Origin of the sequence: Acidovorax sp. 62 (genome assembly GCF_002754495.1) — a bacterium.
In the GTDB taxonomy this organism is placed as follows: Bacteria; Pseudomonadota; Gammaproteobacteria; order Burkholderiales; family Burkholderiaceae_C; genus Acidovorax.
In genome coordinates, this window is sequence record NZ_PEFJ01000001.1 from 4,222,408 (window position 1) to 4,332,774 (window position 110,367).

Annotated in this window: 104 protein-coding genes (1 of these 104 only partly in view); 48 read left to right on the forward strand and 56 right to left on the reverse strand. The window is 66.5% G+C overall.

What is annotated here, in order from left to right:
• Positions 1–91 precede the first annotated feature (91 nt).
• On the reverse strand, positions 92–487 hold the full coding sequence (locus CLU86_RS18855; RefSeq protein WP_099657429.1) for a RidA family protein: 396 nt from the start codon (positions 485–487) through the stop codon (positions 92–94).
• Positions 488–640: 153 nt separating this feature from the next.
• On the opposite strand from CLU86_RS18855, the gene CLU86_RS18860 reads away from it, so the two are divergent.
• From CLU86_RS18860 to CLU86_RS18870, 3 genes are all read left to right on the forward strand, one after another.
• Positions 641–1,597: a LysR family transcriptional regulator gene (locus tag CLU86_RS18860; protein WP_099743701.1), complete on the forward strand. Its 957-nt coding sequence runs from the start codon at positions 641–643 to the stop codon at positions 1,595–1,597.
• A 320-nt stretch (positions 1,598–1,917) separates the two neighbouring features.
• Complete coding sequence (locus CLU86_RS18865; protein ID WP_099742700.1) at positions 1,918–2,190, forward strand: hypothetical protein; 273 nt, start codon at positions 1,918–1,920, stop codon at positions 2,188–2,190.
• Entirely contained in the window at positions 2,187–2,618 is a 432-nt protein-coding gene (locus CLU86_RS18870; protein ID WP_143226745.1) for a hypothetical protein, read from the forward strand. The genes CLU86_RS18865 and CLU86_RS18870 overlap by 4 nt, the downstream gene beginning before the upstream one ends.
• A 123-nt stretch (positions 2,619–2,741) precedes the next feature.
• On the opposite strand, the gene CLU86_RS18875 is transcribed toward CLU86_RS18870, so the two are convergent.
• The 3 genes from CLU86_RS18875 to CLU86_RS23155 form a co-directional block, all read right to left on the reverse strand.
• Positions 2,742–3,095 (reverse strand): cupin domain-containing protein, encoded by a 354-nt coding sequence (locus tag CLU86_RS18875; RefSeq protein WP_099742702.1) that lies wholly within the window; start codon positions 3,093–3,095, stop codon positions 2,742–2,744.
• 222 nt (positions 3,096–3,317) lie between these two features.
• Entirely contained in the window at positions 3,318–4,460 is a 1,143-nt protein-coding gene (locus CLU86_RS18880) for a serine hydrolase (protein ID WP_099742703.1), read from the reverse strand.
• Between the two features lie 153 nt (positions 4,461–4,613).
• Positions 4,614–4,766, reverse strand: a complete 153-nt coding sequence (locus CLU86_RS23155) for a hypothetical protein (RefSeq protein WP_233195110.1) — start codon at positions 4,764–4,766, stop codon at positions 4,614–4,616.
• On the opposite strand from CLU86_RS23155, the gene CLU86_RS18885 reads away from it, so the two are divergent.
• The 3 genes from CLU86_RS18885 (at position 4,765) to CLU86_RS18895 (ending at position 7,215) form a co-directional block, all read left to right on the forward strand.
• Positions 4,765–5,496, forward strand: coding sequence for a hypothetical protein (locus tag CLU86_RS18885; protein ID WP_143226746.1), 732 nt, complete (start codon positions 4,765–4,767; stop codon positions 5,494–5,496). The two genes, CLU86_RS23155 and CLU86_RS18885, sit on opposite strands and share 2 nt — an antisense overlap.
• 121 nt (positions 5,497–5,617) lie before the next feature.
• Positions 5,618–6,703 carry a hypothetical protein gene (locus CLU86_RS18890; RefSeq protein ID WP_099742705.1) on the forward strand — a complete coding sequence of 362 codons (1,086 nt, stop codon included), beginning with the start codon at positions 5,618–5,620 and terminating at the stop codon, positions 6,701–6,703.
• A 116-nt stretch (positions 6,704–6,819) separates the two neighbouring features.
• Positions 6,820–7,215 (forward strand): hypothetical protein, encoded by a 396-nt coding sequence (locus CLU86_RS18895; protein WP_143226747.1) that lies wholly within the window; start codon positions 6,820–6,822, stop codon positions 7,213–7,215.
• A 93-nt stretch (positions 7,216–7,308) separates the two neighbouring features.
• On the opposite strand, the gene CLU86_RS18900 is transcribed toward CLU86_RS18895, so the two are convergent.
• Positions 7,309–7,905, reverse strand: coding sequence for a shikimate kinase (locus CLU86_RS18900; RefSeq protein WP_099742707.1), 597 nt, complete (start codon positions 7,903–7,905; stop codon positions 7,309–7,311).
• Between the two features lie 148 nt (positions 7,906–8,053).
• Here CLU86_RS18900 and CLU86_RS18905 point away from each other — a divergent pair, with 148 nt between their 5' ends.
• Both CLU86_RS18905 and CLU86_RS18910 read left to right on the forward strand, forming a co-directional pair.
• Complete coding sequence (locus CLU86_RS18905) at positions 8,054–8,974, forward strand: YihY/virulence factor BrkB family protein (RefSeq protein WP_099742708.1); 921 nt, start codon at positions 8,054–8,056, stop codon at positions 8,972–8,974.
• Positions 8,975–9,095: 121 nt separating this feature from the next.
• Positions 9,096–9,974 carry a glycine zipper 2TM domain-containing protein gene (locus tag CLU86_RS18910; RefSeq protein WP_233195112.1) on the forward strand — a complete coding sequence of 293 codons (879 nt, stop codon included), beginning with the start codon at positions 9,096–9,098 and terminating at the stop codon, positions 9,972–9,974.
• A 78-nt stretch (positions 9,975–10,052) separates the two neighbouring features.
• Here the strand turns inward: CLU86_RS18910 and CLU86_RS18915 are convergent, their stop codons facing one another.
• Positions 10,053–10,826, reverse strand: coding sequence for a ferredoxin--NADP reductase (locus tag CLU86_RS18915; protein WP_099742709.1), 774 nt, complete (start codon positions 10,824–10,826; stop codon positions 10,053–10,055).
• A 209-nt stretch (positions 10,827–11,035) separates the two neighbouring features.
• On the opposite strand from CLU86_RS18915, the gene CLU86_RS18920 reads away from it, so the two are divergent.
• The 4 genes from CLU86_RS18920 to CLU86_RS18935 all read left to right on the forward strand — a co-directional run bounded on the left by CLU86_RS18920 (position 11,036) and on the right by CLU86_RS18935 (position 15,747).
• The gene (locus CLU86_RS18920; RefSeq protein ID WP_099742710.1) at positions 11,036–12,244 is read left to right on the forward strand and encodes an ABC transporter substrate-binding protein; all 1,209 of its coding nucleotides are present in this window, start codon (positions 11,036–11,038) and stop codon (positions 12,242–12,244) included.
• 80 nt (positions 12,245–12,324) lie between these two features.
• Positions 12,325–14,244, forward strand: a complete 1,920-nt coding sequence (locus CLU86_RS18925; RefSeq protein WP_099742711.1) for an ABC transporter permease — start codon at positions 12,325–12,327, stop codon at positions 14,242–14,244.
• The gene (locus CLU86_RS18930) at positions 14,237–15,013 is read left to right on the forward strand and encodes an ABC transporter ATP-binding protein (RefSeq protein WP_233195113.1); all 777 of its coding nucleotides are present in this window, start codon (positions 14,237–14,239) and stop codon (positions 15,011–15,013) included. The genes CLU86_RS18925 and CLU86_RS18930 overlap by 8 nt, the downstream gene beginning before the upstream one ends.
• Positions 15,010–15,747 carry an ABC transporter ATP-binding protein gene (locus CLU86_RS18935; protein ID WP_099742712.1) on the forward strand — a complete coding sequence of 246 codons (738 nt, stop codon included), beginning with the start codon at positions 15,010–15,012 and terminating at the stop codon, positions 15,745–15,747. Before CLU86_RS18930 ends, CLU86_RS18935 begins: the two co-directional genes overlap by 4 nt.
• 112 nt (positions 15,748–15,859) lie before the next feature.
• On the opposite strand, the gene CLU86_RS18940 is transcribed toward CLU86_RS18935, so the two are convergent.
• From CLU86_RS18940 to CLU86_RS18950, 3 genes are read right to left on the reverse strand one after another with little or no spacing between them, the layout of a single operon-like run.
• Entirely contained in the window at positions 15,860–16,384 is a 525-nt protein-coding gene (locus CLU86_RS18940; protein WP_099742713.1) for an EVE domain-containing protein, read from the reverse strand.
• Positions 16,385–16,393: 9 nt separating this feature from the next.
• The gene (locus CLU86_RS18945; RefSeq protein ID WP_099657444.1) at positions 16,394–16,822 is read right to left on the reverse strand and encodes a VOC family protein; all 429 of its coding nucleotides are present in this window, start codon (positions 16,820–16,822) and stop codon (positions 16,394–16,396) included.
• 19 nt (positions 16,823–16,841) lie between these two features.
• Entirely contained in the window at positions 16,842–17,219 is a 378-nt protein-coding gene (locus CLU86_RS18950; RefSeq protein ID WP_099743704.1) for a VOC family protein, read from the reverse strand.
• 209 nt (positions 17,220–17,428) lie between these two features.
• On the opposite strand from CLU86_RS18950, the gene CLU86_RS18955 reads away from it, so the two are divergent.
• The 4 genes from CLU86_RS18955 to CLU86_RS22955 all read left to right on the forward strand — a co-directional run bounded on the left by CLU86_RS18955 (position 17,429) and on the right by CLU86_RS22955 (position 21,649).
• Complete coding sequence (locus tag CLU86_RS18955; RefSeq protein WP_099742714.1) at positions 17,429–18,094, forward strand: acyl-CoA dehydrogenase family protein; 666 nt, start codon at positions 17,429–17,431, stop codon at positions 18,092–18,094.
• Positions 18,095–18,196: 102 nt separating this feature from the next.
• On the forward strand, positions 18,197–19,615 hold the full coding sequence (locus CLU86_RS18960; RefSeq protein ID WP_099742715.1) for a PLP-dependent aminotransferase family protein: 1,419 nt from the start codon (positions 18,197–18,199) through the stop codon (positions 19,613–19,615).
• A gap of 148 nt (positions 19,616–19,763) precedes the next feature.
• Entirely contained in the window at positions 19,764–21,239 is a 1,476-nt protein-coding gene (gene ccoG, locus CLU86_RS18965; protein WP_099742716.1) for a cytochrome c oxidase accessory protein CcoG, read from the forward strand.
• A gap of 248 nt (positions 21,240–21,487) precedes the next feature.
• Positions 21,488–21,649: a hypothetical protein gene (locus CLU86_RS22955; protein ID WP_199175152.1), complete on the forward strand. Its 162-nt coding sequence runs from the start codon at positions 21,488–21,490 to the stop codon at positions 21,647–21,649.
• 101 nt (positions 21,650–21,750) lie between these two features.
• On the opposite strand, the gene CLU86_RS18970 is transcribed toward CLU86_RS22955, so the two are convergent.
• Positions 21,751–22,479 carry a GntR family transcriptional regulator gene (locus tag CLU86_RS18970; RefSeq protein ID WP_099742717.1) on the reverse strand — a complete coding sequence of 243 codons (729 nt, stop codon included), beginning with the start codon at positions 22,477–22,479 and terminating at the stop codon, positions 21,751–21,753.
• A gap of 97 nt (positions 22,480–22,576) precedes the next feature.
• On the opposite strand from CLU86_RS18970, the gene pcaB reads away from it, so the two are divergent.
• The 3 genes from pcaB (at position 22,577) to CLU86_RS18985 (ending at position 26,724) form a co-directional block, all read left to right on the forward strand.
• Positions 22,577–23,956, forward strand: coding sequence for a 3-carboxy-cis,cis-muconate cycloisomerase (gene pcaB, locus CLU86_RS18975; protein ID WP_099742718.1), 1,380 nt, complete (start codon positions 22,577–22,579; stop codon positions 23,954–23,956).
• A 70-nt stretch (positions 23,957–24,026) separates the two neighbouring features.
• Complete coding sequence (locus tag CLU86_RS18980) at positions 24,027–25,028, forward strand: tripartite tricarboxylate transporter substrate-binding protein (RefSeq protein ID WP_099742719.1); 1,002 nt, start codon at positions 24,027–24,029, stop codon at positions 25,026–25,028.
• A gap of 175 nt (positions 25,029–25,203) precedes the next feature.
• Positions 25,204–26,724 (forward strand): fumarate hydratase, encoded by a 1,521-nt coding sequence (locus CLU86_RS18985; RefSeq protein ID WP_099742720.1) that lies wholly within the window; start codon positions 25,204–25,206, stop codon positions 26,722–26,724.
• 6 nt (positions 26,725–26,730) lie between these two features.
• On the opposite strand, the gene CLU86_RS18990 is transcribed toward CLU86_RS18985, so the two are convergent.
• The 8 genes from CLU86_RS18990 to CLU86_RS19025 form a co-directional block, all read right to left on the reverse strand.
• Positions 26,731–28,461 (reverse strand): tannase/feruloyl esterase family alpha/beta hydrolase, encoded by a 1,731-nt coding sequence (locus CLU86_RS18990; protein ID WP_099743705.1) that lies wholly within the window; start codon positions 28,459–28,461, stop codon positions 26,731–26,733.
• 319 nt (positions 28,462–28,780) lie between these two features.
• On the reverse strand, positions 28,781–30,538 hold the full coding sequence (locus tag CLU86_RS18995; RefSeq protein WP_099742721.1) for a tannase/feruloyl esterase family alpha/beta hydrolase: 1,758 nt from the start codon (positions 30,536–30,538) through the stop codon (positions 28,781–28,783).
• Between the two features lie 324 nt (positions 30,539–30,862).
• Positions 30,863–32,572, reverse strand: a complete 1,710-nt coding sequence (locus CLU86_RS19000; RefSeq protein WP_099742722.1) for a tannase/feruloyl esterase family alpha/beta hydrolase — start codon at positions 32,570–32,572, stop codon at positions 30,863–30,865.
• A gap of 126 nt (positions 32,573–32,698) precedes the next feature.
• Entirely contained in the window at positions 32,699–34,483 is a 1,785-nt protein-coding gene (locus CLU86_RS19005) for an acyl-CoA dehydrogenase family protein (RefSeq protein WP_099742723.1), read from the reverse strand.
• A 320-nt stretch (positions 34,484–34,803) separates the two neighbouring features.
• Positions 34,804–35,793: a Bug family tripartite tricarboxylate transporter substrate binding protein gene (locus CLU86_RS19010; protein ID WP_099742724.1), complete on the reverse strand. Its 990-nt coding sequence runs from the start codon at positions 35,791–35,793 to the stop codon at positions 34,804–34,806.
• Between the two features lie 69 nt (positions 35,794–35,862).
• Positions 35,863–36,648 carry an SDR family NAD(P)-dependent oxidoreductase gene (locus CLU86_RS19015; RefSeq protein WP_099742725.1) on the reverse strand — a complete coding sequence of 262 codons (786 nt, stop codon included), beginning with the start codon at positions 36,646–36,648 and terminating at the stop codon, positions 35,863–35,865.
• A 61-nt stretch (positions 36,649–36,709) separates the two neighbouring features.
• Entirely contained in the window at positions 36,710–38,587 is a 1,878-nt protein-coding gene (locus tag CLU86_RS19020; RefSeq protein ID WP_099742726.1) for a feruloyl-CoA synthase, read from the reverse strand.
• Positions 38,588–38,735: 148 nt separating this feature from the next.
• Positions 38,736–39,521, reverse strand: coding sequence for a crotonase/enoyl-CoA hydratase family protein (locus CLU86_RS19025; RefSeq protein WP_099742727.1), 786 nt, complete (start codon positions 39,519–39,521; stop codon positions 38,736–38,738).
• Between the two features lie 157 nt (positions 39,522–39,678).
• Between CLU86_RS19025 and CLU86_RS19030 the strand changes: the two genes are divergently transcribed.
• On the forward strand, positions 39,679–40,572 hold the full coding sequence (locus CLU86_RS19030; protein WP_099742728.1) for an amidohydrolase family protein: 894 nt from the start codon (positions 39,679–39,681) through the stop codon (positions 40,570–40,572).
• 115 nt (positions 40,573–40,687) lie between these two features.
• Here the strand turns inward: CLU86_RS19030 and CLU86_RS19035 are convergent, their stop codons facing one another.
• Positions 40,688–41,197, reverse strand: coding sequence for a MarR family winged helix-turn-helix transcriptional regulator (locus CLU86_RS19035; RefSeq protein WP_369803843.1), 510 nt, complete (start codon positions 41,195–41,197; stop codon positions 40,688–40,690).
• 134 nt (positions 41,198–41,331) lie between these two features.
• The gene (locus CLU86_RS19040; protein WP_099742729.1) at positions 41,332–42,258 is read right to left on the reverse strand and encodes a LysR family transcriptional regulator; all 927 of its coding nucleotides are present in this window, start codon (positions 42,256–42,258) and stop codon (positions 41,332–41,334) included.
• A 121-nt stretch (positions 42,259–42,379) separates the two neighbouring features.
• On the opposite strand from CLU86_RS19040, the gene CLU86_RS19045 reads away from it, so the two are divergent.
• On the forward strand, positions 42,380–43,177 hold the full coding sequence (locus tag CLU86_RS19045) for an SDR family NAD(P)-dependent oxidoreductase (RefSeq protein ID WP_099742730.1): 798 nt from the start codon (positions 42,380–42,382) through the stop codon (positions 43,175–43,177).
• 29 nt (positions 43,178–43,206) lie between these two features.
• Here CLU86_RS19045 and CLU86_RS19050 read toward each other — a convergent pair whose 3' ends face one another.
• Positions 43,207–44,751: a YifB family Mg chelatase-like AAA ATPase gene (locus CLU86_RS19050; protein WP_099742731.1), complete on the reverse strand. Its 1,545-nt coding sequence runs from the start codon at positions 44,749–44,751 to the stop codon at positions 43,207–43,209.
• Between the two features lie 213 nt (positions 44,752–44,964).
• Here CLU86_RS19050 and CLU86_RS19055 point away from each other — a divergent pair, with 213 nt between their 5' ends.
• The 11 genes from CLU86_RS19055 (at position 44,965) to CLU86_RS19105 (ending at position 55,850) form a co-directional block, all read left to right on the forward strand.
• Complete coding sequence (locus tag CLU86_RS19055) at positions 44,965–45,696, forward strand: TorF family putative porin (RefSeq protein WP_099657481.1); 732 nt, start codon at positions 44,965–44,967, stop codon at positions 45,694–45,696.
• Positions 45,697–45,740: 44 nt separating this feature from the next.
• Positions 45,741–46,079: a P-II family nitrogen regulator gene (gene glnK / locus CLU86_RS19060; protein ID WP_099658948.1), complete on the forward strand. Its 339-nt coding sequence runs from the start codon at positions 45,741–45,743 to the stop codon at positions 46,077–46,079.
• A 31-nt stretch (positions 46,080–46,110) separates the two neighbouring features.
• Positions 46,111–47,658: an ammonium transporter gene (gene amt / locus CLU86_RS19065; RefSeq protein WP_099742732.1), complete on the forward strand. Its 1,548-nt coding sequence runs from the start codon at positions 46,111–46,113 to the stop codon at positions 47,656–47,658.
• Between the two features lie 227 nt (positions 47,659–47,885).
• Entirely contained in the window at positions 47,886–49,019 is a 1,134-nt protein-coding gene (gene glcE / locus CLU86_RS19070; protein WP_099743706.1) for a glycolate oxidase subunit GlcE, read from the forward strand.
• A 10-nt stretch (positions 49,020–49,029) separates the two neighbouring features.
• On the forward strand, positions 49,030–49,890 hold the full coding sequence (locus CLU86_RS19075; RefSeq protein ID WP_099742733.1) for a YoaK family protein: 861 nt from the start codon (positions 49,030–49,032) through the stop codon (positions 49,888–49,890).
• A 52-nt stretch (positions 49,891–49,942) separates the two neighbouring features.
• Positions 49,943–51,229, forward strand: a complete 1,287-nt coding sequence (gene glcF / locus CLU86_RS19080; protein WP_099742734.1) for a glycolate oxidase subunit GlcF — start codon at positions 49,943–49,945, stop codon at positions 51,227–51,229.
• Between the two features lie 139 nt (positions 51,230–51,368).
• Positions 51,369–52,676: an HD domain-containing phosphohydrolase gene (locus tag CLU86_RS19085; RefSeq protein WP_099742735.1), complete on the forward strand. Its 1,308-nt coding sequence runs from the start codon at positions 51,369–51,371 to the stop codon at positions 52,674–52,676.
• Between the two features lie 96 nt (positions 52,677–52,772).
• Complete coding sequence (locus tag CLU86_RS19090; protein WP_099742736.1) at positions 52,773–53,660, forward strand: ProQ/FINO family protein; 888 nt, start codon at positions 52,773–52,775, stop codon at positions 53,658–53,660.
• Positions 53,661–53,809: 149 nt separating this feature from the next.
• Positions 53,810–54,310 (forward strand): GyrI-like domain-containing protein, encoded by a 501-nt coding sequence (locus CLU86_RS19095; RefSeq protein WP_099742737.1) that lies wholly within the window; start codon positions 53,810–53,812, stop codon positions 54,308–54,310.
• 359 nt (positions 54,311–54,669) lie between these two features.
• Positions 54,670–55,065, forward strand: a complete 396-nt coding sequence (locus CLU86_RS19100) for a DUF3592 domain-containing protein (RefSeq protein ID WP_158236356.1) — start codon at positions 54,670–54,672, stop codon at positions 55,063–55,065.
• A 71-nt stretch (positions 55,066–55,136) separates the two neighbouring features.
• Entirely contained in the window at positions 55,137–55,850 is a 714-nt protein-coding gene (locus tag CLU86_RS19105; protein WP_099742739.1) for a YafY family protein, read from the forward strand.
• A gap of 140 nt (positions 55,851–55,990) precedes the next feature.
• Here the strand turns inward: CLU86_RS19105 and CLU86_RS19110 are convergent, their stop codons facing one another.
• The 3 genes from CLU86_RS19110 to lplT all read right to left on the reverse strand — a co-directional run bounded on the left by CLU86_RS19110 (position 55,991) and on the right by lplT (position 58,907).
• Complete coding sequence (locus CLU86_RS19110) at positions 55,991–56,479, reverse strand: glutathione peroxidase (RefSeq protein ID WP_099743707.1); 489 nt, start codon at positions 56,477–56,479, stop codon at positions 55,991–55,993.
• Positions 56,480–56,580: 101 nt separating this feature from the next.
• Positions 56,581–57,465 carry a DMT family transporter gene (locus tag CLU86_RS19115; RefSeq protein WP_099742740.1) on the reverse strand — a complete coding sequence of 295 codons (885 nt, stop codon included), beginning with the start codon at positions 57,463–57,465 and terminating at the stop codon, positions 56,581–56,583.
• 137 nt (positions 57,466–57,602) lie between these two features.
• A complete protein-coding gene (lplT, locus tag CLU86_RS19120; protein ID WP_099657490.1) occupies positions 57,603–58,907 on the reverse strand; it encodes a lysophospholipid transporter LplT in 1,305 nt (434 codons plus the stop codon).
• 136 nt (positions 58,908–59,043) lie between these two features.
• Between lplT and alr the strand changes: the two genes are divergently transcribed.
• Both alr and CLU86_RS19130 read left to right on the forward strand, forming a co-directional pair.
• Positions 59,044–60,150, forward strand: a complete 1,107-nt coding sequence (gene alr / locus CLU86_RS19125) for an alanine racemase (protein WP_099742741.1) — start codon at positions 59,044–59,046, stop codon at positions 60,148–60,150.
• Positions 60,151–60,246: 96 nt separating this feature from the next.
• Positions 60,247–61,059, forward strand: coding sequence for a hypothetical protein (locus CLU86_RS19130; RefSeq protein ID WP_099742742.1), 813 nt, complete (start codon positions 60,247–60,249; stop codon positions 61,057–61,059).
• A gap of 108 nt (positions 61,060–61,167) precedes the next feature.
• Here the strand turns inward: CLU86_RS19130 and CLU86_RS19135 are convergent, their stop codons facing one another.
• From CLU86_RS19135 to CLU86_RS19145, 3 genes are read right to left on the reverse strand one after another with little or no spacing between them, the layout of a single operon-like run.
• Positions 61,168–61,482 carry a DUF3325 domain-containing protein gene (locus CLU86_RS19135; protein WP_099657493.1) on the reverse strand — a complete coding sequence of 105 codons (315 nt, stop codon included), beginning with the start codon at positions 61,480–61,482 and terminating at the stop codon, positions 61,168–61,170.
• The gene (locus CLU86_RS19140) at positions 61,475–63,175 is read right to left on the reverse strand and encodes a PepSY domain-containing protein (RefSeq protein WP_099742743.1); all 1,701 of its coding nucleotides are present in this window, start codon (positions 63,173–63,175) and stop codon (positions 61,475–61,477) included. Before CLU86_RS19140 ends, CLU86_RS19135 begins: the two co-directional genes overlap by 8 nt.
• 14 nt (positions 63,176–63,189) lie before the next feature.
• Positions 63,190–63,492, reverse strand: coding sequence for an iron uptake protein (locus tag CLU86_RS19145; RefSeq protein ID WP_099657495.1), 303 nt, complete (start codon positions 63,490–63,492; stop codon positions 63,190–63,192).
• Positions 63,493–63,756: 264 nt separating this feature from the next.
• Between CLU86_RS19145 and CLU86_RS19150 the strand changes: the two genes are divergently transcribed.
• On the forward strand, positions 63,757–65,601 hold the full coding sequence (locus CLU86_RS19150) for an ABC transporter ATP-binding protein (protein WP_199175211.1): 1,845 nt from the start codon (positions 63,757–63,759) through the stop codon (positions 65,599–65,601).
• Between the two features lie 154 nt (positions 65,602–65,755).
• Here the strand turns inward: CLU86_RS19150 and CLU86_RS19155 are convergent, their stop codons facing one another.
• The gene (locus tag CLU86_RS19155) at positions 65,756–66,190 is read right to left on the reverse strand and encodes a MarR family winged helix-turn-helix transcriptional regulator (protein ID WP_099743709.1); all 435 of its coding nucleotides are present in this window, start codon (positions 66,188–66,190) and stop codon (positions 65,756–65,758) included.
• A gap of 91 nt (positions 66,191–66,281) precedes the next feature.
• On the opposite strand from CLU86_RS19155, the gene CLU86_RS19160 reads away from it, so the two are divergent.
• Positions 66,282–67,088, forward strand: a complete 807-nt coding sequence (locus CLU86_RS19160; protein WP_099742744.1) for a siderophore-interacting protein — start codon at positions 66,282–66,284, stop codon at positions 67,086–67,088.
• 22 nt (positions 67,089–67,110) lie between these two features.
• On the opposite strand, the gene CLU86_RS19165 is transcribed toward CLU86_RS19160, so the two are convergent.
• Positions 67,111–68,001 (reverse strand): LysR family transcriptional regulator ArgP, encoded by an 891-nt coding sequence (locus tag CLU86_RS19165; protein WP_099742745.1) that lies wholly within the window; start codon positions 67,999–68,001, stop codon positions 67,111–67,113.
• Positions 68,002–68,078: 77 nt separating this feature from the next.
• Between CLU86_RS19165 and CLU86_RS19170 the strand changes: the two genes are divergently transcribed.
• Positions 68,079–68,687, forward strand: a complete 609-nt coding sequence (locus CLU86_RS19170; RefSeq protein ID WP_099742746.1) for a LysE/ArgO family amino acid transporter — start codon at positions 68,079–68,081, stop codon at positions 68,685–68,687.
• Positions 68,688–68,761: 74 nt separating this feature from the next.
• Positions 68,762–70,342 carry an ABC transporter substrate-binding protein gene (locus CLU86_RS19175; RefSeq protein WP_099742747.1) on the forward strand — a complete coding sequence of 527 codons (1,581 nt, stop codon included), beginning with the start codon at positions 68,762–68,764 and terminating at the stop codon, positions 70,340–70,342.
• 207 nt (positions 70,343–70,549) lie between these two features.
• Here the strand turns inward: CLU86_RS19175 and CLU86_RS19180 are convergent, their stop codons facing one another.
• The 3 genes from CLU86_RS19180 to hpaI form a co-directional block, all read right to left on the reverse strand.
• Positions 70,550–71,164 (reverse strand): glutathione S-transferase family protein, encoded by a 615-nt coding sequence (locus CLU86_RS19180; RefSeq protein ID WP_099742748.1) that lies wholly within the window; start codon positions 71,162–71,164, stop codon positions 70,550–70,552.
• Between the two features lie 74 nt (positions 71,165–71,238).
• Positions 71,239–72,216, reverse strand: coding sequence for a 2-dehydropantoate 2-reductase (locus CLU86_RS19185; protein WP_099742749.1), 978 nt, complete (start codon positions 72,214–72,216; stop codon positions 71,239–71,241).
• A gap of 47 nt (positions 72,217–72,263) precedes the next feature.
• Positions 72,264–73,094 carry a 4-hydroxy-2-oxoheptanedioate aldolase gene (gene hpaI, locus CLU86_RS19190; protein WP_099743710.1) on the reverse strand — a complete coding sequence of 277 codons (831 nt, stop codon included), beginning with the start codon at positions 73,092–73,094 and terminating at the stop codon, positions 72,264–72,266.
• 112 nt (positions 73,095–73,206) lie between these two features.
• On the opposite strand from hpaI, the gene radA reads away from it, so the two are divergent.
• The 5 genes from radA to CLU86_RS19215 all read left to right on the forward strand — a co-directional run bounded on the left by radA (position 73,207) and on the right by CLU86_RS19215 (position 77,506).
• Positions 73,207–74,589: a DNA repair protein RadA gene (gene radA / locus CLU86_RS19195; protein WP_099742750.1), complete on the forward strand. Its 1,383-nt coding sequence runs from the start codon at positions 73,207–73,209 to the stop codon at positions 74,587–74,589.
• Positions 74,590–74,702: 113 nt separating this feature from the next.
• Complete coding sequence (locus CLU86_RS19200; RefSeq protein WP_099743711.1) at positions 74,703–75,116, forward strand: glycerate kinase; 414 nt, start codon at positions 74,703–74,705, stop codon at positions 75,114–75,116.
• Positions 75,117–75,214: 98 nt separating this feature from the next.
• The gene (locus CLU86_RS19205; RefSeq protein WP_099742751.1) at positions 75,215–76,165 is read left to right on the forward strand and encodes a branched-chain amino acid transaminase; all 951 of its coding nucleotides are present in this window, start codon (positions 75,215–75,217) and stop codon (positions 76,163–76,165) included.
• 2 nt (positions 76,166–76,167) lie between these two features.
• Positions 76,168–76,374, forward strand: a complete 207-nt coding sequence (locus tag CLU86_RS19210; RefSeq protein WP_099657511.1) for a zinc-finger domain-containing protein — start codon at positions 76,168–76,170, stop codon at positions 76,372–76,374.
• A gap of 34 nt (positions 76,375–76,408) precedes the next feature.
• The gene (locus CLU86_RS19215) at positions 76,409–77,506 is read left to right on the forward strand and encodes a glycosyltransferase (RefSeq protein WP_099742752.1); all 1,098 of its coding nucleotides are present in this window, start codon (positions 76,409–76,411) and stop codon (positions 77,504–77,506) included.
• Positions 77,507–77,515: 9 nt separating this feature from the next.
• Here CLU86_RS19215 and CLU86_RS19220 read toward each other — a convergent pair whose 3' ends face one another.
• Positions 77,516–78,256 carry a glycosyltransferase family 25 protein gene (locus CLU86_RS19220; RefSeq protein ID WP_099742753.1) on the reverse strand — a complete coding sequence of 247 codons (741 nt, stop codon included), beginning with the start codon at positions 78,254–78,256 and terminating at the stop codon, positions 77,516–77,518.
• An 8-nt stretch (positions 78,257–78,264) separates the two neighbouring features.
• A complete protein-coding gene (locus CLU86_RS19225) occupies positions 78,265–78,954 on the reverse strand; it encodes a hypothetical protein (RefSeq protein ID WP_099742754.1) in 690 nt (229 codons plus the stop codon).
• Positions 78,955–79,109: 155 nt separating this feature from the next.
• Between CLU86_RS19225 and CLU86_RS19230 the strand changes: the two genes are divergently transcribed.
• Positions 79,110–80,339, forward strand: a complete 1,230-nt coding sequence (locus CLU86_RS19230) for an O-antigen ligase (RefSeq protein ID WP_158236357.1) — start codon at positions 79,110–79,112, stop codon at positions 80,337–80,339.
• An 8-nt stretch (positions 80,340–80,347) separates the two neighbouring features.
• On the opposite strand, the gene CLU86_RS19235 is transcribed toward CLU86_RS19230, so the two are convergent.
• The 3 genes from CLU86_RS19235 to CLU86_RS19245 form a co-directional block, all read right to left on the reverse strand.
• Entirely contained in the window at positions 80,348–81,325 is a 978-nt protein-coding gene (locus tag CLU86_RS19235; protein WP_099657515.1) for a hypothetical protein, read from the reverse strand.
• Between the two features lie 92 nt (positions 81,326–81,417).
• The gene (locus CLU86_RS19240) at positions 81,418–82,491 is read right to left on the reverse strand and encodes a nitronate monooxygenase family protein (RefSeq protein WP_099743712.1); all 1,074 of its coding nucleotides are present in this window, start codon (positions 82,489–82,491) and stop codon (positions 81,418–81,420) included.
• 16 nt (positions 82,492–82,507) lie between these two features.
• Positions 82,508–83,434 carry a LysR family transcriptional regulator gene (locus tag CLU86_RS19245; RefSeq protein ID WP_099742757.1) on the reverse strand — a complete coding sequence of 309 codons (927 nt, stop codon included), beginning with the start codon at positions 83,432–83,434 and terminating at the stop codon, positions 82,508–82,510.
• Between the two features lie 112 nt (positions 83,435–83,546).
• Here CLU86_RS19245 and CLU86_RS19250 point away from each other — a divergent pair, with 112 nt between their 5' ends.
• Positions 83,547–84,803, forward strand: a complete 1,257-nt coding sequence (locus CLU86_RS19250; protein ID WP_099743713.1) for a YbfB/YjiJ family MFS transporter — start codon at positions 83,547–83,549, stop codon at positions 84,801–84,803.
• A gap of 5 nt (positions 84,804–84,808) precedes the next feature.
• Here CLU86_RS19250 and CLU86_RS19255 read toward each other — a convergent pair whose 3' ends face one another.
• The 3 genes from CLU86_RS19255 to CLU86_RS19265 form a co-directional block, all read right to left on the reverse strand.
• The gene (locus tag CLU86_RS19255) at positions 84,809–86,122 is read right to left on the reverse strand and encodes an ATP-binding protein (RefSeq protein WP_099742758.1); all 1,314 of its coding nucleotides are present in this window, start codon (positions 86,120–86,122) and stop codon (positions 84,809–84,811) included.
• An 8-nt stretch (positions 86,123–86,130) separates the two neighbouring features.
• On the reverse strand, positions 86,131–86,850 hold the full coding sequence (locus CLU86_RS19260; protein WP_099743714.1) for a response regulator transcription factor: 720 nt from the start codon (positions 86,848–86,850) through the stop codon (positions 86,131–86,133).
• A 167-nt stretch (positions 86,851–87,017) separates the two neighbouring features.
• On the reverse strand, positions 87,018–88,391 hold the full coding sequence (locus CLU86_RS19265; protein ID WP_099742759.1) for an AmpG family muropeptide MFS transporter: 1,374 nt from the start codon (positions 88,389–88,391) through the stop codon (positions 87,018–87,020).
• Positions 88,392–88,424: 33 nt separating this feature from the next.
• Here CLU86_RS19265 and CLU86_RS19270 point away from each other — a divergent pair, with 33 nt between their 5' ends.
• Positions 88,425–89,288, forward strand: a complete 864-nt coding sequence (locus CLU86_RS19270; protein ID WP_099742760.1) for a M48 family metallopeptidase — start codon at positions 88,425–88,427, stop codon at positions 89,286–89,288.
• Between the two features lie 18 nt (positions 89,289–89,306).
• On the opposite strand, the gene CLU86_RS19275 is transcribed toward CLU86_RS19270, so the two are convergent.
• The 6 genes from CLU86_RS19275 to CLU86_RS19300 all read right to left on the reverse strand — a co-directional run bounded on the left by CLU86_RS19275 (position 89,307) and on the right by CLU86_RS19300 (position 95,101).
• Positions 89,307–90,383, reverse strand: a complete 1,077-nt coding sequence (locus CLU86_RS19275; protein WP_099742761.1) for a diguanylate cyclase — start codon at positions 90,381–90,383, stop codon at positions 89,307–89,309.
• A 290-nt stretch (positions 90,384–90,673) separates the two neighbouring features.
• Entirely contained in the window at positions 90,674–90,970 is a 297-nt protein-coding gene (locus tag CLU86_RS19280; RefSeq protein WP_099742762.1) for a DUF2218 domain-containing protein, read from the reverse strand.
• A 49-nt stretch (positions 90,971–91,019) separates the two neighbouring features.
• Positions 91,020–91,811, reverse strand: coding sequence for an ABC transporter ATP-binding protein (locus CLU86_RS19285; RefSeq protein WP_099742763.1), 792 nt, complete (start codon positions 91,809–91,811; stop codon positions 91,020–91,022).
• Between the two features lie 37 nt (positions 91,812–91,848).
• Entirely contained in the window at positions 91,849–92,964 is a 1,116-nt protein-coding gene (locus CLU86_RS19290; RefSeq protein WP_099742764.1) for an iron ABC transporter permease, read from the reverse strand.
• 20 nt (positions 92,965–92,984) lie between these two features.
• Positions 92,985–93,950, reverse strand: coding sequence for an alpha/beta hydrolase (locus tag CLU86_RS19295; protein ID WP_099742765.1), 966 nt, complete (start codon positions 93,948–93,950; stop codon positions 92,985–92,987).
• Positions 93,950–95,101, reverse strand: a complete 1,152-nt coding sequence (locus tag CLU86_RS19300; protein WP_099742766.1) for an ABC transporter substrate-binding protein — start codon at positions 95,099–95,101, stop codon at positions 93,950–93,952. The genes CLU86_RS19295 and CLU86_RS19300 overlap by 1 nt, the downstream gene beginning before the upstream one ends.
• A gap of 188 nt (positions 95,102–95,289) precedes the next feature.
• Between CLU86_RS19300 and CLU86_RS19305 the strand changes: the two genes are divergently transcribed.
• Complete coding sequence (locus CLU86_RS19305; RefSeq protein WP_233195121.1) at positions 95,290–96,330, forward strand: helix-turn-helix transcriptional regulator; 1,041 nt, start codon at positions 95,290–95,292, stop codon at positions 96,328–96,330.
• 239 nt (positions 96,331–96,569) lie between these two features.
• Here the strand turns inward: CLU86_RS19305 and CLU86_RS19310 are convergent, their stop codons facing one another.
• Positions 96,570–97,487 carry a hypothetical protein gene (locus CLU86_RS19310; RefSeq protein ID WP_099742767.1) on the reverse strand — a complete coding sequence of 306 codons (918 nt, stop codon included), beginning with the start codon at positions 97,485–97,487 and terminating at the stop codon, positions 96,570–96,572.
• A 392-nt stretch (positions 97,488–97,879) separates the two neighbouring features.
• On the opposite strand from CLU86_RS19310, the gene CLU86_RS19315 reads away from it, so the two are divergent.
• The gene (locus CLU86_RS19315) at positions 97,880–100,051 is read left to right on the forward strand and encodes a TonB-dependent siderophore receptor (RefSeq protein WP_099742768.1); all 2,172 of its coding nucleotides are present in this window, start codon (positions 97,880–97,882) and stop codon (positions 100,049–100,051) included.
• Positions 100,052–100,264: 213 nt separating this feature from the next.
• Here CLU86_RS19315 and CLU86_RS19320 read toward each other — a convergent pair whose 3' ends face one another.
• From CLU86_RS19320 to CLU86_RS19355, 9 genes are all read right to left on the reverse strand, one after another.
• A complete protein-coding gene (locus tag CLU86_RS19320; protein ID WP_099742769.1) occupies positions 100,265–101,221 on the reverse strand; it encodes an L-lactate dehydrogenase in 957 nt (318 codons plus the stop codon).
• A 1-nt stretch (position 101,222) separates the two neighbouring features.
• Positions 101,223–102,776, reverse strand: coding sequence for a DASS family sodium-coupled anion symporter (locus CLU86_RS19325; protein WP_099742770.1), 1,554 nt, complete (start codon positions 102,774–102,776; stop codon positions 101,223–101,225).
• 283 nt (positions 102,777–103,059) lie between these two features.
• Complete coding sequence (locus tag CLU86_RS19330; protein WP_199175153.1) at positions 103,060–104,232, reverse strand: DUF1513 domain-containing protein; 1,173 nt, start codon at positions 104,230–104,232, stop codon at positions 103,060–103,062.
• Positions 104,229–104,420: a hypothetical protein gene (locus CLU86_RS22715; protein ID WP_143226748.1), complete on the reverse strand. Its 192-nt coding sequence runs from the start codon at positions 104,418–104,420 to the stop codon at positions 104,229–104,231. The genes CLU86_RS19330 and CLU86_RS22715 overlap by 4 nt, the downstream gene beginning before the upstream one ends.
• A 55-nt stretch (positions 104,421–104,475) precedes the next feature.
• The gene (locus CLU86_RS19335; protein ID WP_099742771.1) at positions 104,476–106,764 is read right to left on the reverse strand and encodes a catecholate siderophore receptor Fiu; all 2,289 of its coding nucleotides are present in this window, start codon (positions 106,762–106,764) and stop codon (positions 104,476–104,478) included.
• Between the two features lie 195 nt (positions 106,765–106,959).
• Entirely contained in the window at positions 106,960–107,598 is a 639-nt protein-coding gene (locus CLU86_RS19340; RefSeq protein ID WP_099742772.1) for an MBL fold metallo-hydrolase, read from the reverse strand.
• A gap of 833 nt (positions 107,599–108,431) precedes the next feature.
• Positions 108,432–108,599, reverse strand: coding sequence for a hypothetical protein (locus CLU86_RS22870; RefSeq protein WP_158236358.1), 168 nt, complete (start codon positions 108,597–108,599; stop codon positions 108,432–108,434).
• A gap of 382 nt (positions 108,600–108,981) precedes the next feature.
• A complete protein-coding gene (locus CLU86_RS19350) occupies positions 108,982–109,602 on the reverse strand; it encodes an NAD(P)-dependent oxidoreductase (protein ID WP_099742774.1) in 621 nt (206 codons plus the stop codon).
• Positions 109,599–110,367 carry the 3' portion of an inositol monophosphatase family protein gene (locus CLU86_RS19355; protein WP_099743717.1) on the reverse strand. The gene runs 65 nt beyond the window's last position, so only the last 769 of its 834 coding nucleotides appear in the window; the start codon falls outside the window, past its right edge — the gene reads right to left on this strand; its stop codon occupies positions 109,599–109,601. Before CLU86_RS19355 ends, CLU86_RS19350 begins: the two co-directional genes overlap by 4 nt.

Below are 110,367 nucleotides of genomic sequence, written 5' to 3' on the forward strand. Positions count from 1 at the left end.
TTATTGGGTAAGCGCTAGACGTTGTTTTGACCTTAAAAGGCTCCTGTGCAGGAGCCTTTTTTCTGCCGTGTGGGATCACTCCATCCGGCGTTCAGGCGTGCGGCAGCTTGGCAATCACCTTGATCTCAAACTGAAACCCATACAGCCACGTCACCCCGATGCCGGTGAGTGTGGGGTAGGGCGCCTCGCCCCAGAACTCGGGCACGATGCCCCAGACGGTGTCGAAGTTCGCCTCGGGGTTCACCACGAACATCGTCACGTCCACCACGTCGTCAAACGTGCAGCCTGCCGCTTGCAGCACGGCGTTGAGGTTGGTGAATGCCAGGCGCACCTGGGCGGCCACATCGGGTTCGGGCGAGCCGTCTTCGCGGCTGCCCACCTGGCCAGAGACAAACAGAAAGCCATTGGCGCGCACGGCGGGCGAATAGCGGTTGCGCTCGTACAGCGCCTGGCGGCCTGCGGGAAACACGACATCACGGGTGGGCATGGAGAGTCCTTTCATTCATGCGGGGAGGGGTGGTGATGCAGGCACTGTAGAAGCGAGCGCTGTTCTGATAAACAGGCTAATCTGCGCAGCACTGTTCTTCATTTCCAAACAATCAACAATGGGCGGCGCCGTGTGCGCCTTGCCCCCGCCGCCATGGACCGTTTTGACGCCCTGCAGGCCTTTGCCCGCGTTGTGGAATCCGGCAGCTTCACCAAAGCCGCCCACACCTTGGGCATGAGCCGCACCACCGTGACCCAGCTGGTGCAACAGCTCGAAGCCCGCCTGCGTGTGAAGCTGCTGCACCGCACCACGCGCAGCGTGCAGCTCACCGCCGACGGCGCCGCTTATTACCAGCGGGTGGTGCGCCTGCTGGCGGATCTGGAGGAGGCGGACGCCAGCCTCTCCAGCGCCATGGCCGCACCCCGGGGGCGGTTGCGGGTGGATGTGCCCAGCCCGCTGGCCAGCCTCGTTCTCATCCCGGCACTGCCCGCCTTCCATGCCAAATACCCTGATATCCAGCTGCACCTGGGCGTCAGCGACCGGGTGGTGGACATGGTGAGTGACAAGGTCGATTGCGTGGTGCGTGGCGGCACCATCACCAACCCCTCGCTCATCGCGCGCCATGTGGGCGATCTGGTCTTGCGCGTCTATGCCGCCCCCAGCTACCTGCAGCGCTGCGGTGCGCCACAGCACCCTACGGAGCTGGAGGGGCCGCACCACCACACGGTGGGCTTTGTGTGGGCCCGCACCGGCAAGCCCCTGCCCTTTGCCATGCGCCGGGGCCACGAGCAAGTGCAGGCCCAGGGGCGCTATGTGTGTGCGGTGGATGACGGCAATGCCTACCTGGCTGCAGGCCTGGCGGGCCTGGGGGTGCTGTGGCTGCCCGACTACATGGCACGGGCGCATGTGGAGGCTGGCGCCTTGAAGCCTTTGTTTACCGATTGGCAAATGGAGGCGATGCCGATGTCCGTGGCCTATCCGCCGCACCGCCACGTCAGCGCCAAGCTGCGCGTCTTCATTGACTGGATCGTTGGGCTGATGGTGCAGCATGCGCCGATGCAGCGGGCGGCGGATGCGGCACCGGCCGTTTACAAACCCAAACAACCGTAACCGTTAGAACCCCGATTCTGTTGGTCCTCCGTGGTCCACTACGCCCGGCCCAAACACGGCGACTGCAGAGGCGGTCGCCGTGAATGCCCGTCAGAGGCGACAGTGGGCCATCAATCCACACGGAGGGAACTATTGTGTTCAAGCGAAAAGCCAGGCCACTGGCTGGGACGGCTGCGGCTGCAGTGGCTGTAGCGCTGCTGGCTGGTTGCGCCACGGGTTACCAGGCTTCGTCCAATGGGTTAATAGGGCCGAGCATCTTTGGTTACCGCGAGGCCAAAGGGCCCGGAGAGCTCATCAAGGTCAGTTTCCATGCCAATGCTATGACCGAGCGCCAGGCGGTGGGGCGGTACCTCATGTACCGGTGCGCCGAGATCGCCCAGCGAGAAAACAAAGCCTATTTCGCCTTGTACCCCACGCTGCTGGCGGCAGCGTTGGACAAGCGTAGCGACGGCAATCCGGTGGGGTCCTTCCCTGAGCCGCAGCGGGGCTTTACCTACATCCTGCTTTTTAACGCCCCCTCACAAGGTTTGATGAATACCAAAGAGGTGCTGGCTCGCCTGGGGCCTGAAGTCAAGAAAGGGGTGACCCCATGAAGCGCGGTTGTCATGTGGCGATGGTGTTGGCAACGTTGTGGCTGGCAGGCTGCGCCTCGCGGCCCGAATACCAGCCCGCACCCGGCGCGCCCACTGCCCGCCTGAACATGCAGGGCGTGGGTGACAAGAGTTTCTGCGTGGATGGCGCGTGGTACAAGCCGGTGGGCGACGGCGATGGGTATGCCCCCCTGCCGGCAGGGCGTCGGGTCCACATCAACGTGTATTACAGCGTGCAGCGCCCCAATGCCTTGTACCGCTGCGAGTCACGCGTCAGCCTCGTGCCTGCGGCGGGCCAGAAGTACCTGGTGGACTTTGAACCCCACACCGAGCGTTGCTACCTCACGGTCTTCAAGGAAGACACGTCCAAACGCGCAGGGGTGTCGATGGAGCCCACGTTGGCCGCCGCCTCGGCCTGCAAGGCGCCCTGAGTCCATGGCGCTTTGCGTGATTTGGGTTTAATTGCTATGAAAATAAGAGCTGTCAGCGCTTATTAAATATGCGCTAGAGGCCAATTTAATTGAAGATCACGCAGGCGCAATGCGTGCACGGCGTCAAGCCGCCACCCACACCTTGCGCACCGTCTCCAGCGTGCGCCAGGTACCCAGGTAGCCGGGCTTCATGATGAAGCAGTCGCCCGCGCGGTAGGTGACGGGGGCGTGGCCGTCTTCGGTGATCTCGGCCACGCCGCTGAGGATGTAGCAAAACTCCCAGGTCTCCCCTTTGATGGAGCGGTTGGTGCCGGGCGTGGATTCAAAAACACCCGCGCGCACCTTGCCGTCCTTGGCGCTGTCGATGTCCCAGTTGCGGCAGACGATGTCGCCCTCAATGACGCGATCGGCAGGCGGGCGGGATTCGCGGGGCTCGCCCAGTTGGTCGAAGTGGAAGGTGACGAGTTTGCGGGTCATGGTAGGCCTTGCAGGGTGTGCAGTGTGGTGTGGGTTGACACCCCTGCACCCCAGGCCTGCGTGTGGCAACCCCCTGGGTGCGCAGGGGCACCGGATGGGATGAATGCTAGGCCCGACCGCCCTGGGGCGGGTGCCAAAGTGGTGGCCCGCCGTGGTGGCAAATGTGCGATGCAGGGCCCCTGGCAGCGCAAAGTGCTGCGGGCGTTGGCCCTGCCTTGCGGGCTACAGCGCGGCGTACACCAGCGTGGGAAACAGCTCGCACAGGTACTGCAGTTGCCCCGGTGCCTGCGTGAGCAGGATGGCGAACAGGTCCTCGGCCGGGTCCACAAAGAAGAAAGTGCCGCCCATGCCGCTCCAGCTGTAGTGCCCGGCGCTGCCGGGGCGGGTGGCGTTGCCGGTGGCGGTGCGCACCGCCACGCCCAGGCCAAAGCCGTAGCCCTCGGGCAGGATGCCGCCTGCGCGGGGCAAGGCGCCGATATGGTCGGCGGCCATGAAGTCCACCGTGGCGCGGCTGGCCAGGCGCACGGGGCCTGCGCTGGTGTGCAGCGTGCCCCGCCCCAGCATCAACTGCAAGAAGCGGGCGTAGTCGCCAGCGGTGGAGACCAGGCCGCCCCCGGCCGATTCAAAACGGGGTGGCGCGTCCACATCGATGAGCGTCACGCCTGCGCCCGTCTGCGGGTCGTGGGCAAAGGGCTCGGCCAGGCGATGGCGGCTGGCGGCGGGTACCGAAAAGCCGGTGTCGTGCATGCCCAGAGGCTCCAGAATGCGCCGCTGCAGCACCTGGCCCAGCGGGGCGCCTTCGATCTGCTCGATCACCGCGCCCAGCACATCGGTGGCGCGGCTGTATTCCCAGCAGCTGCCGGGTGGGTGCAGCAGCGGTAGCGGGCCCAGAGCTGTTGCCAATTCTTGGTTGCTGTGCCTGCGCGAGCCCACGCGGGCGCTGCGGTACTGCTCGGCAATGGGGCCGGTGTCCCACGCGTAGCCCAGGCCTGCGGTATGGCGCAGCAGGTCGTGCACCGTGGCTTCGCGGGCGACAGGGGCCAGGGCGCCGGTGGCAGTCTGGTACACCTGCTGCCCCTTGAAGGCGGGCAGGTAGTGCGACACCGGGTGCGCCAGCAGCAAGCGGCCTTCCTCCATCAGCATCAGCGCTGCCAGCGAGGCGATGGGCTTGGTCATCGAGTAGATGCGGAACACGGTGTCCAGCGCCATGGCGGGGCTGTCGGCGCCAGGGCGCTGCCGCCCCACGGCTTCGTGCAACACGGTGTGGCCCCGATGCTGCACCAGCGCTACTGCACCGGGCAGCAGGCCTTGGGCGACATCGCGTTCCAGAACGGCGCGCAGGCGCGCCAGTGCGGTGGGGTTCATTGGGCTCCCTGGGGTGGTGTGTGGGGTGGGTGTCGCGGTGATTTTGCCTGTGGGTCTGGACGACTGCGGAACGGTTCGGCATAGGTGTTCTTCCCAGCTAGGGCGATTCCTAGCTGGGAATCGCCTGTATAGCTTTGCAGGGGTAAAGCCGATTCAATCACGGTCATTGCTGCAGAGCCCCTCCACAGGACGGAGCTCTCTGGCAATGGCCCGCAGGCCCCAGTGCATCACCGGCTCCAGCGGGTCCAGGCAAGGACAGATACCGATCACGGCCACAGAGCCAAACCAATTGAAGGAGTTGAACATGGGTGCAGCAGTAGGCGTAGTGGGTTCCGCATTGCTCGGCGGAGGCGGCATGGGCGGCCTGCTCGGCGGCATCGGCTCCCAGTTCCTGGGCGGCATGGTCAGCGGGCTTCTGGGCGGCTCGGACATGAGCAAGACGCTCGAAGGCTTCTCGCCCGTGAACATCCTCAACGCCACCACCAACTTGGTCAGCACCATCATGGGCGGCGGCGCCCAGCAGGCCACGCAAACCCTGCAGCGCGAAGACGGCATGCCCAAATTCCTGCAGGACGCCATCAGCCAGGCCATTGAGAAAGTGCTGCAAGACTGCCACAAGCCCAGCGAAGGCGCAGACGAAGCGATCTCGGACGCAGCAGGTGGGGGCATCCAAAGCGCAGTGGACGACATTGCCAAGCAAATCGTGGACAGCGTGCGCCGCCAGATGACGGAAGGCACCTCGGACATGGGCAAGGAATGCGGCGGCGGTGGCAAGACAGGTGCCAAGAGCTGGCTGCAGGCGATTGCACAGGCCATGGGAGAGGCCATGGGCAACAAGGCCTCCAAGATGGTGGAGCTGTCCAACAAGCTCAAAGAGAACTCGGGCGGCAGTGAACAAGACCAGGCCAAGGAGATGCAGGCGACGAATGCGGAGTTCCAGGCGGTGAGCCAGGAGTTCAAGCTGCTGACGGATGCGTTCAACACGGCGCTGAAGTCGCTGGGCGAAGGCATGAGCAGCATGGCGCGCAAGCAGTAAGGGGCGGTAAAGGGCAGCAGGGGACGGGGCAAGCCACGCAGCCCGCCCCAGCCACTCCGTGGCAATCATCGCCAGTTGCAACAATGGAAACGGGCCGTTCTGCGGCCCGTCGCGCTTCACTATGCAAATCAATACCAACACCAGCACTTGGGCGTTTCCTGGCGGTGGCACGGCTGCAGCTGCGGCAGACTCCAGCGTGTCTCGGGGCGACACCCTTGTCGGCGGCAACACCTCGACGGCTGCACAGCCCGGTGTCCTGCTGGCGCAGGCCGATACCCACAACCCCAGCGCCAGCAGTCAGAACGGCAACAACGGCACCCCTGCGCAAAGTGCCAACACCACGCCGTTTTGGGGGGCTGGCACCGTGCCTGCCCCCAATGCTCTGACGGCGTTGCGGCAGGCCGAGCGCGACCGGACGGATCCGCTGCGCCTGGGGGTGAACGAGGTCTACCGCGACGCCATCACCTTGGCATCCGACCGCACGGGCTACCCGCGCGCCACGATTGCGGCCGTGATATCGGCCGAAGCCGGCCCGCTGCGTGGCAAGCGGCTGGACGAGGCCACCAACCAGCGCTTCTACGGCGAACTGCACCCGCAGCTCGACCCCAAAGCCAAGCTGGGCAAGGCCGATGCTGCCGAATGGAAGGCCGTGCGCAGTGAGCTGTCTGCCACCTGGGACCCGCAGAGCTACAACACCACCAGCAAGGCTGGGGGGCTGACGCAGTTTCTGGAAAGCACCTGGATCGAGTCGGCCACCAAGCCCGGCAGCTACGTCAATCAACAGGCCAAGTCCCTGGGGCTGGTGAACGACGCCAACCAGGTGGTTGACCGCGCTGGGCTGCTGGACCTGCGCTTTGACGCCACCACCTCGATCGTGGCTGCGGCTGAGCTGGACAAGGGCTACTTCACCCAGCTGAGCGCCCGCACCAAGGACGATGGCACCCCTCTGGTTCCTGCCGATCTGCCCGCAGATCAGAAGGCGCAGTACATCTACCTGGTGCACCACGAAGGGGCGGGCGGTGCGGCGCAAATCCTCAAAGGCACGCTGACCGATGCGCGTGCGGAAGGCTTGCTGCAAAACCATGTCGCCGATGCCGACAAGCGCCAGGCGATGATCGACGCCCGCGAAGGCAGTGCGGCCAAGGCCTATACCGCCTACCTGTGGCAGTACATTGAGCAGCGCATCGTGCCCGCCAACTTCCGCTGAAACTCTTGACCGCTGCCATGACCTTGCCCGCTCGCCTTCACCTCCATTCACGTTTTGTAGGGGCCGTGCGCAGCGTCGCGCGCGCTGGGGCTCGAAAGGCGTTGTTCGCCGCATTGGTGTCCGCCTTACCCGTCTGCTGGGCGCAGGCCCCGGCGCCCGCCCCGGCCGCCAGCGCTGCCTTGCCAGCCAGTCGGCTGGCGGCACAGTGGGATGGCCCGGCCCTGGTGGGGCAACTGCGGTTGCGGCTCATAGTGTTGGATGCGGAGCGTGGCACCGTGGCTGCTGCGCTCACGGTGGGCTCACCGCAGTGCAGCGGCGGCCTGGACAGCCTGGGGCAGTGGCAGCAAGGCACCTTGGTGCTCAAGCCCTACCGGCCTGAACCCGACGCTGCCGCCTGCGAGGTGCGTGTGCGCGTGGATGCCAACGGGCGCCAGGCCTGGGTGTCAGAGACGGGTTGTGGCGCCTACCGGGGCGCGGCCTGTGTGTTTGAGGGGCAGTTGCAAGCGCGGTAGGGGCAGGCCATTTGCAGCGAATGTTTCATAAGAAAATAGCTGCTAGCGCTTTCCAATAAAGCGCTAGCAGCTATTGTTTTTGTAGTGTCTGATTCAGGACCCGTCGGCGTGCGGCCTGCCTGGCGGGGTTGGGGCATCTGGCGTGCCATGCGGCACTTTTGGCTCCTGGGCCCCTTGGGCCATCTCCAGCTGCATCATGATCATGTTGACCAGGGTGTGCACGGTGGGTCGGCCAGTCTCGATGACATAGGTGGCGGTGTCGCGGTACAGGGTGTCGCGCTGGGCGTACAGCTCGCGCAGGCGGTGCAGGGGGTTGCCTACCTGCAGCAGGGGGCGCGTGCGGTCGTGCTTGACGCGTTTGAAGATTTCTTCTGGTGAGGCGCGCAGGTACAGCACGTTGCCAAACTGGCGCAGCACCTCGCGGTTCTCCGGGCGCAGCACGGCGCCGCCGCCGGTAGACAGCACCATGCCGCCGGGCTGGGCTGTGGTGTCGGCCAGCACCTGGGCCTCCAGGTCCCGAAAGCGGTCCTCGCCCTCGGTCTCGAAAAAGTTGCGGATGCTGGTTTTAAGCACCAATTCGAGTTGGTGGTCCAGGTCAATGAAGGGAACACCGAGCCGCTGGGCGAGCTGCTTGCCTACGGTGGATTTGCCCGAGCCGGGCATGCCGACCAGTGCACAGCGAACTTGCATAAATCTCCTGTCTTCCCCCAACTGAACTGGGGGGTGAGTTTACGGCCCCGGCAAGGGTGGGGCGCGGGCCGGCTTGTCGGCTTTGGCTGACGCGCGGCGCGGCGCTGCGCTGACAGCCGCCCGAATGGGGCTGGATTACCTTTGCCCGATGACTCCTGTTGAGCCCACCCAGGGCCGTCTTCATCCCACCGGGGCTGCGCCTTCCCCGCGCGTTCGCTCCTGGTTGGGCTGGGCGCACAGGGTGGCAGGGTTGTGGTCGGGGGCCGACGGCGCACGCATGAGTGCGGCAATGTCGTTCTATGGCGTGCTGAGCCTGGCCCCTTTGCTGGTGTTTTTGGTGGCGCTGCTGGGCTGGTGGCTGGACCGTGACCAGCTGGAGCACAGCCTGGTCGAGCAAATTGGCACGGTGCTGGGCGCGCAGGGCGCGGCCGTGGTGCAGCAAGCGTTGGCCAGCGCGCAGCAGCCTGCGCAGGGCGTGATGGCGTCGCTGCTGGCCCTGGGGGTGCTGTTGTTTGGCGCCACCGGGGTGTTTGGCGAGCTGCAAGCGGCGCTGCACCGGCTGTGGGCTTTGGAGCGGCCGGGGTCGGGCGCTGAGGCGCCCTGGTGGCAAGGGGTGTCGCTGCGCTTGCGTGGCGTGGCCTATGTGATGGCCTTTGGCTTCTTGCTGCTGGTGTCGCTGGCTGTGTCGGCGCTGCTCAATGTGCTGGCGGCCTGGGCGCAGACGTGGCGCTTGGTGGCGCCGGCCTTGCATCTGCTCAATGAACTGGCAGGTTTTGTCATTTGCGCAGCCCTGTTTGCCGGGCTGCTGCGCATGAGCACGGGGCCCAAACCCCAGCTGCGCTACCTGGTGCGCGGCGCGCTGTGCGGGGCCGTGCTGTTCACGGTGGGGCGCCACGGGCTGGCGCTGTACCTGTCGCAGGCCGCCGTCGTGTCAGCCTACGGGGCCGCTGGTTCGTTGGTGGTGGTGTTGATGTGGATTTACTTCTCGTCCGCGGTGCTGCTGCTGTCTGCCGCTTGCGCCCGGGCCTGGCAGGAGCTGGAAGGCCGCGCGTCCCATCCACATCCTTGAACAGCTTCTTACAACGCTTACCGGCCAGGGCCTGCATTCGGTGCCCAGGCTGTGTACCTTAGGCACATGCAAGTACGGCAGGGCACATCTGGCCCTGGCCAATGAAAGAAAAGGAAAAACGATGCACAAAGCAAACACACTCTCCGTGCAACCCGCTACCCCCATGGCGCTGCCCGGCGCGGCCGGTGCCCCCGGTGCCCTCAAGTGGATGTGGGTGGCCATTGGCGGCCTGGGCGCTTGCGTGGTGGCGCTGGCAACGGTGCTGGTGGTGCAGCACACCGGCACACCGGGGGCAGAGGCGGCCGCTCCTGGCGCTCAGCCTGCTACCTTGGTGGCGGGGCCTGGGGGGCTGGCAGCGCCCGCACTGGGCTCCTCATTGCAGGCCCAGCCTGCAGGGCAGGGTGCCCAGGGCCTCCAAGGGGCTGGTTTTCCGGCCCCTTCTGGGGCTCCTGTCGCGGTTGCCCCGGTGGGTGGCCAGCCACGCCCCGTGGCACAGCAGGGCGGTGCTTGGCCCGAGCCTGCACCTAATGGCGCTATGGGCAATGCAGGCAACGTGGGCACCCCTGTGGCCCAGCGTTCTGTCAGCATCTGCAAAACCTGCGGTCAGGTCGAATCGGTACAGGCCATTGAACAGGCAGCGCCCGCCACGGGCGTAGGCGCCGTGGCCGGTGGTGTGCTGGGGGCGGTGGTGGGCAACCAGATCGGCAAGGGCAACGGCCGCACCGCTGCCACCGTGCTAGGGGCCGTGGGTGGCGGTTACGCAGGGCACCAGATTGAAAAGCGCACCCGCACCCAAACCACCTACCAAGTGCGCGTGCGCATGGAAGACGGCTCCAGCCGCGTCTTCACCCGCGCACAACCCCCAGCGGTAGGTACTCCCGTGGTGCTGCAGGGCAAGGGCTTCCGGGTGGCCGATGAACGCGCCATGCCGCAAGCGCAGCAACCCCAGCCGCAATACCAGACGGTGTCGCAGCCTGGCTATGTGGCCATGCAGCAGTGAGCGGGGCGCCACCCGCGTGGGGCGGCATGAAAAAAGGGAGCCCTCGGGCTCCCTTTGTTTTTGGCTGCGGCGTTTGGCTTACTTCTCGACGAAGGCCCGTTCCACCACAAAGTCACCAGGGGTGCTGGTGTTGCCTTCTTCAAAGTCGCGCTTTTCCAGCATGGCCTTCAGGTCGTTCAGCATGGCGGGGCTGCCGCACAGCATCACGCGGTCGTTGATCGGGTCCAGCGGCGGCAGGCCGATGTTGGCGGGGAAGGTGCCGTTATCGATCAGGTCCGTGATCCGGCCCTGGTTGCGGAAGGGCTCGCGCGTCACGGTGGGGTAGTAGATCAGCTTGTCCCGCACGATGTCGCCCAGGAGTTCGTGGTTGGGCAACTCTTTTTCGAACAGGTCTTGGTAGGCCAGCTCGTTCACCTCACGCACGCCGTGCACCACGACCACTTTCTCGAAGCGTTCGTAGGTCTCGGGGTCGCGCACGATGGACAGCCAGGGGGCCAGGCCGGTGCCGGTGCCGATCAGGTACAGGTTCTTGCCGGGCAGCAGGTAGTCGATCAGCAGCGTGCCGGTGGGCTTTTTGCCCACGATGATGGTGTCGCCCACCTGGATGTTTTGCAGCTTGGAGGTCAGCGGGCCGTCTGGCACCTTGATCGACAGAAACTCCAGATGCTCTTCCCAGTTGGGGCTCGCAATAGAGTAGGCGCGCAGCAGGTTTTTACCGTCCACCTTCAGGCCAATCATGGTGAAATGGCCGTTAGAGAACCGCAGGGCGGGGTCGCGGGTGGTGGTGAAGCTGAACAGGCGATCGGTCCAGTGGTGAACAGTCAGAACGCGTTCTTCGAGAAAAGCACTCATGGTTTCTTGCAGAGATGAGAATCAGGGAGCGGCCGCCAGACACCGAGCGTTGGCGGAACAACAGAGCTTGGCTGGCGCGTACACAACAAGAACAGGTTCTGAGGGCCGAAGCGCCTTTGGCTAGCAGGCAAACCCGCCTATTGTCAGGCAATTGGGCGCGCGGGTACATTGTCGGCCCTCAAGCCTTTGATTCAAACGAAAGAAAAGTCATGCCCTTATGCACCGCTTTGCTCCGAACCTGGGCACCCCTGGTCGGGTTGGGCCTGTTGGCAGGCTCTGCGCTGGCGCAGGGCACCCTCAAAATCGGTGAAATCAACAGCTACAAGGCCCAGCCCGCGTTTCTGGAGCCCTACAAAAAGGGCATGGAGCTGGCCGTGGAAGAGGTCAACGCAGCAGGCGGCATTGCTGGCCGCAAGATCGAGTTGATCGTGCGCGATGACAACGCCAACCCCGGCGACGCGGTGCGCGCTGCCGACGAGCTGCTCACCCGCGAGAAGGTGGATGTGCTCATGGGCAGCTTTCTGTCGCACATCGGCCTGGCGCTGACGGATTTTGCGCGGCAGAAAAAGGTGTTTTTCCTGGCCGCAGAGCCGCTCACCGACAAAATCGTGTGGGAAAACGGCAACCGCTACACCTACCGCCTGCGTGCCTCCACCTACATGCAGGTGGCCATGCTGGTGCCTGAGGCGGCTGCGCTCAAAAAGAAGCGCTGGGCCATCGTCTACCCCAATTACGAATACGGACAGTCGGCCGCCGCCACCTTCAAAAAGCTGCTCAAGCAGGTCCAGCCCGACGTGGAGTTTGTGGCCGAACAAGCCCCGCCGCTGGGCAAGGTGGATGCGGGCAGCGTGGTGCAGGCCCTGGGCGATGCCAAGCCCGATGCCGTGTTCAACGTGCTGTTCGGTGCAGATTTGGCGCGCTTTGTGCGCGAGGGCAACACGCGCGGCCTGTTCCAGGGGCGCGAAGTGGTCAGCCTGCTCACGGGCGAGCCCGAGTACCTGGACCCGCTGAAGAACGAAGCCCCCAACGGCTGGACCGTGACCGGCTACCCCTGGTACGGCATCACCACGCCGGAGCACCAGGCCTTTTTGAAGGCCTACCAGGCCAAGTTCAAAGACCACCCCCGCCTGGGCTCGGTGGTGGGCTATTCGGCGGTGCAATCGCTGGCTGCAGGCATGCGCAAGGCTGGCGGTGCCGATACCGAAAAACTCATCGCGGCGTTCAAGGGGCTCGAAGTGACCTCGCCCTTTGGCCGTATCCGTTACCGTCCAGAAGACAACCAGTCCACCATGGGCACGTTTGTGGGCAAGACCCGCAACGATGGCGGCAAGGGCGTGATGGTGGACTTTCGGTACGCCGACGGCGCACGCTTTCAGCCCAGTGCCGATGACATCAAGAAGCTGCGCCCGGCGGATTGAGGTCAACGGAAGCCGCCTGAGTGGCACTGCTCTGACCTGATCCACTCCCCTCGACTCGCCCTGCAACGGACCCCATCTTTGTGAGCTTCTCCGGTCTGGTCGTTCAACTGCTCAACGGGCTGGCCTCGGCCTCGTCGCTGTTTCTGGTGGCGGCGGGGCTGTCGCTCATCTTCGGGGTCATGCGCATCGTCAATTTTGCGCATGGTTCGTTCTTCATGCTCGGCATCTACCTGGCCTACACGCTGGTGGAGCGGCTTGCGCCTGCGCTGGGCTTTTGGCCCGCGCTGTTGCTGGCGCCTTTGGTCACGGGGTTGCTGGGGGCGGTGGTCGAGGTGGCGCTGCTGCGGCGCATTTACCGTGCGCCCGAGCTGTTTCAGCTGCTGGCCACGTTTGCGCTGGTGTTGGTCATCAAGGATGCCGTGCTGTGGGCCTGGGGGCCTGAGGAGCTGTTTGGCCCCCGCGCGCCAGGGCTGGAGGGGGCCGTCAGTATCTTGGGCCGCCAGTTCCCGGTGTACGACCTGTTCCTGATGGCCGTGGGCCCTGTGGTGCTGGGCCTGCTGTGGCTGCTGCTGCACCGCACCCGCTGGGGCACGCTGGTACGCGCTGCCACGCAAGATCGGGAGATGGTCAGCGCGTTGGGCGTCAACCAGGCTTGGCTGTTCACTTCGGTGTTTGCGCTGGGGGCACTGCTGGCTGGCTTGGCCGGCGCCCTGCAGCTGCCGCGCGAGCCAGCCCATCTGGAGATGGACCTGCTCACCATCGGCGCGGCGTTTGTCGTGGTGGTGGTGGGCGGCATGGGCTCCATCACCGGCGCGCTGGTGGCGGCGGTGGTCATTGCCGAACTCAAGGCGCTGTGCATCTGGATCGGGCTGGTGGAAGTGGCGGGCGTGAGCCTGTCGCTGTCCAAGATGACGCTGGTGGTCGAATTTGTGGTGATGGCCGTGGTGCTGGTGTGGCGCCCCTGGGGCCTGCTGGGCCGCCCGCAAGCCACGGTGCGCGCGCTGGCCCAGGCCGAGGCCCCACTGCGCTCAGCCAGCGTGGGCCTGCGCCGCCTGGGCTGGGCCGTGCTGGCGTTGCTGGCGCTGGTGCCCCTGGCTGCGGGTGTGTGGCCCTACCTGCCCGTGTTGCTGGTCGATGTGCTGGTGGCTGCCCTGTTTGCCAGCAGCCTGCACTTCATCATGGGCCCGGCGGGCCTGCATTCGTTTGGCCATGCGGCCTACTTTGGTCTGGGGGCCTACGCTGCGGCCCTGCTGGTGCGCAGCGCCGGTGTGCCTATGGAACTGGTGCTGCTGCTGGCCCCGCTGGCTGCAGGCTTGGGTGCGCTGCTGTACGGCTGGCTGTGCGTGCGCCTGTCGGGCGTGTACCTCACCATGCTCACGCTGGCCTTTGCGCAGATCACCTGGGCGCTGTGCTACCAGTGGGATGCCGTCACCGGCGGCAGCAACGGCCTCACGGGCGTGTGGCCCGCTGCATGGCTGGCGCATCCGCTGGCGTATTACGGCCTCACGCTTGCCGTGGTGGTGGCCGCCGTGCTGCTGCTGCGCCGCATGCTGCTGGCCCCCTTTGGCCTGGCGCTGCGCGCCGCGCGCGATTCGGCCTTGCGGGCCGATGCGCTGGGTGTGGATGTGCGCCGCCTGCAGTGGGCGGCCTTTGGGGTGGCCGGGGTGATGGCGGGGCTGGCAGGGGCGCTGTATGTGTTTTCCAAAGGCAGCATCTCGCCTGAAGGGCTGTCGGTGGGCAAATCGGTCGACGGGCTGGTGATGGTGCTGCTGGGCGGTGTGCAAACCTTGTCGGGCCCGCTGGTGGGTGCCGCCGTGTTCACCTGGCTGCACGACACGGTGGCCCGCAACACCGACTACTGGCGCGCCGTGCTGGGCGCCACCATGCTGGTGCTGGTGCTGCTGTTCCCGCAGGGGCTCGCAGGCTTTGGTCAGCAGCTGGCGCAGCGCTGGCAGGCCCGCAATGCAGGTTCTATAGATCAAAGGGGCTCGCGTGGATAAGACCGAGCCGCCCCTGCTGCAAGTCACCGGTCTCAGCCGTGCCTTTGGTGGCGTGCAGGCGGTTGACCAGGTCGGCTTTGACCTGGCTGCGGGCGAAATGCTGGCCCTCATCGGCCCCAACGGCGCGGGCAAGTCCACCACCTTCAACATGGTGGGCGGCCAGTTGCGGCCCGATGCGGGGCAGGTCCTGCTGGGCGGGGTCAACACCACCGGCCTGCCGCCGCGCGCCATCTGGCGCCACGGCGTGGGCCGCACCTTTCAGATCGCCGAGACCTTTGCCTCGCTGACCGTGCTGGAGAACGTGCAGATGGCCTTGCTGTCGGCCGACCGCCGCATTTACCGCTTCTGGCGCCCAGCGGGCCTGCACCGGCCTGCCGATGCCCTGGCCCTGCTGGAGCAGGTGGGTATGCAGGCCCAGGCCGACCGCCCCTGCAGCGCGCTGGCCTATGGTGATGTGAAGCGCGTGGAGCTGGCCATGGCACTGGCCCACAGCCCGCGCCTGTTGTTGATGGACGAGCCCACCGCTGGCATGGCCCCTGCCGAGCGACAGGCCCTGATGGCGCTGACCCGCCAAATCGCCCGCGAGCGCCGCATGGGCGTGCTGTTCACCGAGCACAGCATGGATGTGGTGTTTGGCCAAGCCGACCGCGTGCTGGTGCTGGTGCGCGGCCGCCTGCTGGCCGAGGGCACGCCCGAGCAGATCCAGGCCGATGCCCGCGTGCAGGAGGCCTACCTGGGCGCGGGCTTTGATGTGGGGGCGGCTGCATGACAGAAAACGCAACGGCGCCACTGCTGCAGGTGCAAGGCCTCAACGCCTGGTACGGCGCTGCGCAGATCCTGTTTGACGTGTCACTGCAGGTGGGGCGCGGTGAGGTGGTGGCCCTCATGGGCCGCAACGGCGCTGGCAAGTCCACCACGCTCAAGGCCCTCATGGGCATGGTGGCGCGGCGCGGCGGCGTGCAGTTTTTGGGGCAAGACATTGCGCGGCGCGAGCCGCACGACATCGCCCGCCTGGGCCTGGGCTATGTGCCCGAAGAGCGCCGCATTTTCACCGACCTGTCTGTGATGGACAACCTGGAAGTCGGCCGCCAGCCCCTGCGCCGCTGGCCGGATGGCACACCCGCTCCGGTGTGGACGCCCGAGAAACTGTTTGCACTCTTCCCCAACCTGGGCGAAATGCCCCAGCGCCCCGGTGGGCGCATGAGTGGGGGCGAACAGCAAATGCTCACCGTGGCCCGCACGCTCATGGGCCAGCCATTGCTGGTGCTGCTGGACGAGCCTTCCGAGGGAGTCGCCCCCCTCATCGTGCAGCAGATGGCCCGCACCATCCGTGCGCTCAAGGCGCAGGGCGTGAGCGTGCTGCTGAGCGAGCAGAACCTGCCTTTTGCCGAGGCCGTGGCCGACCGCGCCTACCTCATCGAGCAAGGCCAGATCGCCCACGAGGGCCGCATGGCCGAGCTGGTGGGCAACCCCGAGATTCGCAAAACCTACCTGGGTGTTTAGATGCAGGGCTGTTGTGGGAGCCCTGCTTGAACGTGGAATATCCGTTCACGCTGAGCCTGTCTAAGCCTTGCGCAGCGCCTCGAAAGGCTCAGCGTGAACGGTTGACTGCGGTTCAGCCCGCTGTCTGAGGGCAATACAGACCCAGTGCTGGCAGAGATGCGCCCATGGCCTCAGCGATCAGGCCCATGTCGTGGTCGCTGATGGCGAACAACCCAAAGCGAAACTTGCTGCCCCAACGCTGGCGGTCGTCCACAAACTCAAAGTGGTCCAGCAGCGGCGCAATCGGTGCCTCGCATGCGGGCAGGTAAGACACATCCTTGCGATAAGGAAAAAATCCGGCACCCATGTCAAACGCATACGCATCACCCGGCAGCACCACGCCAATCGACACAAAGGCCTGCAACCGGTCGACGCCGCCCATGGTCACGGTGGGGGCGTAGTAGGCCACGCGGTCTCCCGCCTGTACGCGCTTGAGCGGCGCAGACTTGCCGTGGCAGACCTGCATGAAACCCGCCTGCGGCTGGGCACAGCCTCGGCGGGCATGGGTGGCGCTGGCCACCGCAATCCAGTTGCGGCGGGCGCCTGAAAGGGATGTGGCTGCAGTCTGCGCAGCGGGCCACAGTGCTTGCTGCTTCATGCAACTGCCTCAGAACGTGACCTTGACCGATGGCGCACTGCGCTTCGCATCGCCATGGAAAACGGCCTCGATGTTGTTGCCGTCCGGGTCCAGCACAAACGCCGCGTAGTAGCCGGGGTGGTAGGGCCGCTCGCCCGGTGCCCCGTTGTCCTGCCCGCCGTGGGCCAACGCAGCCTGGTAGAACGCATGGACCATGTCACGGTCCTGCGCCTGGAAGGCCAGGTGGACCCGGCCCGTGAGGTGGCCCTGCGCAGCCACGCTGTCAGCGGTTGAAACAAACAGCTCGTCTGCCCAGAAATACTCTGCCGTGGCGCCGCCCATGGGCACGTTCAGGGCCTTGAAGGCCGCCGCATAAAAGGCCTGGCTGGCCGCGAGATCGCGCACCACCAGCTGGACGTGATCGATCAGCCGGCCGCGATGCAGTTCCTGGGTTTCCATGGCGTTGTCCTTTCAAAGGTCAGTTCGATGCGTGCAAGCCCACACGGTTGCCGTCCAAGTCATGGATGTGCGCAAAAAACCCCATGCCCTGGGGCAGCGCCTGGCGTGGCAATGCGATCTTGCCACCCTGTGCGACCACACGCTCCAGTGCTGCATCCAGCGAGGGCGATGCATCCAGGTACACCACCGTGCCTTGCCCGCTGGGCTGCGCAGCGGCGGTGCCCGTCATCAGCGCGCCGCCCACCCCCGCGCCCTGGTTGTACGCAAACACTGCCAGCTCGCACTGCGGGCCCATCACCTCGCGCCGCATGCTCTGGCCCAGCACGGCTTCGTAAAAAGCCTGGGCGCGGTCGATGTGGGGGGTGGGGATTTCAAACCAGGTGATGGCGTTGTTCATGGGAACCTCCTTTGCGTCAAAGCGCGTGATGAAAAAAATGCGAAACCGCATGGTGCGGCTCCCCTGCTGACACCGCCATGTCAGCAGGCTCTGCATCCCGATGCCCTTGGAACGGGTTTTTGCGCAGGCTTCTGCGCCCTGCCTGCTACGGTCCGTTTTGTGCGCCTCTGCCATGGCACAGCCCCGCCGGCTTACCGCACCATCGGCCCATGCAGTCTTCCAGCGCCCTCCACGTTGCCCATCCCCAGTCGTTGCGCGCCGCCATCCCGGTGGACTACCTGCGCTGCGCCGTGCCCACCCACATGGGTGGATTGGGGGGTGGGCCTGAAGAGCTGGGGCTGTTGATGCGCTCGCTGTGCGCCCAGTCGCTGTCGGCTGGGGTGCTGTTCTGGTGCCAGCGCACCGCCATCGAGTTTTTGGTGCAGTCCTTCAATGCGGCGCTGCGTGAGCACCTGCTGCCTGACCTGCTCAGCTTCCAGCGCGCAGCCACCACGCCCCTGTCGCTCGATGCCCCCGCGCTCACTGCGCAGGACGGTGCGCGCGGCCTGCGCCTCAGTGGCTGGGTGCAGTCGGTCGCCAATGCGCAGGCCGACGGGGTCTCGCTCATCGTGCCCGTGCACATGCCTGCACCCACGCCAGGTTCCGCTGGCTGGGCCGTGCTGCAAAGCGAGGAAGACGGCGTGCACCTGGAGCCCGGCACCCTGCTGCCCCACCTGCACAACACCTGCCCGGCCCGCGTGCGGGTTGATCAAGCCTTCTTTCGCGCTGACGAATGGCTGGGCGACAGCCGCCTGCTGCAACAGACCGAGCCCGTGCGGCTGGCGCTGGGCGTGCTGTACCAGTCGCTCATTGCCGCGCCCGAAACGCTGCTGTGAGCATGCGCCGCGCCTGGGCGCGTCACCGTGCATCGCGGCTCCTAGAATGTCCACAGCAGGCCGCGTCATCATCCTGGGGCGCGGGCCGTGCGCTCCCTCACCATGACGCAATACGAGCAACTCGCTGACGAAATCCATGCCCTGATCCGCTCGGGCTCGCTGCGCGTGGGCGACAAGCTGCCCTCGGTGCGTCTGTGCAGCGAGCGGCGCAAGATCAGCCAGTCCACCGTCTTCCAGGCCTACTATCTGCTGGAGTCGCGCGGCGTGATCCAGGCGCGATCGCGCTCGGGCTACTACGTGCTGCCGCGCCTGCAAGAGCCACTGCAAGGGCCGGACACCTCGCGCCCATCGCTCACCTCCCACACCGTGGCCATCAATGACCTGGTGGTAGAGATCCTGAACCTCTCGCGCCGCAAAGACGTGGTGCCGCTGGGCTCGGCCTTCCCCGACCCGGCCCTGTTCCCGCTGGATCGGCTGGCCCGCTGCATGGGCACGGCCCTGCGCCGCCTGCCACCGCACAAACTCATCGAAGACCTCACCACCGGCCACCTGCGCCTGCGCCAGCAAATTGCGCAGCGCTACGCGGTGGATGGCGCGCGCGCCGAGGTGGACGAGATCGTCATCACCAACGGCGCCATGGATGCGCTCAACCTCAGCCTGCAAGCCGTCACCTCGCCGGGCGACCTCGTGCTGCTGGAGGCCCCCACGTTCTATGCCCCGCTGCAAGCCATTGAACGCCTGAAGCTGCGCGCCCTGCAACTGCCCACCAGCGCCAGCGAAGGGGTGGACCTGGCTGCGCTCGAATCAGCCCTTGCCAGCGGTGAAGCCAAGGCCTGCTGGTTCATGCCCAACTTCCAAAACCCGCTGGGCGCGCTGATGCCCGAGCACCGTAAGCAAGCCCTGGCCGCCTTGCTGGCGCGCTACCAGGTGCCTCTGATCGAAGACGACGTGTACGGCGACCTGTACGCAGGCGCCCACAAGCCGCGCCCCATCAAGGCGTTTGATCCCGAAGGCTGGGTCATCCACTGCGCATCGTTCTCTAAAACCCTGGCCCCCGGCTACCGCGTGGGCTGGGTGGCCGCTGGGCGCTGGACGCGGGCCGTCGAGCGCCTCAAGGTCATGAGCAGCCTCTCGGCCTCCGTGCCACCGCAGGCCGCGCTGTCTGATTACTTGGCCCAAGGCGGCTACGACCTGCACCTGCGCCGACTGCGCCAAACCCTGGCCCTGCAACGCGACGTGATGATCGACGCCATCGCCGAATCCTTCCCTGCAGGCGCCCGCGTCACGCGCCCACAGGGCGGCTACTTTCTGTGGCTAGAGTTGGCCCCCCACATCGACGCCCTGGCCCTCATGCGCCAGGCGCTGCAAGCGGGCGTGAGCCTCATGCCCGGTCAGCTGTTTTCAGCCGACCAGCGCTTTGCGCACTGCATTCGCCTGAACTTCGCCGCAGCCCCCGCCCACGACATCACGCGGGCTACGCATGTGCTGGGTGGGTTGGTGCGAGGAATGGCGGCTGGGTAGGAGCAATGCGGCTGAATCCGCTGCTGCTATGCCCCCCAACCGCAGCCTCTGCCGCTGTTTTTCATAGCCCATCACAGGCCTACTAGCTGGTACACAAGGCGGCCTGTGTGGGGGTGCATTGGCACCCCGCCGGCCGCAGGAGCCAGCCATGTCATCCGCCGCCGCGCCACGCGCCCAGCCCATTCACTTTTACCCTCCCCAATCCACGCTGCAGTTTGGCATCCGTGCGATTGCGGGGCGCTTCAACCGGGCCCGCTGGTGGTCCATTGGCATCACGCAGATGCTGTTCTTTGGCCTGTGTTGGGCGCAGTGGCAGGGGCGGCCGCTGGTCAGCTTTGACCTGGTGCGCCAGCAGGTGCATTTGTTTGGTGGGTTGTTTGGGCCGCAGGATTTGTTGTTGCTCACGCTGCTGCTGATCGGTGGGGCGCTGGCCTTGTTTGTGACCTCTGCCGTGGGTGGCCGCATCTTCTGCGGCTTTGTGTGCCCGCAGTCGGTCTATACGGCGCTGTTCATCTGGATCGAGCAGCGGGTGCAGGGCACCCCCGGCCAGCGTCAGCGCAGGCAGGCCAGTGGCGCCCCAGTCGTCATCGCCGCGCTGTGGGCGCGGCGGCTGCTCACCTGGGCGTTGTGGGCAACGGTGTCGCTGGCGCTGGGCTGGACGCTCACCGCCTACTTCTCCAGCGCGCCTGCACTGTGGCAGCGCACCTGGCAGGGCCAGTTGGGCGGGGCCGAGTCCACGTTGATGCTGGGCTACGCCGCATTTGCCTTGGCGCAGGCGGGTTTTTTGCGCGAAAAGGTCTGCCAGCACATGTGCCCCTATGCGCGCTTTCAGGGCGTGATGGCTACGCCGCAAACGCAGTCGGTGGTGTACGACGTGCCCCGTGGCGAGCCGCGCCGCAGCACGGCCCACTCCGTAGCGAACGCAGCGGCACAAACAGCAGCGGTGCGTGCATCGGTGCCGGCAGCCAGCACAGCGCAACCCCCCAGCCGGGGCGATTGCCTGGACTGCAACCTGTGCGTAGAGGTGTGCCCCGCAGGCATCGACATCCGCAACGGCCTGCAGTACGAATGCATCAGCTGCGGCCTGTGCATTGATGCGTGCGACCGCGTGATGGACAAGGCGCGCCAGCCCCAGGGGCTCATCCGCTTTGCCTCGCAGCAGGGCGCCGACTGGCGCCACACCTTGCGTCAGCGCCGGGTGCGGGTGTACTTTGTGCTGTTGGGGCTGACGGCACTGGCCGTGGTGGCCACGGTGGCCTGGCGCGTGCCGCTGCAGGTCGAGGTGGTGCGCGACCGGGGAGTGATGGCGCGCCAGCTGCGCAACGGCGATGTAGAGAACATCTACCGCGTGCACATCCAGAACTACGACACCCAGGCCCACGCCTACCGCATCGCCCTGGCGGGCGACACGCCACTGCGCATGCCGCCGCAAGAGCCCGTGGTCATTGCATCAGGCGAAGAGCGTACGGTGGCCGTGGCGGTGGTGCAGCCCTACCGCTCCACCAGCGGCGCGGACCCTGGTCGGGGCGTGTCCACCATCACACCCATTGCCCTGCAGGTGCAGTCGCTGGTAGATGCGCAGCAGCAGCGCACCCGCTCCAGCAGCTTCATACAGCCACGGTAGTGGTTCACGGGGTGCTGCTACGCATGCGGTCTATTGCTGGGGCGCTATCCCGGCAGGCCGCGCAGGGCTGCGGCCCATCTGCTATGCACCCCTGCGCAACCAACTGATGTGGCCACGCGGTTCGCAGGCTCGGTAACATCGCCCCCTGCTTGCCGCTCCACATTCCCCGCGCCTCCAACGGTGCTACGGGCGCCAGCAGGGCACTGCACACATGGCCGTGCCCATCAACAGCCAGGAAAAATCAAACCATGGATTGGGTCCCAGTCGTTTTCATCACCTTCAAGGTGATCGTGTTTGGCTCGTGCATGTTCTACGCCATCAAATGGCACCACGACCAAGGGAAGAAGGCGAAAGAAGAAGCCCGGCTGCGGCAAGAGGCGGCTGAACGGGCGGCGGGCGCGTCGGAGTAGGCGGCTGGTTTCCAGAGATGGCCGTTGCGGCATCAAGCAGCGACTACCCCGGCCACGCCATGGTTGTCGGCGACAAGAACGGCAGCAGCATGGGACTGGACTCAGTCCCGGCTGCGGGTCAGCTCCATCGCAAATTTGAAGCGGTCGGCCGGGTGCAGCGAAACGGAGATTTCAAACACCTGGTCGGCTGCGTCCAGGTAGTGACGCGTGATCTGCAGCGCGGGTGACCCGGCCTCGGCGCCCAGGTCTTCACTGCGCTCGCGTGGAATCTGCACGGCCTCGATGCTCTGGCGAATGCGCGCAATGCGGCGGCCGTAGCGCTCTTCGATCAAGGAACTGGCCAAGGTTTCGGGTGCATTGCGCACCAGCTCGCCAATGTCTGCATAGGCGGGGTCGATGTACAGGTCCAGCCAGCAGATGGGGCGCGCCTTTTTGCCGCCCTCCATGCGCAGGCAGGCAATGTGCAGCCAGCGCGTGCCACCGGGGCAATCCAGCGCCTGGGCCAAGGGCAGGTCGGTCACCACCTCGCCGGTAGATCGCACCGTGCGCACATGCTCTGCGCCAAAGCGGGCCAGTTCTTCCACGGTGGCGATGGACTGGGTGAAGCCTGCCAGCGGGCGCATGGCCTCCACCCGTGTGCCCACATTCTTGCGCCGAGAGATCAGGCCCAGCGCCTGCAGCGTATCGAGCGCCTTGCGCACGGCGTAGCGGCTCAGGCCGTACTGCTCACACAGCTCAAATTCGGTGGGCAACAGCGTGCCTAAGGCGTAACGGCCGTTGGCGATGCCTTCTGACAGGTCGCGGGCGAGGTCGGTGGTGTTGGCGGTCATGCAAAGCGGGGGGGCAGGCACCCAGGGTTATCCCTGTGGAATTGTTTGTTCGAACAAATTAATATGTTCGTATTTTATCAACATATTCCGCACCGCCATGTCTTCTTCTCTGTTTTCGCCCGCCAGCACGGTTCTGGATTCGGTTTTGTTTCGCGATGCCTTTGGTACGGCCCACATGCGCGACGTGTTCTCGGACCAGAGCCTGATCGCCCGCTACATCGAAGTCGAGGTGGCCCTGGCCCGCGCCGAGGCGCGCGTGGGTGTGATTCCCGCCGACGCGGCCGAAGCCATCGCCCGCGAATCGCGCCTAGACCGCGTGAACTTCGACCACATGCGGCACGAGACCGACATCGTGGGCTACCCCATCTTGCCGCTGGTGCACCAGATGGTGGCGATGTGCGGCGAGGCTGGCCGCTATGTGCACTGGGGCGCCACCACGCAGGACATCATGGACACCGCCAACGTGTTGCAGGTGCGCGCGGGCCTGGAGGTCGTGGAGGCCGACATTCGCGCGCTGCGCGGCATTCTGGCCGCGCTGGCGCAAAAGCACCGCGACACGCCTATGGCCGGGCGCACCCATCTGCAGCAGGCGCTGCCGGTGACCTTCGGCTACAAGGTCGCCATCTGGCTGGCCATGTTCGACCGCCATCAGGAGCGCTTGGCCGAGCTGCGCAAGCGCGTTTTAGTGGTGCAGTTCGCCGGGGCTGCGGGCACGCTGGCCTCGCTGGGCGACAAGGGCCTGGAGGTGCAGGCCGCGCTGGCCGATGAGCTGGGCCTGGCCGTGCCGGCCACCACCTGGCACGTCGCGCGCGACGGATTCGCAGAGGCGGTGAACCTGCTGGCGCTCGTCACCGGCTCACTGGGCAAGATCGCGCTGGACATCATGATCATGGCGTCCACCGAGTTCGGCGAGGTGTACGAGCCCTTCGTGAAAGGGCGCGGCGCGAGCAGCACCATGCCGCAAAAGCGCAACCCCATCTCCAGCGAGCTGATGCTGGCCGCCTCCAAGGCCGTGCGCCAGCACGCAGGGCTCATGGTCGACGCCATGGTGCAGGACTTCGAGCGCGCCACCGGCCCCTGGCATGCCGAATGGCTGGCGCTGCCCGAGAGCTTCATCCTCACCGCTGGCGCGCTGCACCAGGCGAAATTTGCGCTGGGGGGCCTCATCGTGGACGAGGCGCGCATGGGCCAGAACCTGGCGATCTCCAAGGGCCTGATCGTTGCCGAGGCCGTGATGATGGGCCTGGCCCCCGCCATGGGCCGCCAGCAGGCGCACGACGTGGTCTACGACGCCTGCCGCACCGTCAACGAGCAGGGAGGCACGCTGGCCGAGGCCCTGGCCGCGCTGCCCGCCGTCGCGCAGCACTTCGACCGCGCCGCCATCGACCGCCTGACCGACCCCGCCAACTACCTGGGCCTGGCGCCCGCCATGGTGGACCGCGCCGTGGCGGCGTCGGCCGCGTACGACCCCTTGTGATCGACCTCCTTTGATCGTTGCGCGAAGCCGCACTGCATTTCCCACTACAACCACACCCGGAGACAACACCATGAACATCGCCAAGGCCCTTGGCCGCACGGCCGCCGTTGCAATTGCCACTGCGGCGCTGTGGGGCACTGCCACCACTGCCCACGCCCAGGCCTGGCCCGCCAAGCCGGTCACCTGGATCGTGCCGTTCGCCGCAGGCGGCCCCACCGATGCCATGGCGCGCGACATTGCCGACAAGGTGGGTCGCCAAATCGGCCAGGCCATCGTCATTGAGAATGCGGCCGGCGCGGGCGGCACCATTGGTGCGGGCAAGGCCGCCAAATCCACGGCCGATGGCTACACCTTCCTGGTCGGCCACATGGGCTACATGGGCGCCGCGCCCTCGCTGTACAAAAAGCTCAGCTACGACCCAGTGAAGGACTTCGATGCAGTGTTCCGCTTCCCGGACACGCCGCTGGTGCTGCTGGTGCCCAAAAGCTCCCCCTACAAAACGGCCGATGCGCTGATCGCCGCCGCCAAGGCTGCGCCCGGCAAGATCAACTTCGGCAATGCGGGCGTGGGCTCCACCTCGCACCTGATCGCTGCGCTGTTCGAATCGCGCGCGGGTGTCCAGGTCACCTCCATCTCGTACAAAGGCGCAGGCCCTGCTATGAACGATCTGGTGGGCGGCCAGGTGGATGCGATGTTTGACCAGAGCAACACCGCCTTGCCCCAGGTGCAGGGCGGGCGTATCAGCGCCATCGCGCTGACCTCGCTCACGCCCATGCCACAGCAATACCCTGGCGTGGCCCCATTGGCCGAGAAGACGTTGCCTGGCTTTGAAGCCGCCACCTGGTACGGCCTGTACGCCCCCAAAGGCGTGCCCAAGGACGTGGTGACCAAGTTGCATCAGGCGTACATCAAGGCCCTGGCCGACAAGGAGTGGACCACTCGCATGGCATCGCAAGGCATCCACCTGTTGCCCGAAGCGCAGTACGCGCCGGACGCTCTGGCCAAGCACACCGCTGCCGAGGTCGCAAAGTGGCGCAAGGTGGCGACCGACGCCAAGATCCAGATTGATTGATGCCCATTGTTCTTCCACGCCAAAAGGCCGTTCACGCTGAGCCTGTCGAAGCGCCGCGCAGGGCTTCGAAAGGCTCAGCCCAAACGGTGGTTGATGCCGCGCGCCCTCTAACGCAGTGCAACCTGCTGACGGCAATGCGACCGCCATCGACCCCCGACATGACCGAGATCGCCCCATGACCCGCATCGCCCAGGAAGACCTGGCCACCAGCATCGCGCAGGCCCTGCAACTGGCCAGTTACCGCCACCCGCCCGACTTTGTGCGCGCGATGCGGCTGGCCCATGCCGCAGAGACCCACCCGCCCGCCAAGGCGGCACTGGCGCAATTGCTCGTCAACAGCCGCATGGCTGCCCAGGGCCACCGGCCGCTGTGCCAGGACACGGGCGTGGCACAGGTCTTTTTGCGGGTGGGGTTGGGTGTGGCTTGGCACCGCCACGACGGCCAGCCGCTGCAAAGCCTGCAGGCCGTGGTGAACGAGGCCGTGCGCACGGCCTATGGCGACCCCACCAACCCCCTGCGCGCCACCATGGTGTCCGACCCGCTGGGCTTGCGCACCAACACCCACGACAACACGCCCGCCACCCTGCACTGCGAACTGGTGGAGGGCGACGCGCTGGAGGCCCTGGTGGTGGCCAAGGGGGGCGGCGGTGATGTGAAGGCCCGCTTTGCCACGCTGAACCCCAGCGACAGCGTGGCCGACTGGGTGCTGAGCCAGCTGCCCGGCATGGGCGCGGGCTGGTGTCCACCAGGCGTGCTGGGCATTGGCATTGGCGGCAGTCCTGAGCAGGCGATGCTGCTGGCCAAGCTGTCGCTGTTCGACCCGCTGGACATGGATGCCTTGCAGCAGCGCGGCGCGGCCACCCCGGAAGACGCGCTGAGGCTGGATCTGCACCAGCGCAGCAACGCCCTGGGTATTGGCGCGCAGGGGCTGGGTGGCCTCTCGGCCGTGCTCGACGTGAAAGTGCGCACCGCGCCCTGCCACGCGGCCACCATCCCGGTGGCACTGGTGCCCAACTGCGCCGCCACACGCTACCAGCGTTTTCGTCTGGATGGCAGCGGGCCTGCCGTAGTCGAGGAGCCTTCGATGCAGGCGTGGGAGGGCATCCCCGACCACTTCACGGTGGCCGACGCAGTGCGTGTGGACCTGGACCAGTTGGGCCGCACCGAGGTAGGGCGTTGGAAAGTGGGCCAGACGCTGTTGCTGTCGGGCACCGTGCTCACGGCGCGCGATGCGGCACACAAACGGCTGGTCGAACTGCTGGCACGTGGTGAGCCGCTGCCCGTAGACCTGCGCAACCGCGCCATCTACTACGTGGGCCCGGTGGATGCCGTGGCGGGCGAAGCCGTGGGCCCTGCAGGCCCCACCACCGCCACGCGCATGGACAAATTCGTGGAGCCACTGCTGGCCCACACCGGCCTGCTGGTGATGATTGGCAAGGCCGAGCGGGGGCCTGAGGCCATCGCCGCCATTCGCCGCCATGGCGGCGCCTACCTCAGCGCCACGGGGGGCGCGGCCTACTTGCTGTCGCGCTCCATCACCCGCTCGCGCGTGCTGGCCTTTGCCGATCTGGGGATGGAGGCCATCCACGAATTTACGCTGCACGACTTCCCGGTGACGGTGGCGGTGGATGCGCAGGGGCGCAGCATCCATCGCTTTGCCGTGGCTGCAGCCGATAGCGCTGCAACCACAGCCTGAGGCGCCTTACTTGCAGCTAAAGCTGCTGGCGCTCTCTACATCGCCCGTGCCGTTGTAGCGTGCCACCTTGGGGTAAACGCACAGCGGCCGCGTGCGGTTGGCTGACCAACTGGCGGGCAGTTCAGTGTTCACCACATTGGCCCCAGCGCCACGGGCGTTGGCGGTCACCGTGTCGGGGGCCTTGCCTTGTTCCACCCAGGCCACCAGCGGGGCCAGCATGTCGAACTGGTCGTTGGCGGGGCCGCCTGCACAGTGGTTCATGCCGGGCACCATGAAAAGGCGCGCAAAGGTGTCGGCCTGGTTGCCGTGGTGGGCTTGCAGCTGGTCCATCCACTGGGCGGTGTCGATGGGCGAGAACACCGAGTCTGCGGTGCCGTGGAAGACGATCATCTTGCCGCCGCGGTTCTTCAGGCCGCTCAGGTCTGTGGCGTTGGGCGGCGTCATGTAGGCCCAAGGCGATTCGGGGTACAGCGCGGTGGTGGCGAAGATGCGGGGGAAGTCGGTTTCCAGGTCGAACTCCATCGCGTACTGCATGCCCGTCTTGGCGCGGAAGTCGGCCACCGAGATGGGTGGCGTGGTGAAGATGAAGGCCACAGAGCCTGCGTTGCGCGTAGGGGGCGCATCAAAGTGCCACCACGCAAAGTTGCTGCCCATCACGCCGGGGTCCCACCAGGTGCCGGGGTATAGGGCTTCGCCCTTGCTGTTTTTGGGGCCTGCAAAGATGGTGGTGAGCACCTTCTTTTGCTCGGCAGAGATGCAGGTGCCGTCGCGTGCGCCGGTGCAGGTGGGCACGTCGCGCTGCAGGTTGAAGGCGCCCTGGCAGGCCGCCACGTCGTTGACCTGGCCATCGGTCACGCCATCCAGCGCATCGCATTTCTCGACGATCTTGCTGCTGATGAGCTTGAACTCTGCGGGGGTGACGGCGCTCTTCAGGTTGGGCTGGCCGTTGGCGTCTTTGCTGGCTACCTTGGCGTATTGCTGGGCCTTCCACAACTGGGTGGCTGCGGCTTTGGGCAGGTACACGCCGGGGTTGCCCGCCAGAATGCCGTCGTACTGGTCTGCATAGCGCGATGCACCCACCATGGCGTGGCGGCCTCCGTTGGAGCAACCGGCAAGGTACGAGCGGTCTGGGCCTTTGCCATAGGCGCTTTGGATCAGGCTCTTGGCCATGGGCGTGAGGGTGCCTACGGCCTGGTAGCCGTAGTCCAGCCGGGCCTGCGGGTCTACGCCGAAGAACGGGCTGGGCGTGGGGTGGCCTGCGTCCGAGCTGAGCACCGCAAAGCCCTGCACCAGCGCAGGGGCCACGGGGGCACCACCGCTGACAGCGCCCAGGGCAGGCACCACTTCTCCGTCCAGCCCGCCGTTGGCTTGGTACAGAAAGCGGCCGTTCCACTGCACGGGCAGGCGGATCTCAAAGCCCAGGGCATACGCGGCACCGTCCACCGGGCTGGTGCGCTCTTTCATCTTGCCTTTGACCAGACAGTGCGCGGGCACGGGCGTGGTCATCTCCTTGATGGTGAGGTTGCCTTCCGTCACCAGCTCTGACGAGGTGATGCGGGTGTCGGGCAGCTTCAGGCGGCTGGCCAGGTCGGTACACGATTGCAAGGTGGCGGGCTGCGCTGCCGTGAGCTGGGGCAACGCAGCGTGGGCCGGGGCGGCCATGGCCAGCAGGCTGAGCGCGATGCCGGACAAGGGCAATAAAGGCGACAAAGGCGTGCGCTGATGGGAGTGGTTCATGCTGCTTTTGGTTGTTGGTTGGGTGAGTGGTGAGGCGGTCATCCGGCGATGGTCTTGCGGTGGTCTGGTGTTCAGTGTGCTCGCAGAGGGACGAGATGAATGCGGCGGATGCGCTTGAAAACAGGTGTTTGGTTGCTACTGAATCCATAGCTTGCGGCATTATTCACCAACCTCGACCCTCGCAGATCGGTGCTGCGCGCAGGACCAAAACGCAAAGGCCCTGGACGGGCGTGCCAGTCCAGGGCCATTTGCTGCGGGGCGAGCGCGGTGCGTGGTGCTTGGCGCGAAGGTGTGCGCTAACCGCGCTGCGCCGCCGGGCTTATTTGCAGCTGAAGCTGCTGGCGCTTTCTACATCGCCCGTGCCGTTGTAGCGTGCCACTTTGGGGTACACGCACAGGGGGCGAGTGCGGTTGGCAGACCAGGTGCTGGGCACTTCAGTGTTGACCACATTGGCACCTGCTCCGCGAGCTTTGGCCGTTACGCTGTCGGGGGCCTTGCCTTGCTCGACCCAGGCCACCAGCGGGGCCAGCATGTCGAACTGGTCGGTGGCGGGGCCGCCGGAGCAGTGGTTCATGCCGGGCACCATGAACAGGCGGGCGAATGCGCCTGCGTCGTTGTTATGGTTGGCCTGCAGCTTGTCCATCCATTGGGCGGTATCGATAGGCGAGAACACGCCATCGGCCACGCCGTGGAAGACGATCATCTTGCCGCCACGGTTTTTCAGGGGGCTCAGGTCTGCCTCATTGGGCGGTGTCATGAAGGACCAGGACGACTCGGTATACAGCGGTGTGGTGGCGAACATCTTGGGGTAGTCCGTCTCCATGCTGAAGTTCAGCGCGTACTGCAGGCCGGTGGTGGCGCTGAAGGCCGCCACGGTGCTGGGCGGTGTGGTGAAGATGAAGGCCACCGCGCCCGCATCGCGCGTGGCGGGCGAGCCAAAGTGCCATGACGCAAAGTTGGCGCCCGCAATGCCAGGGTCAAACCAGGTGCCGGTGTACAGCGCTTCGCCCTTGCTGTTCTTGGGGCCTGCAAAGATGCTGGCCAGCACGCCCTTTTGTTCGGCAGAGATGCACGAGCCATCGCGCGAGCCGGTGCAGGTGGGCACGTCGGTTTGCAGGTTGAAGGCGGTCTGGCAGGCGGCCACATCCTGAACCTGGCCGTCGACCACGCCGTCCAGCGCATCGCACTTCGCCACGATCTTGCTGCTGATGAGCTTGAACTCGGCGGGCGTGACGGCGGTGGTCAGGTCGGGCTGGCCGCTGGCGTCCTTGCCTGCCACCTTGGCGTATTGCTGGGCCTTCCACAACTGGGTGGTGGCCGCCTTGGGCAGGTGAAAACCGGGGTTGCCCGCCAGGATGCCGTCGTACTGCTCGGCATAGCGCGATGCGCCCACCATGGCGTGGCGCCCGCCGTTGGAGCAGCCTGCCAGGTACGAGCGGTCTGGGGCCTTGCCGTAGGCGCCCTTGATCAGGTTCTTGGCCATGGGGGTGAGGGTGCCCACGGCCTGGTAGCCGTAGTCCAGCCGGGCTTGCGGGTCCAGCCCGAAGAAGGGCGTGGGCGCGCCGTGGCCCGCGTCTGAGCTGAGCACCGCAAAGCCCTGCACCAGCGCAGGGGCCACGGGGGCAGCGCCGCTGACGGAGCCCAGCGCGGTGACCACCGAGCCATCGAGCCCGCCGTTGGCCTGGTAGAGGAAGCGGCCGTTCCAGTTGACGGGCATGCGGATCTCGAAGCCGATGGCGTAGGCCGCGCCGTCCACCGGGCCGGTGCGCTCTTTCATCTTGCCTTTGACGAGGCAGTGCGCGGGGATGGGCGTGGTGACGCCCGTGGCCGTCAGGCCGCCCTCGGCCACCAGTTCCGACGATGTGATGCGCGTGTCGGGCAATGCCAGGCTGCTGGCCAGCGTGGCGCACGACTGCAGGGTGGCGGGCTGCGCAGCCGTGAGCTGCGGCAAGCCCGCGTCTGAGCCGCCACACCCCGCCAGCAGGGCGACGGCGATGGCCGAGAGCGCCAGGGTGGGGTGGTAGCGGCCGGTGGATGGCTGCGCAGCGTAAAAGGCACGGTTCTGTCGGGTGCTCATTCGGTTGTCTCCGGTTGGTTTTTCGAGGCGCAAGGTCGCCCGCAGCGTGGCCTCAACACGCTGCGGATGGGGAGGAGGGGAGTTTTGCTATTGAATTAATAGCTGTCAGCGCTTTTGTATCCATCATTGCAGGCTAATTTGCCTGATCAGCGACCTGGCTCAGCCCGAACGGATGGGGTTGTATCTGAGGCAAGTAACTAATCAGGCCAATTGGGTACATAACGAAGCACCAAGGTGTGCAGTGCGTGGGCGGTTGCGTGCCAGCGCGTTGCGCCAAGGTGGCCGGCAGAGCCCGCATGCTGGCTACCCCCGGCGGCGCCCTGGCTACTTGCAGCTAAAGCTGCTGGCGCTCTCTACATCACCCGTGCCGTTGTAGCGGGCGACCTGAGGGTAGGGGCACAGTGGGCGAGTGCGGGTGGCGGGCCAGCTGGCGGGCAGGTCGGGGTTGGGGCCTGCAACGTTGCCTGCAGCACGCACTCCGGCGATCACCTGGTCGGGCGCCTGGCCCTTTTCTACCCAGTTGACCAGCGGGGTCAGCATGTCGAACTGGTCGGTGGCCGGACCTAAGCCGCAATGCGACATGCCGGGTACGGGGTAATAGCGCGCGAAGTTCGATGCATCGCCGTTGTTGTTGCTGCGCAGGCCGTCGTACCAGCTGGCCGTGTCGTTGGCCGAGAAAATCGGGTCGCTCACACCGTGGTAGACCATGACCTTGGCGCCGCGTTGCTTGAGCGTGGTCAGGTTCGTGGGATTGACGGGTTGCATGAATGACAGACCTGATTCGGTGTACACGCCGCTGGTGGCGCCAACCGACGCCAGCATCGTGTCGATGGGGGTGGTCAGGGCAAACGCTGCGCTGTTGAACCCGCTGGGGTTGACTGGCGGCGAGCCCCAGGTCATGGCCGTCATGGCCGAATCGATGTTTGTCGAAACAAAGAACTCCCAAAACGACGAGTCGCCCGCGTTGTGACCGGTGTCAAACGGGAAGCTTGCGTAGAACTTGTTGCCCTTGCTGTCCACTGCGCCCGAGAAGATGGGCGCGATGGCTGTCTTTTGGGCGGGCGTCAAGCAGCTGCCGTCGCGCTGGCCCGTGCAGCTGGGCACGTCGCGTTGAAAGTTGAAGCTGGCCTGGCAGGCGGCGGTGTCTTGCACGATGCCGTCCTTCAAACCGTCGAGTGCATCGCATTTTTCCAGTATCTTGGCTGAGACCATGGCCCGCTCTGCGGATGTGAAGGCAGTGGACAAGTCCGCTGGGTCGGTAGCAACGCTGGCGTATTGCTTGGCACCGAACTGGTTGGCGATGGCGGCCAGTGGCAGGCGGTAGCCGGGTGCCCCTGCCAAGTAGCCGTCGTATTCACCTGGCATACGTGTCATGGCCACAAAGGTGTGGCGGCCTGCGTTGGAGCAGCCTCCGATGTAGGAGCGGTCGGGTTTTCTTCCGTAGGCGGATGAGATCAGTTCCTTGGCCATGGGGGTCAGCTTGGCCACCGCCTGGTAGCCATAGTCCAGCCGTGCCTGGGCGTCAATGCCAAAGGTCAGGTTCCCCTGTCCGGAGTGGCCCGCGTCAGAGCTGATGACGGCGAAGCCTTGCTGCAGCGCCACGGTGGGCTGCGGCCCAGGTTGGGAGCCGAGTGCAGGCCAGATGACGCCGTCGGAGCCACCGTTGGCCTGGTAGAAGAAGCGTCCGTTCCAAGCCAGTGGCATGCGCATCTCAAAGCCAATGGCGTAGCGCTGCCCGTCCTGGGGGCTGGTGCGTGCGAACATCTCGCCGCGCACCAGGCAATGCGCAGCCACGGGGGCGCTGCCCCAGCTCACAGCCCCCGCAGCCACCGGCTCGGCCTGGGTGATCTGGGTGTTGGGGTGTTTGAACTTGCTGACCAAGTCTGCGCAAGTGGCCAGCGTCCCCGGGGTGGCTGCGCTGAGCTGCGGCAGCCCTGCATCTGACGACCCACCCCCGCACCCGATCAACAGGGCCGCTGGCAGGGCGGACAGGGCGAGAGGGTGCAAGCACATTCTTCTTTTCGTACGGTTCATGCTGTTGTCTCCGGTTGGTTTTTTCGAGGCGCAAGGTCGCCCGCAGCGTGGCCTCAACACGCTGTGGGTGGGGAAGGGATGTGGTTTGGTTTTGCTATTGAATCAATAGCTGCTTGCGCTTATCCATCAAGCGCTAGAGAGCAATTTCTCTTGAGGCGTGGCCGCGTCGCTCAGGCGCTGGCGCACGATGGCCAGGCGCATGTCGAACTCGGGCAGCACCCAGGTGCGCAGGGCGTGGGCCGGGTCTTGCCAGCGCGCGGTGGCGCTGCCCGGCGTGCCGGTGATGCGGCCCCAGGCCCATTCCAGCAGCACCAGCGCGGTGGCGCGCAGGTAGTCGTCGGCCACCCAGTAGGGCAGCTCGGGCTGGTCGGCGTGTTCGGCCACGGCGGCCACCAGGTCGCGCGTGGTTTGCGCCAGGGCGTTGCGGCGGGGCGTCGCGGGCAGGGTGGTCAGCAGGGCCTGCATGCCCGCGCCGCCATCGGTCAGCACCTTGCGCACCAGCAGGTCGATGGCCTGGATCTCGTTGGTGCCTTCGTAGATCATGGCCACGCGGGCGTCGCGCACGATCTGCTCAATGCCCCATTCGCTCACGTAGCCGTGGCCGCCAAACACCTGCAGGCAGGCGCTGGCGCCGTGAAAGCCCTGGTCGGTGAACGCGGCCTTGAGCACGGGTGTGACCAGGGCGCACCAGCGCTGCGCGTCGGCGCGCTCGGCCGCGTCGGTGCTGTGCTGGGCCACGTCCAGCTGCACGCCTGTGTGGTAGGCCAGCACGCGCCCGCCGTCGATCCAGGCGCGCTGCGTGTGCAGCGTGCGGCGGATGGCGGGGTGGTCCTGGATGAGGCTGGTGCCACTTGTGCCACTGACGCCGGGGGCGCGCATCTGGCGGCGCTCGGCGGCGTAGGCGCTGGCCTTTTGCCAGGCGGCTTCGAGCAGGCCAATGCCTTGCAGGCCCACGTGCAGGCGGGCGGCGTTCATCATCACAAACATGGCGGCCAGGCCCTTGTTCGGCTCGCCCACCAGCCAGCCGGTGGCATCGTCAAAACGCATCACGCAGGTGGGGCTGCCGTGCAGGCCCATTTTTTCTTCGATGCGCTCGCAGACCACTGCGTTCGGTACCCCCACGCTCCCCACTTCGTGTGGTTCGCTGCCCCCCGAGGGGGCTGGCCTTGCTTGGGGCGGCCCGGCGCGGCGGCCGTCACCGCTCTCCAACATCTTGGGCACCAGGAACAACGACAGGCCCTTCGGGCCAGCCGGTGCATCGGGCAAGCGCGCCAGCACCAGGTGCACGATGTTGTCCGTCAGGTCGTGCTCGCCGCCCGAGATGAAGATCTTGCTGCCGTTGACCCGCGCGCTGCCGTCCGGCTGCGGCACACCGCGTGTGCGCACCTGGCCCAGGTCGCTGCCCGCGTGGGCTTCGGTCAGGCACATGGTGGCCAGCCATTCGCCGGTGGCCACCTTCTCCAGATACCGCGCCTTGAGTTCGTCGCTGGCATGGTGCTTGAGGCATTCGTACGCACCGTGCAGCAGGCCGGGCGCCATGGTGAAGCCGTGGTTGGCGCCGTCCAGCCATTCGTACAGCACGCACTCCAGCACGGCGGGAAGGCCCTGGCCGCCGTCCTCGGGCGCGCAGGCGAGGGCTGGCCAGCCGCCTTGCCAGAAGGCCTGGTACGCCTCGCGAAAGCCCGGCGGGGTGTGCACTTTTCCCGCGTCAAACCGGCAGCCCACCTCATCGCCTACGCGTTGCAGTGGGGCGATGGCGGTGTCCACAAACTTGGCGGCTTCTTCCAGCACCTGTGCCGCCAGGTCGGCATCGGTCTCGGCAAACGGCGCCAGCGCCTGCCACTGCGCGGGAGCGTGCAGTACCTCGGTCAGCAGGAACTGGATGTCAGCGAGGGACTGGCGTGCTTGCATGGTTTGCTCTTGATTTGATAGCTGCTTGCGCCTGATGGATAAGCGCTAGGGGCTGTTTTTATTTGAAATCGTTGACATAGCGCCGCTCCTGGCTTGCCGAAGGCTGCGCGGGCAGCGTGCCTTGGCTTCGACAGGCTCAGCCCGAACGGATCGGGGCGAGGTGGGCGGCGACGCACTGCAACGGTTGCGCTTCCCTTCGCCCGTCGATACCGACGCACCAGGCGAGGGCCGCCCCGCCCCGCCGCGCTGGCGGCGTCCCCCTCCCACGCGCCAGCGTGAGAGAGGGGGTGAAGGCGCGAAGCGCCTCAGGGGGGTGCTCTTTAGGACTCTGCCGTGAACCCGATCTTCTTGATCAGCGGCCCCCAGGTGTCGTACTCGGCCTTTTGCCAGCGGGCCATTTCCTCGGGGGTGGTGCCGTGCGGGATCAGGCCCACGATGGCCAGGCTGTCGGTGACGGATTTTTCCTTCAGCGCCGCGTTGATGGCAGCGTTGGCCGCCGCAATGATGGGCTTGGGCGTGGCGGCCGGGGCGTAGAAGCCGAACCACTCTTCGGTGGTGAGCTCAGGAAAGCCCTGCTCGGCAAACGTGGGCACATCGGGCACATACATCGAGCGCTTGGGGCCCGAGGTGGCCAGGATGCGGATCTTGCCCGCCTTGTAGTTGGCGATGAAGTCGCCGTGCGGTGTGACCATGGCCGCGATTTGCCCGCCCACCACGTCCGTCACGCCGGGGATGGAGCCACGGTAGGGCACGTGGCGCAGTTCCACCCCGCTGTTGATGCCCAGCAGCGCGCCCAAAAAGTGGGGCGTGGAGCCCGCGCCGGGCGAGCCGTAGCTGGCTTCTTTGGGGTTGGCCTTGGCCCAGGCGAGGAAGTCTTTCACCGTCTTCACGCTGGCGGGCACCATGGGGCCCACGGCCAGGCCGTGGTGCATGATGGCCCCGATGGACACGGGCGCAAAGTCCTTGTCCGTGTAGTTCATCTTGCTGTAGATGTGCGGGTAGTTGGCGATGGCCGAGACCTGCGCCACGGCCAGCACGCTGCCGTCGGCCGGTGCGGCCTTCAGCGCCTCCAGCGCAATGCGGCCGCCCGCGCCGGGCTTGTTCTCCACCACCCCAGCGTTCTTGGAATACGCGGTGCCGAGGAACTTCTCGGCCACGCGGCGGGCCACGGTGTCACCCGAGCTGCCGGCCGGAAAGCCGAACAGCACCTTCACCTGGTCCACCGGCTGGGCCGATGCAGACAAGGGGTACAGCGCCCCGAGGGCGGCGGCAGAGCCAAAGGCTTGCACAAATTGGCGGCGTGTCGTCATGGTTGTCTCCTGTTGTGTGTCTTGGTGCAATGACGTGCGAAAAAATCGAAAAGGGGCGGCAGCTTGCGCTTACCGGGGGGCCATGCGCAGGGCGCCATCCAGGCGGATCACCTCGCCATTGAGGTGGCCGTTGGTCACGATATGGCAGGCCAGCTCCGCAAACTCTTGGGGTTTGCCCAGGCGCGGCGGGAACGGGATGCTAGCAGCGAGGGACTGCTGCACGGCCTCGGGCAGCTCTTGCATCAACGGCGTGGCAAACAGGCCGGGGGCGACGGTGCACACGCGGATGGCGTGCTGCGCCAGATCGCGCGCCATGGGCAGCGTCATGCCCGCCAGGCCGGCCTTCGATGCGCTGTAGGCCTGCTGGCCCACCTGCCCGTCAAAGGCCGCCACCGAGGCGGTGAACACCATCACGCCGCGCTCGCCGTTGTCCAGCACGGGCAGCTTGGCGCAGGCGGCGGCAAACAGGCGGCTCACGTTGTAGGTGCCGATCAGGTTGATCTGCACCACGCGCACAAAGTCTTCCAGCGGCGCGGCGCTGCCGTCGCGCTGCACCACGCGCTTGGCACTGCCGATGCCCGCCACGTTCATGAGGATGCGCGCCGGGCCGTGGGCGGCGGCCGCCTGCTCGATGGCGGCGGTGACGCTGGCGGGGTCGGTGATGTCGCAGGGGCAGGCCACGGCGCTGCCGTTGCCAAACTCTGCGTTGATGGCAGCGGCCACTTTGCCTGCCAGTTCGGCATTGCGGTCCAGCACGGCGACCTTGGCGCCCAGGCGGGCCAGTTCGCGTGCGGTGGCCTCACCGAGGCCCGATGCGCCGCCGGTGACGAGGGCGGCTTGTCCTTGGATTTGCATGGTGTGTGTCCTGTCAGGCTGTCGTACCTGTTTTTGCTGCGGGTCGTGTGGGCGTGGGGGCTCAGGCGCCGGGCTTGAGGATGTGGGGCGCCGTGTCGGCATGCAGGGCCTGCACCAGCGCATCACGGTGCTTGAGCACCGCGCGCTGGTTGACCGAGCCCTTGTCGGTGATCTCGCCCAGGTCGATGGAGGGCGGCTCGGTCATCAGCAGCGCGCGGGCCACGCGGCTGGCGCTGCCCGTGGCCTCGCGGGCCAGCTCGTCGAGCACGGCCTCGATGCGCTGGCGCACGGCGGGGTGGTCCACTACGTCGGCCCAGGGGGCGTCCGTGCCCAGGCCCGCCACTTCGCGGCAGGCGGGCGAGGGGAACAGCAGGGCGCCCACTTCTTTCATGTTCAGGCCGGTAAGCACCACGTCCTGGATGTAGGGTGCACCCGCCACGATGATCTTGGCGCGCATGGGGCCCACGCTCACAAACGTGCCGGTGGAGAGCTTGAAGTCCTCGGCAATGCGGCCGTCAAACGCCAGTCCCCGGTGGATGTTGTCCTCGTCAATCCACTTCACGGCGTCGCCGGTGCACAGGTAGCCTTCGTCATCGAACGCGTCGCGCGTGGCGGCGTCAGAGCGCCAGTAGCCGGGCGTGACGTTGGGGCCCCGGTAGCGCACCTCGGTCTTGCCGTCCACCTCCACCAGCTTGAGCACCATGCCGGGCACGGGCGCGCCGATGTGGCCCGAGCGCACGTCGGGGCTGTTGCAGAACATGGCCGAGGGGGCGGATTCGGTCATCCCTAAGCCGGTGCACATCACGATGCGCTCGCCAATGGCGGCCTCTTGCGTGGCGTGCAGGCTGTCCCACACGGGCTGGGCCAGCCCGGCGCCCGAGTAGAAGAACATGCGCACGCGCGACAGCAGGTTGGTGCGCAACTGCGCATCGGCCTTCATCGCCTCGGCAATCATTTCAAAGCCGGTGGGCACGTTGAAGTACACGGTGGGCGCGATCTCGCGCAGGTTGCGCAGGGTCTCGCCAATCAGCGCGCCCGTGGGCTTGCCGTCGTCGATGTAGAGCGTGCCGCCGTGCATCAGCGTGAGGCCGAAGTTGTGGTTGCTGCCGAAGGTGTGGTTCCATGGCAGCCAGTCCACCAGCACGGGCGGGGCTTCGGCCAGCACGGGCAGCGACAGTGAGATTTGCTGCAGGTTGGCGCACCACATGCGCTGGGTGTTGATGACCGGCTTGGGCATCTTGGTGGAGCCGCTGGTGAACAGGAACTTCACGATGGTGCCGGGGCCGGTGGCATGCATGGCCGCATCCACGGCAGGCGTGGCGGGGGTGGCTTTGAGGCTGCCGAACGTCTGGGTGGCGCGGCCCTCGATGCTGCCCTGGGCCAGCACCACCTCCACATCGGCGGCCACGGTGGCTTCAATGGCTTTGCCGTAGCGCGCACCGTCGGCCGCAAACACCAGCCCGGGGGTGAGGGTGGCGATGACGTGGCGCAGCTTGTCGTAGTCCTGGCTCACGGTGGCGTAGGCGGGCGACACGGGGCAGTAGGGCACCCCCGCGTAGATGCAGCCCAGCGCCAGCAGCGCGTGTTCGATGGTGTTCTCGCTCAGCACCACCACCGGGCGCTCGGCATTCAGGCCCCGGTCCAGCAGGGCCTGGCCAATGCTGCGGGCGGCATCGAGCGCCTGTGCGTAGCTCACATGCTGCCAGTCGCCCGTCTGCAACTGCTTGCCTGTGCCCAGCTGCTCGCGCCGCGCCAGAAAGCTGTGGTCGGGCGTGGTCTCGGCCCAGTGCACCAGGTAGTCCGTCACGCGCCGCGCAAAGGCGCCCAGCGGCAAGTCGGCCTGCAGGTAGCGCACGCCCGGCGCGCCTTCGCGCAGGTTGACCCGGGTGACACCGAAGTTCATCGGGCGGTAGCGGGCAGTGGAGGGGGCTGTGGTCATGGTTTTCTTGTCTCTTGATTGTTCTATTGCGCGCTGCTTGGGATGTTCGCGCGGCCATTGCCAGTGGACGCCTAGCAAGGGCCGCCCCGCAGCGATGGCGTCGTCCCCCTCCCCGCGCAGCGAGAGGAGGGGGAAGCGGCGCAGCCGCTCAGGGGGAGGGCTTCACCTTCGCTGCGCGGCCTTCCAGGAAGTCGGCCAGGCGCTGCTTGGCCTCGGGGGCGCTCTGGGCAATCGCGGCCATCATGGCTTCGGTGAAGAAGCCCTGGTCGGCAGGCTGCTCGGCAATGCGGGGCAGGGCGTGCATCAGGGCGTAGTTGGTCAGCGGTGCGTTCTGCGCTACGCGCACGGCCAGCTCAAAAGCCTTGTCAAAGGCCTGGCCTTCGGGCACGAGGTACTGGGCAAAGCCCGCTTTTTCGCCGTCTTGCGCGTTGTAGACACGGCCGGTGAGCATCATGTCCGTCATGCGCGCAGCGCCAATCAGCTTGGGGATGCGCACCGCGCCGCCGCCGCCCACGAAGATGCCACGCGAGCCCTCGGGCAGGGCGTAGAAGGTGGATTCATCGGCCACGCGGATGTGGCAGGCGCTGGCCAGCTCCAGCCCGCCGCCCACCACGGCGCCGTGCAGCGCCGCGATGACGGGCACGGGGCCGTACTGCACGCGCTCCAGCGCGGCATGCCACATGCGCGAGTGGTGCAGGCCCTGGCCTGCGTCGCGCTCTTTGAGCTCTGACAGGTCCAGCCCCGCGCAGAAGTGGGGGCCTTCGCCATCAATGACGGCAGCGCGCACGCTGGCGGGCATGGTTTCAAACAGGTCACGCAGGGCCAGGATCAGGCCGTCGTTCAAGGCATTGCGCTTGGCACTGCGGGTCAGGCGGATCACGGCCACTTCCTGGTGGTCGCCGCGCAGCTCGAAATGGATGTCTGGATGGGTCATGATGTCTTTCGTGTGATGGGAATTGTGGTTATAGTTAATAACCAATTCAAGCAAGCAAAACCTGTTTTTTCTCAGTACTTACCCTTGATCTGCGTCATAGGATTGGCGCGCATCCAGGCCCCGCACTGTCAAAAGACGCCGCCCACAGGAGACAACCATGGACCACGCCAACCTGCTCGCCATCGACATCCACACGCACGCCGAGGTGAGCTGCTGGAACCCGTTTGACAACTATGGCGAGGAGTACGACCGCGCTGCGGACAAGTACTTCAAGAACGGCCGCCGCCCCACCATCGCCGAGACGGTGGCCTACTACCGCGAGCAGAAGATTGGCCTGGTGATGTTCACCGTGGACGCAGAATCCAAGATGGGCCGCCGCCGCATCCCCAACGAAGAGATCGCCGAGGCGGCCAAGGCCAACAGCGACATGATGATGGCGTTTGCCAGCATCGACCCGCACAAGGGCAAGATGGGCGCGCGCGAGGCCCGCCGCTTGATCGAAGAGCATGGCATCCGGGGCTTCAAGTTCCACCCCACGGTGCAGGCCTACCACCCCTACGACAAGATGGCCTGGCCCATCTACGAGGTGATTGCCGAGTACGGCATGCCCGCCATCTTCCACACCGGCCACAGCGGCATTGGCAGCGGCATGCGTTGCGGCGGTGGCCTGCGGCTCGAATACAGCAACCCCATGCACCTGGACGATGTGGCGATCGACTTCCCCGACATGCAGATCGTGATGGCCCACCCGAGCTTTCCGTGGCAGGACGAGGCACTGAGCGTGGCCACGCACAAGCCCAATGTGTGGATCGACCTGTCGGGCTGGAGTCCTAAGTACTTCCCCAAGCAACTGGTGCAGTACGCGAACACGCTGCTCAAGGACCGCATCCTGTTCGGCAGCGACTACCCACTGATCACGCCCGAGCGCTGGATGAAGGACTTTCAGGAAGCGGGCTTCAAGCCCGATGTGATGCCCGGCATCTTGAAGGGCAATGCGGTGCGGTTGCTGGGGCTGGACAAGGCCCAGGCGGAGCCAGCAAAGGCCGCCTGAGGCTGAAAGGCATTCAAAACGCCCATCCGCTCGCGCTGGGCGTACCTGCGCTGGTACCGGAATGCGTTCAAAAATACCTGCCCGTTCGGGCTGGATCGAACGCGAACCAGCCGGATCAGTCGTAGACCTTTTGCAGTAGTCGGATCAGCGTCTTGCGCTCGGCCGCTGTCAGGCGGGCCGTGGCGTCTTCTTCCAGCTGCGCGGCGGTTTGCTCGGCCTGCTGCGTCAACTCGGCCCCGGTGGGCGTCAGGTGCACGCCCATGGCGCGGCCGTCGCTGGGGTGGGGGCGGCGTTCGATCAGGCCGCGCCGCTCCAGTGCGGCAATCAAGCCCACCAGGTTGGGCGGCAGCACATTGAGTGTGGCGCACAGCTGGCGTGAGGTGATGCCCGGGTTGTGGGCCACCAGCGACAGCACCGAGAAGTCCACCACCTTCAGGTCATACACCGCCATGCGCTCCATGAACACCGCAATGATGGACAGCGACGCGCGCCGCGTGTTGTAGCCCACCAGCGTGCGCAGCAAGGTGGTGTCCACCATGTCCACGGAGGGGGCGGGTGCGGCTTCCTCCACGGTGGAGGTTTCGGGCAAGGGCGGTGGGGGCAGTTGGCGGGTGCGGCGGGCCATGGGGTGCGGTGGTGTTGGGGCGTGGCGCTGTCTGGGGCCGGTTGGGGCAGGTGCCCAGGCGCTGGGTGGGCTGATTCTAATGAAATGGCCTCCAGCCCCATTTGATAAAGCGCTGGTAGCTATCAAAAATATAGCTATTGCGCGTGCGGTGCAGGCGCTTGTCCCAGCTTGGCCTGCACCACGGCGGCCAGCCAGTCCATCACCACGCGCACGCGCTGGGGCAGGTGGCGGCGGTGGGCGTACAGCAGCGTGACGGGCATGGGCGGCGGTGGGTGCTGCGCCAGCACCGGCACCAGCAGGCCTTGCTCTACCAGGTCTTGCGCGCCCAGCAGGGGCACCTGGATCAGGCCCAGCCCGGCCAGGCATGCGCCCAGGTAGGCCTCGGCGCTGTTCACCGTCACGCGCCCGCCCATGGGCAAAAAGGTGGTGGTGCCGCCCTCTTGCACTTCAAACCCGGCCGACCGCGTGCCCAGCGTGCTCACGTAGTGCACCAGCTCGTGCTGGGCCAGGTCTTGCAGCGTGTGCGGCGTGCCCAGGCGCGCCAGGTAGGCGGGGCTGGCGCAGGTGGCCACGGGCACCTGACCCAGGGGTCGGGCCACCAGGCCGGGCTCAGCCACCGGGCCCACGCGGATCACGCAGTCGAACCCCTCGCGCACCAGGTCCACGCGGCGGTCGGTGCTGCTCACTTCCACCTCCAGCTGCGGGTGGCGCTGCAGCAGCTCGGGCAGGCGCGGCAGCACCATGTGGCGGGCAATGCCGGTGGACATGTCGATGCGCACCCGGCCGCGCAGGGCAGTGCCCTCGGGCTGGTGGAACATGGTTTGCAGCTCGTCCACATCGTCCAGCACGTCCTTGCAGCGCTCGAAATACGCCTGCCCGTCTTGCGTGAGCTGCACGCGCCGCGTGGTGCGGTGCAGCAGGCGCGTGCCCAGTTGCGCTTCCAGTTGCTGCACGGCCAGGGAGGCGCTGGCTTTGGGAATGCCCAGCACCTGCGCGGCCTGGGTGAAGCTGCTCAGCTGCGCCACTCGGGCAAAGATCTGCATGCGGTCCAACGGGTTCATTGTTCGCCTTGTTAAGACAATGAATCTGATTTTGCGCCATTTATTCGTTTTGTTTGCGCCAATACAGTTCACCCCAGCCCGGCACATGGTGTGACTGGGCCACAGACCCCAGGACTGCACCATGACCACATCGACCCCCTCCACTGCTTCTTCCGCATCGCCCTCTACCCCCATCGTGCTCATCACCGGCGGCAGCCGGGGCCTGGGCCGCAGCGCCGCACTGGCCGCCGCCCGCACCGGCATTGACGTGGTGCTGACCTACCGCCAGCAGGCAGCCGAGGCCCAGGCCGTGGTGGCCGAGATCACCGCCCTGGGCCGCCGCGCCGTGGCCTTGCCGCTGGACGTGGGCGATGTGCGCAGCTTTGAAGGCTTTGCCGCCCAACTGACGCAGGCGCTGCAGACCCACTGGCAGCGCGAGCGCTTTGACTTCCTGGTGAACAACGCCGGGATGGGCGTGCACGCCCCCATCACCGACACCACCGAGGCGCAGTTCGATGCGCTGGTGAATGTGCACCTCAAGGGCGTTTTCTTCCTCATCCAGCGCCTGCTGCCGCTGATGAACGACGGCGGCCGCATCCTGAACCTGTCCTCGGGGCTGGCCCGCTTTGCGCTGCCGGGCTACGCCGCCTATGCGGCCATGAAGGGCGCCATCGAGGTGCTCAGCCGCTACCTGGCCAAGGAACTGGGCCCGCGAGGCATTGCGGTGAATGTGGTGGCCCCTGGCGCCATTGAGACCGACTTTGGCGGCGGCGCCGTGCGCGACAACGCGCAGCTCAACGCCTTTGTGGCCGCGCAAACGGCCCTGGGCCGCGTGGGTGTGCCGGAGGACATTGGTCCGCTGGTCGCCTCGCTGCTGCAGCCCGCCACCCGCTGGGTCAATGCGCAGCGCATCGAGGCATCGGGCGGCATGTTCCTGTAAAGCAACCCTGGGGGGTTGCGTTTGTGCCCTTAGCTCGGCGCGTGCAGTCCGCGCCGGTACTGCACCGCCTCGGCCACATGGCTCACTTCGGTGCGCTCAGCCCCGGCCAGGTCGGCAATGGTGCGGGCCACCTTCAGCGCCCGGTGCGTGCTGCGGGCCGACCAGCCCAGGCGCGCGGCCGTGGTGTTGAGGAACTTGGCGGCGGTGTCATCCAGGTGCAGGTGCTCGTCAATGGCCTGGCCCTGTAGCGCCTGGTTGGTGCTGCCTTGGCGGGCCATGGCGCGGCCACGGGCTTGCACCACGCGCTCGCGGATGGCGGCAGTGTCTTCGCCCGGCGGGGCTTTGAGCAACTGGTCGGCGGGCAGGGCAGGCACTTCCACATGCAGGTCAATGCGGTCCAGCAGGGGGCCGCTGAGCTTGCCTTGGTAGCGCGAAACCTGGTCGGGCGTGCAGCGGCAGGCGCGCTGGCTCGATCCCAGGAAGCCGCAGGGGCAGGGGTTCATGGCCGCCACCAGCTGAAAGCGTGCCGGAAAGTCCGCCCGCTGCGCCGCCCTGGCGATGGTGATGTGCCCGGTCTCCAGCGGCTCGCGCAGGGCTTCGAGCGCGGCGCGGGGGAACTCGGGCAGCTCGTCCAAAAATAAAACGCCTTGGTGGGCGAGGGAAATCTCGCCGGGCTTTGGTGGCGATCCACCCCCCACCAGCGCCACGGCGCTGGCCGTATGGTGCGGCTGCCCTGTGGGGCGCACGCCCCAGCGGCTGGGGTCAAAGCGCCCGGCCAGGCTGGCCACGGCGGCGCTTTCCAGGGCTTCGGTCACCGTCATGGGCGGCAGCAGCCCGGCAAAGCGCTGGGCCAGCATGGACTTGCCCGAGCCTGGGGGGCCCAGCATCAGCACGCTGTGCCCGCCGGCTGCGGCAATCTCCAGTGCGCGTTTGGCGGCGGCCTGGCCTTTCACATCGGCCATGTCCGGGCCTGCGGCGGCGGCACCCAGCGGTGTGGGTTGCAGGGGGCTCCAGCCGTCGTTGTCTACCTCGGCATCGCCACCGGCGCTGCTGCCGGGGGGCAAAAAGGCGCGCACCACGTCCAGCAAGTGGCGCGCCCGCACCACCAGGGCGTCGGGCACCAGGGCGGCTTCTTCGGCGCTGCCCGGGGGCAGCACCATCTGCACGCTGATTTGCTGCGCCGCCAAGGCAAGGCTGGTGGCCAGCGCGCCGCGCACAGGCCGCAACTCGCCCGATAGCGACAGCTCGCCCGCAAATTCATACCCCTGCAGGCGCTGCGCATCCACCTGCCCGCTGGCGGCCAGGATGCCCAGGGCGATGGGCAGGTCAAACCGGCCCGAATCCTTGGGCAAATCGGCGGGCGCCAGGTTCACGGTAATTCGCTTGTTGTGCGGAAACTCCAGCCCTGCATTTTGCAAAGCCGAGCGCACGCGCTCGCGGGCTTCCTTCACCTCCACATCGGCCAGGCCCACCAGCGTGAAGCTGGGCAGGCCGTTGGCCAGGTGCACCTCGACGGTGACGGCGGGGGCCTGCAGCCCCAGAAGGGCGCGGCTTTGCACCAAGGCAAGACTCATGTGTAACTTTCTCCCCAGATGGGTGCACTTGCTAAAGCGGTGGGATGTAACGGCTTGTGATTGCACCAGTCGGGTGCGTCGTCAAAAAAAGCTTGCACCGCTTTGCGCAGCCGATCAGCGCGCATTGCGGTGCATTCAATTTTGGAATGCAGCAGGCGGTGGCACGGTCCGTGCTTAAAGCCCTTGTCCCTACTTTGTCCAACCGGAGGAAACATGATTCGCACTTCCATCAAGACCCTGGGCGTTGCCCTTGTCGCTGCGCTGCCCGTGTTGGCCAGCGCGCAACTCACTGGCAATGTCAGCCTGACCACCAACTACAAGTTCCGTGGCCAGGACCAGGACACCAGCAAGGTCAAGGCCGTCAAGCCCGCGCTGCAAGGTGGTTTTGACTATACCTTTGGCGAAACCGGCTTTTACGTGGGTAACTGGAATTCCAGCGTGGATTGGCTCACAAGCAACTCGCTGGAGATGGATTTCTACGGCGGCTACAAATTCAAGGCCGGCGCGGTCGACCTGGATGTGGGTGCGCTGACCTATGCCTACCCCGGCAACTCGCTGGGCAACACCACCGAGCTGTACGGCGCCGCCACCTACGGCCCGCTGACCGCCAAGTACTCGCACACCATCTCCAAAGACTACTTCGGTTACGCCGGCAACAAGCTGGGCACGGGCCGCAAGGGCACCAACACCGGCTACCTGAACTTCGCCTTCTCTCAAGAAGTGATGCCCAAGGTCACGCTGAAGGCATCGGTGGGCTTCACCCGCTTTGCCAGCGACATCAAGGACTCGGGCGTGCCCAACTACATGGACTACAGCGTCGGCGGAGCCTATGATTTTGGCAGCGGCCTGTCACTGGGCGCCGCGGTGGTGGGTGCCAACAAGAAGGACGTCTTTGGTCCGGTCAACAAGTCGCGCGTGATCGTCACGCTTACCAAAACCCTGTAAATCTCAGCGGGCACCGCGCGTGCCCGTTGCCGGAGGACATGAACATGAAAATGGTGACAGCCATCATCAAACCCTTCAAGCTCGACGAGGTGCGTGAAGCCCTGTCGGACATGGGGGTGCAAGGCATTACGGTGACCGAGGTCAAGGGCTTTGGGCGCCAAAAGGGCCACACCGAGCTGTACCGTGGCGCTGAATACGTCGTGGACTTTCTCCCCAAGGTCAAGATCGAAGCCGCTGTGGCCGACGACCTGGTGGACCGCGTGATCGAAGCCATCGAAGGCGCTGCACGCACCGGCAAGATCGGTGACGGCAAGATCTTTGTGACCCACCTGGAGCAGGTGGTGCGCATCCGCACGGGCGAAACCGGCAAGGAAGCCCTGTAAGGGCCCGCCGCATCACACAGAGAGAAACGCCATGAAAAAACTGCTTGCTTCTTTCGTACTGGGGTTGAGCCTGTTGTCTGCCGGCACCTTGTCGCTGGCCCAGGCACCTGCCGCCGAACCCGCTGCCGCCACCGCCCCGGCCGCAGCCCCCGCTGAAGCCGCTCCGGCTCCTGCCGCCGCAGCCGCACCTGCTGCAGCCGTTGCGGCAGCCCCTGCTGCCGAGGCCGCTGCACCCGCAGCCCCCGTGCCCAACAAGGGCGACACCGCCTGGATGATGGTCTCCACCATCCTCGTGATCCTGATGGTGCTGCCCGGCCTGGCCCTGTTCTACGGCGGCCTGGTGCGCAGCAAGAACATGCTGTCCGTGCTCATGCAGATCATGGTCACGTTCTCGCTCATCACGGTGCTGTGGTTCATCTATGGCTACAGCCTGGCCTTCACCGAAGGTGGTGCCTTCATCGGCGGCTTTGATCGCCTGTTCATGAAGGGCATCTGGGACAACGCAGCGGGCACCTTTGCCAACGCCGCCACGTTCAGCAAGGGCGTCGTGATTCCTGAAATCTCGTTCGCAGCCTTCCAGGCCACGTTTGCAGGCATCACCTGCGCCCTGATCGTGGGTGCCTTTGCCGAGCGCATCAAGTTCTCTGCCGTGCTGCTGTTCATGGTGCTGTGGTTCACCTTCAGCTACCTGCCGATTGCTCACATGGTCTGGTTCTGGATGGGCCCTGACGCCTACACCGCCAAGGACGTGGTGGACGCCATGAATGGCAAGGCTGGCCAGATCTGGCAGTGGGGTGCGCTGGACTTTGCCGGCGGCACGGTGGTGCACATCAACGCTGCGGTCGCTGGCCTGGTGGGCGCCTTCATGGTGGGCAAGCGCATTGGCTACGGCAAGGAAGCCATGGCCCCTCACAGCCTGACGCTGACCATGGTGGGTGCTTCCCTGCTGTGGGTGGGCTGGTTCGGCTTCAACGCTGGCTCTGCCTTGGAAGCCAATGGCTTCGCCGCCCTGGCTTTCATCAACACGCTGGTGGCCACGGCTGCTGCGGTGTTGGCCTGGTGCACGGGTGAAGCGCTGATGCGTGGCAAGGCTTCCATGCTGGGTGCTGCCTCCGGTGCGGTGGCTGGCCTGGTGGCGGTCACGCCTGCTGCGGGCAACGTCGGTATCGGCGGCGCCTTGGTCATCGGCCTGGTGGGTGGCTTTGCCTGCCTGTGGGGTGTGCATGGCCTCAAGAAGATGCTGGGCGCTGACGACTCGTTGGACGTGTTCGGCGTGCACGGTGTGGGTGGTGTCGTGGGTGCGCTGCTGACCGGCGTGTTCAACTCCCCCGCCCTGGGCGGCCCTGGCTATGTGGCCGACTGGGTCACAGCCTCCATGGTCACTGCGGCCGATTACTCCATCGCTGCCCAGGTGTGGACACAAACCAAGGCCGTGCTGCTGACCATCGTCTGGTCTGGCGTGGTGTCGTTCATCGCCTTCAAGGTGGTGGACCTGGTGGTGGGCCTGCGTGTGTCGGAAGAAGACGAACGCGAAGGTCTGGACATCACGTCCCACGGCGAAACGGCCTACAACCGTTGATTGGGGGACCACCGGTGGCGGTATCTGGTGGTGCCGCCGCCGCCCCATGGTTTTCTAGCGAGAGTCTCCTCAAGAGTTGGGCCCACCCTGTCGGTGGGCCCTTTTTTTATGGGCGCCCCGGTGTGGCGGCCCTGGCCCGGTGGGTGGCCAGCGCAAAGAACCTGCACGGGCGTTGTTCAAAAAATTCACGCTATGTGGGGCGCCCCTGCCAAGCCGCACCCGCTACGATGCAGGCCATGGACCAAGCCCTTGCCCAGATGATCGAGCGCGTGCGCGCCGCAGCCGCAGACCACACCCCCTTGCGCATCCGGGGTGGGGGCAGCAAAGACTTCCATGGCCGCGCGCTGCAGGGCGAGGTGCTCGATACCCGTGTCTTCTCAGGCATCACCAGCTACGAGCCGAGCGAGCTGGTGGTGACCGCCCGCGCAGGCACCCCCCTGGCCGAGCTGGAGGCCGCGCTGGCCGACCAAGGCCAGTGCCTGCCCTTTGAATCCCCGCACTTTGCCCCTGGCGCCACCGTGGGCGGCATGGTGGCAGCGGGCTTGTCAGGGCCCGCACGGGCCAGCGTGGGCGCGGTGCGCGACTATGTGCTGGGCGTGGGCCTCATCAACGGGCGGGCCGAGGCGCTCACATTCGGCGGGCAGGTCATGAAGAATGTGGCGGGCTACGACGTCTCGCGCCTCATGGCGGGCGCCTGGGGCACGCTGGGGCTGCTGACAGAAGTCAGCCTCAAGGTGCTGCCCGTGGCCCCGGCCGAGGCCACGCTGCGCTTTGAATGCAACCAGGCCGATGCCCTTCGCAAGCTGCACGCCTGGGGCGGCCAGCCCCTGCCGCTGAACGCCAGCTGCTGGCTACACGACACGGCGGTGGACGCAGGCGTAGGCACCCTGTATGTGCGCCTGCGTGGTGCGGCGGCGGCGGTGGAGGCCGCCTGCAAAACCATGGGCGGCACGCGGCTGGACAACGCCGCCACCGCGCCAGACTGGGCCGCCTGCCGCGACCACACCCTGCCCTGGTTTGCCGCACGCGCCCAGCAGCCCGGCCACGCGCTGTGGCGTCTGTCGCTGCCCGCCACCGCGCCGGTGCTGACGCTGCCCGCTGCCGCCCAACCGCTGGTGGAATGGCACGGCGCGCTGCGCTGGGTGCAGGCACCGGCCCATGCGGGCGAGGCCCTGCGTGCCGCCGCCCAGGCGGCAGGTGGTAGTGCTACTGTTTTTGTAGCTGCTAGCGCTGATTCATCCAGCGCTAGCGGCCAGTTTGATCCAAAGTCTGCAGCCCTGGCGCAGATCCATGCCCGCCTCAAGCAGGCGTTTGACCCTGCGGGCATCTTCAACCCCGGCCGCCTGGCCGCCGACTGGTAAGGCGGCCGCCATGCGCCGTCTGCGCCACCTCACGGGCCACCACCGCACCGTCACCACCAACCGGGTGCTGGGCCTGCTGCTGGCGTTCAACGCCGGGGCGGTGAATGCGGGGGGCTTTTTGGTGGTGCACATGTACACCTCGCACATGACGGGCTTTCTCTCGTCGCTGGCCGACAACCTTGTGATGGGCAACATGAAGCTGGTGCTGGGGGCCGTGGGGGCGCTATGGGCCTTCCTCTCCGGTGCGGGCAGTACGGCCATCATGGTCAACTGGGCGCGCCACCACCGCCTGCGCGGCACCTACGCGCTGCCGCTGCTGCTCGAAGCTGTGCTGTTGCTGCTGTTTGGCCTCATGGGCGCCATCACGCTAGGCTGGCGCACGCCGTTTTCGGTGCCGCTCACGGTGCTGCTGCTGGCCTACCTCATGGGGCTGCAGAACGCGGTGGTCACCAAGATGTCGTCAGCCCAGATCCGCACCACCCACATGACGGGCGTGGTGACCGACCTGGGCATCGAGATGGGCAAGATGCTGTACTGGAACCGCAGTGGCACCACGCCCGATCGCCATGTGCACGCCAACCGCGAGCGGCTGCGCCTCATGGCGGGGCTGATGGGCATGTTTCTCATGGGCGGGCTGGTGGGCGCGGCGGGGTTCAAGTATGTGGGCTTCATCTTTGTGGTGCCGCTGGCGCTGGTGCTGCTCACGCTGTCGCTGCCGCCGCTTTGGGCTGACCGGGTGCGCTTGCGGCAGTTGCTCAATGCGTTGCGCAGTGGCCCCCCGGCGCTGCCACCTCCCGCCCATTTGCCTCCTCATTCGCCCCCCAATCCCCACGGCACGGCCCATGGGTCCGGCCCGCACGAAACGCGCTGAGCGGGCCTGGATGCCCCCGCGCTGTTGTTGACTCTTTCCCTAGGCACGCACCATGCAGACCCAACTCGCCCCCGAATACGCCGCCCGCGCCGATGGCCTGGAGGCCGAAGCTATCTTGCGCAAATGCGTGCACTGCGGCTTTTGCACCGCCACCTGCCCCACGTATCAGCTGCTGGGCGACGAGCTGGACGGGCCGCGTGGGCGCATTTACCTCATCAAGCAGGTGCTGGAAGGCGCTGCACCCACCCGTGCCACGCAGCGCCACCTGGACCGCTGTCTGACCTGCCGCAACTGCGAAAGCACCTGCCCCAGCGGCGTGCAATACGGCCACCTGGTGGACATTGGCCGCAAGATCGTGGACGAGAAAGTGCCCCGCCCCGTGGGCGAAAAGGCCTTGCGCTGGGCGTTGAAAGAGGGGCTACCATCGCCCCTGTTTGCCCCGGCCATGAAGGTGGGCCAGGCCCTGCGCGGAGCTTTGCCCACGGTGCTCAAGGAGAAAGTGACCACCCCGCGCAGCGCCGGTGCCTGGCCCACGCGCGAGCACGCCCGCAAGGTGATCATGCTGGCGGGCTGCGTGCAGCCGAGCATGATGCCGAACATCAACACCGCCACCGCCCGCGTGCTGGACGCTGTGGGCGTGCAAACCGTGGTGGTGGCCCAGGCCGGGTGCTGCGGCGCGGTCAAGTTCCACCTCAACGACCAGGAAGGCGGCAAGGCCCAGATGCGCGCCAACATCGACGCCTGGTGGCCGCTGGTGGACCCCGACGGAGCGGGCGGGGTGGAAGCCATCGTGATGAACGCCTCGGGCTGCGGCGTGACGGTGAAGGAATACGCCCACACCCTGAAGGATGATGCGCAGTACGCCGCCAAGGCCGAGCGCATCAGCGCCCTCACGCGCGATTTGTCGGAGCTGCTGCCCGCCATGCTGCCCGAGCTGGCCACCAAGCTGCAAGGCCGTGTGGACGCCACGCGCCAACCGGACACCCTGTACGCCTACCACCCACCCTGCACCCTGCAGCACGGGCAAAAGCTGCGCGGCGGGGTGGAGGCGCACCTGAACCAGCTGGGCTTCAAACTGCGCACGGCGCGCAACGAATCGCACCTGTGCTGTGGCTCGGCGGGCACGTACTCGGTGCTGCAGCCTGATTTGTCGCACCAGCTGCGCGACCGCAAACTGGGCGTGCTGGCCGAAGCCTTTGGCGAGCAGCCGCCCGATGTGATTCTGTCGGCCAACATCGGCTGCATCACCCACCTGCAAAGCGGCACCGGCACGCCCGTGCGGCACTGGGTGGAGGTGCTGGACGAGGCACTGGCCCCGGCCAACCGCTCTGCCGCCTGAGCCCGCGACCTCCAGGGCGCTGTTGCACTCAGCCCACGCGCGGTGCTGTTTGTCATGGCGTGGGCCGCGTCTGCACCCACAATCCAATGACAACGTTGTCTGGCCTGCGGCCAGCGCACAGGTGAGGACACGCCACAAGATGCCAAACGCACAGACCAGGGAAGACCCAGAGGATTCACACGCGGGCAGCACCGCCAACCCGGTGGCGCTGAACGCCATCGTGCGGGCCGCCGAGATCTACAGCATCGTCGCGTCGGAGGACATCGTCGATGTACGGGGCGTCAAGCTCTGGGCCAAGAACCAGCCAGTGTCGGCCAGCCTGCAGCAGCGCCTGCTCGAGCGCAAGCTCAGCAAGCCGCTCGAATCGTGCCTGGCCGCTGAAGACGGCGTGAGCCTGATCACGCTGCAGGAAGATTTTGAGCGCTTCATGGCCGAGCCCACGCCGCTGGTGCAGGGCTTGCGGCCCTGGGCCGAGGGGGTGGGCCAGCAGCTGCGCCAGCTGCCCCTGCACTCGGTGGCCCAGTTGCTGCTGACCACCGCCCTGGCCAACCGGCCCGAGATGGTGACCCACGCCGTGCAGGCCATGGCCCTCATGGGTGCGCTGGCCACCAAGTACCTGGGCCAGGCCATGGACGTGCGCATGGCCATGCTCGCCGGGCTGTTGCACGACATTGGCGAGATCTACATCCAGCCCGAGTACCTGGACCCCGGCCGCAGCATGGACCTGCTGGGCCACAAGCACCTGGTGGTGCACCCCCGCGTGGCGCAACTGCTGCTGGACAGCACCACCGACTACCCGCGCGCCATTGGCCGCGCCGTGGGTGAGCACCACGAGCGGCTCAACGGCTCGGGCTACCCAGCGCGGCTGCGCCAGCCCGAGCTTTCGCCCCTGGGCCGCATGCTGGCCGTGACCGAGGTGACCTTGGGCATCGCCCGGGCGCAGTCGGCGCCGCTGACCCGCGCCAGCTTTGCCTTGCGGGTGCTGCCCGGCGAGTTTGATCCGCAGTACATCGGCTTCATCAGCGACATGGCACGCCGCGTGGCCGAGCCCGCCGTGGCCGACGTGCCTGCACCCGCCTCGCTGGCGTGCAACCCCTTGGCCGAGATCCAGCAGCGCGCGGCATTGGCCTCTGAGCTGCACGCACAGCTACAGGCCCTGGGCGGCGAGGCCCCGGCGCTGGAGATTGCCGACATCGCCCGCACGCGGCTGGAGCGCCTGAAGGTGGCCTGGAACTCGCTGGGGTACTGGGGCGCGCAGCACGCCGAACTCACCGCGCGCGAGCGGCTGGAGCTGCACATGGCCGACCGCGAGCTGGGGCAACGCCTGCGCGATCTGGACCGCGAATGCCTGCTGCTGGCCGAGCGCGTCTCGCCGCTGGAGCGCGAGATGTTGTCGCCCTTATGGCAGTTGCTGCACTTGGAGGCGCCTCCCCAAACCCTGGTCTGATGTCCTGCCAGAGGGGCACCCAGGGTGCGCGAAAGGCCATCGGTGGCATGATGGAGGGTTTGTTGCTCCCCCGTCCCCTGAAGGACTTTGATCGCTATGACCGAATCCGTGCCTGAAGTCGTTGCCGCCCCCCTGCCCGCAGACGCTGGGGCAGCCCATGCTGGGGCAGCCCTCGCTGGGGCCGCCAGTGAGAGCGCCACCGCAACGACACCAGAAGGCGCTGCCGCCGCAGACCGCGCTGGCAACGCCGCAGGGCGTGCCGCCCGCAACCGGGGCCGCCGTGGCGGCAAAGACCGCGGTGGCCGCAACCCTGAAGGCGCGCCCGCCGCCGCCCAGGCGCCTGCCCCCCAGCGCGTGCACCCTGCACTGGAGCAGTTGGCTGGCCTGTACCCGCACTTGTTCGGCGCGGTGTTCCGCCCCCTCAAGCGCGGCATCTTCCAAGACCTGCTGGCCGCTCATCCCGAACTGTTCGAGCGCGAAGCGCTCAAGGTGGCGCTGGGCATCCACACCCGCTCGACCCGCTACCTGCAAACCGTGGCCGCTGGCGAGCAGCGCCACGACCTGCAAGGCCAGCCCGTGGAAGCCATGGCGCCCGAGCATGTGCACCATGCCCTGCTGGAGGTGTACCGCCGCCGCAAGAACCAAAAGGGCCGCCCCACCGAAGACCTGCTGCCCAAGCTGCGCAACCGCATGATCGCTGCGTTCGAGGCCTCGGGCCTCACCCGCGAGGCCTACACCGAACTGGTGGTGGGTCGCGACGTTGCTGCCAACGCCATCCTGGAAGAAGCCTTTGCCGAATGGGCCGCCCGCAATGCCAAGGCCGAAGCCCTGCTGCGCGCCTTTGAGGCCAGCGGCAGCACGCTGGAGCAGTTTGCCGACATGTACGGCATGGACCCGCGCAGCACCGGCCAGCAACTGGAGCGCGCCCGTAAGCTCGCAGCGGCCAAGGCTGCCCCACAGGCAGATGGCGGCGCCGCTGGCTGATGGATTGACCTGATGCACCCACCCTGGTGTGTGCCAGGGCGTGTCAGGGCACAGTACGGCAGGTCGGGGCGCCTGCCACCCTGCTGACATAACGGTGTCAGTAGCCCCAAGGCAGTATCCAAAACCTGTTTAAACATACAGGAGTTTGCATGTTGTGTGCCATCACGCCTTGGGCGGTGTCTGTGCCTGCATTCCGCGCGGTGGGCATTCGCACCCGTACCTCCAACCCGGCCGAGGCCGACCCCGCCACCGCGCGCATCGGCGCGCTGTGGGACCGCTTTTTCAGCGAAAGCTGGGAGCACAAGCTGCCCCCTCCGGGCAGCGATGGCCGCGTGTTCGGCGTGTACAGCCACTACGCCTCAGACCAGCACGGTGAATTTGACGTGCTGGCAGGGGTTGCTGCCCCCGCAGACCACCAAGCCATGCCCGGCGCGAGTGCGGTGGACATCGAGGCTGGTACTTACCTGGTGTTCGAATCCGAGGGCCACATGCCCCAGCTGGTGATCGACGCCTGGACAGCGGTGTGGCACTACTTTGCCGCCAACCCCCAGGTACAACGCCGCTTTGGTACCGACTTCGAGGCCTACAGCGGCCCGTATCAGGTAGCCATTCACATTGGGGTTTATGAGTCCGGGGCCGTTCCCCGTTAAGCGCTTTCGTGCCTTTCACCCCCTGGGAGCGTTGGATGTGTTCCCAGGGGCTTGTTGTCAGACAACATTCGTTACAACTGCAGGCCAGGCGTTGTTGCGGCTATCAATGTGTGTTTTTGCTATGAAAAATATAGCTGAAAAGCTAATGGGAAAGAGCGCAATCGCCATGCGGAACACTCAATGCGATGCCTTTTTTAAGGTGGCTCTTGCGGTGCTGTCACCGTTGTACCCCTATGCCATGCGTGGACAATGGCGGCCGACCGTCGGCTGGGCCGAGGTGGGCCGCTGCCATCCGCGCTGCGCTTGTGCCACCCATGCCCCTCCATGGCGGTCTGCCACAACAAGAGAGAGGGAAAAACATGGAATTGAGCAGCGGCTTCAAGAAGATTGCCTGCGTCGGGATCGGAGCGGCATTTCTGATTTTTGGCTACCAGGACTATTCCAAAAACAAGTCCTTGCACAAGCGGGGCGTAGCGGCGGTGGTCGAGCCGATCAGCAAATACACCGAGCGGTCGCGCAAGGGCTCGACCACCTACACGGCGGAGTTCGATTTCACGACGGCATCGGGGCAGAAGATCCACAAATCCAGCTCTTTCCCCAAGGAGGCGCTGGACGACTTCCAGGCGGGCAAACCGGTCAAGGTGTTCTACGATGAGCGCAACCCCTACGAGTTCGTCTTTGAAAAGGACGACCCCGCTTGGTGGCCCATGTTGTTGGGCGTGGCCATTGCCGTGGGCGGGTTGCTGCTGCTCTGATTGGCCAAACGGCGGCTTGCCTCTGGTTGGCCACTACCGTTGTGCTGAGGCAGTGAATGCGCGGAGGCTATATGCGCCGCGCTGACCGCCTGTTCCAGATCGTGCAGCTCATCCGGGGGCGGCGGCTATCGACGGCGGCATTCCTGGCGGAGCGGCTGGAAGTCTCGCAGCGCACGATTTACCGCGACGTGGCCGACCTGCAGCACCAGGGTGTGCCCATTGAGGGCGAGGCCGGTGTGGGGTACCGCCTGGGGGCGGGGTTTGAGCTGCCCCCGCTCATGTTCAGCCAGGGCGAGGCCAACGCGCTGGTGGCGGCCGCCCGCCTGGCGCAAGTGTGGCTGGACCCAGGCCTTGCGCGCGAGGTGGAGGGGGCGCTGGGCAAGATCTTGTCGGTGCTGCCCCCGGCGGCCCGGCTTGCGGCCGAGGCCCAGGCGCTGTACGCACCCATGGTGGGGCTCGATGCCCGCGCACAAGCCACGCTGCAGGCCCTTCGCGAGGCGGTGCAAAGCTGCCACGTGGTGGAGATCGACTACGCCGATGTGCAGGGCCGCCCCAGCCTGCGCAGGCTGCGGCCGCTGGGCTGCTTTTACTGGGGCAAGGTGTGGACCTTGTCGGCCTGGTGCGAGCTGCGCAGTGACTTTCGGGGCTTTCGCATCGACCGCATTGCGGCCTTCAAGGTGCTGCCCGAGCGCTTTCGGCAAGAGCCTGGCAGAACGCTGGCCGACCTGCTGCGCCAGGTGGAGGAAGAGCGCGCCTGCTGGGCCGCCGAAGCGCCGCTGCAGTGATGTGGCGGTGTTTGATTGAGCCAGAACGAACCCACTTGAACCGTTCACTGAGCGCTGTCGAAGCGCCGCGCAAGGTTTCGACAAGCTCAACCCGAACGGGTATTTCAAGTTCAAAGAGGCCGGATCAATAGAACAAGTGATCAGGCGCGCAACGCTGCCTCGATGTCTTGCCCCAGTTTGGCGGGTGCGTCCTGCGGGGCATAGCGGCGCACCACCTGCCCGTCTTTGCCCACGAGGAATTTGGTGAAGTTCCACTTGATGGCTTTGGTGCCCAGAATGCCGGGCGCCTGCTCTGTCAGCCAGCGGTACAGCGGCGCGGCTTGCTCGCCGTTCACGTCGATCTTGGCCATCATGGGAAAGTCCACGCCGTAGTTCAGCTGGCAAAAGCCCGCGATCTCGTCGTTGCTGCCAGGGTCTTGCTTGCCAAACTGGTTGCAGGGAAACCCCAGCACCACCAGCCCCTGGCTTGCGTACTGCTGGTGCAGTGCCTGCAAGCCCGCAAACTGCGGCGTGAAACCACAGGCGCTGGCCGTGTTGACGATGAGCAGCACCTGGCCCCTGAACTGTTCCAGTGCCACGCGCTGGCCGCGAATGTCCTGGGCGTCGAAGGTGTAGATGTCTTGGGGCATGGGCAAGGCTCCGTCGGTGAGGTGGTGGGTGGGGATGGGCAGGCCCATGGTATCGGGACAGGCCCCGGGGGTGTCAGCCCATTGTTGTCAGCGCCTGTTTGTCAGCGCTTTGGCCTCCACGGCACGGTGGCCAGCAACGCGGCCGACACGATCATGGCGCCGCCCAGCACGGTGCGGGCGTCCAGCGCGGTGTCTGTCAGCAGCACCGACGACACGCTGGCAAACACCACCTCCGACAGCATGATGAGCGCCGTGGTGCCCGCCGCCAGCCGCGTGGCGCCAAACTGCAGCGCGTAGTTGCTCAGCAAAAAGGCCGCTGCCAGCAGCAATGCCACCGTCACCCAGCCGCTGGCCAGTGCGGGCACGGGGGTGACAAAGCCCGCCAACAAGCCTGCGCAGGCGCTGGCCGTGGCCATGAGGGCGCCGCCGCCAAACATGGCCAGCATGCGGCACTCGCTGGGCAGCTGGTGCAGGCGGCGCAGGGTGACGTTGGTCAGCGCAAAGCAAAAGCCCCCGGCCAGGGCCAGCAGGTCGGCCCCTGAGAGGTGGCCCACCAGGCGCTCGATTGAGGCATCGGCAGGCACCAGCACCAGGGCCACACCCGCAAACGCAAGTACCAGCCGCACCACGGCCATGCGCGTGGGGCGCTCGCCCAGCACGCGCCAGGCCAGCAGCACCGACCAGGCGGGCATCAGATAAAACAGCAGCACCACCCGCACCACGTCGCCCACCGTCACGGCCCAGTTGAAGGCCACATTGGTCAGGCCTGACGACAGCGCCAAGAGCCACAGGGCCGGGTGCTGCAAGGTGCGTGCGAGCAGGCCGGGGCGCACCAGCAGCAGGCCCCCCACGGCCAACGTATACATCAGCGCCGTGGCCCACAGGGGGTGCAGCCCGGCGCCGTGCAGTTGCCGAAACGGCCACCACGAAACGCCCCAGACAAAGGCGTTGAACACCAACGCCAGTACAGGCAAAAAACTATGCATTAAATCGGGTTCTAGCGCCTGTTGAATAAGCGCTAGCAGCTATCAAAAAAGGAGTGATTGAGCGCCTGGGCCGCGTGGCGCAGATCCCCGGTGCATCACCTGCCGCGCCTGTGCGGCCGGGGGCCTGGAACAGTGGCTCAGTGGTGGTGGTCTTGCCGCGCAATGTGCAGCAGGTGCTCCACCTCTTCGCGGTGGCGGGTGCAGTTGCTGATGTGCCAGCGGCGAATCAGCCACATGATGCCCGCCACCACCAGGCCAAAGGCGGTGATGGCACCAAACACCGACAGCCCCAGCTTGAGCGACAGGCTGTAGAACGCGCCCAGGCCCAGGATGCAGGCCTGCTCGTTGAAGTTTTGCACGGCAATCGAGCGCCCTGAGCCCATCAGGTTGTGGCCCCGGTGCTGCAACAGTGCGTTCATGGGCACTACCAGGTAGCCGCCCAGGCCACCCAGCAAGATCAGGAACGGAATGGCTAGCCAGATGTTGTTGATGAACACCATGAGGATGAGCAGCAGCCCCATGCTGATGCCCAGGGGAATCACCTTGGTGGCCGCATCGAGCCGCATGCGCATGGACGCCACCACCGCGCCCACGGCGGTGCCGATGGCCACCACCCCTGTGAGGGCCGAGGCCTGCGTGGTGTTGTAGCCCAGGGCCACGGCAGCCCAGGCCAGCACGATGAACTTGAGGTTGCCGCCAGCGCCCCAGAAGAGGGTGGTGGTGGACAGCGAAATCTGCCCCAGCTTGTCGCGCCACAGGCGGCTGTTGCAGGCCCAGAAGTCGGGCAGCAGCGCCAGCGTGTTGGACAGCACATTGCGCGAGGGGTCGGTGCGCAGGGGGCGCATCTCTACCCCGGTGTGCGGGATGCGGGTGTTGAACCAGGCCGCCACCACATACACCAGGATCAGCGTCGCAATGGCCGATTCGGCCGGGGTGTCCACACCGGTGTCGATGAGGGGGATGTCGATGCTCAAGAGCATCACCGACAGGTGCTGCCCCACCAGTTGCCCGCCCAGCAGCACGCCCAAAATGATCGATGCAATCGTCAGCCCCTCGATCCAGCCATTGGCCTTGACCAGTTGCGACGCGGGCAGCAGCTCGGTCAGGATGCCGTACTTGGCGGGCGAGTAGGCCGCCGCCCCCAGCCCCACCACGGCGTAGGCCATGAGTGGGTGCGAGCCAAACAGCATCATCAGGCAGCCCACCACCTTGATGGCGTTGCTGATGAACATGACCCGGCCCTTGGGCAGCGCGTCGGCAAAGGCACCCACAAACGGTGCCAGCACCACATAGAACAGCGCAAACATGGGCACCAGCGCGGCGCGTTGCCACTCGGGGGCGCCATCGGCCCGCAGCAGCTCCACGGCGGCCACGAAGAGTGCGTTGTCGGCCAGCGAGCTGAAAAACTGCGCCGACATGATCGTGTAGAAACCGCGCTTCATCGATGGGCTTGTGCGGGCATCAGCTGGGCTGATGCCCTGTTAAATGTGGAAAACCGTGGCAAGTGACCGGCGGTTATATCACGCGGATAAACGGTGGCAGTGCCAGAATCTGGGGCTGATCACCCGGTTAAACCCCATGCCACGCCCCATACAAGCCCACATCCACACCGCCGCTTTGCAACACAACCTTCAGCGCGTGCGCCAGGCCGTGCCAGACGCCAATGTCTGGGCCGTGGTCAAGGCCAACGCCTATGGCCACGGCATCGAGCGTGCGTTTGAGGGGCTGCGTGGCGCCGATGGCTTTGCCCTGCTGGACCTGGCCGAGGCCGAGCGCGTGCGCGCCCTGGGCTGGCGTGGCCCCATCCTGCTGCTCGAAGGTGTGTTCGAGCCGCGCGACCTGGAGATCTGCTCGCGCCTGGGCCTGTGGCACGCCGTGCACTGCGACGAGCAGATCGACTGGCTGGCAGCCCACAAGACGCAGGTGCCGCACCGCGTGTTCCTCAAGATGAACTCGGGCATGAACCGCCTGGGCTTCACACCCGCCCGCTACCGCGCCGCCTGGGCGCGGCTGAATGCGCTGCCGCAGGTGGATGAAATCTCGTACATGACCCACTTCAGCGACGCCGACGGCCCGCGCGGCATCGCCCACCAGATGGCGGCGTTCAACACCGCCACGCAAGACCTGCCCGGCGAGCGCAGCCTGAGCAACAGCGCCGCCATCCTGCGCCACGCCACCGATGCCGGGGTGCGGGCCGACTGGGTGCGCGCGGGCATCGTGGTGTACGGCAGCGCGCCCGACCACCCTGAAAACACCTCCGCCCACTGGGGCCTGCAGCCCACCATGACGCTCTCGACCCGCCTGCTGGCCACCCAGCAGCTGCAGGCGGGCGACACCGTGGGCTACGGCTCGCGCTTCACGGCCGAGGGCCCGCTCACCATCGGCGTGGCCGCCTGCGGCTATGCCGACGGCTACCCCCGCCACTGCGACACCGGCACGCCTGTGCTGGTCAACGGCGTGCGCACCCGTCTGGTGGGCCGCGTGAGCATGGACATGGTCACCGTGGACCTGACCCCCCTGCAGCAGGCTGGTGTGCCTGTGGGCTTGGGCAGCGAGGTCACGCTGTGGGGCCGCGCCAGCAATGGCGAGGTGCTGCCCGTCGACGAAGTGGCCCGCGCCGCAGGCACCGTGAGCTGGGAGCTGCTGACCGCGCTGGCGCAGCGGGTGCCGGTGGTGGCGGACTGAGGCAGAGCGCCACAACGCCGCGCCGCCAAGCCCCCCGGGAGGGGGTGGCACTTTGCCCCTTGGGCTTGCGCGGCCAGCCCCTTATAGTGCGGCCCCATGACCACCCAGCGCCCCACCCACCGCTCCTCACGCCGCCGCCGCTGGACCTCGGTGCGCCTGTCCGCACGCGATGTCGCCCATGACCTGCAGCAACGCCACAGCCTGCGCTGGCATGGCCTGTGCATCGGCACCCTGACGCTGCTGGGCATGCTGCTGGCGGCCTGGGTGCAGAAGCTGGTGGGCGTGCACATGCTGTCGGTGCGCTACGCCATCACGCTCACGGTGGGGTATGGCATTTACTTGCTGGTGCTGCGCTGGTGGGCCGCCCGGCTGCTGGACGATGAGGAAGAGGGCGCCGACGTGGACGGGGTGGACGCCTTGAATGTGGCACTGGACGTGGCCGACCTGGCGCGTGCCGTGCCCCGCAGTGGCGGCCCACGCATGCCGGAGGTGCCCAGCCTGGGCGACGCCGCCGATGTGGCCGATGCTGGCAAAGGCCTGGGCGAGTTGGCCGGGGATGCGCTGGAAGGCCTGGGCAGCGCCGACGAAGGCGCGGTGGTGGTCATCCCGGTGGTGGCCATCTTCCTGATCGGCGCCGCCATCCTGGCCGGTGCGGGGGCGCTGGCCATGCTGTTCTTCAGCTGGGATGTGTTGCTGGCCGTGGCGGTGGAGCTGGCCTTTTCAGTGGCTGCCGCACGGGTGGCCACCCGGGTGGAGCGCGAAGGCTGGATTACCGCCGCTGTGCGCCTGACCTGGAAGCCCCTGCTGGGTGCGCTGCTGTGCGCTGTGCTGCTGGGCGCCACCATCGACCACTTCATGCCCCAGGTGGATTCGCTGCCCGAAGCGGTGCGGGTGTTGCAGGGCAAGTGACGGGCGAAATCTGTGATTTGCTATTGAATGTATAGCTGCTAGCGCTTATTCATCAAGCGCTAGAGGCATAAAACACTTAAAGCCAAGAGCGGATGGATCACCAGGGGCTCAGCGCACCCAGGGCATCAGCACTGCCAGCCAGCGCGGGCGCCAGCTCAGGGCAAAGGCCACGGCCAGCGCGCTGGCGGCCAGGCCCATCACCCACACCAGCGCGGCCATGGAGGCATGGTCCACCGCCAGGCACAGCGCCAGAGAGGCGCCCAGGCCCGCGGCGCCCAGCAGGCGCAGGGCGCGCACCGTGCGGGCGGGCAGGGGGGCGGTGCCGCGCACCTGCTCCCAATGCGTCTCCATGGCCAGGGCCAGCCAGGCCATGCCCAGCACACTGGCGGCCAGGGCCGCGGCAAGCATCACTGCATCAGGCATGGGCGGTCTCCGCTGTGTTGGCACTCATCGTCGTTGGGCGGGCCGGGGTGGCCGGGGCGCCTTGCGCACGCTGGGTGAGCTTGCGCGCCGCCAACAAGGCCACGGCGGCGCCGGTCAATATGAAGAGGTCCACGCCTGCCACCGGCCAGTAGCCCGCGCCCAGGGTCTTGATGAGGTGGTCGCCCGTGGTCACCCAGTTCAGCACCACGGCGCACACGGCCAGCGCGGCAATGGCCCAGCACTGCTCGCGCCACGCGGGCGACATGCGGCCCTGCGCCACCGGCGCGCTGCGCCAGAAGGCGTGGCCCAGCGCCAGCGCCCAGGTGGCCCAGAAGGCGTATTGCTCCAGGCTGCCACGGTTGGGCCAGCCAGCGGGCACAGCGTCAGGCAGCAATCGGTTGGCAATCAAAATGCCCAGCGCAGCCAGCACCATGCCCGTGACGGTGGTGGTGGCCAGCGCGTCCACCGCACGGGCGCCCTGGCTGCTTTGCTTGGCGTGCTGCTTCTTGCGCTTTTCCACAAAGAACACAAAGCCCGTGGCAATGCACACGCAGCCCATCAGCCCGCCCAGCACATACATCCAGCGTAGCAGCCAGTGCCTGAAGTGCTGCAGGTGCAGCCCGGTGAGGAACTCGTTGACGCTGTTGACGGCGCTGTGCGGCGGGTCTTCGCGCAGCAGCGCGCCCGTGCTGGCCTTGAAGTGGATGCCGTTGCCCACCAGCGCAATGCGGTCGGTGCCCGCGCGGTACACGCTCACGTAGCCGTTGGCGTCGCCCACGTGCTGCAGTGCCAAAAACCCCACGTCGCCCGCCATGCCCTGCGCAGCCCAGCGGCGCTGGGCCTCGGCCACCATCGCATCGACCGATGCCAGTGGGGCAGGCACGCCTGCGCGTTCGTGCGGCAGGCCCGTCTCGGCGGCTTCGAGCTTTTCGTGCAGCTCGTGCAGCGGGTTGAGCTGCGTGTGCGCCACCGGGAAGTAGATGCCCGCAAAAATCACCAGCCCCGTGAAGGCAAAGAAGAAGTGGAACGGCAACGCCAGCACGCCTGTCATGTTGTGCAGATCCAGCGCGCTGCGCTGCGTGCTCTTTTTGGGGCGGAAGGTGAAAAACTCGCGGAAGAACTTGCGGTGCATGACCACGCCGCTGACCAGCGCCACCAGCATCATCAGCGCTGCAAAGCCCACGATCCAGGTGCCCAGGTCCTTCCAGTGGAAGTTCAGGCTGTAGTGCAGCGGGTAGAAGAACTGGCTGCCCACCTTGAGCCGGTCGTCTGGCAGCGCTGCGCCGGTGCGTGGGTCGATGGTGCGGTTGCCCCAGGCCACGTCGTCGTGGTCCTTGGAGCCGGGCAGCTCAAAGCCCGCAAACACGCCCAGCACCGGGTCGCGGTGGGTGGTGTAGGCGCCCAGGCGCTGGATGGTCTCAAACCGCTCGGGCATGGGCAGGCCGGTTTTGGTGCGCAGGGCTTCCACGCTCTCGGGCGTGGGCTGCATGCTGTCAAACACCGGGCGCAGCACCTTGTCAAACGAGGGCATGGGCTGCGGCGCAAAGCGCGACTGCGGAATCGCCCAGCGGTCGATCTCGCGGTCGAACACCGACAGTGCACCAAAGAAGAACACCACCATCAACACAAACCCGAGCGCCAGCCCGAACCAGGTGTGCAGCCAGGTCAGCGCCTGGCGAGCGTTTTGAAACATCGTGATCTCCCGTCTCAGACCAGCGTGGTCTGCAAAAGCGAGGCCGCGCCCGCCATCAGCGCCGCGCCACCCGCCAGCACCGCCCACACCCGCGCCAGGCTGCGGGCCGCAAAGGCCCAGCAAAACACCGTCACGTACAGCAAAAAGGCCAACATGGCGCACAGGTGTTCTGCGTCGTGGAACGACATGCCCAGCGCAAACAGGCCGGCCATGCTGAGCGCCACAAAGCCCCAGCAAAAGGCGTAGCCCCCCAGCACGGCGGCCGCAATGCGCAGCAGCACATGCCTGCGAGGGGTGGAGAGGGTTCCGGTGCTCATGGTGTGGGTGGATGAAAATAAATGAGAATGATTGGCGATTATCGTTTGGTGAAGACGTTTTGCCCACCTGTGGCCCTATGTCCTGGGGCGATGCGCGGGTGCGGTTGGCGCAGTATTTTGTGAGGAAATGGATTGAAGCGCCCGTGCGATAAGCGCCAAAAGCTATGAAATTAATAGCAAAAATGCCTTGGGGCCAATGTCGCCGTGCGGGCGCCGGCGCGCGTCCCCCACTACCATGGCGGCCTCTGGAGACCCTTGCCTGTGCTGTTCAAATTTTTCGAGAAACGCGTTCTTTCCTACCCCGCCCACGAGCCCACCCTGCCGCCCAAGGGCTTTGTGGCCTTTGTCTGGGCCTGCGCGCGCGGTGTACGCGGCTACGTGCTGGCCATGGCGGGGCTGTCGGCCCTGATTGCCGTGTACGAAGCGCTGCTGTTTGCCGTGCTGGGCCGCGTGGTGGACTGGATTGCCGGCGCCACGCCCGCCACACTGTGGGCCCAGCGGGGCAATGCCATGCTGTGGGTGGCTGCCGCCATGGTCGCCAGCATCGTGCTGGTGGCGCTGCAAACCAGCGTCAAGCACCAGGCGCTGGCCATCAACCTGCCGCTGCGCCTGCGCTGGAACTTTCACCGCCTGATGCTGGGCCAGAGCATGGCCTTTTACGCCGACGAGTTTGCGGGCCGCATCACCACCAAAATCATGCAGACCGCCCTGGCCGTGCGCGACATGCTCTTCACCACCACCGACGTGGTCGTGGGCATGGGCGTGTACCTCGTCACCATCTTGCTGCTGGCGGGGGGCTTTGATGCGCGGCTGCTGCTGCCCTTTGGCGCCTGGATGGTGTGCTACGGCCTGGCCTGCTGGTACTTTGTGCCGCGCCTGGGCCAGGTCAGTCGCGCCCAGGCCGATGCCCGCGCCCTCATGACCGGGCGCATCACCGACGCCTACACCAACATCGCCACCGTCAAGCTCTTCTCGCACACCCACCGCGAGGCCGAATTTGCCCGCGCCGCCATGGACGCCTTCAAGCTCACCGGCTACGCACAGATGCGCTTGGTCAGCCTGTTTGAAATCGTCAACCAAGTGCTGGTGGTGGGCATGATCCTGGGCGCCTGCGGCACCGCCTTGTGGCTGTGGACACAAGGCCAGGTGGGCGCAGGCGCCGTGGCCGCCGTCACGGCCATGTCACTGCGCGTGGCGGGCCATGCGCATTGGGTGATGTGGGAAGTGACGCGCCTGTTTGAAAGTGTGGGCACCATCCAGGACGGCATCAACACCCTGACGCGCCCGCGCGCCGTGCTGGACGCCCCCGGTGCCAAGCCCCTGCAGGTCACGCAGGGCGAAGTGCGCTTTGAGCAAGCCCGCTTTGCCTACCAAGACGGCGGGCGCCCCGTCATCGATGCGCTCAACCTCACCATCCGCCCCGGCGAACGCATCGGCCTCATCGGCCGCTCGGGCGCGGGCAAGTCCACGCTGGTCAACCTGCTGCTGCGCTTTCATGACCTGCAAGGCGGGCGCGTGCTGATCGATGGGCAAGACATCGCCCACGTCACGCAAGACAGCCTGCGCCACGCCATCGGCATGGTCACGCAAGACACTTCGCTGCTGCACCGCTCCATGCGCGACAACATCCTCTATGGCCGCCCCGACGCCACCGAGGCCGACCTGCACGCCGCCGCCGAGCGCGCCGAGGCCGCCGCCTTCATCGACACCCTGACCGACCCGCAAGGCCGCAAGGGCTATGAGGCCCATGTGGGCGAGCGCGGCGTCAAGCTCTCGGGCGGCCAGCGCCAGCGCGTGGCCATCGCCCGCGTCATGCTCAAAGACGCGCCCATCCTGCTGCTGGACGAAGCCACCAGCGCCCTCGACTCTGAGGTCGAAGCCGCCATCCAACAAAGCCTGGACGGCCTCATGCAGGGCAAAACCGTCATCGCCATCGCCCACCGCCTGTCCACCATCGCAGCGATGGACCGCCTCATCGTCATGGATGCAGGCCGCATCGTCGAAGAAGGCACCCACGCCCAACTGCTGGCCCAGGGCGGCATCTACGCCCGCCTGTGGGCGCACCAGAGCGGCGGGTTCTTGGGAGAGGCGCAGCGCGGCGAGGAGTGAGGCTCGGCTGCATTCAAAAAATACCAAACCGTTCACGCTGAGCTTGTCGAAGCGCTGCGCAAGGCTTCGGCAAGCTCAGCCCGAACGGTTTGGGTTCTGTAGGTTCTGATGGGCTGAACGCGAATCCGTATAAGGCGTTAAAAGACCCAACAGGCTAGCGCCCCAACTGCCCCCGCAACTGCTCCAACAAGTCCAGCAACTGGGCTTGCGATGCGGCGGGCACGGGCTGGAGCAGGTCGGCGGCCAGGGTGCTGCGGGCCTGGCGCACGGCGTTGAACAGGGCTTGACCCTGGGGGCTCAGGTGCAGGCAGCGGCTGCGTTTGTCGTGCTCGTGCGGGGCGCATTGCAGCCAGCCTTTGTCCAGCAGCAGGGCCACCAGGCGGGCGATCTGGGCCTTGTCGGCGCTGGCGTGTTGCACCAGTTCTTTTTGCGTGGCACCGGGGTGGCGGCCCACGAACATGAGGGCGCGCACCTCGTTGTGCGTCAGCTCGGGGTGGATGGAGGCCACTCCCTCCATCATGCGGGCGCGGTACACATGCACCAGGTCGTGCATGGCTTCAAAAATCTGGGCGGGGCGGTTCGTGGACATGGCTTTGTTGTTGACAAAGTCAACCAAATACATGATATTTGGTTGACTTAATCAACAATTTTAAATCGTGACCCAGCATTCTGATCCCTCTGTGACTTCTTCCACCCCGGCCACCGCCAATGTGGCCGACCCATTGGCCGTGCAGCGTGTGCGCCACGCCCTCAAGGGGCGGCATGTGCAGGTGGTGCGCCGCACGCAAATCAGCCCCGGCTTTGTGCGGCTGACGCTGGCAGGCCCCGACATGGCCGATTTTGTGAGCGCCGGGTTTGACGACCATGTGAAGCTCATCTTGCCCGCGCCGGGGCAAGAACGCGCGAGCCTGCCGCAGCTGGTGGACGGGCGGCCGCAGTTCAGCGAACCCCGCCCGGTGCTGCGCGACTACACGCCCGCCCACTTCGATGCGGCGCAGGGCACGCTCGATATCGAGGTGGCTTTGCACGATGCCGGGCCCGCATCGGACTGGGCGGCCGCTGTGCAGGTGGGCCAGTGGGCGGGCATTGCAGGGCCGCGCGGCAGCCTGGTGATTCCGGTGGGGTTTGACTGGCACTGGCTGCTGGGCGATGAAACCGCGTTGCCCGCCATGGCCCGCCGCCTGGCCGAGCTGCCTGCCACCACCCGCGCCGTGGTGCGCGTGCAGCTGCGCAACCCGCAAGACCAGCGCACGCTGGCATCGGCGGCGCAGCTGGACGTGGCCTGGGTGAATTCGCTGACCGAGGCTGCGCAGGCGCTGGCCGTGCCCGCAGGCACCGGCTACATCTGGGCGGCAGGCGAGCACCACGACATGGCCGCGCTGCGTGGCGTGCTGGCCTCCAAGCCGGGTGTGGACGCCAAGCGCATGCGCATCGCCGCGTACTGGAAGCGCGGCGAGGCCGACCACCACGAGAACCTGACGGCTTGAACCGGCAGGGAAGCTGAACGCTTCAGCGTGCAGGCAGCGCGCTGCGCGCCTGGGCCTGTACGGCGGCGGTCATGTGGGCCAGGGCCTGCACGTTCAGCCGCCAGTATTGCCAGTACAGCGCCACGTCCACGGGCTTGCCCGGAATCAGCTCGACCAGCGTGCCCGCGCGCAGGTGGCTGTCGACCATGGGGTCTGGCGTCATGCCCCAGCCCAGCCCGGCCTCGGTGGCTTTGACGAAGGCGTGCGCCTCGGGCAGCCAGTGCACGGGCGGAGTGAGGGCGCGGCGGGTGATGCGGCGTACAAAGCGCTCTTGCAATGCGTCTTTGCGGTTGAACACCAGCATGGGCGCCAGCGCTAGGGTTGCCGCCGTCACGCCCGTTGCAAAGTGCCGTTGCACAAAGGCCGGGCTGGCCAGCGCGCGGTAGCGCAGGGTGCCCAGGGGCAGCACCTTGCAGCCCTGCACGGGCTGGGGGTCGGCCGTCACGGCGGCCATCACCCGGCCTTCGCGCAGCAGGTTGGCCGAGTGGTCCTGGTCTTCCACATGGATGTCGAAGGTGATGGGCTGACCCTCGGCCGCTTGAGCCATGGCCGCAGGGAACCAGGTGGCCAGCGAGTCTGCATTGACGCCGATGGCCAGGCGCGTGGCGCTGCGCTGGCCGCCGCCAATGGTGGCCAGCGCGTCGGCCTCGCTCAGGGCCACTTCGCGGGCATGGCGGTACAGGGCCTGCCCGGCATCGGTGGGGGTGCAGGGCGTGGCGCGGCGCACCAGCACCTGGCCCACGCGCTCTTCCAGCAGTTTGATGCGCTGGGACACCGCCGAGCGCGTGACATGCAGCACGGCGGCCGCGCGCTCAAAGCTGCCCTCGTCGATCACCGTGGCAAAGGCGTTGAGCTGGGCGGAGTCGAGTTGCATGGGTGGTTAGCGATTCTGACGGATCGTTAAAAAGTATAGCTGGCGTGACTAGTGTGCAATGCCGAAAATCCACCGCCATGACCACCACTGCTTTTGTCCACGGCTTCAGTTCCACCGCCATGCTGATCATGGCCATTGGCGCGCAAAACGCGTTTGTGCTGCGCCAGGGCTTGCGCCGCGAGCATGTGCTGCCCGTGGTGGTGCTGTGCGCTTTGTCCGACGCGGTGCTGCTGCAGGCCGGGGTGTGGGGCATGGGCGGTGTGCTGCTGGCGCGGCCCGAGTGGGGGCAGTGGATGCGTTGGGCGGGTGCGGCCTTCTTGCTGGCCTATGCCTTGCAGGCCGGTGCGCGGGCGCTGCGGCCCGGTCAGTTGCTGGTGGCCGCGGGCGGGCCGGGCAACCCGCTGCGCAGCACGGTGCTCACGCTAATGGCCTTGACCTGGCTCAACCCCCATGTGTACCTAGACACCGTGGTGCTGCTTGGCACCATGGCAAGCCCTTACCCCATGTGGGGGCGGGCCGCCTTTGCCACAGGGGGGGCGTTGGCCAGTGCCCTGTGGTTCACCGCCATTGGCTTTGGCGCCCGCTGGCTGGCCCCGCTGTTTGCCTCGCCCCAGGCGTGGCGTGTACTGGATGGGGTCACGGCAGCTTGCATGATGGCGCTGGCATTTGCGATGGCTCTAAGCTAAGAACGATAAGTTCGTTACATCGCGCAGCGGTTTGGTTCATAGTGGGGGAATTGACTGATTTGGAGTGATTCCCCATGCGTTTCAAAACCCTTTTGCTGGCGGCTGCCGTGGCCACGGCCTTGCCCCTGGCGGCGCAGGCCGCTACTTTCCGCTGGTCTCGCTCGGTAGATATTTCCACCTGGGACATCCACACCCAGAACGTGGGTGTGAACAACACCATGCACGGCGCGGTGTACGACACGCTGGTCGAATACAACAGCAAGACCTTCAAGCCTGAGCCGTCGCTCGCCACCGAGTGGAAGCTCATCAAGCCCACGCAGCTGCGCCTGACGCTGCGCAAGGGCGTCAAGTTCAGCGATGGCAGCGAGTTCACGGCCGACGATGCCAAGTTCTCGCTGGAGCGGGCCAAGGCCAAAAGCTCCAACTTCGCTGTCTACACCCAGGGCATTGACCGCGTGGAAAAGGTCGATGCCTACACCATCGACATCCACTCCGATCTGCCCAACCCGGTGCTGGTGAACCAGCTGACCGAGCTGCGCATCATGAGCAAGGCCTGGGCCGAAAAGAACAAGTCGGTCGAGCCCAAGGACATCAAGACCAAGGACGAAAACTTTGCCCATCGCAACGCGCTGGGCACCGGCCCTTACCAACTCAAGCAGTGGACGCCTGACCAGCGCGTGGTGCTGGAGCCCAACCCGAACTGGTGGGGCAAGGGCAAGTACCCCACCAACCTGACCGAGATCGTCTACACCCCCATCAAGGCCGATGCCACGCGCACGGCGGCGTTGCTGTCGGGTGAGGTGGATTTTGTGATCGACCCCAGCCTGCAGGACCTCTCGCGCATCAAGCAGACGCCCAATCTGCAGGTACTGGAAGGGCCTGAGTACCGCACCATCTTCCTGGGCCTGGACCAGTTTCGTGACGAGCTGCCTGGCTCGGACGTGAAGGGCAAGAACCCGCTCAAGGACCTGCGCGTGCGCAAGGCGCTGTACCAGGCGATCGACATCCAGTCCATCCAGCGCGTGGTGCTGCGCGGCCTGGCGCAGCCCACGGGCACGCTGATTGCCAACCAGGTCAATGGCTGGAGCAAGAAAGCCGATGTCCGCTACCCCTACGACGCCAAGGCCGCACAAAAGCTGCTGGCCGATGCGGGCTACCCCAACGGGTTTGAAGTGGACTTTGCCTGCAGCGCGGGCCGCTACATCAACGACGAACAGCTGTGCCAGGCCATCACGTCGCAGTGGGCCAAGGTGGGCGTGAAGGCCAAGCTGCGCTCGCTGCCGTTTGCCACCTATTTCCCGATGATCCAGCGCAACGAAGCCAGCATCTACCTGCTGGGCTGGGGCGTGCCCACGTTCGATGCGTTCTACAGCCTGCAGTCGCTGGTGCGCACGACGGGTGCGGGCGGCGATGGCAACTTCAACCTGGGCCGTTTCTCTGATCCGCAAATCGACGCCCTGGTCGAGCGCGTGAAGAAGGAAACCGATGCCACCACGCGCAACCAGCTGATCGAGCAAGCGCTGATCAAGGAGCATGAGCTGGTCTCGCACATCCCGCTGTACAACCAGGTGATCCCTTGGGCTGCGACCAAGAAGGTGGACATCATCCACCGCGCCGACAACCGCATTGACTGGCGCTATTTGAAGGTGAATTGATGGGTGAGGGGCCTGGGCGACCGGGCCGCCTTTGGGTCTGCTGCTCTGTTCCACCAGCGCCCGTTCGGGCTGAGCTTGCCTTAGCCATGCGCCGCGCTTCGACAGGCTCAGCGTGAACGGTGGGTAGCTAGGAGCAGACCCCAACCAGAAAAAAAGCCCCGGTGCTGCCCAAGCCCCGGGGCTTTTTTGTGCCTATTTCGGGAGGCGTTAAGCCAGCGCGCGCTGCACCGCAGGCCGCTGCAAAACGCGCTGTGTGTGGGCGTGCACCTTGGGGAATTGGGCAATGTCCACCCCATCGCTTTGCAGCCAGGTGCCGATGGTGAACAGGTAGCCGTCGGCCACGGTGTACTGCTCGCCCATCACCCACGGGCCATCGCCCAGATAGTGGGTTTCGATGAGGTTGAAGCAGTCGATCATGTTCTGCGCCACCTTGCGCTGCATCGCGGCCTGGGCCTCGGGCTCGTCGGCCCAGCGGCTGGCGCGGGGGCGGTGGGCGTGGGCGATGTGCACGGTGGACGCGAGGTAGCTTTGGAACTCTTGCAGGCGCGCAAAGCCGTAGGCATCGGTGGGCGCCAGCTGCGCGGCCGGATAGCTTTGCGCCACATAGGCCAGCAGCGCGGGTGTTTCGGTCAAGGTGCCTCGGGGCGTGACCAGGGCAGGCACGCGGCCCTTGGGGTTGATGGCGAGGTACTCGGGCGTGCGCTGCTGGCCCGCTGCAAAGTCCACGCGCACCAGGTGGTGAGCGGCACCGGCCTCTTCCAACGCAATGCGCACAGCTTGCGCGCAGGTGCCGGGGGTGTAGTAAAGCGTGAGTGTGGTCATGGGTTTGCTATGAAGTTGATAGCTTGTCGCGCTGGATGAATAAGCGCTAGAGGCTATTTTGGTTTAAAAATCAATCAATACAGGCCGCGTGTGCGCGCCATCAGCCGCACCAGGCCCAGCAGGGCGTCGGTGTGGGGCGTGGGGGTGCCGGTGATCTGCCCCAGCTCGCGCACGGCGCCCACCAGGGCGTCGATCTCCATGGGCTTGTTCGCTTCCACGTCCTGCAGCATCGAGGTCTTGAACTCGCCCAGCTTGCGGGTGACGGCGTGGCGGTCTTCGGGTTGCTGGTCAATCGGCAGGCCCAACTTGTCGCCAATGGCCTTGGCTTCGAGCATCACGGCGCTGACAAAGCCGCGCACCAAGTCGTCGTCCAGGATGCGGTCGGTGGTGGCGCCGGTGAGGGCGCTGATGGGGTTCATGGTGAGGTTGCCCCACAGCTTGAACCAGATGTCTTTCTGGATGCAGCCTGAGGCTTCCGCGTCGATGCCGCCGCGCTGCAGCATGCCCACCAGCGCCTGCAGGCGGGCGCTCTGGCTGCCATCGGGCTCGCCCACGATCAGGCGGTTGCCAAAGTGCTGGCGGACGAAACCCGGGGCTTCCAGCGAGCAGCTGGTGTGCACCACGCTGCCCACCACGTTGCGCGCGGGAATGGCGCTGGCGATTACGCCGCCAGCGTCCACAGACTGGAGCGCGTGCCCTTCGGCGGCACCGCCAAACCCGTCCAGAAACCACCAGGGCACACCGTTCATGGCGGTGAGCACGATGGTGTCCGGCCCGATCAGCGGGGCGATGGCGCGCGCCACATCGGGCAGGCCGGGCGCCTTGACGGCCAGCACGACCAGGTCTTGCACGCCCAGCGCGGCGGGGTCGGCGTGGGCGGTCACGGCCGTTTGCGCCACCGATCCATCAGGGCGCCGCAGGCGCAAGCCATCGGCTTGCAAAGCCGCCAGCGTGGCGCCGCGGGCCACCAGGCTGAGCTGGCAGCCCGCCTGCGCCAGTGCCATGCCCATCCAGCCGCCAATGGCGCCGGCGCCGTAAATACATGCTTTCATGGTGATAGAGCCTTTGTCTTGCGTTGTGTTTTGAATGCGTGGCGGTATCAATAGCCCGCTGGGCGGGCAACCGGGGTGGTGGTTGCTGTGCGAAAGCGTGCCAGCAAATCCTGGGCGGCGCTGGCCAGCAGCATGGTGTCGACCCCCACAGCCACAAACAGCGCGCCAGCGGCCAGCCACTGGCGCGCCTGCGACTCGGTGGTGGCCAGAATGCCCGGTGCCTTGCCCGCGCGCAGGATGCGCGCAATGCCGTCATGGATGGCGGCCTGCACGTCCGGGTGCCCCGGGTTGCCGGGGTGGCCCATGGAGGCGGACAGGTCGGCCGGGCCGATGAAGATGCCGTCCACACCGGGTGTCGCCGCGATGGCATCGAGGTGGCCCATGGCCTGCACCGTCTCGGCCTGTACCAGCAGGCAGACCTGCTGGTTGGCTTCGTGCACATACTGGGGGTAGGCCTGCCAGCGCGATGAGCGGGCCAGGGCGCTGCCCATGCCGCGCACGCCTTCGGGCGCATAGCGCGTGGCGCGCACCAGTTCCTGGGCCTGCTCGGGGGTGTCCACCATGGGCACCAGCAGCGTCTGTGCGCCCAGGTCCAGGTACTGCTTGATGAGTGCAGTGTCGCCCACGGGCACGCGGGCGATGGGGTGGGGCGCTTGTGCGCCGGGTGGCAGGGCGCTGGCCGCGCTGGCAATGGCCTGCAGCTGGTGCAGGATGCTGCGCACATCGTTGGGCGCGTGCTCGCCGTCCACCAGCAGCCAGTCGTAGCCGGTGCCCGCGAGGATTTCTGCGCTGTAGGCGTCGGCCAACCCGAGCCACAGACCGATCTGCGCCTGGCCTTGGGCCATGGCCTGTTTGAAACGGTTGATGGGTGTCTGCAATGTCAACTCCATGCGGTGCCAAGCCCGCCATCGTACGGGCTGTGGCGGTTGCGTGCAGGCGCGGCCGCTATAGTCGGCTGCCCCCGCTTGGGGCTCCTTACCGATACCTTCCATGGCCAAAGACAAAACCACCTTCACCTGCTCCGAATGCGGCGGCACCAGCCCGCGCTGGCTGGGCAAATGCCCGTCCTGCGGCGCCTGGAACACGCTGGTGGAAACCGTGGCGGAAGCGGGCGCTGGCAAAAACCGCCTGAGTACGCCGCAAGGCTACGCCGGTCTGGCCAACGCGCAGGCTGTGACGCCACTGGCCGCCATCGAGGCCCAGGACGTGGCGCGCACCCCCAGCGGCATCGACGAGCTGGACCGTGTGCTGGGCGGCGGCATCGTGGAGGGCGGCGTGGTGCTCATCGGGGGCGATCCGGGCATTGGCAAATCGACCCTGCTGTTGCAGGCCATGGACGCGCTGCAGCGCGCAGGCCTGCCCACCCTGTATGTGACGGGTGAGGAAAGCGGCGCCCAGGTGGCGCTGCGCTCGCGGCGCCTGGGCATTGAGGGCAGCCAGGTGCAGCTGCTGGCCGAGATCCAGCTCGAAAAAATTCTGGCGACGGTCGAGGCCACGCAACCGTCCGTGGTCGTCATCGACTCCATCCAGACGACCTATTCCGACCAGCTCACCAGCGCACCGGGCTCGGTCGCCCAGGTGCGCGAATGCGCGGCGCACCTCACGCGCATGGCCAAAGGCACGGGCATTGCGGTCATTCTGGTCGGCCACGTCACTAAAGAAGGCGCGCTGGCTGGGCCGCGCGTGCTGGAGCACATGGTGGACACGGTGCTGTACTTCGAAGGCGACACGCACAGCCAGTTCCGCCTGGTGCGCGCCATCAAGAACCGCTTTGGCGCTGTGAACGAGATCGGCGTGTTCGCCATGACCGAAAAGGGCCTCAAGGGCGTGAGCAACCCGAGCGCCATCTTTTTGAGCCAGCACAGCGATCCCGTACCGGGCAGCTGCGTGATGGTGACGCTGGAAGGCACGCGCCCCATGCTGGTCGAGATCCAGGCGCTGGTGGACAGCGGCGGGCCCAGCCCGCGCCGCCTGTCGGTGGGCCTGGACAAGGACCGCCTGGCCATGCTGCTGGCCGTGCTGCACCGCCACGCGGGCGTGGCCTGCATGGACCAGGATGTGTTTGTGAACGCGGTGGGCGGCGTGCGCATCAGCGAGCCTGCAGCCGACTTGGCGGTCATGCTGTCCATCACGAGCAGCCTGCGGGGCAAGGCGCTGCCCCGGGGCTTTTTGGCCTTTGGTGAAGTGGGGCTGGCCGGTGAAGTGCGCCCCGCCCCGCGTGGGCAAGAGCGCTTGAAGGAGGCCGCCAAACTGGGCTTCAGCGTGGCCGTGGTGCCCAAGGCCAACGCGCCCAAGAAGCCCATCGAGGGTCTCACCATCCACGCCGTGGAGCGGGTGGAAGAGGCCATGAACGTGGTGCGTGGCATGGTCTGATTGGGGTGAGGGCGAGCGGCGGGGCAACTGCGACCAGGGAGCGACATGGTTGCTGCGCCCTGTACGCACTCTCCGCAGCAGGGGCATGGCCTGGGCATACGACAATGGCGCCCATGAATTTGCGCAATATTTTTGTCCCCATCGGGGTGATCGGATTGGTGCTGGTGGGTTATGCCTCTGCAGGCTGGCCCGGTGTGGCGGCTGTGGCGGGCGGCTTGGTCATGTGGGCGCTGCTGCATTTCACCCGGTTGATGAATGTGATGCGCAAGGCCGCCAAGCGCCCTATTGGGTATGTGGGCAGTGCGGTCATGCTCAATGCCCGGCTCAAGTCCGGCGTGAACCTGATGCACGTGATGGCCATGACCCAGTCGCTGGGCGAGCGCCTCTCGCCCGCGGACACCGATCCGGAGATCTACCGCTGGACCGACGGCACGCAGTCGCATGTGACCTGTGAATTTGCCAATGGCCGCCTGCAGAAGTGGACGCTGGAGCGGCCGCAAGCGCAGGAACCCACCGCCGCTGAATAAGGCCCTGGCCGGGGTGGGCTGGTTTTGCGTGCGCAGCCCCTGCTGCCGCCCGTAAAATCAGGGGCTTGCTCAACCACAGCAACCCACAAAGGACACCCATGAGCCCCGTAGTTCCCTCGATGGCCGACCGTGACGGCAAAATCTGGATGGACGGCCAAATGGTCGATTGGCGCGACGCCAAGATCCATGTGCTGACCCACACCCTGCACTACGGCTGCGGCGCCTTTGAAGGCGTGCGCGCCTACAACACCGTCAATGGCCCGGCGATCTTTCGCCTGCAGGAGCACACCGAGCGCCTGTTCAACAGCGCCAAGATCCTGCGCATGAAGATCCCGTTCACCCAGGAGGAGGTGAACGATGCGCAAAAAGCGGTCATCCGCGAAAACAAGCTCGAATCCGGCTACATCCGCCCCCTGACCTGGATTGGCGACAAAAAGCTGGGCGTCAGCCCCAAGGGCAACACCATCCACCTGATGGTGGCCGCCTGGGCCTGGGGCGCGTACCTGGGCGAAGAGGGTATGAAGCGCGGCATCCGCGTCAAGACCAGCAGTTACACGCGCCACCACGTCAACATCACCATGACGCAGGCCAAGGCGGTGAGCAACTACACCAACTCCATCCTGGCCAACATGGAAGCCACCGATGAGGGCTACGACGAAGCGCTGCTGCTCGACAGCTCGGGCTTCGTGTCCGAAGGTGCGGGCGAGAACATCTTTGTGGTCAAGAACGGCGTGATCTACACGCCCGACCTGTCGGCTGGGGCTCTGAACGGCATCACCCGCAACACCGTCTTTCATATCGCCAAGGACCTGGGCCTGGAGATCGTGCAAAAGCGCATCACGCGCGACGAGGTGTACATCGCCGATGAAGCCTTCTTCACCGGCACGGCGGCCGAAGTCACGCCCATCCGCGAGCTGGACCGCATTGAGCTGGGCAAGGGCAGCTACGTGGGCAGCCGTGGCCCCATCACCGAAAAAATCCAAACTGCGTTCTTTGACATCGTCAACGGCCGCAACCCCCAATACGCCCACTGGCTCACCAAGGTTTGATCATGTCGCAAGCAGTTATTGAAGTTCTGGCCAAGGATCTGAACGCCCAAGGCGGCGTGTTCTGCCCCAATCCCAAGGCCGACATGAAGCTCTGGAACAGCCACCCCAAGGTGTACCTGGACGTAGCCCACCACGGCGAGGGCAAGTGCCCCTATTGCGGCACGGTGTACCGCCTGAAGGCGGGCGAAGTCGTTCGCGCAGGGCACTGAGCTTGCAGCGGCGCAGCCGGCTGCCGGGGGCGCCATGCGGGTGATGCATTTCGTCACCGGGGGGTTCTCTGGCGCTACCCAGGTGGCGGTAGATCTGTGCCTGGCCGCCCGCAGTGCTGGGCAGGACGTGGTGCTGGTGCTGCGCCGCAAACGCCGCACCACGCTGCCGGACAAGGTGGAGGCCTTGCGCGCCCAGGGCCTGGACGTGCGCGTGGTGCCCGGCTGGACCCATTTCGCCACGGTGTGGGCCCTGCGCGCGCTGGCGTTGCAGTGGCGCCCTGACATCCTGGTCACCCATGGCTACAGCGAGCACCTGTGGGGCCGCTACGCAGGCCTGTGGGCCAAGGTGCCCCGCATGGTGCATGTAGAGCACAACTCGCGCGAGCGCTACACGCGCTGGCGCCTCAAGCAGGCGCTGTGGTTGGCCGAGCGCACGGCGGCCACGGTGGGCGTGTCCGAAGGCGTGCGTGAGCAACTGGTGGCGCGCGGATTTCCGGCAGAGCGCTGTGTGGCCATTCCCAACGGCATTGATCTGGATCGGTTCCCCGAGTCGGCCCTGGTGCCCTTTGCCGAGCGCGCGCCCGGCCTCGTGATGGCGGCCCGCTTTGCCCGCCAGAAGGACCATGCCACCCTGATTGAAGCAGCGGCCTTGCTTAAGGCCCAGGGCGTGACTGCCCCGGTGTACCTGGCCGGCGGCGGCAAGGCAGGCATTCAAAAGCGCATGCGCGCCCTGGCCGAGCAGCGTGGGGTGGCCGAACAGGTGCACTTTTTGGGCCCGGTGGCCGACCTGCCCCAGCGCCTGATGCAAAACCAGATTTTTGTGCTTGTCACCCACTACGAGGGCATGCCCCTGGCCTTGGTCGAAGGCATGGCCGCAGGCTGCGCTTGTGTGGCCTCGGATGTGGTGGGGGTACGTGGCGTGATGCAGTCCGGCCGCACCGGCCTGCTGGTGCCTGAGGGCGATGCCCCCGCCTTGGCGCAGGCGCTGGTGGGCTTGCTGGCCGACCCGGCCCGCGCAGCCCGCCTGGGCGAAGCGGCACGGGCGCAGGCCGTGCAGGAGTACAGCCTGGCAAAGATGCACACCCGCTACCAGCAACTGCTGGAGCGCGTGCATGCGCTTGGGACTCCCTGAGGCAGGTCCTCAGAGTTTGGGCAAACGACGGCGGTGCCAGGCATTGCCCACGGTCAGTGCCAGCTTCATCGTGAACTTGCGCCAGCGCTGGCCGGGGGTGAGGGTGTCGCGGGTGTCCCAGATGCTGCTGACCTCGCTGGTGTCGTCCAGGGCAATGGCCGAGGGCGAGACGCCCAGGATGCGCAGCTGATCGCATTCCCACCAAAAGCGCAGGTCCACATCGATAGGTCGGCCAAAGGGCTGGCGGTGGGCCAGCAGCTTGGCCGCACCGGCGCGGCTGACCACATAGCCCGCCGTCATGCTGGGCACGCGGCTGTAGTCCACCAGCGTGGTGCCTGGCACCAGGGGGCGTTCGGATCGCACCTTCTCGCGGTCGCGGCCCAGCAGTTTCACCATGTCCCAGGGCTCCGGCAGGGCAGCGATGGCGTTCACTACTTCGGCAAACTGGGGTGTCAGGCGCACGTCGTCCTCCAGCACCACCAGCGCGGGTGCGTCGCTGGCCAGCAGCTGTTGCCAGGCACCGATGTGGCTGGCGTAGCAGCCCTTTTCGCCATTGCGCAGGGGCTTGTAGTACTGGCGTGCATTCAAGGCGTCGCTGTACCAGCGGCTGGTTTGTTCGGGGGGCATGTCGGCCCACCACACCGCAGGAAAGCGCTCGCTGGGCATGTCGATGGACTGCAACTCGGCCAGCAGCCGCGTACGGCGCTCGGCGTCGCGGTCCAGGTTGATGAAGACGATGGGCAGGCTCATGGGTGCGCTCAGCCCAGCAGGCGGCTCCACCAGCGGCGCTTCTTTTTGACCGGGGTGCCTTGTTGCAGGGCAATGGCCGCTTCCAGGTAGCGGGCAAATTGCAAGGGGCGCTGTGCTATGGCGTCGTCGGCCACGGCCACCAGCAGTTGCTCGTACGCGGGCTCGCGCGACTCGAACAGGTGAAAGAAGTCGTTGTCACCGTAGAAGGTGCCAATGCCAAACACCCCTTCGTTGCCCAGTGCGAACTTGGAAATCAGCGTGGAGGTGGGCTTGTGCAGCACCAGCGGCACGCCCTGTTCGCGCGCCAGGGCGGACAGGCCTTCGGCCGCGTCAAAGGCCGACGATGATTTGAGGTCGGGGCTCCCCAGCCGCTCCCACACGCTTTTGCGAAACGCCATGAACATGGGGCCTGCATAGGTCTCGGTGGTTTTCTTGTGGTTGGAAAACTGCGACAGGCCGAAGATGGCGCCTTGCTCTGCGTGGGCCACGGCCAGGTCGTAGGCCGAGCGCTTGAGCGGGAAGGCGTCAATGTCGCAAAAGATGACGATGTCGTCGGATGCCATGCGCTCCACCACGCTGTTCATCCAGGTGCCATGGGGGATGCGGTGCGCAGATTCCTGCTGCAGCGGAACGTCCAGGGCGGCAAAAACTTCACGCTGCTTTTGCAGGATGACACTGGGGATGTTGTCCCAGTGCATGGTGTGAACGATAGGTTGGGGCATGGGCGCGAAGCACGCAGGCGCAGGGGCTGCCGCCGTGCAATGGATAATGTGAGGCTCTAATTATCGCGGCCTGGGCACCAGTGATGTGCTGGCCTGGTGTCAATGTTGTTGCCGTTGTGGCGACAAGGTCTATGCAGTATCCCCACGTTTTCCTGCGCTCGGCGGCTGTTTTCAGCGCCATCGCAGCCTTCTTTTCCATCCCGTGGACGCTTGCGGGGGCCAACATCTCGCTGCTGTGCCTGGTGCTTGCCTGGTTGCTGGCGGGCGACTGGCGCCAGCGTTGGGATGCTGCCCGCGGCAATGCCGTCTCCCTCCCATTGCTGGCCCTGTACGCCATCATTTTGCTGGGGGCTGTGTACACCACCGCCCCCTGGCGCGTGGTGCTGGACCACTGGCTCAAGTACGACAAGCTGCTGCTCATGGTCATCGCCATCTCGCTGCTGGCGCAGGATGAGAAAACCCGCGAGCGCTGCTGGACGGCTTTCACCATCGCCGCCCTGTTCACGTTGGCGAGCAGTTACCTCAGCATCTGGTGGCGGCTGCCCTGGTCGCGCGCCCAGACGCTGGGCTGGGGCGGCGACCATTCCGTGTTCAAGGACTACATCACCCAAAGTGTGCTGATGGCGCTGCTGATGCTGCGTGGCCTGTACTTGGCGCTGCGCGCCAACGTGGCTTGGCAGCGGGGTGCCTGGCTGGCCGTGGCAGCGCTGGCCTTTGTGTGCAACACCCAGCTGCTTTACGGGCGCACGGGCTATGTGGCCACGGCGGTGGCCGTGCTGGCCTTTGTCTTGGCGCTGGTGCCGGTGCGCCGGTGGTGGATGGCTCTGGCACTGGTCGCGGTGCTGCTGGCGGGCGCCGTGCTGCTGTCACCCACCATTGTTCCGCGTGTGGCACTGGGCCTGAAAGAGCTGGGCGAGGTGCCCGAGACCACGACCTCCATCGGGCCGCGCCTGTATTTCCTGCACTATGGGCTGGATCTGTTCTGGCAAAAGCCCTGGCTGGGTTGGGGCACCGGGGCTTACCACGGCGAGTTTTGCCGCATTGCCACCACGCCCGAGTGGTGCGCGGCGGGCTCGTTCCATCCGCACAACCAGTTCTTGTTTTTCATGATCGAGCACGGGATTCCGGGGCTGCTGGCCTTTGCGGCCGTGTTTGCTGCCGCCCTGTGGCAAGCCGCACGCATGGAGCGGCTGGACCGCGCCGTGGCTTTTGCCTTTGTGGGGGTGGCCTGCGTGGGTAGCCTCACGCACAGCGGCATCTGGCTGGCCAACGAAGGGCTGGCCTACAGCTTTGGCCTGGTGCTGGTGCTGACGGCGCCGCTGCGGCCGTGCGCCAAGGCGCAGGCTGGTGTGCCGGCCTGATTGGCCCGTCAGGCCCGCGCTGGGGCTGTGATGTGGTCGAACTGCTGCACCCAGTGTGCAAAGTCGTACGGCTGCAAGGCCCCAGGGGGCAGCGGCGGCATGGGGGCTTGCAAGAACGCGGGGAGGGCCTGGGGGTCATCCTGCCCCAGGATGAAAAAGCGTGCGGGGTTGTAAAACGGCAGCGTGCGCACGCATGGGTTGTTGGTGATGAGCTTCTTGTCAAAGAACAGCGCCTCCAGGCAGCGCACCGTCAGCCCGCTCTGGTTGGCCTGGGTGATCTCCAGCAGGCAGCGGGCGCGGTTGATGCTGTCGATGTTGCTGGGGTAGTCGATGCTGTGCGCCAGCACTTCCAGGCCGGGCACCGGAGCGTAGGTTTGGCCCGGCTCGGGCACCATGCGCAGGCAGGTGCGCAGGCCCAGGCTGTGCCATTGCTCGGCCAGCGTGCGCAGGGTCTCGAAACGGTGCTTGTCCTGCCCCAGAAAGTAGATGTCAAACGCCTCGGGCAGGGGTTGGCGCAAACCCTCGACAGACCGGTACACCTGCTGCGTGAGCGTGAGGCCGTAGCGCTGCGCATCGCCCGGGTCGAACGTGAAGATGTGAAACCCCAGCCCCTTGAGCTGCTGGATGTGCAACTGCCGCACCCGGTGGTTTTGCTGGTAGTCGATGACCGGGTTCCAGGTGAACACCGCGATGCGCCGGGTGCGCAGGTACTTGCGCAGAATGCGCAGGTCCTTGATGTTCTCGATCCCGAAAATCAGCACCGGCGCTTGCTCAGGAATGGCCTGCAGCGCCTGCAGGTAAGCTTCAGGAAATGGGCGAAACCCCGGCAGCCGAAACGGGCACCATGCGTCCAGCGCCTTCAGCAGTGAATAGGCCACGCCCTTGATGCGCTTGGGGTGCGTCAGCACACCGGCCCGTTGCGCGGGGGGCAGGCTGTCGAGCAAAAACTCCGTCAGCGTGAAAGGGTTGGCGATGATGTGGGGCATGGGCAATCGGGGTTCGGGCCGATTGTAGGCAGGGGCACGCAGGCTGCGGCCTTGCACCCCGCGTGCCCTCGGGCTTTCGCTCGGCAGCGTGCTCAGTGCGCCGTGGCTGCGCTGAGCTGCCTGCAAGCCGCCCGCCATTCCTCGGCCAGTGTTGCCACCAGCTGGGCTGCAGGCTGGGGCCGCACGGCTGCCACCCCCTGGCCAGCCCACAGCGACAAATGGCTGGAGCGGCCCTGGGCGGCTGCGGCGCGGCGCAGGGCGCCGGTCAGCGCGTTTTGCACGGGGTAGGCCGGCACATTCGCCTCGTCGGCCGCCATGGCTTGCATCATGGGGTTGACGATGCCGCGCGCGGGGCGGCCTGAGAAGATGCGGGTCAGCCGCGTGTCGGTGTCCTTGGCCTGCACCAGGGCCTGGCGGTAGGCGGGGCTGATGCTGGACTCGGGGCAGGTCAAAAAGGCCGTGCCCATCTGCACTGCTTGCGCGCCCAGGGCCTGGGCGGCGGCAATGCCGCGCCCGTCCATGATGCCGCCCGCTGCAATCACCGGGATGTCCAGCGCATCCACGCACTGGGGCACCAGCGCCAGGGTGCCCACCAGGCTTGATTGGAAATCGCCCAAAAACGTGCCCCGGTGGCCCCCGGCTTCCATGCCGCTGGCGCACACCGCATCGGCCCCCACTGCAGCCCAGGCCTGGGCCTCGGCCACCGTGGTGGCGGTGCCCACCACCAGGCTGCCTACCGCTTGCAGGCGCGCCACTTGCGCGGCGGTCAGGATGCCAAAGGTGAAGCTGGCCACCGCCGGGCGCTGCGCCACCAGGGCGTCCAGCTGGGCGCCAAAGTCTTCGCACCACTGCGCGGGCACCTCGGGCGTGAGGCCCAGCTCGGCATACAACGGCGCCAGGCGCTGCAGCGCGGCCTGCACTGTGGCTGCATCGGGGGTGGGGGTGGCTTGCACAAAGAGGTTCATGCCAAAGGGCCGGTCCGTCAACTGGCGTACGGCGGCCGCAGCCTCGGCCATGGCGGTAGGCGAGCGCATGCCGCAGCCCAGCATGCCCAGCCCGCCCGCAGCCGATACGGCGGCGGCCAGCGCGGGGCTGTCAGCCCCCGTCATGGGGCCCTGGACGATGGGCAGGGTGATGGGCAGGCGCTGCAAAAGTGAATAGCTCATGGGTGCGGGCTCCATTTCAGGTCGGGGAAATCCAGGTGGGCACGGCGGGGCCATGGCCTTGACGCAGGCTGAACAAGGTGTCCAGCAGGGCGTCGAGCGCGGGCGACTGGTAGCCGCGCCGGCGCACCAGCACGGTATCGCAGTGCTGCAGCGGCACCAGGCGCAGTGCGGGGGGATCACGCATCAGGTCCCACACGGCCTGGGGCACTACGCCCGCGCAGCGGCCTGCGGCCACGCAGGCCAGGATGGCGTGGTACGACGCCAGCTCGAGCACCTTGGGGGGCTTGCCTGTGCCTATGGATTGGGCCTTGCCAGGGGCCTGCTGCATCCAGGCCTCGCCCAGGTGGCGGTAGGTGCAGCCGGTGCCGAAGGCTGCCAGCGTGTGCAACTGCAGATCGGCCGGGCTGTGCACTGGCGGGTGGTCGGCGGGCAGGGCCAACAGCAAAGACTCCTGGTACACCGTGGTGCGTTCCAGCGGGGCATCGGGCGCCAGCCCCTGCAAAGGCCAGGCTACCAGGGCAGCGTCCAGGGTGTGGGCCAGCACCTGCTCTGCCAGGGGGGCGGAGGCGCCGGTGGTCAGCTCCAGCTCCACCTCGGGCCACTGCGCGTGCAGCCGTGCCAGGGGCTGCGGCAGGCGTGCTGCGGCGGTGCTTTCCATGGCGCCCAGGCGCAGGCGTCCGCTGGGGTGGGTGGGGTGCACCGCCTGGCGGGCCTCTTCGGCCAGCGCCAGCAGGCGGTCGGCATAGCCGCGCAGCGATTCACCCGCAGGCGTCAGCAGCATGCGCCGCCCTTCGCGCAAAAACAGCAGAGCGCCCAGTTGCTCCTCCAGTTGCTGAACGCGCGTGGTCACGTTGGACTGCACGCGGCCCAGCCGCTCGGCCGCCCGGGTCACGCTGCCTTCGGCGGCGACGGCGCGAAAGATTTCCAGTGCAGCAAGGTCCATGAATATTCTCTTTGTGAGATGATTTATAAAAAATAAATCTCAATTCAGAATAATACGCCAGGTGGCCGCCACTGCTCAGCAGGCGCTCTCTGGTGGCCTGGAACCTGCCCTCATGTCCTCTTCTGCCTCGGCCTCTTCGTCTGCCTCCGTCGCCCTGTTTGACCGCCCCTACACCGTGGCCCTGGCGGGCATGGCAGCGCTGGCGGCGGCCATGGGCATTGGCCGCTTTGCCTTTACCCCGCTGCTGCCCATGATGCTGCACGACGGGGTCGTGTCGCTGGCCGGTGGCAGCTGGTTGGCCACGGCCAACTATGTGGGCTACCTGCTGGGGGCGCTGGCCTGCATGGCCTTCCCGTGGGTGGCGCCGCGTGCGCGCCAGCGCTGGCATGCGGCGCGGCTGGCGCGCTGGGGGTTACTGGCCACGGTGGTGTTGACGCTGGGCATGGCCTTGCCTTGGCCGTGGGCTTGGCCTGCGCTGCGCTTTGCCGCAGGGGTGGCCAGCGCCCTGGTGTTTTTGAACGTCTCGGCCTGGTGCATGTTGCGCTTGGTGGCGCTGGGGCAGCCCGCGCTCGGGGGCTTCATTTTTTGTGGGCCGGGGCTGGGCATTGCGCTCACGGGCTTGTCGGCCAGCGCCATGGTGGCCTGGCACTGGCCCGCAGCGGCGGGCTGGGCTGTGTTTGGCCTGCTGTGCGTGGGGCTGTGCGCCTTGGTGTGGCCGGTGCTGCAGGGCTTGCCCCAGCCCAACGCGGCCAGCACGCAGGCCCCTTTGGCTGCGCCCGCCGGGCTGGGGGTGGCGGCCCGCAGCCTGCTCACGCTGGCCTACGGGTTGGCGGGGCTGGGGTACATCGTCACGGCCACGTTTTTGCCGGTGATTGCGCGCTCTGCCTTACCTGCAGGTTCGCCTTGGCCTGATTTGTTCTGGCCGCTGTTTGGCGCGGGTGTCGCCATGGGCGCGGCGCTATCGACACGCACTCCCGCGCGGTGGGACAGGCGCTGGCTGCTGTTGGGAGCCTATGTGATGCAGGCAGCCGCCATTGCCTTGACCCTGGTGTGGCCCGGCGCCGCAGGGTTTGCGCTGGGCAGCTGGCTGCTGGGGCTGCCCTTCACGGCCATCACCTTTTATGCCCTGCAAGAGGCACGCCGGGTGTGGCCTGCGGCGGGGGACAGCTTTACCGGCCTGCTGACGGCTGCTTATGGCGTGGGGCAGATTGCAGGCCCACCCATGGTGGCGTGGCTGCTGCACGGCGCCGCTACGCAGGGGCAAGGGTTTGCGCAGGGGCTGGGGGCCGCTGCCGGGGCACTGGTGCTGGGGGCGGTGCTGTATGCCGCCATGGTGTGGCGCTGGCCCTTGAAGCCCCCTGGCCTTTGAACTCACTATGGCGTGTGAGGCCCGGCAACGGGCTGCGCCAGCGGCAGCCGCAGCACAAAGCAGGCACCGCCGCCTGCGTGGTCTTCGCAGTGCACGGTGCCGTTGTGGCGCCCGGCAATCGACCGCACCAGTGCCAGCCCCAGGCCCACGCCGCCCGAGCGTTCGCTGGCGCCGGGCAGGCGGTAAAACGGCTCGAAGATGCGTTCGCGCTGCGCAGGTGGCACACCGGGGCCCCGGTCGCACACGCGCACTTCGGCCATGCCGCCGGCGCGTTGCACCACCACGGTGATCTCGCCCGTGCTGTAGCGGCGGGCGTTCTCCAGCAGGTTGCGGATGGCGCGGCGCAGCAGTTTGGAGATGCCGTGCGCCTCCAGCCCCTCGGGCACGGCGCTCACGTCCAGGTCGGCGTCCACGCGGGCGCATTCCTCGGCGGCCAGGCCGATCAGGTCCACCTCTTCCACGGTGCCCACATCGGCCTCGCGGGCGTCCAGGCGGCTGGCCAGCAGGATTTCGTCCACCAGCTGGTCCAGCTCGGCAATGTTGCGCAAGATTTCTGCGCGGAAGGCGGGCGAGGGCTGGTCGCCCCCCATCAGCTCCAGCCCCATGCGGATGCGGGTGAGGGGTGAGCGCAACTCATGCGAGGCATTGGCCAGCAGCGACTTGTGCGACTTGACCAGGGTCTCGACCCGTGCGGCCGCCGCATTGAACTGACGGGCCAGGTCGGCCACCTCGTCTTGCCCGGTCTCGGGCACGCGCACTGACAGGTCGCCTTCGCCAAACTTTTTCACGCTGCGCTGCAAGGCCTCCAGCCGCAGGGTCAGGCGGCGGATGACGGGGTACACGCCCAGCGCGGCCGCCAGGCCCATGATGGCCAGCATCCAGACGAAGCCAAACGGGGGGCGCAGCCAGAAGGCGCGGTCTGCCCCTCCGGGTGGGCCACCTGGTGGGCCGGGCGGGCCCACGGCGCGCCGCCGCTCGCCGCCGCGTTCATCGGCGCGCTCGCCTCGCCGGTCTTCACGCGGGGGCTTGGGTCCCAGCTCCAGGGTGAACTTCTCGCCGTTGTCCGTTTCAATGCGGAAGTCGATGCCTTCACCCGGCGGGCCGGGCTCGCGCACCGCATAGCCGCGCATCACGGTCTGCCCGTCGGCGCTGCGCAGCAGCAACTCCCGTCCGTGCGGTGCGGGCTGCGCCATGTTGCCTTCTTCCACCGCCACCCGCCAGGCCCAGCCCACGGCCAGCGTCAGCACGGCCATGCCGGCCACCACGGCCAGCCAGATGCGCAGGGACAGGCGCTGGGCAAACGGGTTAGAGAGCTTCACGGCGGGGCTCAGTCCTGCTGTTTGGCAAACACATAGCCCACGCCGCGCACGGTGAGGATGCGGCGGGGGTTCTTGGCGTCTTGCTCGATGGCGGCGCGGATGCGACCCATGTGCACGTCGATGGAGCGGTCAAACGCATCCAGCTCGCGGCCGCGCACGGCTTCCATGATCTGGTCGCGCGTCAGCACGCGGCCTGCGCGTTCGGCCAGGGCCACCAGCAGGTCGAACTGGTACGAGGTCAGGTCGGCCACTTGCCCTCCCACGGTGACGGTGCGCGAGTCGCGATCGATCTCCAGCGAGCCAAAGCGCAGCGCCTGCGTGGCGGCTGCGGCACCACCGTCGGTGCGGCGGCGCAAGATGGCGCGGATGCGCGCCAGCAGCTCGCGGGGCTCAAACGGCTTGGGCAGATAGTCGTCGGCGCCCAGCTCCAGACCGATGATGCGGTCCATCGGGTCGCCCTTGGCGGTGAGCATCAGCACCGGCACCTGTGCGGCAGAGCCCTGCAGCGAGCGGATGCGGCGGCAGACCTCCAGCCCGTCCATGTCGGGCAGCATCAGGTCCAGGATGACCAGGTCGGGCAGGGCGCCTGCCTCGGGGCCCTGCAACTGGGCCAGGCCGCTTTTGCCATCGGCCCGGTGCGTCACATGCAGGCCCGACTGGCCCAGGTACTCACCCACCATCTCTGCGAGGCGGGTGTCGTCTTCGATCATCAGCAGTTGCGAGCTCATGGATTCAGTGTAGTGGTGGTCTGCGGCACGCGCCCAGGCGCGCCAGCTCACTCTATCGTGCCCCGCAGGCGTGCAGTGCGCTTGTCGCTTGTGTAAAGCTGCCGTAAATGCCCGTGGCGGTTTGGCAAATATTTGCTATATAAATCATAGCTGCTAGCGCTTTTGTATCAAGCGCTAGGTGCCGTTTTTATGCTGGATGCCAGCCACACCAGCAGCAGCACCGGTAGCCCCAGCAGAGCGGTGGATTTGAAGAACTGCGCATAGCCATAGGCGTTGACAAAGTCGCCCGAGAAGCCCGCCAGAAACTTGGGCAGCAGCAGCATCATGGAGCTGAACAGCGCGTACTGCGTGGCCGAGTAGCTCACGTTGGTCAGGCTGGAGAGGTAGGCGATGAACGCGGCCGAGGCCACGCCGCCCGCCAGGTTGTCGGCCGAGACCACCGCAATCAGCGCTGTCACGTCATGCCCATGCCCGGCCAGCCAGGCAAACAACAAATTGCTGGCGGCGCTGAGAATGGCCCCCAGCATCAGGATGCGCATCACCCCAAAACGCATCGACAGCACCCCGCCCACAAAGGCGCCCAGCAGCGTCATCACCACGCCGTAGATTTTGGTGACGGTGGCAACTTCGGCCTTGGTGTAGCCCATGTCCACGTAAAACGGGTTGGCCATGATGCCCATGACCACGTCGCTGATGCGGTAGATGGCGATGAGCGCCAGGATGAGCGCCGCATGCCAGCCATAGCGGCGCAAGAAGTCGGCAAATGGCTCCACCACCGCGCCTTGCAGCCACACGGCCAGGTTTTTGGCGGGGGGCAGTTGCACGCGGGCGGGCTCGCTGGAGAACAGCACCGTCACCATGCCCACCACCATCGACACCGCCATCACCAGGTAGGCCATCATCCAGGCGTGGTTCTGGTAGCTGGCGGCCTGGCCCAGTGCGGGCAGCACTTCCGAGCGGTCGGCAATCCACAGCACCCCGGCGCCCGCCCAGATCATGGCCAGCCGGTAGCCCGTCTGGTACGACGCGGCCAGCGCCGCCTGGTGGTTGGCGTCGGCCGATTCAATGCGAAAGGCATCGAGCGCAATGTCCTGCGTGGCCGAGCCAAAGGCCACGGCCAGCGCGCACCACACGATGGGGCCCAGTGCATCGCGCGGGTCGCACACGGCCATGCCCACCAGCCCGCCAACGACCAGGCACTGCGACAGCAGCAACCAACTGCGCCGCCGCCCCAGCCAGCGGGTCAGCAGCGGAATCGGTAGCCGGTCTACCAGCGGCGCCCATACCCACTTGAAGCCATAGGCCAGGCCCACCCAGCTCAGGTAGCCAATGGTGCTGCGGTCAATGCCCGCCTCGCGCAGCCGAAAGCTCAGCGTGCCCAACACCAGTAATAGCGGCAGCCCCGCAGAAAACCCCAGCGTCAGCATGCGCAGGCTGGCGGGCTCCAGGTACACGCGCAGGGTTTGCAGCCAGCTGGGGCGTGGTGGGGCGGGTTGTGCGGATGGGGTGGTGCTGGAAGCGGGAGGGGTGGCGTCTGACATGGGTGGGTGCGGGTTTTTGTCTATTATTCCTGCATGTGCTTTTTGTGCCCCACCCCCTTTGGTTCTGCCCCTGTGGCGCCGTCGTCCCCCTGGTCGGCGCGCCGCGCCTTCTTGCTGGCGGCGGGCAGTGCAGCGGCCGTGCCCGCCCTGGCCCAGGTGGACGTGGGATCGGCCTCCACCCTGCGCAAGCTGGTGCCCGCCGAAACGCTGGAGCGCTCGGCCGCGCAGCAATACCAGCAGATGCTGGAGCAGGCCCGCGCCAAGCGCGCCCTGGCGCCGCCAGAACACCCCCAGCTGCAGCGCCTGCATGCCATTGCCAAGCGCCTCATTCCGTTTGCCATGCCCTGGAACGACCGCTCGCGCCAGTGGCGCTGGGAGGTGAACCTGATCGGCAGCCAGCAGATCAACGCCTTTTGCATGCCCGGCGGCAAAATTGCCTTCTACACCGGCATTCTCGACAAACTGCAGCTCAGCGACGACGAAGCCGCCATGATCATGGGCCACGAAATGGCCCATGCCCTGCGCGAGCATGCCCGCGAACGGCTGGCCAAGACGCAGGCCACCAACCTGGGCGTGCGCTTGGGCGCACAGCTGCTGGGCCTGGGTGACCTGGGCAACGCCGCAGCGGGCTTGGGCGCGCAGCTGCTTACGCTCAAGTTCAGCCGCTCTGATGAAACCGATGCCGACTTGGTCGGGCTGGAGCTGGCCGCCCGCGCGGGCTACCAACCCGACGCTGCCGTGAGCCTGTGGCAAAAGATGGGCAAGGCCTCGGGCAGCCAGCAGGCGGGGCTGGCGTTCTTGTCCACGCACCCCTCGGGGCCGGACCGCATCCGCGAGCTGCAGCAAAACGTGCCCAAGGTGCAGGGGCTGTACCAGGCTGCGAACAAGCCGGGCTAAGAACCTGTTCCAAGGCCCTCAGCCCAAGTCCACGCTCACGCAGTTGCGCCCGGCGCGCTTGCTGGCATACAAAGCCCGGTCGGCGCGGGCGGTGGCCGCTTTCAGGTCCTGGGTGCCCTGCACCTGGGTCACCCCAAACGACAGCGTTACCTGCAGCGGCGCGCTGCCTTCGCCTAGCTCCAGCGTGGTGGCCTGCACCGCCTGGCGAATGCGATCTGCCACCTCTTGCGCTGCGCCAGCGGTGCTGCACGGCATCAGCGTTAAAAACTCCTCACCGCCCCAGCGGGCCAGCAAATCGCCTTCGCGCAGGTTGCGGCTCATGATCTGGGCCACCGCTTGCAGCACCTGGTCGCCCACCGCATGGCCGTGGGTGTCGTTCACCTGCTTGAAATGGTCCACATCGCAAAGCAGCAGCGCCACCGGCTCGCGCGTGCGCTGGCACAGGGCCAACGCGTGCTGCGCCTGGGTCTGGAAGTGGCTGCGGTTGTACAGGCCCGTGAGCCCGTCCAGCGTGGCCTGCTTGAGTAAGCGGCCCTCGGCAATCAGGATGGTGCGGCGGTAGTACCCCGCCAGCGCGGCCGACAGGGCAAACGCAATGCAGATGTGGATCCAGTTGACGATTTGCATGCCATGGCCCTGCAGCGGGTCGAGCGGACCCAGGTGGTCGCACAGCGCCCGCAGGCCCACGTAATACGCCAGCAGCGCCACCACAATCGGCACCGCATACCGCCCCGCGTTGGCAATCACGATGGCCGGGACGAACAGCAGCAGGTAGTAGTGAAAGCCGCTGTCCCAGCCAATCAGCAGCGACCCCAGGGCCGAGTGGCCGATGACCTCGGCCCAGATCAGCACCAGCCCCGGCACATTGCGCCGCCGCTGGATGAGCGCATACGCCCCCAGGTACAGCGCAATGCTGCCCAGGTTCACCAGCGCCAGCGGCACCGAGCCCAACCACAGGAACAGGCCGATGTAGCCCAGGTCAATGCATGCCGCCGTCAGCGCCACCCGCTGCACCATGGCCCAGTAGGCCTTGCCCGCCAGGCTGGAGCCGCGCGGGGCAATGGGGCGGGGAGGCTTGTGGGGCTGCGTTGGCATGGATCAGGGCGGGCAGTGGGCTGTCAGCGCCTGCAGTGCAGGCCAAAGCAATGGGGGTGAGTGGTTTACAAAGTGATACATCGTAACCACTGCGGCGCCTGCCAGTCGCCCCAAACAGGCCGGGGTAAACCCGCCAGTTCTCGCCAGTGGCCTGTCTGGGCGCGGCAGTAAGACCCTGGGGGATGGGCGTCGGGAGCTTGCTGTCTGATATTTGCTATTGATTTTATAGCTGTTAGCGCTCTTCCAGAAAGCGCTAGAGGCGTATTTGGTTTAAAGAGTACGGCGTTTGCCTAGCCCGCCTCCTGCACAGGCTGCCACAGCACTGGCACAGGGCTCTTGCGCGAGAACAGCTCCACATGCGCGTCGATGGCGAACTGCACACGGGCCAGCAGCTCGGCGTCGGCGGCGGTGCAGTCAAAGTGCAACGCGGCGTCGTCAGCCTGCAGCACGCACAGGCCCCAGGGAAAGTGGGCCTCGCCCCGATGGGTGTCGTAGTACACCGTGATCTTGCGGGTGAAGTGGTAGCACAGGCGCTGCAAGTAGCGGCTGGCTTCGGGGGTGGGCACATGGCCTTGTCGTCGCAGCATGGTGGGTGGGGGTGTCGTTGCAGAAAAGCCAGGGTGTGGGTGCTGGCGGTCAGCCCGCATCCACTGGCAGCGCGGCGTCCGCCAGCACCAGCAGGTGGCCCTGGCTGCAACGCTCTACGCGGGCCTGCACGCCGTAGGCCTGGCGCAGCAGATCGGGTGTGAGCACCTGGGCCGGGTCGCCCTGGGCCCGCACGGTGCCCCCGCCCAGCACCAGCACGCGTTGGCAAAACCGCAGGGCCAGGTTCAGGTCGTGCACGGCCACCAGGCCCACACTGCCTTGCTGCTGCACGCGCTGGCGCACGGCTTGCAGCACCTGCAGCTGCCAGCGCAAGTCGAGCGCGCTGGTGGGCTCGTCCAGCAGCAGCAGGCGCGGCGCGCGCACCAGCACCTGGGCCAGCCCCACCATTTGCCGCTGCCCGCCCGAGAGTTCATCCAGCCGCCGCAGTGCCAGCGCCTGCAAGCCCAGCTCGGCCACCACGGCTTCGATGGCGGCCTCGCGCTGGGCGGCGCTCCAGGCGTCCCGGCTGGCACGCAGGGCGCTGTGCCAGGCCTCGTAGGCCATCAGCGACGAGCTTTGTGGCAGCGCCTGCGGCAGGTAGCCCACGGTGCGTAGCCGCTCGCGCGGGGGCAAGGTGGCCAGGGCCATGCCGTCCAGCGTGATCCGCCCCTGCATGGGCCGTAGCCCGGCAATGGCCTTGAGCAGGGTGGATTTGCCCACCGCGTTGGGCCCCACCACGGCCACCAGGGTGCCGGGGGGCACGGCGGGCAGGTCCACGCCGTGCAGCACCGGGCGGCCTGTGTAACCGGCGGTGAGTTGGTTGATGCTCAGGCCTGTTGTCATATCAAGCCTTCATGGCGTTGTGCGCCCTTAGGGGGCTTCATACGGTTCTCCGCTGGCGCAGCACCAGCGCCATGAACAGCGGCACGCCCACCAGCGCGGTGATGATGCCGATGGGCAGCACCACGCCGGGAATCAGCGCCTTGCTAAGGATGGACGCCAGCGACAGCATGAGCGCCCCGGCCAGCGCGCTGCCGGGCAGGTAGTAACGGTGGTCCTCGCCCAGCAGCATGCGGGCCATATGGGGGCCTACCAGGCCCACAAAGCCGATGGTGCCCACGAACGACAGGGCCGTGGCGGCCAGCAGGCTCACGCGCAGCAGCGTCAGCATGCGCAGGCGCTCCACCGGCACACCAAAGCTGCGGGCCTGGTCCTCGCCCGCACGCAGCGCCGTCAGCGCCCAGGCCTGGCGGGCCGACCACAGCAGGCACAGCGCCAGCACGCTGCCCACGATGGCGATCTTGACCCAGGTGGCCCGACCCAGGCTGCCCATGCTCCAGAACACGATTTGCTGCAGCGCATTGCTATCGGCCACGTACTGCAGCAGCCACAGCAGGGCCTCAAAGCTGAACAGCAGCGCAATGCCGAACAGCACCACCGTCTCCACACTCGCACCCTGGCGCCAGGCCAGCCACTGAATGAGGCCCGTGGCGCAGGCCGCCCCGGCAAAGGCGCACAGCGGCACGGCCATGTTCTCGCCCCATGCGATCAGGCTCAGCCCGCCCACCACCGCACCCGATGCCCCCACGGCCGCGGCGGCCGACACCCCCAGGGTGAAGGGGCTGGCCAGCGGGTTGTTCAGTGCGGTCTGCATCTCGCCCCCGGCCAGGCCCAGGCTGGCACCCACCAGCACGGCCATTACCGCATAGGGCAGGCGCACCTCCCACAGGATCACCTGCTGTACGGCGGGCAGGCTTTGCGGCGCCCACAGGCCGCGCAGCACATCGGCCAAAGCAAACGTGGACGGGCCCAGCGCCACATCAACCGCCACGCTGGTGGCCAGCACGGCGGCCAACGCAGCCAAAAGCCAGCAGCGCAGGCGCACCAGGCTGCGGTAACGCTGGTGCAGCGAAGCGCGGGATTCGGGCGGTATGGCGGGGCGGGCGGGCAGCGGCTGCGCGGCAGGCAGTACGGGCTGGCGGGCGGAAAAGGTCATTCAAACAGAGGGGATCAACGTCACAAAAGGAACCCACGGGGCGACTGGGCCAGTGCCAGGGCGTCGATGAGTGCGGGGGCCATCACAGCGCCGTGGTCCAGCCCGGGCAGCACGCCCAGTTGCACTTGCAGCTCGGACCAGTGCAGTTCGGCGAGGGCATCGGTCAGCTGGTGGATGCGCTCCCACATGCGCCGCTCTTGCAGCACGGCAGCGCGGGCCGCGTTGGGTGCGGCCTCGGCCCGCTCCAGCGCGCCCAGGCGCAGTTGCAACTGCGCCTGGAAGGCACGCGGTGGCGGCGTGTGGCGCTGCGCAAAGGCCTGCGCGGTTTGCATCACCTGCCCCTGGTTCCACCACACCGAGGGGCTGGCGGCTGCATAGCGGGTGAACTGCTGTGGCCGCGTGAACAGCGCATGCAGCACCAGCAGCCCGCCAAACGAATGACCGAACAGGGTTTGCCGCTGCGGGTCGATGGCAAAGCGCTGGGCCAGATGCGGCTGCACCTGGTGCGTAATGAAGTCCAGCAACCGGTCGGCCCCACCGGCCTGCGGCGTGGGGCTCTGGCCTGCGGCGGGCGGGGTGTAGTCGCGCTGGCGTGCGGGCTGGTCGTAGGGGGCATCGCCGGGGTGGCCAATCCCCACCACCACAGCGCTGCTCTGGTTCCCACGCATATCGGCGGGGCGGCCTGCGCTGTTGCGCGCCAGCTGCGCAGCCATGGCAAAGCAGGCGTTGCCGTCCAGTACATACAGCACCGGGTGGCCAGTGGCGGGCACAGGGCCTTGTGGGCCTTGCGGGGCTTGCACCCACACGCGCCAGGTCAGGCCGCTCGCGGGATCGGTCCAGTCGCGCTGGGTGGCGCCGGGTAGGTGGGCGGCCTGTTCAGCGCCCTGGGTTGCAGCCCGATGTGTGGGGCCCGCGCAGCCCGCCAGCCACAGGCCGGAGGCGGCCGTTGCGGCCAGGGCCGTGCGGCGAGGCATGGGGGATGGCATCACAGGCCCGTCCAGTACACGCCCTGCAGCGGGATGGGCTGGTGGCGCGCGTACAACGCCTTCAGCGTGGCCTGTGGGTCCAGGTCGGCAAACAACTCGGGGTAGAGCCACTTGGCCATTACCTGCACGGCCACCACGTTAAAGGGCGAGTTGTAGTAGTGGTGCCAGATGGCGTAGGCCCGGCCCTGCTGTACCGCCTGCAGCGCGTTGATGCCGCGCCGCTGGTTGGCCCGGGCCAGCGACTGGCGGGCGGCCTCGGGCGTGGCGTCGGCGCCCAGCACAATGCGCTGCGCACCCTTTTGCGCATCGCCCATGTTGCCAATGCCGGTGCCGATGTAGATGCGTGGCTGCTGGGCCAGCAGCAGCTCGGGGTTGAGCGTGCCGTGCTCGCCGGGGATCAGCCCCTTGGCCACGTTCTTGCCGCCCGCTGCGTCCAGCAGCATGCCCACCAGCCCCACCATGGTGGCGCAGCATTCATCGGCCAGGCCCACGCGGTTTTCCAGGAACACGGTGGGGGCCGCCGTGCCTGCGGGCAGCGTGCGTAGGCGCGACTGCACGCGTTCGAGCTCGGCCTTCCAGGTGGCCACGAAGGCATCTGCCTCCTTGCGCTTGCCCAGCACCTGGCCCAGCAGCTCCAGGCTGCGCGGTGTGTTGCGCAAGGGGTCGTGGCGGAAGTCGATGAACACCACAGCCACGCCAGCAGCTTCGAGTCGGGCCAGCGTTTCGCGGTGACTCTGGCTGGGGCCGTGGCCGCTGCCCAGGCCCAGGATGGCGACTTGCGGGCGCAGGGCGATGGCCTGCTCGTCGCTGAAGCTGCCGCTGCTGTTGCGGCCCACGTGGGTCACTTTGTCCAGTTGTGGAAAGCGCTGGCGCCACTGCTGGTAGCCGGGTGCGTCCAGGCTTTCGAAGTCGCCCATCATGCCTACCAGGCGGCGCGGCAGCTCGTTCTGCTCCAGGATGGCCAGGGCGGGCAGCAGGCGGCCCTCGCCCAGCAGGATGCGGTCCACCTGCGCGGGCACCGTGACCGTGCGGCCCGCCAGGTCGGTAACGGTGATGGACGCCGGTGGGGCAGAGAGGGCCGGGGTGCACCACAGCAGCGCGGCGGCGCAGGCCGCGCCCGCGCGGGCGGCCAGTCGGGTCAAGAAATGCATGGATAGAAGCGCTGGAGAAGGGACGTAAAAATCTCTGAAATCGTCTATTTATTGAGAATCATTTGTATTTATTATCCAATGTTGCTAGCATTCCATGGCCGCTGGCTGGCCGTGTTTGCGCCAGCAACGAATACCTTTGCTGTATCTGCAGGGCCGTCGCCAGCGCCTGCTTCCTTACCCGCTTGCCCATGTCTGCCTGCCCCTTTCCTGCCGCCGCCGTCAGCCCCTTGCATGTGACGTCGTCTGCGCCTGCGTCGGATGCGATGCAGGAGGCGCTGCGCAGCCACCTGGCGCGTTTGCGCGTGCTGCGCCCCGGCCTGCACATGCATGCCGATGACCGCGTGGACGCGCAAGACTTCACGGCCAGCGGTGAGCTGGATGCCGGGCTGCGCATCGTGGTGCTGCTGGAGGGCATGGTGGACGTGAGCTATGGCCCGCGCCGCGTGGCGCTGACCTCGTGCGATGGCGTGCCAGGGCGCGCACGCGCTGGTGGCGGGCGCAGTGCCGTGGTGCCGCGCGCACTCATGGTGTCGGTGGCCCAGCCCGAGCGCTTTGAGCGCCGTGCCCGGCGCGGCGCCTATGCCCGGCGGGTGAGCGTGGGCGTGGGGGCCGAGTGGCTGGAGCAATTGGCCAGCGCGTCGGCCCCTGGCATGGCGGCTGTGGACGCATTTCGCCGCCAGCATCTGGCCATGCACCACTGGCAACCATCAACGCGCATCACCGCGCTGGCCGAGCAAATCACCCGCGCGCCCGACATGAGCGCGCCGCTGCTGCACCTGTACCTGGAAAGCCGCGCCCTGGAGTTGGTGGGCGAAGCACTGGCCAGCCTGGCCCAACATGCCCCGGGCCCAGCCCCCGCGCCGGTGCCTGCGCCCGCCCCGCCCGATGCGGCGCTGCGCTTGCTGCCGCAAGAGCACCGCCGCATCCAGGCGCTGCACGCCTACCTGCAGCGCGACGAAGCCATGGACGCATCGCTGGACGACCTGGCCCGCCAGGCGGGCACCAACGCCACCACCTTGCAACGGCATTTTCGGGCGGTGTATGGCACCACGGTGTTCGACTTTGTGCGCGAGAACCGCTTGCAGCGCGCTCGCCGCTCGCTAGAGCAAGACGGCCTGACCGTAGGCCAGGCCGCACTGCTGGCGGGCTACAACAGCGCCGCCAACTTTGCTACCGCCTACCGCCGCCGCTTCGGCATGCCGCCAAAGCTGGCGCGGGCAAGGCTGTGAAGCCGGTCAGAGAGTTCCTTGCCAACCAAGTCTGGGGCAGCCAAACTGAGCGCGGCGGGCGATCTTTCGCGGAGAAAGCCTTAGACAGATGCCTCTGGCGACTCACCAAACGCCTGATGTGGCACAGATGTGTGAGACAGTGTGGAGGTCCGCTGCAGGCTGGCAGTGGTCATTTCGGCTGATGATCCAAGAGACTGCTGTACTGTCGGCCTGACGTTCACCAAGCTCGCGGCAAAGTGCTAGCTGAGCTCTTTGAAAATTTCCATCCGATCAACTTGGCCTGCCTGGTAGTTAACAGCGAACCGATCAAAAGCGGCGAGCGTAACCGCGACGTTGCCAACACCGTTCATCTGTTCGTCAGTAGCTGCCACCCAAGAGCGGTTCAGTCGTTGAAGCAACGATAAGGAGATCAACGCCGAATTCAGTGTGTATTGAGTCATCTGCTGAATGGTGTCCTCATACTTCGACGCTATATCGGCGATGAGTTCTTGGTCGCGATTTGCATTGAAAACAAGCGATCCACGCTCCTCATCAAGGAAGCATAGAACCGATGGTGCTGCTGGATGAACAAGCTCACACAGCGTTTCATAGAGTTGATGCACACCCGGGACGCCGAACTTCGTGAGTTGATCGTTATAGGTCCAGCTACTCTTTTTCTTGTGTTCCGGAGGAACTTGCGGAGCTGTCTTACCTCGGGCGTATGCATAGTGAATCAATGCATCTTCAAGTGGACCGAAGTTTACAAAGGCTGGTCCTAGGTCCGCGGGATGCTCGAGAGCCAAGAAGGCATATCGCATCGACTTAGAGAGCGTATTCGGAAGGTGCTGTAAGACGTCAAATGCGTCCGCCGCTGATTCGAGGTGACCTCGCAGGCCGCTTGCAAACCCGAGCAAGCTATCTTCGCGCATGGCCATGGAGGCTGCACTCAGCCATTGCGATGCTCTGGCAAGATATGTCATGCACGTCAGATGGCTTCTCTCGAGAATCCCCCACAAATACACCGATCGCAATTCATAGAGAAACTCGATAGGTGTATCAGGACCAATGCCCGCAACATTCGGCTCAAGGAATAGGGCCTGATAGGCCGTGCCGTTGGCAGCGGCAATTAGAGGATTAACTATCGGCAGGTAGACATTTGTAAGTTCGTCGAATTTCATACACCGGCAATTTGAGTTTTAGCTGCAGTTTCCCAGTTTTCGAACTACGCGTCTTCCCCGATTCGACCATAAGCCCGGCCGCCAAGCATGAATGCCCGGACAGTTACGGAAAGCGGATGTATCCAGAGCGGAAACAGTCGGCAGCAACCGCTGCGTAGTGATCCCTACCACCCGGCCATGTGTCCCCGACACTATCGCCTCGCCTCAAACTACGTGGTGCTGTCTCCGGCAACTACAGCCCGTGAACACTGAGGCGCGCGCAACGCCGCAAACATCTTTGTGCCTGCCGCAAACACGCCTGCATGCGGTGGCTGGAATCATCGAACCATTGGCCTGGCGCCCTCGACGTGGGGGCGGATGCCGCTGTTCGCATGACTTCAATCGACCTCTCCATGACCGCTCTCCAACGTCTTCACCCTCAGGCGCATGCCTTTGCCCTGCATCCCGTGGCCTGGGCCACGCTGGCCGCCTTGTTGGCTGTGCCCCAGGCCGCACTGGCCCAAAGCAGCCCACCTGCTGCAGCCACGGCGCTGCAAGAGGTGACGGTGAAGTCGGCCGCCGAAACCCCCGACACCTTGCCCGCCACAGCCCCTGGTGGCAAGGTAGCGCGCGGTGCGCGCCTGGGTGTGCTGGGCAATGTGGGCGTGATGGACACGCCCTTCAACCAGACCGCCTACACTGCCGAAGGCATTGCGGACCAACAGGCGCAAACCGTGGCGGGCGTGCTCAAGGGCGACCCCTCGGTGCGCATGACCACCAACGACGGCCATGTGGTCGAGAACTTCAACATCCGGGGCTTTGCCGTGGGCGCGTCGTCGCTGGCCATCAATGGCATGTATGGCCTAGCGCCTGAGCAGAACACGCCCACCGAAATGTTCGAGCGCGTGGAAGTCCTCAAAGGCCCGGGCGCCATGATGATGGGCATCAACACCACGGGCGACGTGGGCGGTGCCATCAACCTGGTGCCCAAGCGTGCGGGCAAAGAAGCGCTCACGCGTATCACCACCACCTGGTCCAACAAATCCAATGTGGGCGTGCATGCCGATGTGTCGCGCCGCTTCGGCCCCGAGCAGCGCCTGGGCGTGCGCGTGAATGGCGTGCTCTCGGGGGGCGAGACCTGGCTGGACCACCAGACCAAGCGCCGCGAGATCGGCCACCTGGCGCTGGACTACCAGGGCAGTGGCTGGAAGGCCGAGCTGGACGCCTATTCGCTCACGAGCAAGGTGCGCAAGGGCTCGCCCATGCAGCCCGTCATCACGGGCTGGACCACAGTGCCCCGCGCGCCCGATGGCTCCACCAACTTCTTCTACGGCGAAGGGGTGTATAGCAATACGCAAACCCAGGGCCTCATCGCCCGGGGAGAGATGAACCTGAACAGCGGCTGGACCGCCTTTGGCGCCGTGGGCCGGGCACTGCATTCGTACGATGGCTTCATCTTTGGCACCCGCCCCGTGTGGACGGCGGCGAATGCCGCCACGGGCAACGCCACCGGTACGGCCTACAACTCCTGGGGCGCCTACCAGACCACGGCCGCCGAGGCGGGCGTGCGCGGCCAGTTTGTTACGGGCAGCGTGGCGCACAAGCTCACGCTGGCGGCCAACGTGCTGCAGTACGAGGGCGGCAGCCGCAACAACGGAACGGCCGCCATCAACAGCAACCTCTTCAACCCCACGCCCATCACCATGCCGGCAGGGGGGGCGGCGTCCACCTTCAAAAAGCTCAACGACGACGAGATGACCGCACTGAGCGCGGTGGACACCCTGGCACTGCTGGATGACAAGCTGCAGCTCACCCTGGGCCTGCGCGCCCAGCAGGTGCACCAGAAGCTGGCCAACTACAAGGAGACCGCAGTGACCCCTCTGGTGGGCGTGGTTGCCAAGCCCTGGGGCGAGCAGGTATCGCTCTACGGTAACTACGTGGAAGGCCTGAGCGCAGGCACCACGGTGCAAACGCCCTACGCCAACGCGGGCGAGACCTTCAAGCCCTACCAATCCAAGCAGATGGAAGTGGGCGTGAAGTGGCAGACCGGCGACATCACCCAAACGGTGAGCCTGTTCCAGATCACCAAGCCTGCCCTCATCGAGGCGAACAACCGCCAGGTGCTCGATGGCGAGCAACGCAACCGGGGCGTGGAATGGAACGTGTTTGGCCAGCTCAATCGCAGCCTCTCGCTGCTGGGCGGCGTGGCCTACACCGAGGCCGAGCAGACGCAAACCAGCAAGGGCCTGAACCAGGGCCGCGACCAACTGGGCGTGCCCAAGCTCACGCTGAACCTGGGGGCCGATTGGCAGGTCCCTGGCGTGCCAGGCCTGTCGCTCAACGGCCGCGTCAACCACACGGGCGCGCAATGGCTCACCGGCGACAACAGCGTCAAGCTGCCCGCCTGGACCACGCTGGATGCCGGTGCCCGCTACGCCACCCGCTGGGGCAGCCAGCCCGTGGTACTGCGTGCCAGTGTCACCAACCTCACCAACCGCGCGTACTTCGAAAGCATTTGGGGCGCAGGCCGCGTGAATGTGGGTGCACCGCGTGCGGTCCGGGTGTCGGCGGCGTTTGATTTCTGATGGGCAACCCCCCAGACTGGCACAGCACCCGCTGACTGCGGGCTGCCTACCAACGAAGCGGCGTGTGTCCTGGTGGGCACGCCGCTTTGTCTTTGGGTTTTGAGTAAAAATCGGCGCTGGCGCCGTGGAATAAGCGCAAGCAGCTATAAAAATGAGAGCTAACGAGTTGCATGTCTGCGACGGTCGTGCACCGTCGCAGACACGCGCAGCTCGCTAGGCTCGGTCTTCCAACGCCTGCAGCCCACCCGCAATCGTCTGCGCCAGCACCTCTGCGCTGGCGCGCAGAGCGGCGGCCTCATCGTCTGCCAGCGGCGGCAGGTACGGAGTGGAAGCGCCCGTGCGCCCAATCACATGGGGCAGCGACACGCAGGTGCGTTGCACACCCAGCAGCTCGGGCAGGTAGGTGGAGACGGTGAACACGCTGCGCTCGTCACCTACCACGGCGCGCACCAGGCGGGCGATGCAGCCGCCGATGCCGAAGTTGGAGACGCCCTTGCCCGCCTTGATGCGGTAGGCCGCAGTGCGCACGTCTTCGGCCATGGTGCGCTGCAAGGCGGCGTCGATGGGGCGGCCGCTTTGCTGGGCAAAGTCCAGGAGCGGCAGGCCGCCCACCTGGGCCCCTGACCACAGCAGCACTTCCGAGTCGCCATGCTCGCCCAGCACGTAGGCGTGCACCGAGCTGGGCGACACCTCCAGGTGGTGCGAGAGCCGGTCGCGAAAGCGGATGGAGTCAAGCGTGCAACCGGTGCCAATGGCGCGGCCTGGGGCCACGCCCCAGCGCTGCACGGCAATGGCGGGCATCACGTCCACCGGGTTGGTGGCAAACAGCAAGATGGTGTCTGGCGCGGCGCGCAGCACCTGCTCGGTGATGTGGTCCACGATGCGCAGGTTTTGCTGCAGCAGCTCCAGCCGCGTCTGCCCGGGCTTGAGGCTCGCGCCTGCGGTGATGACCACCACCGCAGCGCCTGCCAGGTCGGCATAGCTGCCTTCCTGCACCCGTGCGGCGGTGCCAAAGGCGGCGGCGTGGCCAATGTCAGCCGCCTCGCCTGCAGCGCGGGCGGGGTCCACGTCCACCAGCACGATGTCGCTGATGCCGGGCGTGGACGAGAGCAGGTAGCTGGCGGCGGCGCCCACCTGGCCCGCGCCGATCACTCCGATGCGTGCGCCCATGTCACAGCACTCCCATCATGGGCCACAGCGTGGCCGACAGCAGCAGGATGAGGCCCAAGCCCGCCAGCGTGAGCAGCAGGCCCACCTTGGCAAACTGGCTGGTGCCAAAGGCCCCGGTGCCGTAGCACAGCATGTTCTGCGGTGCGTTGGTGGGCAGGATGAAGCCGAACGAGACGACGAAGCTCTGGATCATGACGATGCCAAAAGCGGTCTCCTTGGACACGGGCAGCGACTGCGCAAACGCAATGAAGATGGGGATGAGCGTGCTGGCCAGCCCGGTGGCCGAGGCAAAGCCCAGGTGCAGCACGATGCTGAAGAGCGAGAGCGCACCGATCACCGCCACCACGGGCAGGGCCGACAGGCCCATCTGCCCCAGTGTTTGCTGCGCCAGCCAGCCTGCGGCGCCGGTCTTGGACAGCAGATTGCCCAGCGAGATGGACGCGGCAAATAGCACCACCGTGCCCCAGGGCACGAGCTTTTCGGCCTGCGACCAGTGCATGACGCCGATCTTGGGCATGAGCAGCAGGGCAATGCCCAGTTGCGTGGTGGTTGTCGTGTCAAACGGGTGCAGCATGCCTTCGGTAGACCACATCACCAGCAGCAGCAGGGCCACGGCGATGAGGCGCTTTTCGGGGGCGGTGACGGGGCCCAGGGCCTTGAGCTGCTCGCGCAGCTTTTCGGTGGCGTTCTCCGTCGATTCGACCGAGGGCTTCAGGATCCACAGCGACACGAAGAACAGCACCACGCTCATGCCCAGGGTGAAGGGCAGGGCCGTGAGGAACCACTGGCTCCAGGTCACGGTGTGGCCGAAGGTGGTCTGCATGAAGTTCAGGCTGATCAGGTTTTGCGCCGCGCCGGTCTTCACGGCCATGTTGAAGATGGAGCAGGCCTGCGCGGTGACGATCATCAGCGCTGCGCCCAGGCTGCTGCCCACGGGCAGGCCCAGGGCGGCGGTGATGCCCACCATGATCGGGATCACCGCGCCCACGCGTGCCGTGGCCGAGGGGATGAACAGCGCCAGCACAAAGCCCACCAGCATCGCGCCCACGGTGAGGCGCGCGGGCGAGATGCCCACCCGGCTCATCACGATGAGGGCCACGCGCTTGTCTAGCCCCGTGTGCTTGAGCGCCACGGCCAGAAACAGCGCGGCGGCCACCAGCAGCACGGCGGTGGACGAGAAGCCGCCCAGCATGGTTGTCAGCGCATCGGCCGAGCCCATGGGCTTGGCGCCGGGCGTGAGCGGCTTGCCCATCAGCCCCACCACGGCCATGCCGGTGAGGATGACGGCGCTGTTGGCGGGCGAGACGCATTCGCTGATCCACAGCGTGATGACCAGCGCCAGCAGCGCCAGCGCGACTTGCCCGGAGGCCGTGAGGCCTGCGGGCGTGGGCAGCATGAGCACGATGCCGTACAGCGCAATGGCCAGCAGCAGAAAGCCGAACTTGCGGTTGGAGTTGGGCTCGGGGTGCGAGGTGATGGACGGGGTGGCGGGGAGGGGGTGCGCAGCCGCATTGGCTGCTGGGGGAGGTGTGTGTGAAGCAGGAGCGGTCGACATGAGAGAACACTTTCTTGTTGTGGTCCGGCGGCTCCAGCGCGCTGGGGGGATCGCCCGCCAGGCACGCCTTTGCTGCCGAAAGGGCAGCCCATTCCGTGCCGCCCTGTGCCACAGCATGCGCCTGCTGTGCGGGGGCGGTGTTGATGCGCATCAAGACCTGGGCGCATCTGCCCGCCAGTGTTTTGCCCCCGTGCGGCCCCGGTGCCAAAGCGCAAGATGCTATTTATTTGATAGCTTCTTGCGCTTATTGCATGAGCGCTATAGGGTGTTTTTGCTTAAATTTTCACCCCATCAGCACCCAATGGTTGTCCAGCGCCATGGGTTCGGGCCAGGGCAGAAAGGCGGGCTTGGCGCTGGGGTGCCAGCGCACCAGGCCCGGGGCGGTGGCCACCAGCACGCCGCCGCCGGGTTGGGGCCCGGCCCAGGCGGTCAGGGCGTAGGCCTCTTGCAGTTGCACGATGGCCGAGAGCTTGTCCGGCATGCTGGGGTGCCACAGCTGCGCCAGCCCGGCCTTGTTGCTCGACACCGCAAAGCCGCCGTTGTAGGCGGGGGTGATGTCGCCCGCGTAGCCGTGGCCGTCGTTCACACGGCTGGGCACGCTCAACTGGTCGCCCTCCAGCACGGCCAGGATGGGCGCTGCGGCGCGGCGGGCGGGGTCTTCGTGCTCGGCCTGCATGGCCACGCCCAGGCGGCGGGGGGCATCTGAGGTAGCAGCCGCGGCGAACGTGCTCCAGGCGATGTGGCGCATGCTCAGGCGCGGGTCGTCCAGCACCCAGCGCTGGGCGATGCGGCCGGTGCGGGTGTCGATGCGCACCAGGGCCGATTCCATGCGCTGCAGGTCGTACTTGGCGTCGGCCAGGTTGCGCAGCACGCCACCGTTGGCCACCAGCAGGTGGCCCTGTGTGTCCAGCACAGGCTGGTGGGGGTCAATGCCGCCGCTGTCCCATTCGTCCCGTTTGCGCAAGGTGGTGGCATCGCGCACGCCGATGTGGCCGCGCCCGCTGCGGTAGTTGATCTCGGTGGTGTAGAGGGTGGCCCCGTCGAGCGATGCCACGGTGTGGCCGCTGAGCAGCACGGCGTCCTGGTCACGGTCGAGCTTGATGTGCTCTGCCACCTTGCCCGCGCCATCGCAGCGCAGCAGCCAGGTGCCGGGGCGCACGCAGTTGACCAGCAGGCCGCCATCTGCCTGCGGCACCAGCCCGTGCGGGCGCGAGGGCAGGGCCACGGCGTAGCGGATGGTGAGCTGCTTGCGCTCCCAGTCGGCGGCCAGCACGCCCGCGTAGTGGGTGTCGGTGGCCTTGGGGCCGCGCCAGGCGGCGCCGATCAGTGTGGTGCTGGCATCGGCGCCCAGCGCCAGGGCGCGCCCGGGGGGCAGGCCCAGGGCCCCCGCAGCGCCCAGGGCGGCCATGGCGGTGCCCGAGAGCAGGGTGCGGCGGTTCATGGAGGGGAAGGTCATGCGAAGGGCTCCGCAAAGATATGGGTCAGAAAGGGCAAGAGGGGCGGCGTGCCGCTGTGGGGCAGAGCCTGTCGCACGCCCTCGGGGGCGGTGTGCGTGCTGTGGTGGGGCACACTGGCCTGAGGGGGTGAAGCAGGCCCCGGTGTCCCCAGCCCGGCGTTGTCGGCCAGGGCAAGGGATGGGGCCATGGTGCGGCCCGCTTGGGCACACACCTTGCCCGCGTGGGGCGGGTTCAGCGTCGCCTTAGAACAAGAACTCTGCCGTCAGCGACGCCGAGCGGGGCGCGCCCAGCACCATGCGTGCGCCGTTGTTGTTCAGCGTGCTGATGTATTCCTTGTCGAACAGGTTGTAGATGTTCAGTCGCAGGTTGACGTTGCGGTTGACCTTGTAGGCCGCCATCAGGTCGGTCACCCAGTACGAAGGAATCTTGGGCATGTTGGACACATTGAGCGCCGTGCCAGCGGTGACCACGCGCTTTTGTTCAGACACGTAGCGCGCGCCGCCACCCAGGGTGAAGGCGCCCCAGGTGTACGAGGTCCAGGCGGTGGCCGTGAGGTCGGGTGACCAGCGCACGCTGTCGGTGTTGGTCACCGCGCCGGTGCTGCCCAGGCTGTTTTGGCCCAGGGCCTTGGTCTGTGTCTTGGCAATGCCTGCCGACACCTGCCAGAAGTTGGTGATCTGGCCCACGGCGGCCAGCTCGATGCCCTGCACACGGGTCTTGCCGTACTGGGTGTAGATGCCGGTGACCGCGTCGTACGAGATCTGCTTGTCGTTCTCGGTGCGGAACACGGCGGCACTCAGGTTCAGGCGGTTGTCCAGCAGTTCCCACTTGGTGCCCAGCTCGATGTTGCGGGTCTCTTGCGGGTCCAGCGCGGCGTTGTTCTGGTTGGTGGAGGTGGACGACAGCGCGAAGTTGGAGCCGCCAGGGGGCGTGAGCGAGTTGGCCAGGGATGCATAGATGCTGCCGTTGGCCGCAGGCTTGTACAGCGCGCCCAGCTTCCAGCTGGTGAGGTTGCCCGAGGTGCTCAGCGCCGATGGCGCCAACGAGCCTGCAGCGTAGCCGGGGTAGCTGGTCAGGTTGCTGGTGGTGACGATGGTGCTGGCGTCGGTCTTGGTGCGGTAGTGCTCAAAACGCAGGCCGCCATTGAGCTGCCACTGCTCGTTCAGCTGCAGCGTATCGAAGGCGTACAGCGCGGCCGTGTTGGTGCTGCCATCGGTGTCGGCGCCGGTGCGGTAGGGCACGCCCAGGGCGTCGCTGGCGTTGGGGGCATACAGGTTGGCGGCCGGTGCGTTCACGGCGGCGTAGGTCACGCCGTTGATGGTTTGCGCGGCGGTGCCAAAGCCCAGGTTCTTCTGGCGCTCGTGCATGAACTCCAGCCCGGCCGACAGGGTGTGTTTGACGCTGCCGGTGCTGAACTGGCTGGTCACGTTGGTCAGGTTGGCCAGCACGTCGTTGGTTTGGTCGGTGCGCTGCAATGACCGCGCCGCCGTCCAACTGCTGGGGTTGGCCAGATTGGTGGCGGTGATGGCGCCCACGCTGGTCAGGCGGCGGTCCATCTGGGTGGTGCCTGCGCGTGCAATGTTGCGCACCACGGTGCCGCCGCCCAGGTCGTGCTCAAACTTGGCCGTCACCATGTCGGCGTCGACTTTTTCGTAGTCGTCCTTGCTGCCGTAAAAGTTCTCGCGGTTGACCCTGGCGCCTGCATTGACCTGGGCCACCGCGTTGTAAAAGCCCGGCATGCCGATGGTGGAGATGCCGCCATCGGGCACGTTGTCCTGGCGCACGTGCTGCGAGTACAGGTAGATGCGCGTGGGTGTGCCCAGCCCCCAGGCGAACGAGGGCGCGATGGCGTAACCGTTGTTCTCCACCACGTTGCGCCCTTCCACGCCACCGGCCTGGCCCATGAGGTTCAGGCGCGCGGCCGATGTCTCGCCCAGCTGCTTGTTCAGGTCTGCCGTCACGCGCTTGTTGTTAGCGGTGTTCACGGTAGTGGTCACACCGTACTGGTCGGTGCGGGTGGGCAGCTTGGAGATCAGGTTGATGTAGCCCGAGGCCGCGCCCCGGCCAATGTCGGTGCCTGCAGGGCCCTTCACCACTTCCACCTGGTCGATGTTGAAGATGTCGCGTGTGATGGCACCAAGGTCGCGGATGCCGTCGATGAAGGTGGCGGTCTGCGTCGAGAACGCCCGCAGCTGGAAGGTGTCACCCGCTGAGGTGCTGCCGCCTTCGCCCAGCTGCATGGTGATGCCGGGGGTGTTGCGCAGCGCGTCCATCAGCGATGCCGCACCTTGCTCGCGGATCACATCGGAGTTGATGACAGAGATGGTTTGGGGGATGTCCACCAGCGGCTGCGTGAGCTTGGGGTTGGCCAGCCGGTCGGTTTTGTATGGGACGGTGGCCTCGGAACGGATCGTCGTCTCGGGCAGGCTTTTTTCAGCCGTCTGGGCCTGGATGGCGCCGGGCAGGGCCGCAATGGCAAGTGCCAGCAGATGCAGTGGAACGGTGTGGTGGGGGCTGCGGATGCGCGCCATGGTTTCTCCTCGATGTTGTTTGTGGAACTGGCTGACGTTCCGCAACGCGCGAGGTCAAGGCGCTGTATCGAGCAGATGGCTGGCTGGACAATGATTGTAAGTAATTGAGAATCATTACTAAATGAAAACGGTGCAGCCTGTCGCCCCCGCGCCACAAAGTGGAGGCTCTCTCCGGGGCGACTTGCCCCGGTGCCCTCAGGTGTTGCCCACGTAGGGGTTGCTGCGGCGCTCGCGCCCGAAGGTGCTTTCGGGGCCGTGGCCAGGGATGAACACGGTCTGGTCGCCCATGGGCCACAGGCGCTGGGTGATACTGTCGATGAGCTGCTGGTGGTTGCCCTGGGGGAAGTCCGTGCGGCCGATGCTGCCGGCAAACAGCACATCGCCCACAAACGCCCGGTCAATCTGCGGCGCATGGAACACCACGTGCCCTGGCGTGTGGCCGGGGCAGTGGCGCACGTTCAGCGTCTCGTGGCCCAGTTGCACCGTGTCGCCGTCGTGCAGCCAGCGCGTGGGCGTGAAGGGCTGCGCGGGCGGAAAGCCAAACATCGCGCTTTGCTGCGCCAGCCCGTCAATCCAGAACTGGTCACCCGGGTGCGGCCCCACGATGGGCAGCTGCAGGCGCTGCGCCAGCTCGCCCGTGCCGCCTGCGTGGTCGATGTGGGCGTGGGTGAGCCAGATCTGCGAGAGCGTGAGGCCCAGGCGCTCGACCTCGGCCAGCAGCACATCCAGGTCGCCGCCCGGGTCGATGATGGCCCCCTGCTGGGTGGCATCGCACCAGAGGATCGACGCGTTCTGTTGAAACGCCGTCACAGGAACGGTCAGGTAGTGGAGCATGGGCAGCGAGTGGTTGTTGCAAACAGAGAGTGGATTTTGCAAACAGAATGTGGATCTGCTGATAACAGAGAGTGGACTTTGCGAACATAGACTGGACTTTGCTGACTTACGGTTGGCACTCTCTGCCGACATGCGCCCGGAGCAGTGTGCTGGGCTAGTGGGTAAGTTTTGCGATTTGGCTAAGTCCGTGACTCACAGCAGGACTGCTTAAGTTTGCGTTCGGTTTTGACTCCAACAAATAAAGTGCGTCGGACGTGAATAAAGTCCGTCGGGGAAATTCCGCATTGAGAAATGAATGCCGCCTCATTTGAGGAGGTTCATGTATCGACGTGATCGTAAAAATAAACTCTGTAACCTAAAAATAAAACCTGTAATGGTGCTTCGCACCGTTAGCCATGGTTTCCAAGCGCCTTAGTTGAGGCGCTTTTTGTTTTCAGAACGCGAAGGTCTACAGGTAGTTGGACGGCAGCTTCAGGCTGTCACCTGTCATTGTTGTTTGCGATCTGACCGGCAGCGATTGCTGCAAGCAGTCATACGGAGGGCGCTTGCTTGATTGACTGCTTAACCTTCGACACCGGTCGTTCGAGCCATGCAACCAGGGCAGAGTCAGCGTGAGCGACCGGTCTTGGCATTAATGGCTTTCCGCTCCCAACCCTGAGCTGTCGCTGGTGAGTTCGAATGTCATGCCGAGAAGCAACCGGGAGAGCGTGGCACGCCCCCAGATCAACTTTCCGCCCGAGGCATCATTGCGCCCACTCTGTGAGCGTCTGTCCATCCCAGCCTGACGGCCACCCCGCCAGCCCGCCCTATGGCGGGTTTATCTCGTCGGTGTCTTAGTACCGCCGGATTGCTTTGTCCAGGCGATTGAGCATGGCGCAGTGGGTCTCGCCCTCAGGCAGCATCAGCTTGGCCAGGGCGTTGTGCCCGTCCGAGGCCGTGGCTGCGCAGTCGATGCCGGTGATCTGTCCGATGGTGTTGTCGCCAGCATCGACATACTCCACGAATCGCGCATGAGTTACATGCACACGACCGCCGCTCGCGTCGACTATGACCCTGCGCCCCAGCACGAACGCCGCCAGCTGCTGGCGGCCGTCGGGGAGAGGGACGTCGGTCGTGCTTGCCGGCTGCTTGAAGCGCACATATCTGAATCGGGCGCAGCAATCGTCAGAGCCCCGGCGCGGCATGACGCGCTGTAGTACCGAGGCCGTCGTGTGGCGGCACGCCCTTCAAAAAATCGACGCCTTGTAGACTACCAATCCGATCAGCGTCATGGTTGCCCCATGGCTTCCGCAACCGCAACCGCAACCCTCTCCAACGACACCCGCAACGACATCCTCGCTTCGATCCAGTCCCGAAATAGGACCGCCGGGCTCGCGGCATTCCTCAACGTGCCAAGGGCACCGCAAGGGCACCCGCGAAGCGCGGCGATTCGGCTTCGTCGAGCATGGCTGCGGCGACAGTGGCCCTGCTGACTCCGGCAGGGAAGAGTCGGCGGGGCGCAACATCGGGTGCCACGGTGCGCCGTGAGGTGGCCACTGTCCCCTCACCGAGTGGCCCCGCATGGAAGACGGTGCCGCCCGCGCGCAGCACCGTCGTGTCGGCCTCGACCTTGTCCGGAACTTCTTTGCCCAACACCAAGCCCAGCAGCATGCGGACGGCCCAGCCACCCTGGCTTGCCGTCTGCCCGGTGCCGAACGCACCCAGCCAGATGACGCGGGCCGGTCTGGCGGCCACCACCGCGCGTGCCCCTTTGGTGAGCACGCCAGGCCGCCCGCCCTTGCCGATGCCCAACGCGGACAGCAAGGTGTCATCGGCGCCCAGCGCCTGGTGCAGCGACGATGGGTCGTAGACATCGACGCGCACAAGCCGCAATCGGGGGTGCGGATCGAACCCGCTGCGGGCGGGGTCGCGCACCAGCGCGCTGACCTCATGGCCACGCACCAACGCCTGTTGCACAAGTTCTCGGCCCGTGCCGCCGCTGGCACCCAGGATGGCGAGCTTCATGCAGCCTCCTGGCTCGGGATGGAGCGCAGCACGGCAGTGGCTGCCGCGTGCAGCGCTGGCGCAGCCATCAGGATGTCGGTTGCGCCGGGCTGCCAAGGCGAGCCATCGATGCGGCTCACCGTGCCGCCCGCCTCCTGGACAAACAGCACGCCCGCCGCCACGCCCGGCAGCACGCAGGCGTACTGCCAGAAGACGTCGTTCTGGCCGCTGGCGACATGCAGCATCGGGAAGGTCGATGGCACCGACGTGCGCACCAGCAAGGCGTGGCCGAGCATGGCGGTGACCGACCCACCGATCGGCCCGTAGGTGGCGGTTTGTCCCGCCTCGGCCTGGCCTGTGCTGACGATGGCGTCTGCCAGTTGCGTCTTCGCGCTGACACGCACGGCCTGGCCGTTGCGGTGCGCGCCCATGCCGCTCACTGCGGTCCACATCAGGCCCTCCAGCGGGTGGTGGAAAACGGCGAGCACAGGCTGGCGATCGCGCACCAGCGCGATGCTCACGCCCCAGTCGCGCAGGCCATGGACGTGGTTGACGTTGCCCTCCACGGCATCCACCACCCACCACTCGCCATCGGGTAGGGGCATGGCTTCGAGTTCGCCGTCCAGCCAGTTGGCACCGGGGCGCAGTGCGCTGAGCGCATCGCGCAAGCCCTTGGCCACCAGTGCCTCGTTGTGGGCCAGTGCCGCCATCAGGGCGTTGCGGTCATGCGGTCGGGCATCGGGCGAGAAGTGGGCCAGCAACTGCTGCCCGGCGCGTTCGGCGGCG

Excerpts from the sequence above, each read along its gene's own strand:
- CLU86_RS18855 (WP_099657429.1), bottom strand. The coding sequence starts at position 487 with ATGCCCACCCGTGATGTCGTGTTTCCCGCAGGCCGCCAGGCGCTGTAC.
- CLU86_RS18860 (WP_099743701.1), top strand. The coding sequence starts at position 641 with ATGGACCGTTTTGACGCCCTGCAGGCCTTTGCCCGCGTTGTGGAATCC.
- CLU86_RS18865 (WP_099742700.1), top strand. The coding sequence starts at position 1,918 with ATGACCGAGCGCCAGGCGGTGGGGCGGTACCTCATGTACCGGTGCGCC.
- CLU86_RS18870 (WP_143226745.1), top strand. The coding sequence starts at position 2,187 with ATGAAGCGCGGTTGTCATGTGGCGATGGTGTTGGCAACGTTGTGGCTG.
- CLU86_RS18875 (WP_099742702.1), bottom strand. The coding sequence starts at position 3,095 with ATGACCCGCAAACTCGTCACCTTCCACTTCGACCAACTGGGCGAGCCC.
- CLU86_RS18880 (WP_099742703.1), bottom strand. The coding sequence starts at position 4,460 with ATGAACCCCACCGCACTGGCGCGCCTGCGCGCCGTTCTGGAACGCGAT.
- CLU86_RS18885 (WP_143226746.1), top strand. The coding sequence starts at position 4,765 with ATGGGTGCAGCAGTAGGCGTAGTGGGTTCCGCATTGCTCGGCGGAGGC.
- CLU86_RS23155 (WP_233195110.1), bottom strand. The coding sequence starts at position 4,766 with ATGTTCAACTCCTTCAATTGGTTTGGCTCTGTGGCCGTGATCGGTATC.
- CLU86_RS18890 (WP_099742705.1), top strand. The coding sequence starts at position 5,618 with ATGCAAATCAATACCAACACCAGCACTTGGGCGTTTCCTGGCGGTGGC.
- CLU86_RS18900 (WP_099742707.1), bottom strand. The coding sequence starts at position 7,905 with ATGCAAGTTCGCTGTGCACTGGTCGGCATGCCCGGCTCGGGCAAATCC.
- CLU86_RS18905 (WP_099742708.1), top strand. The coding sequence starts at position 8,054 with ATGACTCCTGTTGAGCCCACCCAGGGCCGTCTTCATCCCACCGGGGCT.
- CLU86_RS18910 (WP_233195112.1), top strand. The coding sequence starts at position 9,096 with ATGCACAAAGCAAACACACTCTCCGTGCAACCCGCTACCCCCATGGCG.
- CLU86_RS18915 (WP_099742709.1), bottom strand. The coding sequence starts at position 10,826 with ATGAGTGCTTTTCTCGAAGAACGCGTTCTGACTGTTCACCACTGGACC.
- CLU86_RS18920 (WP_099742710.1), top strand. The coding sequence starts at position 11,036 with ATGCCCTTATGCACCGCTTTGCTCCGAACCTGGGCACCCCTGGTCGGG.
- CLU86_RS18935 (WP_099742712.1), top strand. The coding sequence starts at position 15,010 with ATGACAGAAAACGCAACGGCGCCACTGCTGCAGGTGCAAGGCCTCAAC.
- CLU86_RS18940 (WP_099742713.1), bottom strand. The coding sequence starts at position 16,384 with ATGAAGCAGCAAGCACTGTGGCCCGCTGCGCAGACTGCAGCCACATCC.
- CLU86_RS18945 (WP_099657444.1), bottom strand. The coding sequence starts at position 16,822 with ATGGAAACCCAGGAACTGCATCGCGGCCGGCTGATCGATCACGTCCAG.
- CLU86_RS18950 (WP_099743704.1), bottom strand. The coding sequence starts at position 17,219 with ATGAACAACGCCATCACCTGGTTTGAAATCCCCACCCCCCACATCGAC.
- CLU86_RS18955 (WP_099742714.1), top strand. The coding sequence starts at position 17,429 with ATGCAGTCTTCCAGCGCCCTCCACGTTGCCCATCCCCAGTCGTTGCGC.
- CLU86_RS18960 (WP_099742715.1), top strand. The coding sequence starts at position 18,197 with ATGACGCAATACGAGCAACTCGCTGACGAAATCCATGCCCTGATCCGC.
- ccoG (WP_099742716.1), top strand. The coding sequence starts at position 19,764 with ATGTCATCCGCCGCCGCGCCACGCGCCCAGCCCATTCACTTTTACCCT.
- CLU86_RS22955 (WP_199175152.1), top strand. The coding sequence starts at position 21,488 with ATGGATTGGGTCCCAGTCGTTTTCATCACCTTCAAGGTGATCGTGTTT.
- CLU86_RS18970 (WP_099742717.1), bottom strand. The coding sequence starts at position 22,479 with ATGACCGCCAACACCACCGACCTCGCCCGCGACCTGTCAGAAGGCATC.
- pcaB (WP_099742718.1), top strand. The coding sequence starts at position 22,577 with ATGTCTTCTTCTCTGTTTTCGCCCGCCAGCACGGTTCTGGATTCGGTT.
- CLU86_RS18980 (WP_099742719.1), top strand. The coding sequence starts at position 24,027 with ATGAACATCGCCAAGGCCCTTGGCCGCACGGCCGCCGTTGCAATTGCC.
- CLU86_RS18985 (WP_099742720.1), top strand. The coding sequence starts at position 25,204 with ATGACCCGCATCGCCCAGGAAGACCTGGCCACCAGCATCGCGCAGGCC.
- CLU86_RS18990 (WP_099743705.1), bottom strand. The coding sequence starts at position 28,461 with ATGAACCACTCCCATCAGCGCACGCCTTTGTCGCCTTTATTGCCCTTG.
- CLU86_RS18995 (WP_099742721.1), bottom strand. The coding sequence starts at position 30,538 with ATGAGCACCCGACAGAACCGTGCCTTTTACGCTGCGCAGCCATCCACC.
- CLU86_RS19000 (WP_099742722.1), bottom strand. The coding sequence starts at position 32,572 with ATGAACCGTACGAAAAGAAGAATGTGCTTGCACCCTCTCGCCCTGTCC.
- CLU86_RS19005 (WP_099742723.1), bottom strand. The coding sequence starts at position 34,483 with ATGCAAGCACGCCAGTCCCTCGCTGACATCCAGTTCCTGCTGACCGAG.
- CLU86_RS19010 (WP_099742724.1), bottom strand. The coding sequence starts at position 35,793 with ATGACGACACGCCGCCAATTTGTGCAAGCCTTTGGCTCTGCCGCCGCC.
- CLU86_RS19015 (WP_099742725.1), bottom strand. The coding sequence starts at position 36,648 with ATGCAAATCCAAGGACAAGCCGCCCTCGTCACCGGCGGCGCATCGGGC.
- CLU86_RS19020 (WP_099742726.1), bottom strand. The coding sequence starts at position 38,587 with ATGACCACAGCCCCCTCCACTGCCCGCTACCGCCCGATGAACTTCGGT.
- CLU86_RS19025 (WP_099742727.1), bottom strand. The coding sequence starts at position 39,521 with ATGACCCATCCAGACATCCATTTCGAGCTGCGCGGCGACCACCAGGAA.
- CLU86_RS19030 (WP_099742728.1), top strand. The coding sequence starts at position 39,679 with ATGGACCACGCCAACCTGCTCGCCATCGACATCCACACGCACGCCGAG.
- CLU86_RS19035 (WP_369803843.1), bottom strand. The coding sequence starts at position 41,197 with ATGGCCCGCCGCACCCGCCAACTGCCCCCACCGCCCTTGCCCGAAACC.
- CLU86_RS19040 (WP_099742729.1), bottom strand. The coding sequence starts at position 42,258 with ATGAACCCGTTGGACCGCATGCAGATCTTTGCCCGAGTGGCGCAGCTG.
- CLU86_RS19045 (WP_099742730.1), top strand. The coding sequence starts at position 42,380 with ATGACCACATCGACCCCCTCCACTGCTTCTTCCGCATCGCCCTCTACC.
- CLU86_RS19050 (WP_099742731.1), bottom strand. The coding sequence starts at position 44,751 with ATGAGTCTTGCCTTGGTGCAAAGCCGCGCCCTTCTGGGGCTGCAGGCC.
- CLU86_RS19055 (WP_099657481.1), top strand. The coding sequence starts at position 44,965 with ATGATTCGCACTTCCATCAAGACCCTGGGCGTTGCCCTTGTCGCTGCG.
- glnK (WP_099658948.1), top strand. The coding sequence starts at position 45,741 with ATGAAAATGGTGACAGCCATCATCAAACCCTTCAAGCTCGACGAGGTG.
- amt (WP_099742732.1), top strand. The coding sequence starts at position 46,111 with ATGAAAAAACTGCTTGCTTCTTTCGTACTGGGGTTGAGCCTGTTGTCT.
- glcE (WP_099743706.1), top strand. The coding sequence starts at position 47,886 with ATGCAGGCCATGGACCAAGCCCTTGCCCAGATGATCGAGCGCGTGCGC.
- CLU86_RS19075 (WP_099742733.1), top strand. The coding sequence starts at position 49,030 with ATGCGCCGTCTGCGCCACCTCACGGGCCACCACCGCACCGTCACCACC.
- glcF (WP_099742734.1), top strand. The coding sequence starts at position 49,943 with ATGCAGACCCAACTCGCCCCCGAATACGCCGCCCGCGCCGATGGCCTG.
- CLU86_RS19085 (WP_099742735.1), top strand. The coding sequence starts at position 51,369 with ATGCCAAACGCACAGACCAGGGAAGACCCAGAGGATTCACACGCGGGC.
- CLU86_RS19090 (WP_099742736.1), top strand. The coding sequence starts at position 52,773 with ATGACCGAATCCGTGCCTGAAGTCGTTGCCGCCCCCCTGCCCGCAGAC.
- CLU86_RS19095 (WP_099742737.1), top strand. The coding sequence starts at position 53,810 with ATGTTGTGTGCCATCACGCCTTGGGCGGTGTCTGTGCCTGCATTCCGC.
- CLU86_RS19100 (WP_158236356.1), top strand. The coding sequence starts at position 54,670 with ATGGAATTGAGCAGCGGCTTCAAGAAGATTGCCTGCGTCGGGATCGGA.
- CLU86_RS19105 (WP_099742739.1), top strand. The coding sequence starts at position 55,137 with ATGCGCCGCGCTGACCGCCTGTTCCAGATCGTGCAGCTCATCCGGGGG.
- CLU86_RS19110 (WP_099743707.1), bottom strand. The coding sequence starts at position 56,479 with ATGCCCCAAGACATCTACACCTTCGACGCCCAGGACATTCGCGGCCAG.
- CLU86_RS19115 (WP_099742740.1), bottom strand. The coding sequence starts at position 57,465 with ATGCATAGTTTTTTGCCTGTACTGGCGTTGGTGTTCAACGCCTTTGTC.
- lplT (WP_099657490.1), bottom strand. The coding sequence starts at position 58,907 with ATGAAGCGCGGTTTCTACACGATCATGTCGGCGCAGTTTTTCAGCTCG.
- alr (WP_099742741.1), top strand. The coding sequence starts at position 59,044 with ATGCCACGCCCCATACAAGCCCACATCCACACCGCCGCTTTGCAACAC.
- CLU86_RS19130 (WP_099742742.1), top strand. The coding sequence starts at position 60,247 with ATGACCACCCAGCGCCCCACCCACCGCTCCTCACGCCGCCGCCGCTGG.
- CLU86_RS19135 (WP_099657493.1), bottom strand. The coding sequence starts at position 61,482 with ATGCCTGATGCAGTGATGCTTGCCGCGGCCCTGGCCGCCAGTGTGCTG.
- CLU86_RS19140 (WP_099742743.1), bottom strand. The coding sequence starts at position 63,175 with ATGTTTCAAAACGCTCGCCAGGCGCTGACCTGGCTGCACACCTGGTTC.
- CLU86_RS19145 (WP_099657495.1), bottom strand. The coding sequence starts at position 63,492 with ATGAGCACCGGAACCCTCTCCACCCCTCGCAGGCATGTGCTGCTGCGC.
- CLU86_RS19155 (WP_099743709.1), bottom strand. The coding sequence starts at position 66,190 with ATGTCCACGAACCGCCCCGCCCAGATTTTTGAAGCCATGCACGACCTG.
- CLU86_RS19165 (WP_099742745.1), bottom strand. The coding sequence starts at position 68,001 with ATGCAACTCGACTCCGCCCAGCTCAACGCCTTTGCCACGGTGATCGAC.
- CLU86_RS19170 (WP_099742746.1), top strand. The coding sequence starts at position 68,079 with ATGACCACCACTGCTTTTGTCCACGGCTTCAGTTCCACCGCCATGCTG.
- CLU86_RS19175 (WP_099742747.1), top strand. The coding sequence starts at position 68,762 with ATGCGTTTCAAAACCCTTTTGCTGGCGGCTGCCGTGGCCACGGCCTTG.
- CLU86_RS19180 (WP_099742748.1), bottom strand. The coding sequence starts at position 71,164 with ATGACCACACTCACGCTTTACTACACCCCCGGCACCTGCGCGCAAGCT.
- CLU86_RS19185 (WP_099742749.1), bottom strand. The coding sequence starts at position 72,216 with ATGAAAGCATGTATTTACGGCGCCGGCGCCATTGGCGGCTGGATGGGC.
- radA (WP_099742750.1), top strand. The coding sequence starts at position 73,207 with ATGGCCAAAGACAAAACCACCTTCACCTGCTCCGAATGCGGCGGCACC.
- CLU86_RS19200 (WP_099743711.1), top strand. The coding sequence starts at position 74,703 with ATGAATTTGCGCAATATTTTTGTCCCCATCGGGGTGATCGGATTGGTG.
- CLU86_RS19205 (WP_099742751.1), top strand. The coding sequence starts at position 75,215 with ATGAGCCCCGTAGTTCCCTCGATGGCCGACCGTGACGGCAAAATCTGG.
- CLU86_RS19210 (WP_099657511.1), top strand. The coding sequence starts at position 76,168 with ATGTCGCAAGCAGTTATTGAAGTTCTGGCCAAGGATCTGAACGCCCAA.
- CLU86_RS19215 (WP_099742752.1), top strand. The coding sequence starts at position 76,409 with ATGCGGGTGATGCATTTCGTCACCGGGGGGTTCTCTGGCGCTACCCAG.
- CLU86_RS19220 (WP_099742753.1), bottom strand. The coding sequence starts at position 78,256 with ATGAGCCTGCCCATCGTCTTCATCAACCTGGACCGCGACGCCGAGCGC.
- CLU86_RS19225 (WP_099742754.1), bottom strand. The coding sequence starts at position 78,954 with ATGCACTGGGACAACATCCCCAGTGTCATCCTGCAAAAGCAGCGTGAA.
- CLU86_RS19230 (WP_158236357.1), top strand. The coding sequence starts at position 79,110 with ATGCAGTATCCCCACGTTTTCCTGCGCTCGGCGGCTGTTTTCAGCGCC.
- CLU86_RS19235 (WP_099657515.1), bottom strand. The coding sequence starts at position 81,325 with ATGCCCCACATCATCGCCAACCCTTTCACGCTGACGGAGTTTTTGCTC.
- CLU86_RS19240 (WP_099743712.1), bottom strand. The coding sequence starts at position 82,491 with ATGAGCTATTCACTTTTGCAGCGCCTGCCCATCACCCTGCCCATCGTC.
- CLU86_RS19245 (WP_099742757.1), bottom strand. The coding sequence starts at position 83,434 with ATGGACCTTGCTGCACTGGAAATCTTTCGCGCCGTCGCCGCCGAAGGC.
- CLU86_RS19250 (WP_099743713.1), top strand. The coding sequence starts at position 83,547 with ATGTCCTCTTCTGCCTCGGCCTCTTCGTCTGCCTCCGTCGCCCTGTTT.
- CLU86_RS19260 (WP_099743714.1), bottom strand. The coding sequence starts at position 86,850 with ATGAGCTCGCAACTGCTGATGATCGAAGACGACACCCGCCTCGCAGAG.
- CLU86_RS19265 (WP_099742759.1), bottom strand. The coding sequence starts at position 88,391 with ATGTCAGACGCCACCCCTCCCGCTTCCAGCACCACCCCATCCGCACAA.
- CLU86_RS19270 (WP_099742760.1), top strand. The coding sequence starts at position 88,425 with ATGTGCTTTTTGTGCCCCACCCCCTTTGGTTCTGCCCCTGTGGCGCCG.
- CLU86_RS19275 (WP_099742761.1), bottom strand. The coding sequence starts at position 90,383 with ATGCCAACGCAGCCCCACAAGCCTCCCCGCCCCATTGCCCCGCGCGGC.
- CLU86_RS19280 (WP_099742762.1), bottom strand. The coding sequence starts at position 90,970 with ATGCTGCGACGACAAGGCCATGTGCCCACCCCCGAAGCCAGCCGCTAC.
- CLU86_RS19285 (WP_099742763.1), bottom strand. The coding sequence starts at position 91,811 with ATGACAACAGGCCTGAGCATCAACCAACTCACCGCCGGTTACACAGGC.
- CLU86_RS19290 (WP_099742764.1), bottom strand. The coding sequence starts at position 92,964 with ATGACCTTTTCCGCCCGCCAGCCCGTACTGCCTGCCGCGCAGCCGCTG.
- CLU86_RS19295 (WP_099742765.1), bottom strand. The coding sequence starts at position 93,950 with ATGCCATCCCCCATGCCTCGCCGCACGGCCCTGGCCGCAACGGCCGCC.
- CLU86_RS19300 (WP_099742766.1), bottom strand. The coding sequence starts at position 95,101 with ATGCATTTCTTGACCCGACTGGCCGCCCGCGCGGGCGCGGCCTGCGCC.
- CLU86_RS19305 (WP_233195121.1), top strand. The coding sequence starts at position 95,290 with ATGTCTGCCTGCCCCTTTCCTGCCGCCGCCGTCAGCCCCTTGCATGTG.
- CLU86_RS19310 (WP_099742767.1), bottom strand. The coding sequence starts at position 97,487 with ATGAAATTCGACGAACTTACAAATGTCTACCTGCCGATAGTTAATCCT.
- CLU86_RS19315 (WP_099742768.1), top strand. The coding sequence starts at position 97,880 with ATGACCGCTCTCCAACGTCTTCACCCTCAGGCGCATGCCTTTGCCCTG.
- CLU86_RS19320 (WP_099742769.1), bottom strand. The coding sequence starts at position 101,221 with ATGGGCGCACGCATCGGAGTGATCGGCGCGGGCCAGGTGGGCGCCGCC.
- CLU86_RS19325 (WP_099742770.1), bottom strand. The coding sequence starts at position 102,776 with ATGTCGACCGCTCCTGCTTCACACACACCTCCCCCAGCAGCCAATGCG.
- CLU86_RS19330 (WP_199175153.1), bottom strand. The coding sequence starts at position 104,232 with ATGACCTTCCCCTCCATGAACCGCCGCACCCTGCTCTCGGGCACCGCC.
- CLU86_RS22715 (WP_143226748.1), bottom strand. The coding sequence starts at position 104,420 with ATGGCCCCATCCCTTGCCCTGGCCGACAACGCCGGGCTGGGGACACCG.
- CLU86_RS19335 (WP_099742771.1), bottom strand. The coding sequence starts at position 106,764 with ATGGCGCGCATCCGCAGCCCCCACCACACCGTTCCACTGCATCTGCTG.
- CLU86_RS19340 (WP_099742772.1), bottom strand. The coding sequence starts at position 107,598 with ATGCTCCACTACCTGACCGTTCCTGTGACGGCGTTTCAACAGAACGCG.
- CLU86_RS19350 (WP_099742774.1), bottom strand. The coding sequence starts at position 109,602 with ATGAAGCTCGCCATCCTGGGTGCCAGCGGCGGCACGGGCCGAGAACTT.